The organism is Streptomyces sp. NPDC001450, from assembly GCF_053597295.1.
This window is the reverse complement of sequence record NZ_JBSFHY010000014.1, coordinates 1-112410: the sequence shown is the minus strand read 5'-3', so window position 1 is coordinate 112410 and position 112410 is coordinate 1. Positions and strand designations below refer to the sequence as shown.

The window sequence follows — 112410 nt, the reverse complement described above, 5'->3', positions numbered from 1 at the left end:
CTGGCCGAGGTGGTACGGGCCGTACGGCGGCCCGCACCCAAGGTGATCGCCGTCGACGGCGACGAGACCCTGTGGGGCGGAGTGGCGGGCGAGGCAGGTCCCGAGGCGGTCGACCTCACCGGCCCCCGCGCCCGGCTCGCCCGCAGGCTGCTGCGGTGGCGGGAAGCGGGCGCGCTGCTGGCGCTGGTCAGCAACAACGACGAGGCCACGGTCCGGGCCGTCCTCGACCGGCCCGACAGCCTGCTGAAAGCCGAGCACTTCAGTGTGGTCTCCGCCGCCTGGAACCCCAAGCCGGACCGCCTCGCCGAGGCGGCCCGCACCCTCAACCTCGGCCTGGACAGCTTCCTGTTCCTCGACGACAACCCGGCCGAGATCGCCAGGATGCGCGCGGCGCACCCGCAGACGCTGTCCGTGACCTGCCCGCCGGCCGCCGAACTCGACGCGTTCGTGGACCGGTTGTGGCCCCTCGTCCCGGTCGCGGCGACCGCCGAGGACGCCCTGCGGGCCCGGTTCTACGCACAGGAGCGCGAGCGGGACGCCGTCCGCGAGGGCGCCGGGTTCGAGGAGTTCCTCGCCCAGCTGAACCTCGAGGTCGGCATCCGCGAGCTGGCGGACGTGGACGTCGAGCGGGGCGAACAACTCGTCCGCCGCACGAACCAGTTCACCCTGCGCGCCCGGTCCGCCGACGGCGGCGACCTCGCCCGGTGGCGCGAACAGGGCGAGGTGTGGACGGCGGCGGCCCGGGACCGGTTCGGCGACTACGGTCAGATCGCGCTGCTCGCGGTCCACGCAGACGGGGACCAACTCGACGTGCTCGCCTGGCTGATGAGCTGCCGCGCCCTTGGCCGGGGCGTCGAGGAACGGCTGCTCGGCTGGCTCGCCGACCGGGCCGAACAGCTGGGCTGCACCAAGGTCCGGCTCGCCGCGGAGCGCACCCCGCGCAACGCCCCCGCCCGCCGGCTGCTGGCCGCGCTCGGCGGCGGCGACCCGGACGACGAACGGCTGGACGTCGTGACCACACCCGAACACCTGCGGGCCTTCCGCTCCTGGGAGCAGCGGTGAAGAACAAGACCGAGCACAACGCGAAGGGCTCTCATGCGTGACGTGAACGAGGAGTCGGCCTACGCCGGCCGGCGGGCGACCGCCGAGTCGATCGAACGAGGCGGCAGCGGACTGGGCGTGGCCGACCTGCTGGCCAAGGTACGGGCGGCGAGCACCGAGCCCGAGCCCGCCCCGGCCCCGGCGCCCGACCTGGCGAGCCTGACGGCCACCATCGCCGCCGCGGCCGGCCGCCACGTGCCCTCCGGCCGACTGGCGCCCGACGCCGACTTCTTCGACGCGGGCGGCACGTCCGTCGACGCGGTGGAACTGGCCTCCGAACTGGAGACCGAGCTGGGCATCGAGATCGACCTCGACGAGGTCTTCGCTGACGCCCGCCCGGCGAGCCTGGCCCGAAGGTGGCTACTGCTGCTCGGAGCGCCGACGCCACCGCCGCCCTCGGCGGCTCCTCCCACCACGGCAACGGGTATCTCCGCACCCGTGGCGCCCTCGGCCGCGCCGGTGGCTTACGGTGCATCGGGGGTCTTCGGGGACGCGGGCTCCTCGGCCGCGCCGCCACCCCTGGCTGCCGCACCCTCGGCCGCGCCGATGCCTTTCTCCACACCGGGGGTAACCCGGACCCCGGCCTTCTCGGCTTCGCCGCCGCCCGTCGCCGCCGCACCAGGGCTCTCTCAGAACACGGCCTCCTCGGCCGCGCCGGCTCCTCTCACCCCCTTCGCATCCCCGGCGCCCGCCCCCGGCACCCTTCCCGTCCCCTCCCCCCGCACCCCACCCGCCGTACCCGCCACCCCCTACCGACCCGACGCCCCCCACTCCCGCGCCCGCCAGGAAGACCTCGACCAGATCCTGGCCGACCTCGCCCTCGCCGACCGGCTGCCCTTCGCCGACGTACCCGAGCCCCTGGCGCCGCGCCGGATTCTGCTGACCGGCGCGACCGGGTTCCTCGGCAGCCATATGCTGCTCGACCTGCTGCGGCACAGTGACGCCCACGTGTACTGCCTGGTCCGTGCGGCCGACGAGGCGGCCGCGACCGTGCGGCTCGGCGCGCAGCTGCGCAGCTACAAGCTGCCGTGGTCCTCGGAGATACGCCGGCGCATCACCGTGCTGCCCGGCGACATCCGCAGCCCGCGTCTCGGCCTCACCGACGAGCAGTGGCACACCCTCGCGTACGAACTCGACAGCATCGTCGGTGTGGCGGCCGCCGTGGACTTCCTGCGCGGCTACCAGTCGTTGAGAAGCAGCAACGTCCTCGGTGCGCTCACCCTCGCCGAACTCGCCGCGACCGGCCGGCCCAAGCCGCTGCACCACATCTCGTCCATCGCCGTGTTCAACGAGGTCGGCATCACGTCCATGGGGGAGGACGACCCTCTCGCCCACGCCGACCGGCTCATCTCCGGCTACGACCAGTCCAAGTGGGCCGCCGAGGTCGCACTGCGCCGTGCACGCGACCACGGACTCGTCGTCACCGCGCTCCGCCCGGGCGGCATCGGCGGCCACACGAAGACCGGCGCGTACAACCCGCTGGACCTCAGCAGCGGTCTGATCTCCGCTTTCGGCCGCTTCCGCACCGTACCGGCGTTCCGCTACCTCAACGCGGCCCCCGTCGACTGGGTCAGCCGGGTCGCGGTCGCCGCGATCTGCGAGCCCGACGCGTGGGGCTTCGACTACAACCTCACCGGCGTGCCCAACACCCTGGACGACGTCGTACGGGACATGGCCCTGGGCGGCATGCACGTCCGCGTCCAGGACTGGGACGAGTGGCGCACCGACACGCTCGCCCGCCTGCAGGCCGAGCCCGTGCCTGAACTCTCCTTCCTCGCTCGGGTGTTGCAGAGCCCCACCGCGCTGAAGCTGTGCGAGGCCACGCTGCAGGGACCCGCCGCCGACGCCGACCGTACCGACGCCCTGGTCGCCGCCCTCGGCCTCACACCCGCCGCCCGGTACGACGCCCAGGCCCAGCTGAAGACCTTCGAGAAGCTCGCCGACGACGGCCTCGCCCGCCTCCCGCACAAGGACGACCAGCCCTACCTCTGGTTCGCCGAGACGACCGAGGGCACCGTCGGCCCGGTCGGAGCCGCCGCCGAGACCCCCTGCTCGATGGCGCTCACCCTGTCCATCGCCAGCATGTACCAGCTGGTCAAGGAGCGCCGGGTGGACGTCACGGGCGAGGTGACCTGCCCGGCGGTCCACCCCGAGCCGCTCACCGTGGAGCGCGGCGACGTCTGGGTCCGCCCCGAGGAGGGCATCCCGCTCCAGCACGGACTCCGCCACCAACTCCTGCGCTACCGGCTGAGGTTGCGCGACGCGGACGGCGGACTGTGGTGGCTGGAGGGCCGCAAGTACGCGCGGGCCCGCCGGGACCTGTGGCGGCAGACCCGCGCGCTCACCGTGGAGATCGGCCGCGAGGGCGAGGCCGCGAGTCTGCTGGGTGAGGTCGTCGTACCCGCGGACTCCTACGTCCGTGACCAGATCGACGGCATCAAGGTGGACCCGCGCCTGACCGGTCAGGAGAAGCGGGCCGCCAAGCTGACCTGGCTCGCCTGGTTCGGCCTGGAGATGGGCCGCGGCCTGCTCGCCCCGTTCGCCCGGGCCGCCGCGGACCTTCTCGACCTGCGCCGCACTCCCACCCTCACGGAGCACCACCGATGATCTTCAGGACCACCCCCTCCCGGACCCGGCCGGCGCTCCGCAGGGTCCGCACCACCGCGGCCCTGCGTCCCCTGCGCCACCGCCTCGACCCGGCCCGCGTCGAGGAGATCCCGTTCCGCACGAGCGACGGCGTCCGCCTCGGCCTGACCCGCGTCGACACCGGGGACACCGGCCGGCCCGCCGTGCTGCTCCTGCACGGGCACACCGCCTCCGCCGACATGTTCCTGCTGCCGGAGACCCGCAACCTCGTGGACGTCCTCCTCGACGACGGCTACGAACCCTGGCTGCTGGACTGGCGGGGCAGCTGCCGGCTGCCGTACAACGAGACCGGCCGGCGTTACACCTACGACGACGTGGCGCTGTACGACATCCCCGAGGCCGTCGCCCACATCCGCGGGCGCATCGGCGAGCGCCCGCTGTTCGTGGTCGCGCACTGCATCGGCTCGCTCACCCTGTCGCTGAGCATGACGGCCGGGCTGGTGCCGGGGCTGGCGGGGGTGGTCTCGCAAGGAGTCTTCCTGACGCCCAGGCTGGCGGGGCGGACGTCACTGCGGATGTCCGTGGCGGGGGAGTTGCTGAAGACCCGGATCGACCACATCCCGGTCGACTTCCGCAAGGTGGGCCTGTGGTCGAAGTACACCCCGCTGTTCGCCCTGGCCGCCCGCAAGGCGAGCTGCCCCGATCCGACCTGTCAGATCCTGCACCATTCGGCCTGGGGTACGGGCGCCTCGCTCTTCGTCCACGAGAACCTGGCCGAGGCCACCCACGACCGGCTCGCCGAGCTGCTCGGCCCCGCCCCGCTGTGGATCCTGCCCCACCTGCGCCGGATCGAGTTGGCCCGCAGCGTGGTCCGCTGGCACGACACCGACCACCGCTACCGGGCGCTGCCGCAGAACGCCCTCGACATGGCCGCCCGCATCGACGCCCCCGTCCTGCTGCTCTCGGGCAGCGAGAACGGGCTTTGGCTGGACTCGCAGCGGCTCTGCCACGAGGTGCTGGCCCGCCGGCAGCCGCAGCTGGACGTCTCCTACACCGAGATCCCGGGCTACGGTCACCTGGACACTTTCCTCGGCCGGGGCGCCGCCCTCGACGTCTTCGGGCACATCCTCGAATTCCTCGGGGAACGCCGGTGACGGCGGGCCGCACGGCCGGTTACCGTACCGGGCAGTAACCGCAGCGCACCCAGGAGGCCCCCATGCCGCAGCTCGACGTCGACGGAGCCGTACTGACGTACGACGACGAGGGCCCCCGTGACGGCGCGGACGTGCCCGTGGTGTTCGTGCACGGCTGGACCGCGAACCGGCACCGCTGGGACCACCAGCTGGCGCACTTCTCCGCCGGCCGCCGGGTGATCCGGCTGGACCTGCGCGGGCACGGCGAGAGCACGGGGGCCGGGGTGCGCACGATCGCGGAGCTGGCGAAGGATGTCCTCGCCCTCCTCGACCACCTGGAGGTGGAGCGGTTCGTGCTGGTCGGCCACTCGATGGGCGGGATGATCTCCCAGACGATCGCGCTCTCCCACGCCGACCGGGTGGAGCGGATGGTGCTGGTCAACTCCATCGGCCGGATGACCTACAGCCGCGGCCGGGGCCTGCTCATGGCCGCGTCCACGATGGTGCCGTACAAGCTGTTCGTCGCGACCAACATCCAGCGGGCCTTCGCCCCGGGGTACCCGCGCGAGGAGATCCGGGAGTACATCCGGTCCTCCGCCGACACCCCGCGCGAGGTCGTCATGACCCTGTACGGCGCCATGCGGGCCTTCGACCTCCTCGACCGGGCCGGCGAGATCGCCACGCCCACCCTGATGGTGCACGGCTACCACGACGTCCAGCTGCCCGTGCGGCAGATGCTCCGGATGGCGAAGGCCTACCCGAACGCGGTCGTGCGCATCATCGACGCGGGCCATGAGCTGCCCGTCGAGAAGCCGGCCGAACTCACCGCGGCGCTTGACTGGTTTCTGACTGCGAAGGCCTAGCGGGAAAGCCGCTTGGCGAAGTTTTTGCCCGTGGCCGGTTCCTGTCGCGCCGGCCCGGTGCCACGGCGGTTCTTCGATTTCGCGCGGGCAAAACGCGGCCGAAACCCTGAGGGGGTGTGTGCCGTCCGTGTTGCGCCCGCGTTGACCGCCGCGAGCGCCTGACGGAGGCTCATCGTATAGGTGCTCGATACAACTGGTTCGGCGGTCGTCTTCTGCTCCACCCCGGAAATCGCAGGTGGGCGAGGGGACGGCCGTGGGCCGGAGGCAGGAGATAGCGCATGTGCGGCATCACCGGATGGGTCTCCTTCGACCGTGACCTGACCACCGAGTCCACCGCGTTGCATGCGATGACCGAGACGATGGCCTGCCGTGGCCCGGACGACCGGGGCGCCTGGGCCGAGGGCCCCGCCGCCCTCGGCCACCGCCGCCTCGCGATCATCGACCTGCCCGGCGGCCGCCAGCCGATGTCCGTCCGCACACCCGAGGGAGCCGTCGCCCTCGTCTACTCCGGAGAGACGTACAACTTCATTGAGCTCCGCCGCGAGCTGACGGACCGCGGCCACCGGTTCACGACCGACTCCGACACCGAGGTCGTCCTCCACGGCTACCTCGAATGGGGCGACGCCGTCGCCGAGCGACTGAACGGCATGTACGCCTTCGCCGTGTGGGACGCCCGCCACGACCGGCTGGTCATGATCCGCGACCGCATGGGCATCAAGCCCTTCTACTACCACCCGACCCCGGACGGCGTCCTGTTCGGCTCCGAGCCCAAGGCGATCCTCGCCAACCCGCTCGCCCGGCCCCGCGTCGCCCTGGACGGCCTGCGTGAGCTGTTCACCATGGTCAAGACCCCGGGACACGCGGTCTGGGACGGCATGCGCGAGGTCGAACCCGGCACCGTCGTCACCGTCGAGCGCACGGGGCTGCGCACCCGCGTCTACTGGCGGCTGGAGACCCGCCCGCACACCGACGACCGGGACACCACCATCGACACGGTGCGCTCGCTCCTCGACGACATCGTGCGCCGCCAGCTGGTCGCCGACGTCCCGCGCTGCACCCTGCTCTCCGGGGGACTCGACTCCTCCGCAATGACCGCGCTCGCCGCCCGGCAGCTCGCCGAGCACGGCGAGAAGGTCCGCAGCTTCTCCGTCGACTTCGTCGGCCAGACCGACAACTTCGTCGCCGACGAGCTGCGCGGCACCCCGGACACCCCCTTCGTGCACGACGTGGCCCGGCTCGCCCGCACCGACCATCAGGACATCGTCCTGGACGCCCAGTCCCTCGCCGACCCGGGCGTGCGGGAGAAGGTGATCCGCGCCCGCGACCTGCCGGCCGGCTTCGGCGACATGGACACCTCGCTGCTGCTGCTCTTCCGCGCCATTCGCGACCAGTCCACGGTCGCCCTGTCCGGCGAGTCCGCGGACGAGGTCTTCGGCGGCTACCTGCAGTTCTTCGACGAGGAGGCCCGCCGCGCCGAGACCTTCCCCTGGCTGGTGCACTTCGGCCGCCACTTCGGCGACGACACCGACATCCTGCGCGCCGACCTGGCCAAGACCCTGGATCTGGAGGGATACATCGCCGACGGCTACCGCACCGCCGTCGCCGACATCCACCGCCTGGACGGCGAGAGCGACTTCGAGTACCGGATGCGGCAGATCTGCCACCTGCACCTGACCCGCTTCGTCCGCGCCCTGCTCGACCGCAAGGACCGCATGAGCATGGCCGTCGGTCTGGAGGTCCGGGTGCCGTTCTGCGACCACCGGCTCGTCGAGTACGTCTACAACACGCCCTGGTCGCTGAAGTCCTTCGACGGCCGCGAGAAGAGCCTGCTCAGGGAGGCCGCCGCGGACCTCCTGCCGCGGTCGGTGTACGAGCGGGTCAAGAGCCCGTACCCGTCCACCCAGGACCCGCGGTACGCCCGCGCCCTGCAGGACCAGGTCAAGGACCTCCTCGCCCGGCCCTCCCACCCCGTCTTCGACCTGGTCGACCGGGAGCGGGTCCGGCAGGCCGCAGAACGAGACACCCCGGTCAGCACCCAGGTGGCCCGCCGCGGCCTTGAGCTCGCCCTGGACCTCGCCCAGTGGCTGGACCTCTACAACCCGGAACTGACACTCGGCTGAGGCCCCGACGCCGGGTCCGAGGCTCCCCGCACGAGGCTGAGGGCCCGGTCCGCGGCTCCTCGGAGCCGACCCTCAGCCGAGGCCGAGCGCCCGGTCCGCGGCCGTCGCCGTCGGCTGCCACCAGGTCGTCACCGGCTCCCACACCCGGACCTCGCTCCCGGTGCCGAGCTGCGTGGCGGTGAAGGCGCGGCCCCACTGGGAGGCCGACGCGGCCACCGTGATCGCGTTCACCCGGCGGGCCTCGGGGTCCGCCGGGTCGGCGATAGTGCGTACGGCCGCGTAGGCGGTCTTTCCGGCCGCGAGCCGGTACGTGCCCCCACCGCCCTCCGGCACGGGCAGCGCGGCCCCGTCCAGGTCACCGAAAGTGACCGTGGGCACGCGGTCGACGACACAGGCCCGGGCGCTGCGGTTGGTCACGCTGACCCGCACCACGGCGGGATCGCCGGACGCGGCCTTCGCCCGCAGGCGCAGCGCCGTCTCCGCGCAGCGGGCGGGTCGGGCGTGTCCTGCGGCCGCCTGGCTCGGCGGCGCGGTGAGCAGGAGGGCCGCCGCGGCGGCGGAGACGGCGGGTACGGCGATGGCGGCGCGGATACGCATGGCGGGTTCCCCCTGTCGTGGTCACGTACGGGTACGGCGGGCCGAGGCGCGCCGCCCGGTGTGACGTCCGGGCCGGCCGGGGGGTTGTGCCGGAATCGCGCCTGTCACCCGGTTGCGCTGCTCCTGTCGTCAATGGGCGGTTTTCGCGGTGGAGCTCCAGGCGGTCCCGTCCGCGGGGCAGGAGCTGCCGCTCGGTGGCAGGGTGCCGTACAGCAGGAAGTCGTTGACCTTGCGGTGCACGCACGTGGACGACGAGTAGCCGGTGTGTCCGTCGCCCTTGTTGTCGAGCACCACGGCGGCGGAGCCGAGCCGCCGGGCCGTCTCCTCGGTCCAGCGGTACGGGGTCGCCGGGTCGCCGCGTGTGCCGACCAGCAGCATCTTGGCCGAGTGGAGCTTCTTGACCTGGTCGCGGATGAAGTTCGTGCCCTTGGGGCGGCCGTAGCACATCAGCAGCTGGGTGAGGCGGAAGCGGCCGAAGACCGGTGAGGCCTTGTCGTAGGCGGCCCGGAGATCCTTCAGGTCCCTGGTGATCTGCGCTTCGCTGGGCCGGTCGGGGTCGTCCGCGCAGTTGATGGCCATCAGCGCGGCCGCCAGGTTGTCCGCCGGGACGTCCTGGGTGTCCACGAGCCCGCCGTCCCGCCTCGCGCCGTCCTGGCCCTTCCCCTGGCCGCCCTGCCGGACGGGCACGGCGAATCCGCCGCCGGAGGTGAGGCTGAGCAGCCGCCGCGTGTCACCGTCCTCGACCAGCGAGACGAGCGCACGCTCCAGGGAGGGCCACAGCTCCTTGCTGTACAGGGCCTGCCCGATGGCGCCCACCAGGTCCTGGCCGGAGAACGTGCCGCCGAAGTCCGTGGGCACCGGGTTCTCGTCGAGCGAGCGCACCAGCTGGACGACCTGGTCCCCGGCCATGCGCCGGTCCTGTCCGAACGGGCACGCGATGTCCGTCGTGCACCAGTCCAGGAAGTCGTCGAGTGCGGTCTGCTGTCCCTCGGCGCCCGCCAGGCCCTGCTCGGACAGCGGCTCGGTCAGGGTGTCCACACCGTCCAGGGCGATCCGGCCGACCTTGTGCGGGAACTGCGCCGCGTACACCGCGCCGAGCCGGGTGCCGTAGGAGAAGCCCAGGTAGTTGAGCTTCTTGTCGCCGAGGGCCTGGCGGATGACGTCCAGGTCCCGGGCGGCGTTCACGGTGCCTATGTGCCGCAGCACCGGGCCGGAATGCCTGGCGCACTGGTCGGCGGCCCGCCGCAGCTTCTGCAGCAGGGCCTGGGGATGGCTGATGTCGGCGTTCTGGCCCATCGCCGCCGAGGCCTCCTCGGTGCCCTGGCCGCAGCTGATGGGGGAGGACCGGCCGACGCCACGCGGGTCGAAGGTGACCACGTCGTAGCCGTTGGTCAGCTCCATGAACTCCTTGCCGCCCCCGGTGAGTTCGGGGACTCCCGCGCCGCCTGGCCCGCCGAAGTTCAGCAGCACCGAGCCCCGCGACCTACCGGTGGCCCGGTAGCGGGCCAGCGCCAGGTCGAGGGTGCCCCCGTCCGGGTGTGCGTAGTCGAGCGGGACGGTCACCTTCGCGCACTGGAGGTCCTTCGGCACGTCCGGGCCCTCGCAGGCCGCCCAGGACGGCTTCTGCCGGTAGAAGCGGGACAGGTCCGGCTGTGGCCGGTCGGCGGCCGCCGCCGCGGGCAGCCCGGACCCGAGCAGCGCCAGGGTGAGGGCTCCGGCGCCCGCGCAGCGCCGCACGGCGGGCCGTGTGGACAGCTTGACCAGCATCGATCGCCTCCCGGGGCGCACCCGCCGCGGACCGGGGCCGCGCCCTCGCTCACCATAAGCGGGCCTTGTGCGGGCCGCCTCCGGGCGAGCCGGACCGGGTCCGATGATCTATCCTTCGTGGCTTCCGCCATGATCAATGATCTTTCGATTACTTTGCATGCGGTTCGACTGAACATGTCACTCGACGGGGTGAAAGGCCGATAAGCCATAACTCGGATGGTTCGCCTGCGTTCTCTGGGGTGCGGGTGAGTGCCCGCGACGAAGTCTGGAAGGCAGGGAAACCTATGAGACGGGCTACCCGAAACGGTGTGATCGCCGTCGTCGCAGCATCCGGCGCGATGGCCGTGGCGATGCCGGTGTCCGCCGCCTTCGCCGTCGACGGGGCCACCGCCGACGGCTCGGCGGCCGGTTCGCCCGGAGTGCTCTCCGGCAACACCGTCCAGCTCCCGGTGCACGTCCCGGTGAACGTGTGCGGCAACACCGTGAACGTGGTGGGACTGCTCAACCCCGCCGCCGGCAACGCCTGCGCGAACGGCGGCGGTAACGGCGAGGGCGCCTCGTCGACGTCCGGCGGCGCCTCGGCGCAGGGCGGCACGAAGGACTCGCCCGGTGTGCTCTCCGGCAACGACGTCCAGCTCCCCGTCCACCTGCCGGTGAACGTCAGCGGCAACTCCGTCGACGTCGTCGGAGTGGGCAACCCGGCCACGGGCAACCACTCCGCCAACACGCACCACCCGGCGCCGACCCCGACGCCGCCGGTCCCCACCAAGTCCCACCCGCGCACCCCGCGCCCCGCCCCGCAGCCGCCCGGGGCCACCCTGGCCCACACCGGAAGCGACCTGACGGCCCCCGCGGTCGCCGGCAGCGCCGCCCTGCTGCTCACCGGTGCGACCCTGTACCGCCGCTTCCGCCCCGGCCGAGACCGCTGACCCCTCACGGAGTGGCCCCGCCGGACGCCGGCCCGGTGGGGCCGTCGGCCTGGGCCGGTCCGGGTCACGCCCGGCGCGCCTTTCCAACTCGGCCCGCAGTCGTGCGCTTTGACCTCCGCAACGGCCGAACCGTGCGTGGCGCGGCCCGCGTTGATCCGCAAGGATGCTGCGGGCGCGGTCGCCGTGCCGCGCCGTCCAGCACGTTCGACCCCACGGAATGGAGCGCACCGATGACCTCTCCGGCCCCCCAGGACCTCGTCGTCACGCAGGCCACCCTCGCCGACTGGCCGGTGATCAGCGGATGGGCGGCGGCGGAGGGGTGGAACCCCGGGCTGTCGGACGGTCCGGCCTTCTTCGCCCAGGATCCGGACGGGTTCTTCCTCGGCCGGATCGGCGGGGAGCCGGTGTCGGCCATCTCCGTCGTGAACCACGGCTCCGAGTACGCATTCCTCGGCTGCTACCTCGTCCGTCCGGACCTGCGCGGCCACGGCCACGGCCTCACCACCTGGAAGACCGCCCTGGCCCACGCCGGAAACCGCACCGTCGGCCTGGACGGAGTCGTCGCCCAGCAGGACAACTACCGTCAGTCCGGCTTCGAACTCGCCTACCGCACCGTCCGCTTCACCGGCACCGCCCCGCAGAGCCGGATGCCCGAGGGAGTCCGTCCCGCCGGGCCCGCCGACCTGGCCGCCGTCACCGCCTACGACAGCGCCTGCTCCCCGGCCGACCGCCCGCGCTTCCTCGCCGAGTGGCTCACCGGCCCCGGTCACCGCGCGTTCGTCCGCCACGACGCCGACCGCCTCACCGGCTACGGCGTGATCCGGCCCGGCCACGACAGCCTGCGCATCGGCCCGCTCTTCGCCGACACCGCCGACGACGCCCGCGCCCTGTTCGCCGCGCTCACCGCCGAGGCCGCGGGCCGCGAGGTCGCGATCGACGTCCCCGAACCGAACACGGCCGGCGTCGCGCTGGCCCAGGAGGCCGGCTTCAGTGCCTCGTTCGAGACCGCCCGGATGTACACCGGGCCGGTCCGCGAGCACGCCCGGGAGCGGATCTTCGGCGTCACCACGCTCGAACTCGGCTGAGGCGGCCGGCGCCGGTCAACAGCGGTGGGCGTGAAGCGCCGGTCAGCGGCTGTCCGCATGGCAGCGGCGGTGGAGGTCCCGTACCTCCTCGACCAGCTCGGGCACCGGCCCCTCGACGGCCACGCCGGGGGCCACCTCGCCCGGGCAGCGCCCGCACCGGAGCTGCGGGCACGCGCAACTCGACGAGCCAGGGCCCAAGTTGATGGAACGAGGTGACGTACACGATGCGGCCGAGCCCGACCCAGGCGTGCGCGACCGCGCACATCGGGCAGTGCCCGCCCGGGGTGTAGACGGTGGCGGCGGCCCGCTCGGCGGGCGCGAGGTGGGCGGCCGACCAGCGGGCCGGCTCGAACTCCGGATGCCGGGTGCGGTCCCCGGAGGCCACCGGGTGCGGTCCTCGGCTGACCGCCTACCCGTCCGTGGTACGGCCGGAGGTCAATTCCGTTGCCCTGCCGGGGCGCTGATGCTGGAGTGAAGCCATGGATCACAGCACGGTGCTCGCCCTGTACGACCGGGACATGCGCGAGGGCGCACGCCCCGACGGGCCCGGCGCCCGGATCGAGCGGACCGGCCCGGTCGTCCGCCAGATCGCCGACGCGCAGGGCTGGAACGGCGTGCTGTGGTCTGCCTTGGACGAGGGGAGCGCGGACCGGGCGATCGGCGAACAGATCGCGTACTTCACCGGTCTCGGCCGCGACTTCGAGTGGAAGCTCTACGGCCACGACCGGCCGGTTGACCTCGGCCCCCGGCTCACCGCCGCCGGATTTCGCGCGGAGCCCGAGGAGACGCTCCTGATCGGCGAGGCCGCCCGGCTCGCCCTGGACGCCTCGCCGCCCGAAGGGATCCGCTTCGTCCAGGCCACCGATCCGGCCGGCATCGACCTCGTCGTGGACGTGCACGAGAAGGCTTTCGGCACCGACGGCACCCGGCTGCGTCACCGGCTGCTCGCCCGGCTGTCCGCCGACCCCGGCACGGTCGTCGCCGTGGTCGCGCTCGCCGGGGACGAGCCGGTCAGCGCCGCCCGCATGGAGCTGGTCCCCGGCACCCGCTTCGCCGGACTGTGGGGCGGCGGCACCGTCGAGGCCTGGCGGGGCCGGGGTATCTACCGTGCCCTGGTCGCCCACCGCGCCCGCGTCGCCGCCGCCCACGGCTACCACTACCTCCAGGTCGACGCCTCGGACATGAGCCGCCCGATCCTGGAACGCCTCGGCTTCCACGCGGTGAGCACCACGACTCCCTATCTGTACGGGAGTTGACGCTCCCTCAGCGCCGGGCCTGCGCCCGGTCCAGCGCGGCGACGCCCACGGCCGCGAGGGTGATCTGGATGAACCACTCGATCCAGTCGGGCCCCTTGGTGTCCGCGACCCCGAACCCGGCGGCGATCGCCGAGCCCAGCAGCGCCGCCACGATGCCGACCACGATGGTCCACAGGATGCCGATGTGCTGCCGTCCGGGCACGACCAGCCGGCCCAGCACGCCGATGACGAGCCCGATGACGAGGGCGCTGATGAGTCCTGAAATCTCCATGTCCACCCCTCTTCGTAGCGTTCCCCGCTGAAGTTCCATGTGCCCGCTGCGGCCGGAGGCACTCCGCTCCGCTCATTTGCCGGGACTTTCTGTTCACCGAGCCGTCATGCCATGTACCTTTCAACCAATCGACGCGTGTAGAACCCTCAAGCGGGTTCTACGCGCGCAGACTTGGCGCCCCACCGCCTCTCCCCACCCCTCATGGAGGTTCGCCGGATGCTCGGATCGACAAGATCCCGCCGCAGATTCACCACCGCCCTGGCCGGACTCGGGCTGCTCGTCACGTCCGCAGCCCTGCAGGTCGGCACCAGCGCCACCCCCGCCCACGCGGCCACCACGCACCGGATCCTGTTCGACAACGCCCATGCCGAGACGGCCGGCAACGCGGACTGGATCATCTCCACCAGCCAGCCCGACCCGCTCGGTCAGGACTCCTCCCCGTCGGCCGAGACGGACTGGACCGGCGCCCTGTCCTCCTGGGGCGTCGACCTGCAGAAGACCGGCAGCTACAGCCTGAAGACGCTGGCCTCGGGCTCCAGCCTCAGCTACGGCGGCTCGTCGAGCACCGACCTGTCGAACTTCGACACGCTGGTCCTGCCCGAGCCCAACACGATGTTCACGACCGCCGAGAAGACGGCGATCATGAACTTCGTGAAGAACGGCGGCGGCCTGTTCATGATCTCCGACCACACCGGAGCCGACCGCAACAACGACGGCTACGACGCGGTCGAGATCCTCAACGACCTGATGACGAACAACAGCGTCGACTCCACCGACCCGTTCGGCTTCTCCATCGACTCGCTGAGCATCAGCTCCGACTACCCGCCGGCGATCAGCGACAGCACCGACCCGGTCCTGCACGGCTCCTTCGGCACCGTCACCAAGAGCCTGATCGCCAGCGGCACCACCGCCACGCTCAAGCCCGCCGACAACTCCAGCGTCAAGGGCCTGCTCTACCGCACCGGTTACTCCGGCAACACCGGCGCCTTCTTCCTGACGTCCACCTTCGGCAGCGGCCGCGTCGCCTTCTGGGGCGACAGCTCGCCGATCGACGACGGCACCGGCCAGTCCGGCAACACCCTGTACGACGGCTGGAACGACTCCGGCGCCACCAACGCGGCCCTCGCCCTCAACGCCACCGCCTGGCTGGCCGGCGCGGGCACCAGCGGTGGAGGTGGCGGCACCGGCACCTGCACCGCCGCCCAGCTCCTCGGCAACAACGGCTTCGAGTCCGGCAACTCCACCTGGAGCGCCACCAGCGGCGTCATCACCAACTCCAGCGGCGAGTCCGCCCGTTCCGGCTCGTACTACGCCTGGCTCGACGGCACCGCGACCGCGACCACCGACACGCTCTCCCAGTCGGTGACCATCCCGTCCGCCTGCACGACGGCCACGCTCGGCTTCTATCTCCACATCGACACCGCGGAGACCACGACCACCACGGCCTACGACACCCTGAAGGTCCAGGTCCTCAACAGCTCCGGCACCGTGCTCGGCACCCTGGCGACGTACTCGAACCTCAACGCCGCCTCCGGCTACACCCAGCGCAGCTTCAACCTGAGCAGCTACGCCGGGCAGACCGTCACCCTCAAGTTCACCGGCACCGAGGGCTCCAAGCTCCAGACGTCGTTCGTCGTGGACGACACCGCGCTCAACGTCAGCTGAGCCGTGCGGGGGTGGGACGTCCGGCCCACCCCCGCACGTCAGGCGGCCGGGACCGTCTGCTCGGGCGTGTTCCAGCCGGAGACCCGCACGCCCGGCGCCGAACCGTGCAGGTCGGCGGTCCGGTAGGTCGCGGTCAGCGTCACCGACTCGCCCGGCCACAGACCGACCTCGTTGTCCGACCACCGCACCGGCAGCACCGCCTTCCCCTGGGCGTCGACCAGGTGGACGTCCGTGAACAGCGACGGGGTCCGGCCGCTGCCCACGTTGCGCAGGGTCACCGTCGTGGTCGACGTACCGCCGGACGACTCGGTCGAGGCCGTGGCCGACACCGGCGCCTGCGCCATCGAGGCGAGCCCCTTCAGGTCGGCGTAGCCGGTCGTCGGCGTGTAGTACCAGGTGGTCTTCGCCCAGTCGAGCCGGTCGGCCTTGGTGGAGAGCCAGTAGACGTTCCGGCTCACCTCCCTGCCGTCCGCGCCGGTCAGCGTCAGCCGCAGCAGGTACGTGGACGACAGGCCGCTCACCGACGCGGGCAGGGTGAGCGCGGTGCCGTGCGCACCGTCGCCGTTCACCGTCATCCCGGTCACGGTCTTGTCGTACTTCTGTGTGCCGTCGGGGTTGAACAGCGTGGCTCGCGCGGTGAGTCCACCGGCCGAGGTGTGCCGGTTGTTCACGACGACGACCGAGCGGTCGTCGTAGGAGTACTGGACGTGCAGCGGCTCGTTCGCCTTCTTGGCGCCGAAGTAGGCACCGCCCTGGTCCAGATAACGGTCCATCAGCTGCCAGTGCAGCGAGGTCCAGCCACTGTTGAACATCCAGTAGATCATCCCGGTGGCGGGCTTGCTCGAGTCCGTCGCGTTGCGCGCGTAGGCCTCGTACTGGGCGCGCACGTTCTCGTACTGGGCGAGCTGCGCCTTGCGCACGTAGTCGGCGAGGCCGGTCGGGGCGCCGTAGCGGCCGGTGAGGGCGGCGTCGTAGATCTTGAGGGTGCCGAACACAGGCGAGGGCGAACGGTGGTACTGCCTGGTGTCCGGGTTCTTCCAGAGGGTGTCGAGTTCGGCGGGCGTCATCATCCGGCGCAGGGTCTCGAGCGTGGGGATGTCGGGGCCAGCGCTGGTCTCGGAGTTGAAGCCGGTGGCCCCGCCCTCGCGCTTGGCGTACCAGTAGTTCGGGGGGATCCAGTCGTAGGGCCCGGACATCTTCATGCCCGAACTGCCCAGCTGGGGCGAGGACCTGTCGGAGGCCGAGGAGACCACCGGGTTCGGCCAGTCGGCTGCCTTCAAGGCGTCCAGGTAGTTCTTCTCGATGGTCGCGTCGGGCGCGTAGTCGCTGCCGATCAGGAAGGAGATCACGCTCGGGTGGTCGCGCAGCCGGGCGGCCTCGGCGGCCATCGATGCCTTGGCGATCGGGTAGTCGGCGGCGGTCCACTCGTCGCCGGTCTCGCCACTGCCGTTGACCTGGCCCTCCCACTTGTCGCAGCACTCCCAGCCCGGCAGCGTGAGCACGCCGTAGCGGTCGGCGAGGCCGAAGAACTCGTCCGGCTCGATGTGGCCTTCCAGGCGGATGGTGTTCAGCCCGAGGTCGAGGGCGTACTTCAGCCGGTCCTCGACGTAGGCGGTGTCCCAGCGCAGGAACTCGTCCGGCGACCAGCCGCCGCCCCTGATCAGCAGCTTGCGGCCGTTGATCCGGTACTGGCGGGCGCCGTCGGAGTTCAGGGGCGCCTGCACGTCGCGGATGCCGAAACTCTCGTGGGCGGTGTCCGAGGCCGTGCCGGACACGGACGCGGTGAGGTCCAGGTCGTACAGCGGCTGGCCGCCCATACCGGCAGGCCACCACACCCTCGGGGAACTGAGGTGGAGTCCCGGGACATCGGCGGGGGAGAAGGCGACGGTCTTCGTCTCGTGCGCGGCGAGCGGCACGGACCTGGTGAAGGCCGTCCCGGCGACGGTGCCGGAGATCTCGGCCGTGACCGCCGTCCCGGAGTCGTTGCGGGCCTGCGCCTTGACGGTCAGATCGGCGGTGGCCAGCGACGGCACGGCGAGCTTGGTCACCACGTGTGCGTCGCGCAGCGCGACCGGGCCGCCCCGGCGGACCAGGACGTCACGGACGATGCCCATGTTCCGGTCGGGCGGCGGCTGGAGCCAGTCGATCCAGCCCATGGTGAGGTTCTTGTTGGGCTCGTTGGGCTGGACACGGAAGGCGACCGTGTTCGTGCCGGACTTCACCAGCGAGGAGATGTCCAGCTCGTGGTGGGTGTAGGCGCCGGTGACGTCGGCGGCCCGGGCCACCTGACGGCCGTTCACATAGACGTCGGCCGCCGAGATCACGCCGCTGAAGTCGAGATGGGTGCGCTCGGTGGTGTCGGCGACCGTGAAGTCGGCCCGGTACCACCACGGGACCTTGAAGTCGGCCCTGGGGATCTTGTCCTGGTTGGTGGAGTGGAACGGGTCCGCGTAGCGGCCGTTCGCGAGCAGCGCCGCGAGGACCGTCGAGCGCGGGCCCGCCGGATACCAGCCGGTCGCCGGGTAGCCGGGGGAGGAGACGGCCTCCGCGGAGTCGCCGACCTTCGCCGTCGACTGGATCGCGTAGCCGGACAGCGGGGTGCTGCTTCCGGCGGCGGAGGGGACGTGCGTGACCCGGGCGTGCCGGTGCGCCGGGGCTGGATCCCGGGACCCGGCCCAGGCACTTGTGGACAGCGAGCAGAGCAGACCCAGGGCCACTGCGGCCGTGGCGAGGCGGTGTCTGCGGGCGGGGCGAGGGAACACGGCGGTCTCCAGGCATCGTAAAGTTAGGAAACTTTACTAACCTGCCTCAAGCTAGGGCGCCGGGTGTGCGGTGTCAATCATCGTGGCCGCCGCGGCAGATGCTCAGAGCCCGGACGTCCTGTGCTCGAACACCATCTCCCGCGCCGTGCCCAGAGCCGTCGCCACCGCGCCCAACAGGACCGCGTCCTCACCCAGTCGGCTGGGTGCGAGCTTGGGCCGCAGCGGAGTGAGCGTGCGCAGATGCTCCCGCACCGGCCGCAGCAGCAGGTCCACGCTGTGGCCCACTCCGCCGCCGAGCACGACGAGGTCCGGGTCGAGCACCGCGGCCGCGGCCGCCACGGTGTGCGCGATCCGCTCGCCCTCCAGCTCCACCGCCTGCATCGCGGCCGTGTTGCCCTGCCGGGCCGCGTCGAACACGGCCTTCGCCGTGAGCTGCCCGCGCATCCCGAAGTGCCGCGCGGCCTCCACGACGGCCACCCCCGACACCGCGTCCTCCAGCCGCTCCGGCTTCTGCCGGCCGGGCCACGGCAGGAAGCCGATCTCCCCGGCCAGCCCGTGCGCTCCCGTGAACAGCCGACCCTCGCTGACGACACCCATACCGAGACCGGTGCCGATCAGGATGTACGCGAACAGCCGGCTGCCCGCGCCGACCCCGTACGTGTACTCGCCGAGGGCGGCCAGGTTGGCGTCGTTGTGCACCTCCAGCGGTATGCCCAGCTCCCCGCGCAGGCGGTCCAGCAGCCCCGCCCGGCCCCACCCCGGCAGATGCATCGCGTACCGCACCCGCCGCTGCTTCTCGTCGTAGACCCCGGGCGTGCCCACCACGCCGTGCACCACCTCCGCCGGGTTCACCCCGGAGTTCGCGACGACCTGGCGGGCGGTGCCCACGACCAGGTCGGCGAGGGCGTCCGCGCCGCGGGCGGGGTTGCGCACATCGGACCGGGCGACCACCGTGCCGTCCAGGTCGGCCAGTGCGACCCGCAGCCAGCTGCGGCCTATGTCGACGCCGAGCGCGTAACCGGCGGCCGGGTCGGGTGCGTACAGGACGGCGACGCGCCCGCGCTCGGGGGCATGGGTGCCGACCTGGTGCACCAGTCCGGCCGTTTCCAGCGAGGCGAGCGCACTGGAGACCGTCGGCTTGGACAGGCCGGTCTCCCGGGCCAGCTGGGCACGCGAGGCGGCGCCGTGGTGGCGCAGCCGGTCGAGGAGCAGCCGCTCGTTGGCGCTGCGCAGCCGCCGACGGCTCCAGGGCTGTTCGTGCTGTGCTGCGGCGTCGCTGGCGGGCATCGCACCATTCTCACGCATTACTGACGCATGCTTGACGTATCTAGTAAGGCTCCTTAACTTTATCGGCCATCCCGCCTCCTCCGGCAGACCCCCTCTCCGTGCCTCGCGTCAGGAGCCCCCATGTCCGGTAGCCCGCCACCCTCGGGTGGCTTCGTCCGCCGTGTCGGCCTGTTCCAGGCCACGGCCATCAACATGAGCCAGATGTGCGGCATCGGCCCGTTCGTGACGATCCCGCTGATGGTCGCGGCGTTCGGCGGCCCCCAGGCGGTCATCGGATTCGTCGCGGGCGCCCTGCTGGCGCTCTGCGACGGCCTGGTGTGGGCCGAGCTGGGCGCCGCCATGCCCGGCTCCGGCGGCAGTTACGTCTACCTCCGCCAGGCCTTCCAGTACCGCACCGGACGGCTGATGCCGTTCCTGTTCGTGTGGACGGCGATGCTCTTCATCCCGCTGATCATGTCCACCGGCGTGGTCGGCTTCGTCCAGTACCTGGGCTATCTCGCCCCCGACCTCGGCCGGACCTCGGGCGACCTGATCGGCCTCGGCGTCATCGCCCTCGTCGTCCTCCTGCTGTGGCGCGGTATCGAGCACATCGCCCGCATCACCGCCGTGATGTGGACCGTGATGATCGCCTCGGTCCTCCTGGTGATCGTCGCCGCGGCCACTGACTTCAGCCCGCACCGGGCGTTCACCTACCCGGCGCACGCCTTCGACCTCACCTCGAACCATTTCTGGCTCGGGTTCGCCGCGGGCCTGACCATCGGCATCTACGACTACCTCGGCTACAACACCACCGCCTACATGGGCGCCGAGATCAAGGACCCCGGCCGCATCCTGCCGCGCTCCATCCTCTTCTCGATCCTCGGCATCATGGCGATCTACCTGCTCCTGCAGATCGGCACGCTCGGCGTCCTCGACTGGCACCGCATGACCGACCCGAAGGACATCGCCTCCACCTCGGTCGCCTCGGCGGTGCTGGAGGAGACCTGGGGCAAGGGTGCCGCCGACACGGTGACCGTCCTCATCCTGATCACGGCCTTCGCCTCGGTCTTCACCGGCCTGCTCGGCGGCTCCCGCGTCCCCTACGACGCGGCCCGCGACCGGGTCTTCTTCCGCCCGTACGAGAAGCTGCATCCGAAGCACCGCTTCCCGATGCTGGGCCTGGCGACCATGGGCGTGATCACCGCGGTCGGCTTCCTGATCGGCCGCCACACCGACCTCGCCACGCTGATCCAGTTGCTCACCACGGTGATGGTTCTCGTCCAGGCGCTGGCCCAGATCGTCGCGCTCTCCGTCCTGCGCGAGCGGCAGCCGGCCCTGCGCCGCCCGTACCGGATGTGGCTCTACCCGCTGCCCGGCATCATCGCCTTCGCCGGCTGGTGCGTGATCTACGGGTACGCCGACAGGAACTCCCCGGGTCGTCACCCCATCGAGTGGTCCCTGGGCTGGCTCGCCCTCGGCTGCGTGGCCTTCCTGATCTGGGCGCGGCTGGAGAAGGTGTGGCCGTTCGGGGCGCGGGAGATCAGCGAGGAGTACCTGTCCCCCGCACCGGTGCCGGACGGTCAGCCGGCGGGGGCCTGACTCCAACAGCCGCGCGCTGCACCGAAGTCACCACCATCCGTGACGCCTCCCCGGCCGGACATGTCTCCGCCGGGGAGGCGGCGCGTGCTCGGGCGTCTGCCCGGGAGAGACGACCTCGGTGAACTCGCTGCCGACCGAGCCCTGGTGCACGCCCTGAACTGGCTTGCCGCCAAGGGCACACGGAGGCCGGTCCGCCCGGGCGGACCGGCCCCGTCTTCCTTTCGTGGCCTTCACTTCCTTCGACGTGGTCCTCCCTTCCTCGTGTCCTGTCCTTATGGCTTGGGGACGCTCTTCGCAGCCGTACCGGCGCACATCAGGCCGAGAACGATGGCCAGAGCGCCGATGATGATGTTGTTGAGGATCACGCCGGTGTCCGGGCTGCTGCCCACGATCCACGGCGCGATGATCATCCAGACACCCATGGCGCAGATGGCCCAGCTGAGGCCGTACATCCGCTCGGGGGCCGAGGTGAACCCCAGGGCCAGCAGGCCTATGGCGATGCCCACGATCAGGTTGTGTGTGGCGAGCGCCGGCTGGCTTGTCGTGTAGTGCAGGATCCACGGAGATGCCGCGCAGTACAGGCCGAGCAGGAACACCGGCCCGTCCACCAGCGCCACATCACGACCACCGAGCATGCGGGCGTAGCGCGCCCGCATCTCGGAGATATCAGGGTGAGTCGTCATATCGCCCCTGTGCGAGACGTTGGCCATGACTCGTCTCCTTCGTGACTTGCGGGCCTGACCGCCTCTGGTGCGGTGTGTGGTAAGCGCCGCGTACCTAGTTTCCTCTTATTCGCCCTTTATGTGTAGAGGTCGGTGCGCCCCTTTGACCGTGCGGTCCGGCAGGGAGGAGAGCCCCCGAAGAGCGCCGACTCTCTCCGGGGGCCGACGGAGGGGAGGGAGCGGCGTCTCAGCGGCGATCTCCGGGAAACCGCACTGTTTCCGCATCGAAGGCTCCCGCCTGGACCGGACCGAGCAGGCGCCGGAGACGGTCCAGGCCGCGCCGGGCGTGGCTCTTCACGGTGCCGAGGGGCCACCCCGTGCGTGCGGTGATCCGGGCCTGGGGGAGGTCCTCACAGGAGGCCGGGCGCAGGACCTCCCGCTGCGGCGCGGGCAGTTGGCCAGTATGTGCCGGACGAGGAGGCGGTCCGGCGTCGCCTCGGGGCCCGGCTCGGTGGTGCCGGTGCGTACGAGGGCCGAGCCTGCGGCCGTGACCAGGGACGCCCGCCGGGTCCGCGCGGTCAGGGCGTCGGCGATTGGGCGCCGGGTGATGCAGGCGATCCGGCCGGCCGGCCGGCCGGCGGACCGCGCTCGGGCCGGTATCCGTGCAGGGCTCGCCACACCCCGAGGAACACCTGCTGGGCGACGTCCTGCGCCTTCCCGGCATCGCCGAGCGAACGCTGTGCCGGGCCGTACACGAGCGCGGACCGGCGCCGGTGGATCGGCCGGGCAGGCGTCGTCACCCGTCGGCAGGCTCCGTTCGGGCTCCTCGTCGCTGCGGGGCTCCTCGACGTGGTGCTGCATGATCGCTCCTCGCATGAGACGGTGCCGTCATCCTCGGAGCGCGGGATCCGTGGCCTCAAACCGCGTCGATTCTGCATCGTATAGTCGCGGTGTGGACGGAAAGCACGTCGGTGCCGACCCGGCCGCCCCGGACGGAGGGGCGGCCGAGGCGGGCCTGACCACGGGTGCCCTCGCGCGCCGGCTCGGAGTCTCACCCACCACCCTGCGCTCCTGGGAACGCCGCTACGGCATCGGCCCCGCCGAGCGCGTGGCGGGTCGGCACCGGCGCTGGTCGCCCCGGGACGTGGCCGTGCTGGAGACGATGTGCCGGTTGACCTCGGCCGGTCTGGCCCCCGCCGAGGCAGCCCGGGCCGCACGGCACGACGCCCTCGCGGGCGCGCCCCGGTCACTGGCCGCCCAGGACGAGGAGACCGTCGGCGGACCCGCGCCCGCGCACTCCACCACGGCCGCCGCGCCGCCCTTGGGCGGCGTGCGCCAGGAGTGCCGTGGCCTGGCCCGCGCCGCGGTCCGCCTGGACGCGCCGACCGTGGAGGAGCGGCTGGCCGCCGCCGTGGCCGGGTTCGGCCTCACCCGCGCCTGGCAGGAGGTCATGGTGCCCACCCTGCATGCCGTGGGCCGCAAGTGGGCGACGTCCGCAGACCGCTATGTGGAGGTGGAGCACCTGCTGTCCTGGCATGTCTCCACCACCCTGCGCCGGCACACCCGGCCGCTCGTCGCGTCCGCCGGTCCCACGGCGGCGGGCCCGGTCCTGCTGGCCTGCGTGCCCGGCGAACAGCACACCCTGCCCCTGGAGGCGCTCAATGCCGGACTGAGTCAACTCGGCATCGCCACACGGATGTTCGGCGCCGCCGTGCCCGCGGAGGCGCTCGCGGCGGCGGTACGGCGCCTGGGCCCGGCCGCTGTGGTGCTGTGGGCGCAGGCCCGCTCCACGGCGAGCCTGCCGCTGGCGCAGCACATCGCGGCCACGGAGTGGGGGGTGAGGGGAGCCAGGTCGCGGCCTCTGGTCGTGCTCGGCGGCCCCGGCTGGGCGGGCCGGCCCAGCCGCGCCATGCTCCGCCCGACCAGCCTGCCCCAAGCCCTCGACGCGCTGGCGTTGGCCTGTCGGCAACCGGGCCGGGAACTGTAGAACGCCCCGCAGAGCGGACCGACCGTCCTCAGTCGCGTCCGCGAGCCCGCTTGAAGCGGGCCGACCCGTCGGACAGATCGGTGATCGGGTCCGGAAACATGTCGGCGGCCGCCCGCTCCGGGCCCGGTGCGGGCCTTGAGCGGCTCACCGGCCCTGCTCGAACAAGGTGATCAGGCGGTGGGGTGCGTCGTCGCCGAAGAGGAGGTCATTGAGCTGAGCGCCTTCGGCGGCGGCCGCGGCGCTGCGGGGGAACATGGACTCCTCGTATCGGCTCAGCGCGGTCTCGACGTCATCGGGGTGCGCGGCGATGGCCTCGCCGAGTTCGGCACCGTCGTACATGGCCAGGTTGGCGCCTTCGCCGTTCGGGGCCGCGAGGTGGGCGGCGTCGCCGAGCAGGGTCGCCCCCGGCACCCGGTCCCACCGGTGCTCGATCGGCAGGGCGTGCAGGGGGCGCAGGACCGGAGCGGTCTCGCTGTCGGTGATCAGCGCGGTGAGCTCCGGTGCCCAGCCGTCGAACTCCGCGGTGATCCGCGCGGTCGCCGCGGCGGTATCGGTGAAGTCGATGTCGGCGAACCACTCCAGCGGCCTGGAAAGCGCCACGTAGGTGTGGAGGGTTCCGCCTCGCTCCCGGTGAGCCTGGATCCCCTTGCCCGGCGCGAGCGCGAACAGCGACCCGTCGCCGACCGCTTTCGCGGGTGCCGGGTGCCGGGTGTCGCCGTCGAACAGGTAGGTCTCGACGAACGACCTGCCGGTGTACTCGGGTGTGGCGTCGGAGAGCAGCGGCCGGACCCGGGACCATGCGCCGTCCGCGCCGACCAGCAGACTCGTGACGACGGTGGCGCCGTCGACGAAGGTCACCTCGTGACGGCCCTCGCCCAGAGCACGGGCACCGCTGACCTTGTGACCCCACCGGACGGTGCCGGCCGGGAGCGAGTCGAGCAGGATCCGCCGCAGTTCGCCGCGCTGCACCTCGGGGCGCTCGCCCGTGCCGTCGTCGGGCACGTCGGCCAGAACGGTCCCGTCCGGTGCGAGGAACCGCCTCGCCTCGCGGCCCTCCAGGATCAGGCCGCGGAACTCGTCCATCAGGCCCGCCGCCCGGAGAGCCGGCTGGCCGTTGTAGTCGTGGATGTCGAGCATCCCGCCCTGCGCGCGCGCCCTCGGGGAGGACTCCGCCTCGTAGACCGTGGCCGGGATTCCGTGGACGTGCAGGACGCGGGCGAGAGTGAGGCCGCCGAGCCCGGCACCGATGATCGTGACATCGTTGCTCATGGTGATTCCTTGCCTGTCGCACGCCTGCCGGACGGGCACCCGGCAGGATCTCTGGAAAGGTGCCGGACCCCGCCGACAAGCCGCCGACACCGGACCGACAGATCCCCGATACGTGCGGGCCAGGTCATCACCTCGACCCAGTAGGCGCTGGACTTCGGCGGCTCGACCTCCTGGAGCCGATACAGACCGTCGTCCCGGTGCGCGGTCAGCCCGCCGCCCTCCGAATCCGCGGCGATCCACTCCTTCACCTCGGCGTCCGATCGTGCGCATGCTCGCGTTCCGGCGTCGCTCCCCGGGCGGCGAGGTCCGGCCCGCACGGGGCGAGACGAGCGGCAGGCCCTGGGCGGGTCCGCCGACCTCGTGTCCGTGAGAGGAGAGAGGCGGGCGACGCCCTCGCCCTCGCCCTTGCGGTAGGCCTGGCGGAGCTGGCCCCGGCCACCAGGGCGGATCGCGCGCGCCAGGCGGTGGCGCGACGCCTGCACGGTCAACTGCCGGTTCATCAGCCGGCGGTGGGTGTCGTCGACCGGGTCGAGCAAGGCGAGCAGGTGCACGGACTTGTCGATCCGGCCGTACTCGGCGAACTCGGCGCTGCTCGGCCGCCGTCCTGGCCTCCGACACCTGCCGGGCCGGCCCGCTCACCCCGGGCCACAGCACCCTGTTCGTGCGCAGTCACGGCACCGCGTGGTTGAACAGTGCCACCCGTGCATACCCCGGCCGCTGCCCCGGTCGGTGCTCGGTGCCCGCCCGGAAGCGGCGTCCGGTTCACGCCCTGCTGTCGGCTTCACGACCTGCCGTCGGCCGAACCCCCGGCCAGCGCCCGCAGGTGCGCCTGCCGAGTCTCCGCCGTCTGCCCCTGCACCAGCAGGAACAGCCCCTCGCGGGCCAGTCGTTGGGCGCGGCTGGTCAGGGACAGCGCGCGGCCGCCGCCTGCCACCACCGCCGCCGTGGTGGCCGTACCCAGCACGTCGTACGCCTCGGCCCGCACGGCCAGCCGTTCCGCGACTCGCTCGAGCGGGGCCGGGTGGTCGGCCAGGGCGTAGGCGCGACGGCGGACGTCGGCGAGGCGGGCGCGCAGCGGGCCGGCGGACTCCTCGTCCAGCAAGGACAGTGCCGCCTCCGCGATGCCGAAGACCGCCGGGTTGGCGTTGAGCGTCCTGGCCCGGTCGCCGGGCGCCCACGACTCGTACGGCGTCCGCAGGACCACCGCCTCCTCGGGGACCCGCAGGCCGTCCAGCTCCAGCGACACCGTGCGGGCGGCGGTGAGCGCCGCGAGGCGCAGTGGTGCCGAGGCCCGCAGGCCCGGCTGGTCACGTGCCTCGACGAAGGCGAACAGGGCCTCGTCAGCCTCGGTCACCCCAGCGAGCAGCATGACGTCGTTCAGGCCCCATCCGGTGTACCAGGGGACGGCCCCGTCGAATCGCCGGCCGCCGCCATCCCGCCGGACCCGCACCGGGACGCGCGGATACGCCCGCAGATGCGCGTACGCCACCCCGGACAGCAGCTCGCCGCGTGCCAGAGGGCCCAACAGGCGCTCTTGTACCGGCAGTTCACTCTTCGCCAGCGTCTGCACCGGCGTGTGGTGCTGCGTCTGCACGAACCACGTCGAGCAGCACGCCCCGGCCAGAATCTCCGCGGTTTCCCGCAGCACGGCCGGCGGTGCCCCCGAGCCGCCGTACGCGACGGGTGCGACGACGCCGAGCAGCCCGGACCGCTTCACCGCCTCGATGTGGCTCGCGGGGACGCCCTCCTGGTCCACCCGCTCGGCCTCGGGGGCGAGCAGGTCGGCGGCGAGCCGCCGGGCGCGGAGGACGAGCGGATGCGCGGTGTCGGTCATGCGGAGGATTCTTCCGAAGACCGCCGCCGGATTTTTCCTCCGGATCCGTGGCGCGCGGTGTCGATCAGGGCTCCGCCCGTTCGTGTAGGAGGTGACAGTCGGATCTTCAACGAGGGCTGCACCGGCGATCCCGCCCTGTGCGCGGAAGCCGTACGGCTCGGCCGGCTGCCGGCTGAGCTGATGCCGGACGAACCCGAGGTCACCGGCTGCTCGCCCTGATGCTGATCGAGGCGCGCCGGCCGGCAGGCAGGGCGCCCTGGTGGCGCTGCCCGAGCAGGACCGCGGCCGGTGGGACCGGGGCCTGATCGCCGAGGGCCAGGACCTGGTCCGCCGCTGCCTGCGCCGCGACCGCCGGGGCCGTACCGGATCCAGGCGGCGATCAACGCCGTGCACGGCGACGCACCGATCGCCGCCGCCAGCGACTGGGGTCGGATCCTCAGCCTGTGTGACCAGCTGACAGCGTCGCCCGTCGGCCCGTCGGCCCGTCGCCGGTCGTCGCGCTGGACCGGGCGGTCGCGGTGGCGGAGGCCGAGGGCCCGGCCGAGGCGCTGGGGCTGGCCGACTCCCTCGACCTCACCGGCCACCACGTCCTGCATGCCGTCCGCGCCGGCCTGCTGCGCCGCCTGGACCGGCCCGCCGAGGCCGCGACGGGGTACGCGAAAGCCGCAGAGCCGGCGGCGAGCGAGGCCGAACGGGCCTGCCTGGAGCGGTGCCGACGGGGCCTGGACCACCGGACGACGTGATCCTCGTCACCGACCACAGTCGGCGGAATTTACTTGGGTACCTGAAAGGTTGGTATTTACATCTGACCGTGCGAGACCCTACGCTCGGGCCGACCAGCCCGTGCACGACCAGCGAGGCATCCGTGAACCACTCCACCCCCGAGCAGCCCGCCGACGTCGTGGCCCGGCTGCGCGCCACCTTCCGCACCGGCCGCACCAAGCCCGTCGAGTGGCGCACCGACCAGCTCCGGCGCCTGCGCGCGATGCTCACGGAGAACGGCGCGGACCTCGCCGCCGCCCTCCATGCCGACCTGGGCAAGAGCGGCACCGAGGCCTACCGCACCGAGATCGACTTCACCATCCGGGAGATCGATCACACCCTCGAGCACCTGGACGAGTGGCTGCGCCCGGAGTCCGCGCCCGTCCCGGCGCACCTCGGCGGCGACGCGACGGCGTGGACGCAGTACGACCCGCTCGGCGTCGTCCTCGTGATCGCCCCCTGGAACTACCCGGCCCAGCTCCTGCTCGCCCCCCTGGTCGGCGCGCTGGCCTCCGGCAACGCGGTCGTGGCCAAGCCGAGCGAACTGGCCCCGGCCACCTCGGCCGCGCTGGCCGAGCTGATCCCCGCCCATCTCGACACCGACGCCGTCGCCCTGGTCGAGGGCGGCATCCCGGAGACCACGGCCCTGCTCGCCGAGCGCTTCGACCACATCTTCTACACCGGCAACGGCACCGTCGGCCGCATCGTGATGCGCGCCGCCGCCGAGCACCTCACCCCGGTCACCCTCGAACTGGGCGGCAAGTCCCCGGTGTTCGTCGACCGCGGCACCGACCTCGACGTGGTCGCCGACCGGCTGGCGCGCGGCAAGTTCCTGAACGCGGGCCAGACCTGCGTCGCCCCCGACTACGTCCTCGCCGACCCGGAGACCGCCGCCGCCCTGGAGGCCGCGCTGGTCCGCGCCGTCGAGACCCTCTTCGGCGCCGACCCGCAGGCCTCGCCCGAGTACGGCCGGATCGTCAACGAGCGCCACTTCGACCGGCTCTCCGCCCTGCTCGGCTCCGGCCGGGTGGCGGTCGGCGGCGGCAGCGACCGTGCGGACAAGTACATCGCGCCGACCGTGCTCGCGGACGTCGACCCGAAGTCCCCCGTGATGAGGGAGGAGATCTTCGGCCCGATCCTGCCGATCGTCACCGTGCCCGGCCTGGACGCGGCGATCGACTTCATCAACGAACGCGACAAGCCGCTCGCGTTGTACGTCTTCAGCGCGTCCGAGGAGACCCGCGGGCGCATCGCCGCCGAGACCTCCTCCGGCGGCCTCGGCCACGGCCTGCCGCTCGCCCACCTGACCGTCTCCGACCTGCCGTTCGGCGGTGTGGGGGAGAGCGGTATGGGCAGCTACCACGGGCGCTACTCGATCGAGACGTTCAGCCACCGCAAGGCCGTGCTGGCCAAGCCGCTCGACTGAAGGGACGGTTCCGGGGCGCGTGTGCGAAACTCCGCCGATGACCGCTGAAACGATCACCGCGGACGCCTCCGGTACCTTCAAGCTCGGCGACCTGCCCGTCCACCGCATCGGCTTCGGTGCCATGCGGCTGACGGGCAGCGCCGCCTTCCATCTCGGCACCGTCAGCGACCGGGCACGCTCGATCGCCGTTCTGCGCAGGGCCGTGGAACTCGGCGTGAACCACATCGACACGGCCGCGTTCTACTTCTCCTCCCTGCGCTCCGCCAACGAACTCATCAACACTGCCCTCGCCCCGTACACCGACGACCTGGTCATCGCCACCAAGGTCGGCCCCTTCCGCGACTACTGCGGCGAGTGGGGCGACTTGACCCGGCCCGACCAACTGCGCGGCCATGTCGAGGAGAACCTGCGCCAGCTCGGCCGGGACCACCTCGACCTCGTCTATCTGCGCCGGACTGACCAGGACTCCATCGCCGAACACTTCGGTGCCCTCGCCGAACTGCGCGAGGCCGGCCTCATCCGGCACCTCGGCATCTCCGCGATCCGACCCCGGCACCTGGTCGAGGCGTTGGAGATCGCCCCTGTCGTCTCCGTGCAGAACCGGTACGCGCTGGACGCCCCGGACCCGCGGACCGACGAACTCCTGCGGATGTGCGGCGAACGCGGCATCGCCTTCGTCCCCTACTACGCCGTCGCGGGCGAGGGCGGCGAGCGCGGCGCGGCCGGCACGCGCAACGACGACGAGATCCTCGCCGTCGCCCGCGCGCACGGCGTGAGCCCCGCGCAGATCCGCACCGCCTGGACCCTGCACCAGGGCCCGCACGTCCTCGCCATCCCCGGCACCGGCAACCCGGACCACCTGGCGGAGAACGTCGCCGCGGGCGCGCTGCGGCTCAGCCAGGAGGAGCTGGACCGGCTGAACGCCCTCCACACGCCGGCCGTCTGACGCCCGCCACCGGGCCATTGGTCCGGGAGCGGTCGGCGCACCACCCGCCCCCCGCCGCCACCTTCTGCGGCAAGCCGTGGGCGAGCACCGGCAGCAGGATCTGAGGGTGGTCGGGCACGCAGCCGTACGGAGATCATCGGCGCCCCTCCCATAATGGGCGTGCGGGCGCTCGGCCCAGGACGGCACCCGGCTGACTACAATGACGTAGACGGTCTTCCGGACTGCGGGACGAACGGGGTGAGGAAGGTTTCCATGACCGACGCCAAGGACGAACGCCGGCCGGCCGGCGAGCTCGAAGCGAGTGTCATGGCCTCCCTCTGGGCCGCCGGCGCCCCCCAGACGCCCGGCCAGGTCCAGCGGAGCCTCGGCGCGGACCTCGCGCGTACGACGGTGACGACCATCCTGACCCGCCTGCACGACAAGGGCATGGTGGAGCGGCATCGCCAGGGCCGCGGCTACGCCTACTTCCCGCTCCAGGACGCCCAGGGCCTCACCGCCCGCCGGATGCACACCGAACTCGACCGGGACAGCGACCGCGAGACCGTCCTCGCCCGCTTCGTCGCCCAGCTCAGCCCGGACGACGAACGCATCCTGCGGGACCTGCTCGAATCCGACGCCTGATGACCGCACTGCTCCTGCTGCCGCTGCTGCTGCCGTTCGCCCTGCCGGCACTGGCCCGGCGGGCCCTGGACCGGCTCGTCCCGGCCGTCGCGCTGTGGGCGATCACCGCCTGTGCGGTCGTCCTCGCGGGCAGCTCGCTCGCCGCACTCGGCGGGTTCGTCCTGACCGGCCTGCTCAAGGTGCCGCTGTTCGCCGCGCTCGGCGAACTGGTGCACCCGCTGCGCACCGCCTCGGACCTCATCGTCCTGCCCGCCGCCGCGACCTCCGTCGGTGCCCTCGCCGTGTGCGGCTGGACCCTCGTCCGCTCGGTGCTGCGCCAGACCCGCGCCTTCCGGGCCGCCCGCACGGAGGCCGGCCGCGGGCCCGCCGCGGGCGACCTGTGCGTGGTCGACTCGCCCCGCCCGGACGCGTACGCCCTGCCCGGGCGCCCGCACCGCATCGTCGTCACCACCGCCATGCTGCGCAGTCTCGACGGCCCCGAGCGCGAGGCGCTGTTCGCGCACGAGCGGGCGCACAACGAGGGCGGCCACCACTACTTCCTCGCCGCAGCCGAACTCGCGGCGCACTGCCATCCCGCCCTGCGCCCGGTCCGCGAGACCATCCGGCTCGCCGCCGAGCGCGCCGCCGACGAAGCCGCCGCGGCCTGCGTGGGTGACCGGCGTCTGACCGCCCGAGCCATCGCGCGCGCCGCCCTCGCCGGCCAGGCCGCCCGCTCCGAGCGCCCCGACTTCGCCGCGGCGGCCACGACGGGCCCCGTGCCCCAGCGCGTCCAGGCCCTGCTGGCGGCCCCCCGAGCGGCGCACCGCACCGGCCGGCGCGTCGCCGCGCTCCTGCTCGCCTGCGCCGCCGTGTCCAGCGTGGCCGCGGTGACCGGAATGGCCGACTTCCACCACCGGGTCGAGGTCGCCCAGGGCGACGAAAAGCCCTGATCCGCCGCTCCTCGCGCCCGGACGGACCCACCCGGGCGGGAGGTGACTGGCGTCCGTGAAGTTTTACGTATAACCTCACCCGCTAACCACCTCCACCGGAAGGCCCCGATGCGACGCGTTGCCCTGGTCACCCTCGTCGTGGACGACTACGACGAGGCCCTCCGCTTCTACACCGAGGCCCTCGGATTCCGACTGGTGGAGGACATGGCGCGGCCGGACGGCTCCCGCTGGGTCGTGGTCGAGCCCGGTTCGGACAACCACGGCACCGGCCTGCTGCTCGCCCGCGCCAAGGGTGAGGACCAGCGCGCCCGGATCGGGGACCAGACCGGTGGGCGGGTCGGGTTCTTCCTGTACACCGACGACTTCGCCCGCGACCACGCCCGCATGACCGCCGCCGGTGTGACCTTCCTGGAGGAGCCGCGCCACGAGCCGTACGGTTCGGTCGCCGTCTTCCAGGACCTCTACGGCAACCGCTGGGACCTGCTCCAGCCCGCCGGCTGAGCCTCCTCCCGCCGCACGCTCCTCCCACTGCTTCGAACCACCTGCTCAAGGAAAGACCCGCCATGACTGCTACGCGCGTAGACGCCGACGTGATCCGCCGCCTGCCCAAGGCCGTCCTGCACGACCACCTCGACGGCGGCCTGCGCCCCGCCACCGTCGTCGAGCTCGCGGCCGCGGTCGGCCACACCCTCCCGACCACCGACCCCGACGAGCTGGCCGCCTGGTACTACGAGGCCGCCAACTCCGGCGACCTGGTCCGCTACATAGCCACCTTCGAGCACACCCTCGCCGTCATGCAGAACCGCGAGGGTCTGCTGCGCGTCGCCGAGGAGTACGTCCTCGACCTCGCCGCCGACGGCGTCGTCTACGCCGAGGTGCGCTACGCCCCCGAGCTGAACACCAACGGCGGGCTGTCGCTCAGCGAGGTCGTGGAGACCGTCCAGGAGGGCCTCGCCACCGGTATGGCCAAGGCGGCCGCCGCCGGTACGCCCGTCCGTGTCGGCACCCTGCTGTGCGGCATGCGCATGTTCGACCGCGTCGGCGAGGCCGCCGAGCTGGCCGTCGCCTACCGCGACGCCGGTGTCGTCGGCTTCGACATCGCCGGCGCAGAGGACGGCTTCCCGCCCGCCGACCACCTGGCCGCCTTCGAGCACCTGCGCCGCGAGAGCGTGCCGTTCACCATCCACGCCGGCGAGGCGCACGGCCTGCCCAGCATCCACCAGGCCCTGCAGGTGTGCGGTGCCCAGCGCATCGGCCACGGCGTGCGCATCACCGAGGACATCGTCGACGGCAAGCTCGGCCGCCTGGCCGGCTGGGTGCGCGATCGCCGCATCGCCCTGGAGATGTGCCCGACCTCCAACCTGCAGACGGGCTGCGCCACCTCGATCGCCGAGCACCCCATCACCGCGCTGAAGGACCTGGGCTTCCGGGTCACCCTCAACACCGACAACCGGCTGGTCTCCGGTACGACGATGACCCGGGAGATGTCCCTGCTGGTCGAGGAGGCCGGCTGGACCGTCGAGGACCTGCGCACGGTCACCGTGAACGCCGTCAAGAGCGCGTTCATCCCGTTCGACGAGCGCAACGCCCTCATCCAGGACGTGGTCCTGCCGGGTTACGCGGCCGCACTCTGAAGCAGCCCCCGCAGGTAGGCGGCCTGTCCGATGTGCTGCAGGTCGTCGGACAGGACGCTCACCAGGCGGACCCCCAGCGTGACCGGGGGATCCCAGCGCTCGTCCACGATGCGTGCGAGATCCTTGGCGGCCAGCTCACGCAGGGCGCCGAGGGTCTGCTCGTGCACGGCGTCGTAGTACCCGGAGAGCAGGTCGGCCGACTCGACCCGCACCTTCGCGACCTTCGCCGGGGTATGGCCGTAGCCGGTGTCGTGGCGGGGCAGGCCGAGGCCGAAGCGCTTCTGCCAGTCCCGGGCGAGCCACACCTGGTCGAGGTCGAAGGCGTCGGCGATGTGGTCGTCCTGCACCCGGGTGAGGTGCCAGACGAGCCAGGCGATGGAGTTGGTGTCGGGGGCCGGACGGGAGTGCAGCTCGTCCGGCCCGAGGCCGTCGAGGGCGGCATGGACTTCTTCCTGGATGCGGCCGTAGCCGTCGATGAGGATGTCCTTCGCATGCATGCGTCCACCATCGCTCATCGCGCGCGGTCATGCGTGCGCAGTCCGGCTCCCTCCTGCTCGGACCCGGCGGGGGCGGTGACGCGAACACTCGGCCGTCCGATCAGGAAGCCTGGGGCCCGTCCTGGGACGGTGTCAGGCCCCCCGTCTCCAGGAGTGTGACAAGGGCGCGGGCCGCGGGGCTCGTCGCCCGCTCAGGCGGCAGCAGGGCCACGGTCTCGTACTCCGCCTCGCCCGTGCCCTTCACCGGGAGCGCCGTCAGCGAGGGTCGCTTGTGCCGGAAGTGCCGCGGTACGACGGCGATTCCGAGGTTCTCGTCGACCAGGTCCAGCAGGCTGTGCACGTCGTTGACCTCCAGCGCGACCGTGCGCCGGACACCGGCCGCGGCGAAGGCGGAGTCGGTGGTGCGGCGCGGCCCCCAGTCCGGGTGGAAGTCCACGAAGACCTCACCGGCCAGGTCGTCCGGTGTCAGCACCGCGCCGGCCGCGGCGAGCCGGTGATCGGGATGGCACAGGACCGTCATCGGCTCGCTGGTCAGCGACACCGAGCGCAGCTGGTCGTCGTCCGCCTGGGTCCGGTAGGCGAAGGCCAGGTCCAGCCGTCCGGCCGCGACCTCCTCGGCCAGCGCGCCCGAGCCCGCCTGCCGCAGCCGGATCTCCACGTCCGGATGCCGCCGCCGGAAGCCCGCCAGCAGCTGCGCCACGTGCACCCCGGCGATGCACTGCTCGGTGCCCAGCGCCAGCGTGCCGCGCAGCACGCCCTGCACCGCCGCCACCGCCTCGTGCGCCGAACGCACCTGCGCCAGGATCCGCTCGGCCTCCACCAGCAGCGCGCGCCCCGCCTCGGTGAGCGTCACCCGCCGGGTGGTGCGGACGAACAGCGGCGCCCGCAGCTCCCGTTCCAGCGCCCGGATGGACGCCGACAGGCCGGACTGCGACACCATGAGGCGTTCGGCGGCCCGGGTGAAGTGCTGGTCCTCGGCGACCGCGACGAAGTGCTGGAGATGACGCAGTTCCATGACTCAGAAGCGTAACCGCTGAATTCCATCGGATTCTCCTGTTGGACCACTGCCCGCGGGTCACGACAGAGTAGGCACCGGTTCCCCGAAACCGGACTCACCTGTGCCAACCCCTCTGGAGTCGCGTTGTACACCGCACACCCCGACCGTTACGCCGACATGCCCTACCGGCGCACCGGACGCAGCGGCCTGAAGCTCCCGGCGCTGTCCCTCGGCCTGTGGCACAACTTCGGTCCCGACCGGCCCGTCGAGACCCAGCGCGCCATCCTGCGCCGCGCCTTCGACCTCGGCGTCACCCACTTCGACCTCGCCAACAACTACGGCCCGCCGCCCGGCGCCGCCGAGTCCGCGCTCGGCGAGGCCCTGAAGGCCGACTTCACGCCGTACCGTGACGAGCTGGTGATCTCCACCAAGGCCGGCTACCTCATGTGGCCCGGCCCGTACGGCGAATGGGGCTCGCGCAAGTACCTGCTGTCCTCGCTGGACCAGAGCCTGACGCGGATGGGTCTCGACTACGTCGACATCTTCTACTCGCACCGCTTCGACCCGGACACTCCGCTGGAGGAGACGATGGGCGCCCTGCACTCCGCGGTGCAGCAGGGCAAGGCGCTCCACGTCGGCGTCTCCAACTACTCGGCGGAGCAGACCCGCGAGGCCGCCCGCATCCTCGGCGAACTCGGCACCCCGCTTCTCATCCACCAGCCGCGCTACTCGATGCTCGACCGGCGCCCCGAGGACGAGGGCCTCCTGGACGCGCTGGACGAGCTGCAGGTCGGCTCCATCGTGTACTCCCCGCTGGAGCAGGGCCTGCTCACCGGCCGCTATCTCGACGGCATCCCCGAGGGCTCCCGGGCCGCGAGCGACAGCCCCTTCCTGAACTCGGACGCGGTCACCGAGGACCTGGTCGGCCGGCTGCGTGCCCTGGACGAGATAGCCAAGTCCCGCGGCCAGACCCTGGCCCAGCTGGCCCTCGCCTGGGTGCTCCGGGGCGGCCGGGTGACCTCCGCCCTGGTCGGCGCGAGCAGTCCGCAGCAGATCGAGGACAGCGTCGGCACGATCCGCGACCTGGACTTCGCGGACGAGGAACTGGCGCGGATCGACGCGATCGTGAAGGGCTGAGAACGCCGGGCGGTGAGTGCCCGTCAGGCCGTGAGCTGCTCGCTGACCTCCCAGAGGCGGGCCGCGGCCTGGGGGTCGACCGCGTACGGCAGCACGCCGGGCAGCTCCCCGCCGGCGTACCAGGCGGCCTCGTCTCCGGCGGTCACCAGCGGGCTGATGTCGCAGTTCTCGCAGTAGACGCCGCCCAGCCCGGCGAGCTGCGGGCTGGTGGCGCACCAGACACCGGTGGCCGCACCCTGCTCGGCCGTCTTCATCTGGCGGGCGGGGTCGCGCACCGGGCGGCCCTCGTCGTCGAGGGCACCGGCTGCCCGGAGGGTCTCCTCGGAGAGATGCTTGGCCAGGCCGGTGTCGACGATCATGCCGGGGTGCACGGAGAAGGCCCGCACGCCCTCCGCCCGGCCCCGCCGGTCCAGTTCCACGGCGAGGAGCGCGTTGGCCGACTTCGACTGGCCGTAGGCGAGGAACGGTTCGTAGGGCCGGTGTTCGAAGTGCAGGTCCTCGAAGACGACGGGAGAGAAGCGGATGCCCCGCGAGGACACCGAGACCACGCGCGCCCCGCGGGCCGCCACCAGCGCGGGCCACAGCCGGGCCACGAGCCGGAAGTGCCCGAGATGGTTCGTGGCGAACTGCGCCTCGTACCCGCGCGCGTCCCGGGTCAGCGGGGTCGCCATGATCCCGGCGCCGTTCACCAGGATGTGCACCGGACGCCCGGAGGCGAGGAACGTCTTCGCGAAGACGTCGACGGACGCGGGGTCCATCAGGTCCATCGGCTCGACCTCGACGCCGTCGACCTCCTTCAGCGCGGCACGGGCCCGCTTCGGATCCCTGGCCGGTACGACGACCTCGGCGCCCGCCGCCCGCAGGACGCGGCTCGTCTCCAGCCCGATGCCCGAGTAGCCGCCGGTGACGATCGCGACCTTGCCGGTCAGATCGATGCCCCGGATCACCTCCTCGGCGGTGGACGCGGCACCGAAACCGGAGTGCAGGGGCTGCTGTGGAGTGGTCATGGCGGGTGTCTCCTCGACGTGATCGATGTCGGCCATGAGACCACCGTAGAGACGCATATCCGAACGATGAATGCTTGAGAGTGCTCTCTACTTGCGCGACAGTTCGAGCATGTCCACCGATGCTCTCTCCGACCCCCTGTCCGATCCCCTGTCCGATCCCCTGTCCGCCCCTCTCTCGGACCCTCTCTCCGACGCCCTCGCCGTCGCCGACGCGCGCGGCGTGTTCTCCGGCGGCTTCACGGCCGGCGGGCGGTGGGCGATCCGGCTGCGGGGGCGCGACAAGCTGAAGGTGAACGTCCTGGCGCGGGGCGCCTGTCTGCTGATCGCCGAGGGCGGCGCCGAACCCGTCGCCCTGTCCGAGGGCGACATCGTCGTCTCCGACGGGCGGCGGTCGTACGTCCTGTGCAGCGAGCCCGGACTCGAGCCGCTCGACCCGGCGGAGGTCGCCGTGGATCCGCGCACCCGCATGGGCGCGCTCGGCGGGGGAGAAGAGGTGGTGTGCGTCTCCGGGCACATCGACCTGAGCCGGGACAGCGGCGACCTGCTGCGCCGGGCCCTGCCCGAGCTGGTCCACGTGCGCTCCGCCGCGGCCGAGGCGCCGGTGCTGCGCTGGCTCACCGCACAGCTGATGCGGGAGATGGCCGGCGGCCGGGCCGGTTCCGCCTTCTCCTCGGACCACCTGGCCCAGTTGACGTTCGTCCAGGTGCTGCGCGCCTGCCTCGGCCAGGCCGCGGGGCTGCCGGCCGGCTGGCTGCGGGCGCTGGCGGACGAGCGGCTGGCCCCCGCCCTGCGCCTGATGCACGCCGACCCGGCCCACCCCTGGCAGCTGGAGGAGCTGGCCCGGGCGGCCGCGATGTCCAGGACCACCTTCGCCGTCCGCTTCCGGGAGGCCGTCGGCGTGCCGCCCCTCACCTACCTCCAGAACTGGCGCATGAGCCTGGCGGCCCGCGCTCTGCGGCAGGACTCCACCCCCGTCGCGGCGCTCGCCCGCTCGGTCGGCTACACCTCCGAGAGCGCCTTCAGCAACGCCTTCAAACGCACCGTCGGCGTGGCGCCCCGCCGCTACCGGGAGGCGGCCAGGAGCTGAGCCGCCCCGGGAGGCGGACGGTCACCGTGTCGCCCTCGCCCTTGCCGATCGCCTTGCGCACGTCGGCCTTCACCGGGAGCTGTGCCCGTCTTCCTGCCATTGGTGTTCATGATGGTCTCCGCTCGCGGTGATCCTTTCCTGCCTCACCAGACCGCCGCGAGCGGGAGAACTCATCGCCGTCTCGGCCTCAGGCCCCCGGCAGCCGGTCCAGGAAGCCCAGCACCTGCCGGATCCGGCCCTCGCCGTCCAGCGTGATCACGTCGAAGCCGGCCACCGGCGCCGAGCCGTCCGCCTCGTTCACCAGTTCCCAGCCGAACCGCGCGGTGTCGTGGTGTCCGTCCACCGCGCCGAGGGGGCGGAAGGCGAACCCGGGGAACTGCTCGTGGGCCGCGGCGATCACGGCGGCGATCTGGTCGTGCCCGCGGACGTCGGCGAGCGGGTCGGTGTAGCTGCCGTCCGTGGTCCAGGCCGCCGCGACCGCCTTCTTCAGGGCCTCCGGCTCGGTGGCGTTCCAGGCCTCGAAGTAACGGGCGACGGCGCTGTCGTAACTGTTGGTGTTCACGGTCATGGCGAATCAGCCTCCATCGAGGTCGTATCTGCTGGTCAGGAGCCGGATCCGGGGTTCCGTCGATCCGGTGTGACCACCATGCCCGAGCGGCCGGGGACGGGTCGATTACCTCCCGGGTAATGCCGGAGGCGCCTGATGGCCGGTGCACAGCCGGAGCATTTTCGGCCAGGGCGGGCGGTGAATATGCCAAGAGACTGGCCGGAAAGTCATGGTGACAGTGTTTCGGGAGTGGCGATACTCGAACGTCAGGGGCACTTTCACCGCACGGGAGCCGCACGGAAAGCGAGGGTTCGGCCGGCACCACAGCTATGCGTTCGGGGGAGTGATCGTGCACGACGAATTCCTGTGCCATGTCACCGCGTACGGCGTGTGCGGCGGACGGCGCATCGGCGTACCGCTCGGCACCTATCGCGCGCCGACCCTGGCACTGGCCCTGTGGTGGCTGCGGGACCGGGCGTCCTGGATCGCCGAGCGGCTCGACCCGAGCCCGGAGGACCCCGCCTTCCCCGAGGGAGCGCTCGTGCCGGTCGCGGACACGGTGGTCGACGTCCCCGCGCTGCTGCGCGCCTGGTGTGCCGACGACGTGCAGCAGGTGCTGGTCGCGGACGAGTTGGCCGGCGGCCGGCTGGTGCGGATCGCCGCCAGCGACGACACCACCGAGTACGAGCTGCTCGCCGAGTCCGTCGACGCGCTGCGCATGCAACGCACCCTCCCGGCCCTCGTCGTACCCGTCGCCTGACACGTGCCACGGCGGTTCCGCGCGCACTCGGGGCCTCGGGCCACAGGGGCGTATATGTGAACGAATCGGTAGAATTCTGGCCATGGCGGAGCAGCCGGTCGCCCCGACGTCACTCGAACTCGTTCTGCAGACCGACACGGGCTCCACGGTGATGAGTCCGGCCCACGACTACCACGTCGGACGTGATCCGTTGAGCGACATCGTGTTCGACGATGCCCGGGTCTCGTGGCACCACGCCGTGCTGAGCTGCGGCCACGACGGCTGGACCCTCAGGGACGAGGAGAGCACCAACGGCACCTTCGCCGACGGCCTCCGCATCCGGGAGTGGGACGTCCGCCCCGGCAGCGTGATCCGCTTCGGCAACCCCGACGACGGCCCCCGAGCCGTCCCGCTCGGCCCGCGCGCACCCGCCGCCGACCGCCCCTCGGCCATCTCGCGTCCCGAGCTGACCGGAACCTTCCGCACCCCGAGCAGCGTACGGCCGCTGCCCGCACACACGATCCGCATCGGCCGCTCCGACGGCAACGACCTCGTCGTCGACGACCTGACCGTCTCCCGCCGCCACGCCGAACTGCGCGCCCTCCCCGGCGGCGGCCACGAGATCGTCGACCTCGGCAGCCACAACGGCACCTATCTCAACGGCCGGCCCGTCACCCACGCCCCGGTCGGCCCCGGCGACATCATCGGCGTCGGGCATGTCGCGTACTGCCTGGTCGGCGACGAACTCCAGGAGTACGTCGACCGCGGCGAGATCTCCCTCGACGTGCAGGACCTCACGGTCGCCGTCGACCACGGCGGCAAGGTCCTGCTCGACCACGTCTCCTTCCCGGTGGGGGAGAAATGCCTGCTCGCGGTGGTCGGACCGAGCGGCGCCGGAAAGTCCACGCTGCTGCACGCCCTCACCGGCCAGCGGCCCGCCGACCACGGCACCGTCCTGTACGACGGCCGCGACCTGTACCACGACTACGCCGAGCTGCGCGGGCGCGTCGGCATGGTCCCGCAGGACGACATCCTGCATCCCCAGCTCACCGTGCGCGCGGCCCTGACCTACGCCGCCGAGCTGCGCTTCCCCGAGGACACGGCGCGGGCGGAACGGCGGGCCCGGGTGGACGAGGTGATCCGGGAACTCGGCCTCGAGCAGCGCGCCGAGCAGCCCGTGCACAGCCTCTCCGGCGGGCAGCGCAAGCGGGTCAGCGTGGGCCTGGAACTGCTGACCAAGCCGTCGCTGCTGTTCCTGGACGAGCCGACCTCCGGCCTCGACCCCGGCATGGACCGGTCGGTGATGCACATGCTGCGCGGTCTCGCCGACGACGGCCGCACCGTCGTCGTGGTCACGCACAGCGTCCTCAGCCTCGACGTCTGCGACCGCCTCCTGGTCCTGGCCCCCGGCGGCCGGGTCGCGTACTACGGCATGCCCGACGACGCCCTCGCCTTCTTCGGCTTCGAGCAGTGGCCGGAGGCTTTCGAGGCCTTCGACCGCGACCAGGACCGGGACTGGGCCGGGGAGTACCGCGACTCGCCGTTCCACCGGCACTACGTCGCCGAGGCCACCACCCAGCCCCGCCGCCCGGACTCCGCGCCGGTCGCCGTCGCACCACCGCCCCGCCCCCGCAGCTGGGGTGCCCAGCTCGGCACCCTCGTCCGCCGCTACACCGCCGTCCTCGCCGCCGACCGCACCTTCCTCGCCGTCATGATCGCCCTGCCGTTCGTGATGGGCGCCATGGACCGTGCCCTCGCGGGCGGGAAGCTGACCCAGGACACCGCCATGAACGCGCTGCTCATCCTGTGTGTCGGCGGGGTGCTCATCGGCGCCGCCAACGCGGTGCGCGAACTCGTCAAGGAACGCGTGGTCTACCGGCGCGAACGTGCCGTCGGGCTGCCCAGATCGGCGTACCTGATGTCCAAGGTCGTGGTGCTCGGCACCATCACGGTCGTCCAGGCCGTCGTCCTCACCCTGGTCGCCCTGCTCGGCGTCGACCTGGGCGCCCCCGGTGGCCACGGCGTCCTGCTGCCTCCCCTGGTCGAGATCACCCTCGCCGTCGCCCTGCTCGCGTTCACCGCGATGATGCTCGGCCTGCTGGTCTCCGCGCTGGTGCGCAAGGAGGAGGTGACGATGCCGCTGCTGGTGCTGCTGGCCATCGTCCAGGTCGTCTTCTGCGGCGCCCTGCTCCCGCTGCACGGCGTACCCGTCCTCGAACAGCTGTCCTGGCTGGTGCCCTCCCGCTGGGCGCTGGGCGCCATGGCCGGCACGGTCGACCTCGCCCGGATCGTGCCCGGCGACCTCACCGCCGATCCCCTGTTCCGGCACTCGGCCGGCGTCTGGCTGCTGGACCTCGCCATGCTGCTGGTGCTGTCCGCCGGCTTCGGTCTCCTGGTCGCCCGGCTGCTGCGCCGGCACGAACCCGCCGTGATGCGGAAGTAGGCGGTCCGATGACGAAACAGCCGAAACAGCAGCCCCCCGGATTCCGGCCCACCCACGTCGTCCCGCCGAACGGCATGCCCGCCTGGGAGGCCCCGGACCCCTCCCGGCCCACGGTGGCCCTCGACCCGTTGCTGCCCGTGGTGCTGGTGGAGCGGCTCGGCGACTGGGGACACATCCGCTGCGCCAACGGCTGGGCCGCCTGGGTCGACGGCCGCCACCTGATCGCGGTACCCCAGGACCCGCCCGCCGGCGACGGCCCGCCAGCAGGCACCTCCGACCCGCTCCCGCTGCTGGCCCGCGCCGAACAGGCCCTGGCCGACTACCGGTCCGCGGTGGAGGAACTCGCGGCCGGAGACCTGGACGGGCAGTCCTTCGGGGACCGCACCAGCGAACTGCGGATCGGGGTCGTGCTGGACGGCGAGTCCATGTGGGTGTACGACCCCGACGAGGGACGGTGGCTGTACGGCGACGGACGGCGGCTGCACACCTACGCCACCGACCGGACGCCGTCGGACGAGGACTCCGGGCACGCCCCCACCCGGTTCGTGGCCCCCAAGGGTGAGCCCTGATGGCGCGCCAGACGAGCCTGTCCTCGCGCCGGCCCTCCCAGCTGATCGGGTGCCAGGTGGCCAACTACCTGGTGCAGAGCGAGATCGGCCGCGGCGGCATGGCCGTCGTCTACCGCGCCCGCGACCTGCGCCTGGACCGCACGGTCGCGCTCAAGCTCCTCGCCCCGGAACTCGCTCGCAACGACACCTTCCGGCAGCGCTTCATCCACGAGTCCCGGGTGGCCGCCGCGATCGACCATCCGCACATCGTGCCCGTCTTCGAGGCCGGCGAGACGGACGGCGTGCTGTACATCGCCATGCGGTACGTGCCCGGCAGTGATCTGCGCCATCTTCTCGACGAACGCGGACCGTTGCCGTTCGAGGTCGCCGTACGCATCGCCGCCCAGGTGGCCTCCGCGCTCGACGCCGCCCACGAACACGGCCTGGTCCACCGGGACGTGAAGCCCGGCAACATCCTGGTCGCTCGAGGCACCGACAGCGAGCACCCCGAGCACGTCTACCTCACCGACTTCGGGCTGACCAAGAAGTCGCTGTCCCTCACCGGGTTCACCAGCGTCGGCCAGTTCGTCGGCACCCTCGACTACGTGGCCCCCGAGCAGATCTCCGGCCGGCCCGTCGACGGGCGCTGCGACGTGTACGGTCTCGCCTGCGTCGTCTACGAGACCCTGGCCGGACACCCGCCCTTCGTACGCGAGGACGACATGGCGCTGCTGTGGGCCCACCAGTACGACGAACCGCCCCCGCCGAGCGAGTCCCGCCCCGATCTCGTCCCGGCCGTCGACGCCGTCTTCGCCAGGGCCCTCGCCAAGAGCCCGGACGCCCGCTACGACACCTGCCTCGACTTCGTCGCCGCCCTGCGCGCAGCCCCGAGCGGCGGCCTCGCCCATGACGACGGCGACGGTGAGGGTGACGGTGAGGGCGATCCGGACACCGAGACGGACCTGCGGAAACCGGCCCAGCCCCCGCAGCCACCGGAGTGGGCTCAGCCCTTCTTCCGCTAGGAGGTCTCGACAGGCGTCTCGACCCTGCCGCGACGGTGCACCGGCCGGGCCAGCAGCGCGCCCAGGAAGCCGGCGGCCAGCCCCCACAGCGCACCGAGACCCGCCGCCTGCCACAGTTGGGGTTTGAGGAACAGCTCCCCGGACAGACCGCCGCCCAGCTCGCCGATGCCGAGCAGGGACAGGCCGTAGTGCGCCGAGACCTGGCACAGCAGACAGACCATGAGCACCGTCAGGGCCAGGGCGACGGCCAGCCGCAGGGCGTGCTGCCAGGCCCGGACCCGGGCCGGGGACCGCGCCGCCATCAGGAAGGCGACCGCCGACAGCACCACCACCTCCGTGACCAGCAGCCACCACATCGCGCTCTCGTACTCGGTGAGCGTGCGCAGATTCAGCGTGGCGACATCAGGAGCGCGCAGGATCTGGTCCAGCACATGCGGCATCGGCAGGCCGAACGGACCCTCGACCCTGCCGTGCCAGGTGGCGCCCTGCCCGAGGGTGAGGGCGAGCCAGGCCAGGTTCGGCAGGCCGAGCAGGATCACCGCGAACGTCTCGGCGGCGTGCCCGCGCGTCACCACCGACACCAGCGCGACGACGAGACCCAGGACGACATAGACCAGCAGCAGGACGACCATGGCGTGCGCGGCGGGGCGTACCGACTCCTGGCAGCGCAGCAGCCGCCCCGGCAGCGGCGCGCCGGGTGCGACCAGCAGGGTCAGCACCAGCACCCCGGCCAGCCACAGCAGCCCGAACAGCACGGTCAGCGGCACGTCCGTGGTGAACCCGACCTTCGGCGCCGCGTCGAACAGGTCGGTGAGATCGCTGAGCGCGCCGCTGCCCATGTCCACGGCGAAGGTCTGCCGGGCGGCGAAGGCGAGGCCGAGCAGCGCGAGCAGCCACAGCACCGCGATCCGGGCGGCCCAGCCGGCCAGTTCCCGGGCCGAGGCGACCGCCCGGTGCCGCAGCGGCCGCAGAAAGCCCGCGCCGATCACCAGCGCGCCGGCGAGGGTCACCGACAGCGGGATCACCGTGAGGTCGGCCCGGGTCTGCGCCAGTACGCCCGCGTTTCCGGAGAGCTCGAGCGTGCCGCCCACGGCCGCCACCACGGTCGCCATCACCACCCGGGCGAACGCGCCGTCCGGCAGATCCGCGGCTCCGGCCGCCCACAGGCCCAGCGCGGCGAGTACGACCATGACGGCCAGCCCGGTCAGCACCGCGGCCGCGGCCTGCACCCAGCCATGGCGGGCGACGGGCCGAGTGGGGACGGTCTCAGGGCTCACCCTTGCCACGCTAGGCAGCGCCCGGGCACCTCGCCCGCCGGGTGGCCCGTCCGCGTCGGCTTGCGAGCCACGTGGGGCGGGAGCACACAATGGGAGCAATTGTGCAGCAAATGCAGTAAACGGGTCTTTCTCGGATATGAGTCGCGCATCGCGAGGGGAAGCGCGACGGGAAGAAGTGCTCGTGAGCGTCGAACCTCCGTCATCCGGCCGCCCGACCGGCCCGCCCTCCGGCCCGCTGTCGGGACCCTCCCAGCCCCCTTCCGGACCGCCCGAACCACCACCCGGCGGCGGCTCCGGGGCAGGGGACGGTGGGCCGCACCGGCCGTGGTGGAGGTCAGCCCCGCGCGTGGCCGCCCTCACCGGCGTCGTGGTCGCCGCGGTCGTGGTGGCGCTGGTCCTCACCCGTCCCGGCGGTGGTGGCACCGCGCAGGGCGGCGAGGTCTTCCTGCAGGCCGCGAGCAAGGCCGGCCCGGACCCGTTCACGGAGTCGACCGCGACGGAGAGTTCCGTCCCGCCGAAGACCTCCTCCCCGGCGGCGACCTCTTCCCCGGGGAAGACCTCCGCCCCGGGCGAAACCTCCCGGGCGACCACGTCCGCGCCCGTCAACCAGGTGCGCACGGTCGACGGCGGCGCGCCGGGCCTGTACAGCGGTGTCCAGAACCGCCCCAGCTGTGACGTCGAGAAGCAGATCAGGGCCCTCCAGGCCGACCCGGCGAAGAACCGCGCGTACGCGTCGGAAGTCGGCGTCCAGCCCTCCGCCGTCCCCGCCTATCTGCGCGCGCTCACGCCCGTGACGCTGCGTGCCGACACCCGCGTCACCAACCACGGCTACCGCAACGGTTCCGCCACCTCCTACCAGGCCGTCCTCCAGTCCGGCACCGCCGTCCTGGTCGACGGGCACGGCGTGCCCCGGGCCCGCTGTGCCTGCGGCAACCCGCTGGCCCCGCCGGTCGCCCAGCGCACCGCGCCACGGCAGACGGGCGACCACTGGACGTCGTACCAGCCCGCGAACGTCGTCGTGGTGCGGCCCACCACGGTGATCGTCAACGTCTTCGTGATCTACGACCCCCACCACGACGACTGGTTCCGCCGCCACCGTGGCGACGACTCCGGCCGTCACGACCAGCACACCAAGCCGCCGCGGGACACGCACCCCTGGACCCGGCCCGCCCCCTGCGCGTCCACCCCGGGCACGACCGGGGCACCGGGCACCGGGCCGAAGCCCTGCCCGTCGACACCGACGCCGACATCTACCTCGACCAGCCCCTCCAAGTCGTCCTCGTCCTCGTCCTCGTCCTCGTCGTCGTCCTCGACATCGACTTCACCGAGCTCTGAGTCGTCGTCCTCGGTGTCGCCGTCGTCCGAGTCGCCATCGTCGGAGTCGCCGTCGTCGAAGTCCCCGTCGTCGGAGTCGCCATCGTCGAAGTCCCCGTCGTCCGAATCGCCGTCTTCGGAATCCCCGTCCTCGGAATCCCCGTCGACGCAGGGCTCCACCGGCTCCACCTCGGTGTCGCCGTCCTCGGAGTCCTCCGTGTCGGAGCCCCCGTCCAGCCAGGGCGGCGAATCCTCGCAGACCGGACAGCCGACGGAGAAGTCCAGCGCCGCGGAGCCCTCCAGCGCTCCGCAGCAGCCGCCGGCCGAGAACTCTCCCGCCGACAACTCCCCGGCGACGTGAGCGGTGATGTGAGCGGCCCCACAGCCCCGCCCCGGCCGCTGTGACGAAGCTCGCTGTGCGCGGTCGGCGAACGCACTCGGGGGACTGCCGGGCCAGGCTCGGGGTACGAGGACTGGTGCAACACTGAACGGCCGGATCGGGCTTCCGAGAGAGACACGCATGACCGAATACCTGGGCGGGGCAGTGATACCGACTGGTTTCGACGTACCCGTGGAGCCGCTGCGACGCGCGGCGCACTACACCGGCGAACCCGGTTGCATCGGCGACGCGCGGGCTTTCGCGGCCCAGTTCCTGCAACAGCTGAGGACCGAGTGGTGCGCCGCCATCGACAGCCGGACCGACGGTGAGCTGCTCCTCGTCGTGAGCGAGCTGGTCACCAACGCGGACCGGCACAGCAGCGGCCCGTACATCCTGGAGCTGGAGGGCACGGACACCGCCGTGACGGTGGTGGTGTACGACAGCAGCTCGGCCCTGCCCCGCCGGTTCCCGAGGAACCCCGAACGGGTCGGCCGGCACGGTATGGAGATCGTGCACGCCCTGGCCGCGGAGGTGACCGTGGAGCGCGTACCGGTCGGCAAGCGTGTGTGCGCACGAGTGGAACTCGGGTCCTAGGGTGACGGGGTGAGCAACCAGGTGAGCAACGAAGCCCGTGTGATCCCGCTCCGCCCGGAGCCGAACCGGACCGAGCCGAACCGGACCGAGCCGATCCGGACGGAGCCCGCCCGTCCCCAGCCGGTCCGGACGGACGCTCCGGAGCCCGCACCCAGGGAGCCCCTGTGGCGCGACCTGGTCGGTGAGGCGCTGCGCCGTGAGCGGCTGGCGCAGGAGCGCACGCTCCGGGACGTGGCCGACGAGGCCAGGATCTCCCTGCCCTATCTCTCCGAGATCGAACGCGGTCGCAAGGAGGCCTCCTCCGAGGTCCTCGCGGCCGCCGCCCGCGCGCTCGGCCTGGGCCTCGGTGACCTGCTGTCGCTCACGCAGCGCGAGCTGACCCGACACACTGCCGCGGGCCGCCGTACGGCCGCGGTGCCGCAGCACCCGTACAGGCCGTACAACGGGTTGTGCCTGGTGGCCTGAGGCACCGGCCCCGGTCCGTTCAGCCCAGGCCCTTCTCGCGCAGCGGCCGGAAGAAGGCCCGGAGGTCGGCGGTGAGCAGGTCCGGTTCCTCCAGGGCCGCGAAGTGCCCGCCCCGGTCGAACTCCGTCCAGCGCACGATGTTCTCGGTCCGTTCCGCCTTGTGGCGCAGCGGGATCTGGGGCTCGGCCGGGAACAGGGCGAGGGCCGTCGGCACCGTGGACGGCTCGGCGGGCCGGGTGGTCCGGCCGCTTGCGTGGGCCCGTTCGTAGTAGATGCGCGCGGACGAACCGGCCGTGCCGGTCAGCCAGTACAGTATGACGTTCGTCAGCAGCCGGTCCCGGTCGACGGCCTCCTCCGGCACCTCCTCGGAGTCGGTCCACTCCCGGAACTTCTCGACGATCCAGGCGAGTTGACCGACCGGCGAGTCCGTCAGCGCGTACGCGAGGGTGTGCGGCCGGGTGGACTGCAGGACGGCGTATCCCGTGCCCTCGCGCGACCAGTCCGCCCACCGTCGCCACGAGGCGAGGGTTTGCTCCCGTTCCCGCGCCCCGAGCCCGCTCAGCTCCTCCTCGCCGGGCTCGGTGGCGGCCTGGGCGCCCGGCAGCAGGGTGAGGTGGACGCCGATCACCCGGTCGGGACGGGCGCGGCCCAGCTCGCGGGAGACGACCGCGCCCCAGTCGCCGCCGTGCGCGCCGAAGCGCTGGTAGCCGAGCCGCCGCATCAGCTCCGCCCAGGCGTCGGCGACCCGGGCCGCCTCCCAGCCGGGCTGCGCGGTCGGCCCGGAGAGACCGAAGCCCGGGAGGCCCGGCACGACGACATGGAACGCGTCGGCGGCCTCGCCGCCGTGCGCCACCGGGTCGGTGAGCGGCCCGACGACGTCCAGGAACTCGACGATCGACCCGGGCCAGCCGTGGGTCAGGATCAGCGGGGTCGCGTCCGGCTCCGGGGAGCGCACATGGGCGAAGTGGACATGCGCCCCGTCCACGGTGGTGGTGAACTGCGGCCATTCGTTCAGCCGTGCCTCGGCGGCCCGCCAGTCGTACTCGTGCCGCCAGTACCGGGCCAGATCCCGCAGGTAGCCGCCGGGAACGCCGTACTCCCAGCCCGCCCCCGGCAACTCGGCCGGCCAGCGGGTGCGGTCGAGGCGGTTGTACAGGTCGTCCAGATCGCTCTGCGGGACCGACAGTCGAAACGGCCGGATGGTCTCGGCGGACGCAGACGTCATGGCCCGGATGCTAGTGCCCCGGCAGGCAACGTTCGCCCCGTCGCCACGCCCGGCACGCACTCTCGCCGCACCGGCCGAAAGCCCAAGTACGCCCAGTACGAGGACTTCCGGCCGGCACGCCGAGAGCACGCACCGGACACCGCTCCTTGACGGGCGAACGTCGCCTGCCGGGGCACCAGTGCCCCGGCGGGTCCTGCCCCAGGGAAGCCGGTCGGTGGCCGGCCGATGAGTTTCGGGGTGTGGACCGGTCGATACACATGACTGTGTTCCACGCTCCAGGAGGTGCGCATGACCACCGACGGATTCACCACGTGTCTCTGGTTCGACGGCCAGGCCGAGGAGGCCGCCGACTACTACGTGTCGATCTTCAAGAACTCCAGCGTCGGCCGCGTCGGCCGCTTCACCGAGGCTGGTCCCGGACCGGCCGGTTCCGTGGTGGCCGTGGAGTTCACGGCCAACGGCCACAAGTTCGTCGCGCTCAACGGCGGCCCCCAGTTCAAGTTCAACGAGGCGATCTCGTTCCAGATCTTCTGCTCCGACCAGCAGGAGATCGACTACTACTGGAGCCGGCTCACCGAGAACGGTGGCGAGGGCGGGCCCTGCGGCTGGCTCAAGGACCGCTACGGCGTCTCCTGGCAGGTCGTCCCGGACCGGCTGATCGACATGATCGGCGACCCGGACCCGGAGAAGGCGACCCGCACCAGCCGCGCCATGCTGAGCATGGGCAAGCTCGACATCGCGGAGCTGGACAAGGCGTACGCGGGCGAATAGGCCGTCCCACGGCGGGCTGGGCCGCTATCCGGCCTCGGCGAGGATCTCGGCGATCACATGCCGGGAGTTCTCCGCGAGCGCCGGGTTGGTGTGCCAGTAGTACGGCAGCTGGATCAGCGAGATCGACAGCGCCCAGCCCCGCCCGCGCGCCCACTCGGCGTCGTCGGCACCCACGGTCTTGCGAAAGGTGTCGCGGGCGGTCGCGGGCAGCAGGTTCCAGGCCACGATCAGGTCCACGGCGGGATCGCCGACACCGGCACAGCCGAAGTCGATCACCGCGCTCAGCCGTCCGCCCGCCACCAGGACGTTCCCGGGGGACAGATCGCCGTGCATCCAGGCCGGCGGCCCGTCGTGTGCCGGGGCGGCCAGCGCACGCTCCCACAGGGAAGTCACCCTGTCCGTGTCGATCCTGCCGGTGAGCTGCTCAAGGGCCGCACGGGTCGGCTCGTCGCGGGTCGCCAGCGGGACGCCCCGGTGGGCGGGCGGCCCTTCCTCCAGGTCGGTCCGGCGCAGCGCGGCCACGAACGCCCCGAGATCCTCGGCCAGCCGCTCGGGCGCCTCGACGGCCCCCGCGACCGGGTTGCGCCCGTCCAGCCAGCGGTACACCGACCAGGGCCACGGAAAGCCCTCGTCAGGCTCGCCGAGCCCCACCGGCTCGGGCGTGGCCACCGGAACGCGCGACCCGAGGACGGGAAGCCAGCGCTGCTCGTGCGCCACGTCGGCCACGGCGCCGGGATACCGGGGCAGCCGCACCACCAGCTCCGTCCCGAGGCGGAGCATCGCGTTGTCGGTACCGGAGGACTCCAGACGCCGTACGGGCAGCGACGCCCAGGCAGGGAACTGCCGGACGATCAACTGCCGGACCAGCGCAGCGTCGATCTCGACCTCGTCCTCGCGCATCTTCATCGCACACATGGGCCCCCATCCAACGACCCGGAACGCCCCCTGTCGACCGAAATACCAAGGGGGGCGGCGTCGTCGGACACCGCCCCCCTTGCCCGTGGGCCTGCTGCGATCAGACCCGGTCGGCCACGATCAGCAGGTACTGGAAGCTGCCGTTGCGGTATGCGGACAGGAAGCTGTCCTCGATGCCCGTGACCAGGTGGTCCGCCTCCTTGCGCAGTTCCCAGTAAGGGATGGTGGCCTGCGTCAGATCCTCCACGTGCACCGGCACCAGCCGGTTGCGGGCCATCGCGCGGAAGTACTCCGACCTCGGGTGGATGTCGCAGATGTAGTGCGCGTTGATCAGGGACACCTCGCGCGAGGCCTGCCCGTAGGTGTCGTTGTAGCAGCCGGTGATCACCACGTACCGTCCGCCGCGGCGCAGCAGCCGGGCGTGCTCGGCGAACAGCAGGTCCAGCTCGACGTACATGGTGGACTCGTTGTTCCACGACGCGGCGTACGTGCCCGACTCGAAGCCGGTGTCGAGCATGTTGCGGTGGTGGTAGCGCACCTTGCCGTCGATGCCCCGCTTGCGGGCCATCTCGTTGGCGAAGTCGGCCTGCTTGGCGGAGATCGTGACACCGTCGGAGTGGCAGCCGTGGCGCAGGTTGGCCACGACGCTGCCGCCGCCCCGGCCGCAGCCGGCGTCGAAGACGCGGTCGGCGGGGGTGAGCGGGCCGAGGTGGCCGGCCAGCAGCTCGGCCTGGGCGTGCTCCAGACGGTGCAGTTCGCCGGTGACCCGCTTCTTGCGCAGGTCCGGGTCGGGCTCGTCGAGTACCGACCAGTCGGCGTCCCCGATGCCGTAGTGGTGGTGGTACAGGTCGTCGATCTTTCCGAGTTCGAGGTTGACCGGGTTCTCCTCGGCGTTCCAGTAGTCCGCGACGCGGGTCTGGTACGTGGACTGGGTCGGCACCGGAGCTGACGTGGGGGTCTTCCGGGCGACAGGGGCGGTGGTCAACAGTTACTCCTCGAAGTGCGTCTGACGGTGTTTCAGAGAGCTTTGTGGGGGTTACCAGTAGTCGGGCAGGTGGTAGCGGCTGGTGTTGGTGGAGTGCCACTCGTGGTTGCCGGCGACCCAGGCGGACAGCCCCTGGGCGTAGCGCTCGACGAGGGGCGAGGCGGCGGACAGGAGGGCGGACTCCGCCTCGAAGGCCTCCATGATCCGGTTGTGGATCTCGACGGACTTCAGGTAGGCCGCCTTCAGGCCGCGCCGGTCGTTGGCGGCGACCACCTGGGGCAGATTGAGGTGGTCCGGATCGCTCGCCAGCTCCTTGGTGAAGGAGTACAGGTCGTTGACGATCGTGGTGGCGTTGCACGCGAGGGCGGTGATCCGCTGGATCTCGGGCCGGGCGTAGACCTGCTCGGGCAGTTCGTAGCCGTCCACCGCGTCGACGAGCGACAGACAGGGGCGGAAGTTGTTGAACTGCCGCATCACCAGGTACTCCCAGACCCGCGGCACGTACTTGGCCTCCATCCAGGCGGCCTCGCCCAGGTAGCCCAAGTGCAGCCGGGCCATGTCGTGCACGAACCGGTCGGTCTGGCTGGGCGTGGCGATGGCCGCGTAGTCCGCGAGGGCGAAGTGGTACGAGCGCAGCGGACCGTCGGCCCGGATGCCCTCGCGCCACTCCTCCTCCAACTCCGGGATGCCGTGGAAGGGGTCGAGCGCCGACTGGGCGATGATCAGCGGGCCGCCCAGACCGCGCCGCGATCCGCCCCGGCCCTCGTCCTCCTCGCAGTAGCAGGAGTCGACGATGTTCTCGGCGAGCAGCAGCTTGCCCGCGGCGGTGAGGCGGTCCAGGTCGAGGGCGCCCGGATGCTGGAGTACGACGGCCCGGCCGAACTGGAAGTCCGAGAAGTCCCCGGTCCAGGCCTCGGGAAACAGATCCAGCTCACGGGCCCAGGCCTCGAGCCGGCGGTCGATCTCGGCGGCCTTCTCCGGATCGGCGGGAACGGCGGGCTGGTGGTGCAGTCCGGGGATCACCCCGGTGCGCCGCGGCCGGCGCATGCTCTGGGCGATGTTCGGCGGCCCGGGGAGTGCGTAGGAGTGGGCGGGTGTGCTCATGGCGTGCTCCAGGCCGTCAGTCGGCGGTCCGGCCGAGCTGGACGTTCTCCAGGATCCCCGCGGCGTCGGGGACCAGGATGGCCAGCGAGTAGTAGGCGGTGACGAGGTAGTTGATGATCGCGGCGGTGTCGATACCCATGAAGCGGACGTTCAGGCCCGGCTGGAACTCCTCCGGGATTCCGGTCTGGTAGAGGCCGATGACGCCCTGGTCGGCCTCGCCGGTGCGCAGCGCGATGATGCTGCTGGTGTGGTCGTCGCTGATCGGGATCTTGCTGCACGGATAGATCGGGACACCGCGCCAGGCCGGGATCTCGTGCCCGTCGATGTTCGTGGAACCGGGCATCAGACCGCGCCGGTTGCACTGTCGGAAGAAGGCCGCGATCGCCTTCGGATGGGCCAGGAACACCTTGGTCTTGCGGCGCATGGAGAGCAGCTCGTCCATGTCGTCGGGCGTCGGCGGCCCGGTGAACGCGCTGATCCGCTGGCCGTAGTCGATGTTGTGCAGCAGCCCGAACTCCCGGTTGTTGACCAGTTCCCACTCCTGGCGCTCACGGATCTCCTCGACCGTGAGGCGCAGCTGCTGCTGGGTCTGGTCCATCGGGCTGTTGTAGAGGTCGGCGACCCTGGTGTGCACCCGCAGCACGGTCTGGGTGAGCGACAACTCGTATTCGCGGGGGGCGAGTTCGTAGTCCACGAAGCCGCCGGGGAGGGTCTGCTCGCCGACGTGGCCGGCCTGCACCGGGACCTCCGCCTCGCCCTTGCGGTTCATCGGCTTGCTCTGCCGCTCCACGTACGCGTGGAGATGGGCGGCCAGGGACGGCACCCGCTCGGTGAACTCCCGGACGACACCCCAGGGCAGCGCCAGCACGACGCCCGCCGTCTCCGCCCGCACCGAGGTGAGCCAGAGCGGGTCGCACTGGCCGACCGCCTCGTCGCCCAGCTGGTCGCCGTCGGTGACGACCCCGACGATCTCCTCCTCGCCGTACTTGCCGGCTGCGAACCGGGTGAACCGGCCGTGCACCACCAGATACGCCTCCGTGACCGGCTGCCCGGCCTCGAACAGCAGCTGGCCCGGGCGCACCTCCCGGGACTGGAAGCGGGTGGCCATGTCCCGCAGCACGTCCAGGTCGGGGTAGCCGCGCAGGATCGGCAGTTCGGTCAGCGTCTCGGGGATCACCCGGATGTCGTCGGCGCCGTTCTGCTCGAAGTGCACGCGCCCGCGCCCGGTACGCAGCTGCAGACGGCGGTTGACCCGGTACGTGCCCCCCTTGACGTCCACCCACGGCAGGGTCTTCAGCAGCCATCGCGAGGTGATGGCCTGCATCTGCGGTTCGGACTTGGTCGTGGTGGCGAGGTTGCGGGCCGCCCGCGTGCTCAGGCTGGTGAGCTGCCCGTCGGTCAGGGGCCCGGGATCGGGTTCGTCGACTGCGGAACCGGTGGCGATGTCCGGAGTGGACACATTCCCTCCTGCGGAGAGGCGAACGGGGGTGATGGGGATGGGTCGGTGGTGCGCGGGGTGCCGGTGCGCTCCGACCAGCCAAACAGGACGCGTGATCTTCGGGTACAGCGTGAAAGGGGCGCTTTTGATCAACAAGGGGTGCAAACCCGCCGTCGAGAACGTGGGCGGGCGGCGTTCGTGATCATGCGCCGGAACCCTGCACCCGCACGCGGTGAATCCTTGCGTTTACGCTCAGGAGAGGTCGTTCACCAGCACCGCCGCCCCGTCGAAGCGGCCGGCCTTGAGGTCCTTCAGGGCCTGTGGCGCCCGCGACAGCGGGTACGTGTGTGTCGTCGCGCGGACCCCGTGCAGCGCGGCCTTCTCCAGGAACTCGCGGCCGTCCGCGCGTGTGTTGGAGGTGACGCTGCGCAGTTCCTTCTCGTAGAAGAGGTCGGTCTCGTAGTGCAGCGGCGGTACGTCGCTGAGGTGGATGCCCGCCACGGACAGGATCCCGCCCCGGTCGAGCGCCCGCAGCGCGACCGGGACCAGGTCGCCGACCGGGGCGAACAGGATCGCGCTGTCCAGGGGTTCGGGCGGCACGTCGTAGGCGTCGCGTGCCGAGGCGGCGCCCAGCTCGAGGGCCAGCTGCCGGGCGGCCGCACCGCGCGTCAGGACGTGCACGGTGGCGCCCTCGGCGACCGCCACCTGCGCGCACAGGTGGGCACTGCCCCCGAACCCGTACAGCCCGAGCCGGCCGCGCGGCGGCAGCGAGGCGCGTCGCAGCGCGCGGTAGCCGATGATCCCGGCGCACAGCAGCGGCGCCAGTGCCACGTCGTCCAGCGCGTCCGGCAGCCGGTAGGCGAAGTCGGCCGGCACGGTCGTGTACTCGGCGTAACCGCCGTCGGCGTCCCACCCCGTGTACCGGGACCGCGGGCACAGGTTCTCGGCGCCCCGCAGGCAGTACGCGCACGCGCCGTCGGTGTGCCGCAGCCAGGCCACGCCCACCCGGTCGCCCACGGCGAAACCCTCGACGCCCGCACCGAACCCGGCGACCACGCCCACCACCTCGTGCCCGGGGGTCACCCCGGGTCGGCGCACCGGCAGGTCCCCCTCGGTGACGTGCAGATCGGTGCGGCACACTCCGCAGACGCGCACATGGACCAGGAGCTCGTCGTCCCCGGGCACGGGCACCGGCCGCTCGACGAGCCGGAGGGGATCCTCCTCCACCGGCCCGGGCCGCGTCACCGACCACGCCCGTGTCGTCCCTGCCGTCGCCATCAACTCCGACATGCCGCGCCCCGTCCCGTCGAAGCCCGCCGTCTCCTTCGTCCCCCTCGTCCAGTGTCGGGCAGTTTCACCTGTTCGGCGCGCGGGCCGACCGAGGGATGGCTAGCGTGAGAATCCGGACAATCCGTCTCACCGGAGAGGGTCCCGACCATGGCCGTGCAACCTGAAGGAACGCCCTGTTGGGCCGACGCGATGTTCAGCGACGTCGAGGGCGCCAAGAGCTTCTACGGCGAGGTCCTCGGCTGGACTTTCGGCGAGGCGTCGTCGGAGTACGGCAACTACACACAGGCCTATGCGAACGGCAAGGCGGTGGCCGCCGTCGTACCGCCGATGCCCGGTCAGGAGGGGCAGTCGCAGTGGTGTCTGTACTTCGCGTCGCCGGACGCCGCCGCCACCGCGGCCAAGATCCGCGAGAACGGTGGCGAGGTGCTGATGGAGCCGATGCAGGTCGGCGAGTTCGGCACGATGTGCCTGGCCCTTGAGCCCAGCGGTGCCGTGTTCGGCGTGTGGCAGGCGGGCGTCCACGAGGGCTTCGAGGCGACGGCGGTGCCCGGCGCCTACAGCTGGGCCGAGGTCTTCACCCGCGAGCCCGACAGGACGGACACGTTCCTCACGGCCGTCTTCCCTTACGCGGCGAAGCAGTTGGAGGACGACGGGGTCGACTTCCGTGTCTTCAACCTCGGCGACGACACGGTCCTGGGCCGGATGCGGATGACCGACGAGTTCCCGCCCGAGATCCCGTCGTACATCAACGTGTACTTCGGCGTCGACGACTGCGACGCGGCCGTGGCCCGGGCCACCAAGCTCGGCGGTGTTCTGCGCTTCGGGCCCATGAGCAGCCCCTTCGGCCGGTTCGCGGCGCTCAGCGATCCGCAGGGCGCGAACTTCTCCGTGATCGACGCCACGACCACCGAGGGCGACAGGCCCAGCTTCCAGGACGTCTGACCAGGCCCGGAGCGGTGGCCGGCGCGGCCATGGCATGATCGACCGTATGCGTGAACGTGTGGTGGCCGCGTGCGACGGGGCTTCGAAGGGAAACCCCGGACCGGCCGGATGGGCATGGGTGGTCTCGGACGACGAGCGGACCCCCGCCCGCTGGGAGGCGGGCCCGCTCGGCCGGGCCACGAACAACGTCGCCGAACTGACCGCGCTGGAGCGCCTGCTGGCGGCCGTCGACCCGGACGTGGCGCTGGAGATCCGCATGGACTCCCAGTACGCGATGAAGGCGGTCACCACCTGGCTGCCCGGCTGGAAGCGCAACGGCTGGAAGACGGCCGCTGGCAAGCCGGTCGCCAACCAGGAGCTGGTGGTCCGCATCGACGAGCTGCTCGACGGCCGCTCCGTCGAGTTCCGCTACGTCCCCGCCCACCAGGTCGACGGCGACCCGCTGAACGACTTCGCCGACCGCGCTGCCAGCCAGGCCGCCTCCGTCCAGGAAGAGGCCGGCAGCGCCCTCGGCTCCCCGGAGCCGCCGCCGTCGCCCGACACGCCCAAGGCGGCCGTCCCGCGCCGCAAGGCGCCCCGCCGGACCGGCGCGGCAGCGTCCTCGCGCACGATCAAGGCGAAGTTCCCCGGCCGCTGCCTGTGCGGCCGCGGCTACGCGGCCGGCGAGTCCATCGCCAAGAACGCGCAGGGCTGGGGCCACCCGGAGTGCCGGACCGCCGAGGCCTGATCAGCTGTCGAAGGTGTAGAACTTCGTGTGGTCCAGCAGGTCCGACGGCCGCACGTTGTTCCACGGCTTCATCGTGTCGTTCAGGTCGACGACGTCGGGCGTCCCACCGGTCGGCACGTAACCGGCGTCCGGGTGCCGGCGCTGCCACTCGGCCCACAGCTTGTCGACGTAGGCGTGGTGCAGCCAGAACACCGGGTCGTTGGGGGAGACCCCGGTGGCCATCTGCCCGCCGACCCACACATGGACCCGGTTGTGCAGATTGACCCCGCGCCAGCCCTCGAGGTTGTTGCGGAAGCCGTCGGAGGAACTGTTGTACGGTGCCATGTCGTACGTCGACATGGCCAGCACGGACTCCACCTCCGCGCGCGTCGGCAGCTCGCGCACGCCCGTACCGAGCGAGCGGCGCAGGAACGTACGGCCGTCCACGCGGACGCTTAGCGGCCAGTTGCCGGTGGACCCGGCGAACGGGCCGTCCATCACCCGGCCGTCGCTGCTGCGCCCGGTACCGCCGAGGAAGTCCGGCGCCCACAGCGAGGCGCGCACCGTGCGGTCGGTGCTCCAGTCCCAGTACGGCAGGGCCACGGAGGAGTCGACCGCCTGCAGCGCCTGCTCGAAGTCGAGCAGGAATCTGCGGTGCCAGGGCAGGAAGGACGGGGAGCGGTGGCCGGTCCGCTCGCCGCCGTCGGTGTCGGACATGATGAAGCCGTTGTGCGTGCGGACGAACTCGTCGTAGCGCCCGTTGCGCTTGAGTTCGAGGACGGCGCCTACGAACCGGCGCTTCTCGTCGGCGGTCAGAGTGGCCTGGTTCTTGCGAACGGTCATGTGCGTGGTGCTCCGGATGTCCTTGCGGGGGCGGTCAGTTGGCGGGGAACGGCAGCAGCGGGGCGCCCTGCAGCTCGTCCACCGCGGCACGGGCGGCGGCGCGCGGCGTGGGCACCGGGTCGTAGTGGCTGACGACGCTGATCCAGCTGCCGTCCGCGTTCCGCATCATGTGCAGCTCCACCCCGTCGACGAACACGGAGTAACCACCGCCGTGTTCGTGGTGGTGACCGCCCATGCTGGACGGACGGCCCTGTATCCGGCGGCCCTTGTAGACCTCGTCGAAGGAATCCGGTGCGCCGTGCGTGTGTTCGGCGGCCGACGCGCCGGGTGCGACGAGCGTGACCGCCGAGGCCGTGGCGGCCAGGGCGGCCGCCGCGGTGAGCGCGCGGCGCCGGGTGATTTCGGGCATGCGTGTCCTCCTGTGGGGGAGTTCGAGTGGTGACTCCGCATGCCTACCGGGCCGTCCCGGAGGGGAAGAAATCGCCCGGAACCGGTTGGCTGTGATCCGGACAATTAACCACATGTCGTAGAAGATTGAATCAAGATGATCTTGCTGCGCCGATGGGCTCTTCTGTCGCGGAACGGGGAATTCCTTGCCGAGGCACCCAGGAATCCGGTGATCCTTCTCGTCCGCCATGCGCCCGAGTGGTGCGGGTCACCGCGCCAGACTGGCGCGATCCGGAAGCCGGGCCGCACCTCTGCGGCTCTGCTGCCCTGCGGTGCCCTTCGGTCACGATGGGTCATCGTCAGGGGCGTATGCGTGAAGGTCGTCCGCCCGGTGGGGCGCCTGACGGGCGGGCGGAGTGCGGGGTCAAAATCTTGGGTGAATGGCCATTCACTCGCTAAGGTGAATTGCTATTCACCGAGCAGTCCGAGACGTTCACCAGGAGCGCCCATGGGCCACCCTGCCCCGATACCTCAGCCGCCCGGCACGTCCACCGCGGTGCCCCGGCTGCGGGACCGCCTCACCATCCCGGTGCTCGCGTCGGGCGGCATCCTCATGGCCGTCATGCAGACCGTGGTCGTACCGCTTCTGCCCGACCTGCCACGGCTGACCCACGCCTCGGCGGCCACCGTCTCCTGGATGGTCACCGCGACCCTGCTGTCCGGGGCGGTGCTCACCCCCGTGCTCGGCCGGGCCGGCGACATGTACGGCAAGCGCCGGGTGCTCACCGCCGCGCTCGGCCTGATGACCGCCGGCTCGGTGATGTGCGCCTTGTCCTCCGACATCGGCGTGCTCATCACGGCCCGCGCCCTCCAGGGCGCCGCCGCCTCCGTCGTCCCGCTCTCGATCAGCATCCTGCGCGACGAACTCCCGCCGGAGCGCCGGGGCTCGGCGGTGGCGCTGATGAGCTCCACGGTCGGCATCGGCGCCGCCCTAGGCCTGCCGCTCGCCGCGCTGGTCGTCCAGTACGCCGACTGGCACACCATGTTCTGGCTGACCAGCGCCCTGGGCGCACTCGGTGTGGCGGCCACCTGGTGGGCGGTCAGGGAGTCGCCGGTGCGCGAACCCGGCCGCTTCGACGTCCTCGGCGCGCTGGGCCTGGCCGCCGGACTGGTGTGCCTGCTGCTGGGCGTCTCCCAGGGCGGCCAGTGGGGCTGGGACAGCCCCCGGATCCTCGGGCTGTTCGTCGCGGCCGCCGCCGTCCTCACCCTGTGGTGGTGGCAACAGCTGCGCGCCGAGCGGCCCCTGGTCGACCTGCGCCTGGTCACCCGGCCGCGGGTGGGCCTGTCCCATGTGGCGGCCCTGCTGACCGGCTTCGCCTTCTACGCCAACTCGCTCGTGACCGCCCAGCTGGTGCAGGCCCCGAAGGCCACCGGCTACGGCCTCGGGCTGTCCATCGTCGCCACCGGCCTGTGCCTGCTGCCCGGCGGCGTCACCATGCTGCTCTTCTCGCCCCTGTCCGCCCGCATCTCCGCCGCGCGCGGCCCGCGCGTCACCCTCGCCCTCGGCGCCGCCGTCATCGCCTGCGGCTACGCGGTCCGCATCGCCGACAGCCGCGACCTGTGGATGATCATCCTCGGTGCCACGGTGGTGGCGACCGGCACCACCCTCGCCTACTCCGCACTCCCGACCCTGATCCTGCGGGCCGTCCCGGCCACCCAGACCGCCTCCGCCAACGGCGTCAACGTCCTCATGCGCACCATCGGCCAAGCCGTCTCCAGTGCCGCCGTCGCCGCCGTCCTCGTCCACCACAGCAGCCCCGTCGGCGGCGTTCCGGTGCCCACACTGCACGGCTATCTGCTGGCGTTCGCGATGGCCGGCGCCATCGCCCTCGCCGCCTGCGCCGCGGCCCTGTCCATCCCGGGCGACGGGCCCTGCGGCGACACCCGGCGCGCCGGAGGAGCAGCCCGGGGCACGCGAGACGAGGCGATGGAGGGAGCATGAGTGCCGTGAGCACTCCATCCGGCCCCCGAGCGCCCGCCCCCGAAGCCCCCGCACGTCGCGACGCCGAGGCCACCAAGGCGGTCATCCTCAAGGCCGCCCGTTACCTGCTGGCCCGGCGCGCGCACGCCGACATCACCCTGAAGGCCGTCGCCGAACGGGCCGGTGTCAGCCCGCCGTTGATCCTGAAGTACTTCGGCAACAAGGACGCCCTCTTCGCCCGGGTCATGTCCTTCGACACCGACGCGGACGACCTGCTCGACGCGCCTCTGGCGGAGCTGGGCCGCCACATGGTCCGCCATGTGCTGGCCAGCCAGCGCGAGCGCGGTGCCGACCCGCTGGTGCGCATCGCCTTCGCGCCCCTGCAGGGCGACCACGGCGAGATCCTGCGCGCGAACTTCCGCTCCCAGGTGACCGAACGCCTCGCCGCCCGGCTCACCGGCCCCGACGCCGGTCTGCGCGCCGAACTCGCCGTCGCCGGCCTCCTCGGGCTCGGCGCGATGTACGGCATCGCACGCGGTCCGCACCTGCGCGAGACCGACATCGACGTCATCGCCGACCGCTACGGCCCCCTCGTACAGGAACAGCTGACGCCCGGCACCTGAGTCACTCGACGGCCTGGGGGCCGGTCAGCAGCGCCTCAGCGCACCTGCGGAACGCCGCGAGCAGGCGGCCGTTGTCGCCCGCGCGGGTCGCCAGCGCGACATGGCTCGGTTCGACGCCGTGCAGCGGGATCGAGGTGAGGCCGGGGCGGATGCGGATGCCGGGGACGCCCGCCGCGATCGCCACCGCCTGCCCGGAGGCGACGAGTTCGAACTTGTCCTCGATGTCGTCGATGTAAGGGCCGTCCGGGGCCGGGCTGCCGTCGGGCCGGGGGTCGATGCGCCAGAACGCGTCCCAGAGCCGGTCCGGCACCCGGGGGAGCGGCTCGTCCGCGATGTCGTCCACGGTGACCGACTCCTTGCCCGCCAGCCGGTGGTCGAGTGGGACGACCAGGACGCGCGGTTCGTCGTAGAGGACCGTCACCCGCAGGCCCTCGGTGACGAACGGCAGCCGGGCCACGAGCGCGTCCACGCGGTGGCCGAGCAGCGCGTCCCGCGCCTCGTTCCAGCGCAGATGCGCGGTCCGCACATCGGCCTCGGGGAACCTGCGCCGCAGGTCGCGCACCGCCGGGGTGACGAAGACGCCGGTGGTGAAGCCGACGGTGATCCGGCTGGGCTCGGCGGCGGCCCGGGCGACGGCGGCGGCCTGGGCCGCGGCGCGCAACAGCGCCCTGGCACGCGGCAGGAAGGCCTCTCCGGCCTCGGTGAGCCGGGTGCCCTGCGGGCTGCGGTCGAACAGCCGGGCACCCAACTGCTGCTCCAGCCGCTGCACTTGACGGCTCAGGGACGGCTGGGCGATGTGCAGGGCGGTCGCGGCGCGGCCGAAGTGCCGGTGCTCGGCGACGACCGTGAAGTACCGCACCAGCCGAAGGTCGAGGTCCACGTGGGCGGCCGAGTCGGTCATGCCTCAAGCGTACTGCCGACCCCGCGCTTCCTGGGGGCTGAAGCGGCTTCGACCTGTGGTGATGCCTGTTTCGCATTGCGTCATGCGAAACAGGTTTTGGACCTGGAGGTGGCCCCGGAGCAACGATGAAGGCATTTCCCCCAGCATTCGAGGAGCGGTCGACATGCGTGTTTTTGTCACCGGTGCCACGGGGTTCGTCGGATCCGCCGTGGTTCCCGAACTCATCGCTGCCGGGCACGAGGTCGTCGGCCTGGCCCGCTCGGACGAGGCGGAGGCCTCGCTGAAGTCGGCCGGTGCCGAGGCGTGCCGCGGCAGCCTGGACGACCCCGAGGGGCTGGCCCGCGCCGCGGCCGCGGCCGACGGCGTGATCCACCTGGCCTTCATCCACGACTTCACCGACATCTACGCAGCGGGCGCCACCGACCTGCGCGCCATCGAGGCGATCGGCGCCGCCCTGGCCGGCTCCGGCAAACCCTTCCTGGTCACCTCCGGCACCGGGATCGCCAGGGCGGACGGTGTGATCACCGAGGAGCACGGGCCCGCCCCGGGCAGCCACCGGGCCGCGTCCGAGGAGGCCACGCTCGCGCTGGCCGAGCGCGGGGTGCGGGCCTGCCTGGTCCGGCTCGCCCCCTCCGTGCACGACCGGGGCGACCAGGGCTTCGTCCCGCGCCTGATCGAGATCGCCCGGGCGAAGGGCGTGTCGGCCTACATCGGCGACGGCGCCAACCGCTGGACGGGCGTGCACCGTTCGGACGCGGCCCGGCTGTACCGGCTGGCCCTGGAGTCCGCGCCGGCCGGCGCCCGGCTGCACGCGACCGACGAGGAAGGGGTGCCCTTCCGGGACATCGCCGCGGTCATCGGACGGCATCTGGAGGTGCCCGCCGTCAGCGTGCCCGCCGAAGGGGCCCAGGACCACTTCGGCTGGCTCGGCCGGTTCGCCGGCGTCGACTGCCCGTCGTCCAGCGCGCGGACCCGTGGGCTCCTCGGCTGGGAGCCGCAGGGGCCCGGCCTCCTGGCCGACCTCGACGAAGGCCACTACTTCGAGGCGTAGTCAGCTGCTTCGAGGCGTAGTCGGCTGCTTCCAGGCGTTTTCAGCGCAGCAGACGGTCGAGGAAGCCGTTTCCGAACGGGAAATCCCGGGAGTTCGGCCGCGGCGAGGGCCGGATCGGCCGCCGCCAGCACGGGTACGGCGGCCGGTGCGGCGGCCGTGCGCAAAAGGCCGCGGCGGCGCACGGGCGCCGAACCACCGCTCCGGGAAGGAAGGTTGCTCACTGAGCGACCGATCACGGACTCACGCTGAGGGCCGCTTTACGGCAACCGGGTCTCCGTCGAGTCCTCAACCACTGATGTGGGTGCAACACGCACAGGCTCGCGCCGGAGCGACGTGTTCCGCCGGACGCGAGACCTGATGACACACTGACGCCATGGACGAACGCGTAATCGGCAGGTCGGGTCAGCGGGCATCGGTCGTCGGGCTCGGCACATGGCAGCTGGGCGCCGACTGGGGCGACGTGGACGACACGGAGGCCCTGTCCGTCCTGGAGGCGGCGGCCGAGTCGGGGGTCACCTTCTTCGACACGGCCGACGTGTACGGCGACGGACGCAGCGAGTCGACCATCGCCGCCTTCCTGGGCGGCCGGCCCGATCTGCACGTGCTGGTGGCCACCAAGATGGGCCGCCGGGTCGAGCAGATCCCCGAGAACTACGTCCTCGACAACTTCCGCGCCTGGAACGACCGGTCCCGCCGCAACCTCGGCGTCGACCGCCTCGACCTGGTGCAGCTGCACTGCCCGCCCACCCCCGTCTACTCCTCCGACGAGGTGTTCGACGCCCTCGACACCCTGGTGGACGAGGAGCGGGTCGCCGCGTACGGCGTGAGCGTGGAGACCTGCGCCGAGGCGCTGACCGCGATCGCCCGGCCGAACGTGGCGAGCGTGCAGATCATTCTCAACCCGTTCCGCATGAAGCCCCTGTACGAGGTGCTCCCGGCGGCGCGCGAGGCGGGCGTCGGTGTCATCGCGCGCGTGCCGCTCGCCTCCGGTCTGCTGTCCGGCAAGTACACCAAGGACACGGTCTTCGCGGCCGACGACCACCGCACCTACAACCGGTACGGCGAGGCCTTCGACCAGGGCGAGACCTTCTCCGGCGTCGACTACGCGACCGGCGTCGAGGCGGCCGCCGAGTTCGCCGCGCTCGCTCCCGAGGGATACACCCCGGCCCAGCTGGCCCTGCGCTGGATCGCCGAGCAGCCCGGCGTCACCACGGTCATCCCCGGCGCCCGCAACCCGGAGCAGGCCCGGGCCAACGCGGCCGCCGCCAAGCTGCCGCCGCTGCCCGAGGAGACGTTCACCGCGATCCGTGACCTGTACGAGCGCCGGATCAAGGACCAGGTCGAGCAGCGCTGGTAGGTGCCGTCCGGGCGGTCAGCCGGCCGTACGGGCTTCCAGTGCGGCCAGCTGACGGTCGTGCACCCTGCTGAGCAGCAGCAGCGAGAGCACGGCCCCGATCAGGGCGCAGAACATGTCCCACTGCGTGTCCCACACATCGCCCTGGGTGGCGAGGAAGGCGTCCGCGTTGTGCCCGCCGATCACGGCGGCCGCCCACTCCAGCAGTTCGAAGCAGGCGCTGAAGGCGAGACAGGCGCACACGGTGAGCGGGGCCAGCCAGCGGCTGCCGCGCAGCGGTGAAGTACGGCTGAGCAGTTCGCGGACGAGGACGGCCGGGACGAAGCCCTGCATCAGGTGCCCGAACCGGTCGTACGGGTTGCGGGACAGACCGAAGGCGTCCCGCACCCAGTCGCCCACCGGCACCTGCGCGTAGGTGTAGTGGCCGCCGACCGCGAGGACCAGCGCGTGCACGGCCAGCAGCCCGCACAGCAGCCCGGTCAGCGGGAAGCGCCGCCAGACCAGCACCACCAGGGGCAGCCCGACCAGCGCCCAGACCGTCTCCAGGAACCAGGTCGTGCGGTCGTGCACGTCCCACGCCGACACGGCGAGGCCCACGGCCACCACACCCGCGAACAGGGCGGGCGGCACGCGGCGCGGTGCGGCCAACGAGGCGGGGTGCACTGCGGTCATGGCGGGGCTCCTTGCGGGAGGAGAGGAAGAAGCCTCCATCGTGGCGGCGGCCGACGGGCCCGGGCATGAGTACCGCTACTCAGCCCGGGCTGAGGATGTCCGCCAGGCACTACGACCGGCTTCCGTGAGCCCCGCGCAGCGCGGCCAGGCAGGTGCCGATGGCCTGCTGGAGGTCCTCCAGGCGCTGGACCATGTCGTCCTCGTAGAAGTCCTGGGCGTCGTCGAAGGTCAGCTCCTCGAACGCCCGGGTCGCCTTCTGCAGGCTGCTGTAGAACTTCGTCCGCCGCTCCTGGACCCGCAGTTCGGGGTCGGCCTCGACCGTCTCGGCGACGAGGGACTTCATGGTGTCGTAGGCCTCGGTGGCCCACTCGCCGGTGTCCTCGCCGTCCTCCAGCTCGTCGATCAGCGACAGATGCCGCTCGGCCTCCTCGCGCAGCCCGACGGGCGCGTCCACGGTCTGCCCGGCCGGCGTCTTGATCTGGCCGGACTCGGCGATCTGCCGGACGTAGCCGATCCGGTCGGCGGCACGGCTCTCGCTCGCCACGGCCTTCTTCAGGTCGTCGGAGCGTACGACGTCCCGGGCCAGCTCGGCCTGCAGGTCGGGGTCCTCCTTGAGCCGGTCCAGCAGGGCGGAGCGGGCGGCCCGGGCGGTGGAGGGGTCGGCGAGGATCGCGGCGCGCAGCGCGGTGGGGTTCTCGGCGACCTCGAGGGCCTTGGTGGGGCGGATGCCCTCGGCATCGGCGGCCTCGGCGATGGCGGTGCCGCGCTCGGAGGTGGCGCTGTTGCGGGAGACGTAGTAGCTGAGCCACACGTCGGCGTCCGGCAGCTCGACGTCCTGGCCCGGCTGGAGCGCCTCGAACTGCGGGACGAGCCCGTCGTCGGCCGCGCGGTCCCAGGCCTTGTAGTAGCGCATGACCCGCTCGGGCGAGCAGCCGGCCAGCTCCGCGAACTCCCTCGCCGACACCTTCGGCGTCTCACCGGCGGCCTGTCCGCCCGGCCGCACACTGCGCGCCACCATCAGCGCGAAGGCCCAGCCGCCGGTGCGCGCGTAGCCGCCGAACTCGCGTGCGTCCCGCGCCACGAGGTCGGACAGGGGCGCCGCGGTCGGCGCGGACGTCTCGGACGGGTCGGTCGCAACGGTCACGGATGACTCTCCTGGAGGCATGTCTCAACGGGACCGCACTCGGTGTGTGAGTGCGACTGAGCAGCCTATATCCACCCATTGGCGATGCTTTGACGGCCCTGCCGTCCAGTGCGGGGCGCCGGTCAGACCTTCGCCTCGCGGAAGGTCTGCAGGAACGTCCTGAGAGCGAGCCGGTTGCCGGCATCGTCCCAGGCATTGGCCGGCGTCGTGAAACGAAGGGAGAAGCTGTGCCCGCCGCCGAGCAGGAATCCGCGCCCGAAGGTGTGCACCCGCGCGTCGCCGGACCCGGACAGCCACTCCAGGTCGGCTGCCTGGTAACCCTGGTAAGTGGTGGCCCGGATGCTGCCGACCCGGTGATAGCCGGGGAGCCGCTCCAGCACGGGTTCGACCTCGTCCCGCCATACGGCGACCGGATCCGGGCCGGCCTGCTCGCTGTAGGTGACGGCGAGGGCCGGGGAGTCGGCGTCCGTGCCGAAGGTGATGCGGTAGGCGTGGTCGGCCCCGCGTGAGGTGGACAGCCGCTTCCAGCCGTCCGGCAGGGCCACGGAGAAGCCCTCCGGGGCCGTGTAGCGGTGGAAGCCGGCAGGCAGGGCCGGGGACGGTGAGCTGCTGGGGCTCGGTCTGGTGCTCGTGCTCGTGCTCGTGCTCGTGCTTGTGGCTGTGCTGGGACTGGCGCTCGGGCTGGGGGTGTTGTTCTCGGGGCGGTCGGCCGGTGGGGTGGCCGTGGCGGTGGGCAGCGGCGGCTCGGCGGCGGTGGAGGTGCCGGGCAGCTGTTGGGTCGAGGCCAGGACGGCCGCAGCGACGGTGACGACGGCCAGCGCGGTCCCGGCCACCATCATCCGTCTGCCGCGTTCCGGGCCCATGTGCCGTACGGCCACGTAGGCGCTGCGCAGCCGGGGCGTGGGCGCGGGGTCGCGGTCCGCGTCGGCGTCCTCGTCGAGAGCCCGGATCAGCGCCTTGCGGACCACCGGCCGGGTCAGCCGCTCCCGGGAGTTCTTGCGCAGCAGCCCCTGGACGGACTGGGTGAGCGGGCCGGTGCGCAGCGGGGTGCGCAGGGGCAGCCGGTCCACGGCCTTCAGGGTGGCGTCCGGGCGGCCCCGGTCGCGAAACGGCGGGCGCCCCTCGACCGTCGTGTAGAGGATCGCGCCCAGCGCCCACAGGTCGGCCGCCGGTCCGATGCGCTCGTCGCGGGCCTGTTCCGGCGAGGCGTACGACGGTGCCGTGAGCCTCGGGGCCAGCGTCGCGCCCGCCAGCCCGAACCCGGCGACCACGACCGGGCCCCCGTCCCGGACGAAGACCTGGCCGGGGCTCAGCTCGCCGTGGGTGATGCCCTCGTCGTGCGCGGCCTGGAGCACGTCGAGGAGTTCGAGGCCGATCCGCGCCGCCCGCACCGGGTTGAACGGGCCTTCGCGGTCGAGGAGTTCGTTGAGGGGGGTGCCGTCGATCCAGTCCGTGACCGTCCACAGGGCGCCCGCCTCCACGACGGCGTCGACGACGGTGGCGACCTGGCCGGGGCACAGGAGCCGCATGACCTCGGAGGTCCGGACGACCCGGGCCGTGGCGCGGCGCAGGGTGTCCGCGTCGCAGCTCTCCGGGAGGCCGATCTGTGCCACCAGGCGGGGCTGGTTCGCCGTCACGTCCTCCGCGTACCACCACAGCCGGTTCGTCTCCCGGGCGAAGACCTCGAGGAGCCGGTACCGGCCGGCGACCAACTCGTGTGCGGAGGCGTGCGCCTTGACCATGGTCATCCCTCGCTGAAACCCCTGACTCGTCCTTTCTCACAGGTACGCGGGGTGCGCGGGGGAGTGTTCAAAGATTCCGGAACTCCGGCCCTTTCCTGCCTTTTATTCAACTCGTCGAAAGCGCTTGCGGGTTTGGGGTGGCGGCACATGACCGGGCATCGACCTGCGGGTAACCGACGGTAAATGCCCGGGTGCGCCGCCGCGTTCGGAGCGTGCGCGGTCAACGCGGTTTCAGAGGTCGCGGGCCACCAGGAAGTCCAGCAGGCGAAGCAGTTCGTCGGCGGCGGGCAGCGGGACCTCGGTGAGCAGGGAGCGCGCGGTGGCGGTGTGCGTGCGGGCTTCGGCCAGCGTCGCCGTGCGGCCGCCCGCCTGCTCGATCAGCGCGGCCGCCTCCTCGGTCCGACCGGGGTGGTCCAGCACAGCGGGCAGGTGGCGGGCCGCGGAGGAGTCCAGCGCGGCCAGGACCGGGAAGGTCTTCTTGCGCTCCCGCAGATCGCCGCCGACCGGCTTGCCGGTGACGGCCGGGTCGCCCCAGATACCCAGCACGTCGTCCACCAGCTGGAAGGCGACGCCCAGATGCCGCCCGGCGCGGTCCAGCGCGGTGACGACCGGCTCGGGCGCCCCGCCGAGCGTGGCCCCGAGCGCCGCGGCGCAGCCCAGCAGCGCGCCCGTCTTGTGCTCCGCCATCGCCCGGTACTCCTCGGGCGTGACCCGCTCCGGCCCGCCGAAGGGCCGCGCGGCGAACAGCAGGTCGTCGGCCTGCCCGCGCACCAGATCGGCCAGGGCCGCGGACAGGAGCCGAACGGCACCGGGACCGCCCGGCACGGCGGCGAGGGTCTCCACGGCGAGTGCGAACAGGGCGTCCCCGGCGAGGACCGCCGGACCCGTGCCGTACGCCTTCCACACGGCGGGGCGCCGGCGCCGGGTGGCGTCGCCGTCCATGATGTCGTCGTGGAGCAGGGAGAAGGCGTGCACCAGCTCCACCGCGACCGCCGCCGGGACCCCGGCCCGCCCGTCGGCGCCCGCCGCCCGGGCGCCGAGCACCGCCAGCGCCTGCCGTACGCCCTTGCCGCCCGGCGCGGCGGCGGGAGCGCCGCCGACCTCGCACCAGCCGAAGGAGTACGCGGCCATCTCGGCCACCCAAGGGTGCAGCCGTGCCACCGCCTCCGTCAGCGCGGGGCGCACCAACTCCCCGCAACGGTCGAGGATTTCGGGAGCCGAGGGCGGCGCCTGCACCGCCGAGGGGAGCGCGGTCACCGTACGACCTCCGCGTCCAGGCCGAACTCCGCCTGCGCCCGGGCCACCATCTCCCGCGCGTGCCTGAGTCCGCTGCGCTCCAGCACCCGGGCCAGATCGGTGAGTTCGGCCGCTGTCTCGGCGCGGTCGCGGCCCAGTTGGGCCAGCGACTTGGCCAGGCCCAGCCGGGCCAGCGCCTCGCCGCGTGGCTCGCTCATCGCCCGGAACTCCTCCAGGGCCAGCTCGTACAGGTCCCGGGCCTCGGCGTACCGCCCCGCGCGGTAGAAGACGTTCCCGCGCATCTTGTGGTTGTAGGCGAGCGCGCTGGACAGGTTCATCGCCCGGCAGGTGACCTCCGCCCGCGCCAGCAGCTCCAGCGCCCGCTCGGTGTCCTTGTCGCGGACCGAGAGGACGTCGGCGAGCCCGCGCAGCGCCCAGGCGTGGCCGCGCCGGTCCTCGGCCCGCTCGGATATCTCCGCCGCCTCCTCGAAGAGCGCGTACGCCTTGTCGTACTCCCCGGTGTTGCGGTGCATCTGCGCGATGCCCTCCAGCGCCCACACCGTGTGCCGGGCCTCCCCGCGCCTGCGGGCCTCGGCCAGCAACTGCTCGTGCAGCCGGCCGACCGCCTCGTAGTCGCCCTGGATGCGGCCGGTCTCCGCGAGGCCCGCCAGCGAGTAGCCGCGGACAACGATGTCGCCGCCCTGCTCGCCGAGTTCGGCCGCGAGCCCGAGCAGCCGCCAGGCCAGCGGGAACGCGCCGCGCTGCCGGGCGAGGGTGCCGCCGCTCCACAGTGCCCACGCCATCGCGGCCGTGTCCCCGGCCTCCCGGGCGAACCGGTAACTCGCCTTCCAGGCCCGGTCGGCGTCCCGCACCTGGCCGAGCCGCCGGTGGGCCTCGGCGACGGCGAGCCCGCAGCGGGCCGCCTCGTCGGGGCGGCCCGACCGCTCGGCCTCGCGCAGCCGCTCGGTGCCCTCGCTCAGCACGTCGACGAGCGAGGAGTTCACGGACAGGGTGGTCAGGGCGCCCTGGTACTCCGGGGCGAAAGCCTTGCCGTACATGCATGCCTTTCTATACACGGTGTGTATACATAATGTGTATAGCGTGCCGAAAACACGCCCTGACCCCGGGGGCCAGGGCTTGGTCTGTTGTCGGTCAAGACGCCGGTACGGCAAAGGGGGTTGCCTGTGAGGCGTAGATCACGTCACGGGGCGTCAGTGCTGCTGCGCCTTCTGCGGGGTCTCCTCGCTCGGCCGTACCACGACGTAGCCCTCACCCTGGAGCATCAGCTGGACGGCCTCCCCGGAGCCGCCGCGCAGCATCGAGCCGAACGACTGGGAGCGGTGCAGGGACGTCTGCAGATGCGCGGTCCAGCCGACCACCGCGTCCGTGTCGACGTACACCGGGTACTGGGCCGAGACCGGTATGACCAGCGGGTTGCCCTCACAGACCAGGCCGAGCCGGCCCTGCCCGCTGAACACGCTGTTGAACAGGCCGCCGCCGGCGATGCCCGAGCCCTTCACGGTCTTGATCTCGTACGACAACGAGGGGTCGAAACACAGGACGTTGCGGCCGTTGACGGTGAACTGGTCGCCCGGCTCCACCTCGACGATGAAACAGTTCTGCGCCTCGTGCGCGAACCACACCTCGCCCTGGCCGCGCACCGCCATCAGCGGCAGCCCCTCGCCGGTGACCGCGCGCTTGAGCATGCCGCCCACGCCCTGGCCCTTGCGCTCGAACTGGAGGCCGCCACGGTAGGCGATCATCGCGCCCTGGCGGGCGTACATCTCGCCGTTCACCGCGTACTTGATGCACTTGGCGTTCTCGACTGTCATGCCCGGCTCGACGGCCGGGCGCACCATGTGCTGACTGGAAAAGAGATCACCCTTCATGTGGGGCATGGTGTCCCGGAAGGTGCCGCTCCGCCAAGATCACGGTATGTGCCCGGTCAGCCACCGAACAGCTGGGCCCAGTAGGTGCCCGCCCGGCCGCCGCCGGTGAAGCCGACGCCGATGTGCGTGAAGTCCGGTTCGAGGATGTTCGCGCGGTGACCCGGGCTGTTCATCCAGCCGTCCACCACCTCGGCGGGGGAGCGCTGTCCGCAGGCGATGTTCTCGCCGATGGTGCGCCGGCGGGAGCCCGCGGCGGCGGCCCGGTCCCAGGGCCGGCTGCCGTCGGGGCAGGTGTGCGCGTAGAAGTCGCGGGCCACCATGTCCGCACAGTGCGCCTGCGCGGCCCGCGCGAGCGGCGGATCCGCCGTCAGCGGTGCCAGTCCGGCCCTCGCCCGCTCGGCGTTGGTGAGTGCGACGACCTCGGCGACCGTCCGGGACAACTCGTCCGGCGCCAGGGGCCTGGCCCACAGTGCGGTCCAGTACCGGTCGCCCGCGTCGGCGTGGGCCAGGCCGAGATGGGTGAAGCCCGGGTCGAGCAGGGTGCGCCGGGCCTGGCCGGTGTCCAGGCAGTAGGCGACGAACTCGGCCGGGGTGCGCGGCCCGGACACGAGGTGCTCGCCGATGGTGACGTACGTGTATCCGGTGGCCGTGATCCGCTGGTGAACCGAGACGCCGTCCAGGTCCTCGGCGGTGAGCCGACCGGCGGCGGCCATCGCGTCGGCGTGCGCCCGGGCGGCGGAGCCGAGGCGCGCGTCTATCGCCACCGGAGGGGAACCGGCCCGGGCCCGGGCGGAGTTGACCAGCCCGAGGAAGCCGTCGGCGTCCGGACCGGGCGCCGCCCGCGCACCGTCGTCCACAACGTCCACCCCGAAGTCCCGGGCCAGCCCCGCCAGCCCGTCGGCGTACCCCTGCCCGATCGCCCGCAGCTTCCAGCCGGGCCCCCGCTGATACAGCTCGGCGAGCAGCAGCACGGTCTCCGGCCCGAGCCGCGGCGGGACGAAACGGGACCAAACATGCCCGGAGCTGTCGGCGACTTCGAGCCGGGGCGCGGGCAACCGCCCCAGAGGCGTGCCCGGCTCGGCCGCACTGACGGCAACGGTGACCCGGGCGGCCCCGTGCCGCAGCCGCGCCGGATCGACGTGGAGCGTGTCACCACGCAGCCGCACACCGGGCGCGCCCGGCTGGTTGTAGAACACGAAGTCCCCGTCCCCACCGACCTTCCCGCCCCCGTCCGTGACGAGGGCGGACACATCGAAGGGCCCGGCGACCCGCAACAGCAGCGCACCACCCGGCAGGGCCAGATTCCCTCCGGGAACCAACTCGCTCGTCACATCACAGGCAACGCGTGGCAAGCCCCGGTGAGTTCCGGCCCCATGACCCGGGTGATCGCCGCTCTGCCCGACTCCGGCGACATCGACCAGGTCCTCCAGGGGCCGGCAAACGACGAGTACAGGCAGGTGGGTTAGATTCGTGGTCGTCTTCGCAAGTCCCCACCGCCTGAGGAACTGCCCGTGTCCCAAATTCCACCCCTGGGCGGCCTGAACGCCTCGTACACCTCGGCGCAGACACGACGCAACCGGCTGATCTTCCTCGGTCTGGTCCTTGTCCTCGCGGGCATGGTGGCGTTCTGGGCCTTGGGCCCGTACGACACGAAGGACCAGTCCGCGACGCTCAAGGCCGGTGACTGCTTCCAGAACATCGGGACGGACAAGGAAGCGAAGACCAAGAAGCTCGACTGCGCTGACCCGCACGCCGACTACAAGGTCCTGAAGATGGACAAGGACGGAGTCGTCGATACCTTCTCGTGCTCCGACGTCCCGGGCACGACCGGCTCGCTCACCCAGTCAGGCCCCGGAAAATGGTTCGTCGTCTGCTTCAAGAAAAACGACGAGAAGGGCAAGAAATAGCTGGGCGCAGCCCACCCCCACCAACTGACCGTTCCAGGACGAGGCTGCGTCTTCGCCTCACTCGACCGTGGCCGCCCGGGTTCCAGGCGTCGCGTGATCCTCGATCGCCGACACTCCGCTCGCAGCATCATCTGCCTTCGACGACTGCGCCGGTCATTCGGAAACCGTCGGTCAAGGGGCGCGCGGGGCTGTATCGGCATGCGGCTCCGCCGCACGGGCGCGACCAGCCCCCACCCACCCGCACGCGACGACGCAATCCCTACTCCTTCAAGTCCCTCTCCATCACCGCTGAGTCACCCAGCTCCTTCGCCGGCTTGCCACAGAACGCCGACTCCAGCACCCCCGCCAACGTGTTCAGCACCGTCGAGTTGTTGGACGTGTTGGCCAGAGCGGTGACACTCCGCTTCCCGTCCTTCGAGGCGAACGCATACGTGTAGTACCCCTGCACCGCCCCCGTGTGCCCGTACACCGAAACCCCGCACGACAGATCCCGCCGCCGCAGCCCGAGCCCGTACGACGTCGTGCTGTTGACCCGCGTGAACCGCTCCATCTCCGCGAGCCGCGCAGCGGACATCAGCTTCCCCCGCAGCAGCGCCGAGTAGAACGTGTTCAGGTCCCGCGCGCTGGAGATCATCGCGCCCGCGCTCTGCGCCCACGACACCGTCTGCGCGGTCGCGTCGACCAGCTGGGTGCCGGCCGTGTCCGGGGTGAGGTACCCGCGCGTGTACCGGCCCGGGATCTTCGTGTCGGGGTGGACGTAGAAGGTGTCGGTCAGCTTCAGCGGCTTGAGGATGCGGTTGTCGTACTCGGTCTTCACGGAGTGCCCGGTGAGCTTCTCGATGAGCATGCCCGCCACGACGAAGTTCGTGTTGGAGTAGGAGTACGCGGCGCCGGGCGCGTTGGTGCGGGGCTTCTTCAGCGAGAGCGTGACCAACTGCTGGTAGGTGTAGACCTTGTTCCGTACCGCCTCGAAGCCGGACACGCTCTTGGCGAACATGTCGTTGCTGTAGTCGTACAGGCCGCTGCGGTGGCTCAGGATGTGCCGGACCGTGATGCGGTCGTCCGGCAGCAGCTTGGGCAGGTAGCGGTTGACCGGGGCGTCCAGGTCCAGCTTGTGCTCGTCGGCCAGCTGCAGCAGGACCACGGCCGAGAAGGACTTGGTGACGCTGCCGATGCGGAAGCGGTCGCCGGTGCTGATGCCCTGCCGTGTGCTGCGGTCGGCGACGCCCCGGCTCAGCCGGTACGTGCTGCCGTCGTCGTCGATCCGGGCCAGGGCACCGGGCGCGCCCTGCGCCACCGCCGAGCGCAGCACCGCGTCCAGGCCCGTGGTGTCGGGCGCCGGAAGCGCCGCCGGCGTGGGTGCGTCCGCGGTCGCGGCCCGCGCCGGGAACGCGACGAGCGACAGCACGACCGCTCCGAGTACCGCACCCCTGCTCACCCTTGCTGAGACCATCCGGCTCTCACTCCCGTCCTTGCGGTTTCTGATGCGACATCGGTCACATCCCGGCCTGGGAACCTAGAGGATCCGGGCAACGTCTCCACAGCCGACACACAGTTGGCCGTATCGTGATCACCCCCGCGGCAGGCATTCGCAAAGGATTGTCATAGAAAACCGCGAAATGGATCATTCCGGCTTTACGTGCGCATGACTCATCCGTAAGGGTTACTCCTCGGAGCCCGACCAGCTCCCATGGCGCCCAACAGTGCCATGTCTCAAGGCAGTTGGTGATCCCGACTGTCTTCGAACGAAGGAACCCTGATCAGATTGCGTAGACCGCACATACGCAGCGTGGCGGTCGCCGTCGCGGTGACGACGGCTGCTACGGGCCTGGCCGGTACGGCCTTCGCGGGTCCCTCCACGGGGGTGGAGCGGTCCGCCGCGTCCGCCGCCTCGACGGCCACGCTGGTGGTGGAGGCGGCGCGTACCGCGGCCTTCGCCCACACGGCGGCGACGGGCGTCTCGCAGGGCGACGAACTTCACGTCCAGGACGTGATGATCGACCCCGAGGGTGCGCGCCACGTCCGCTTCGTCCGCACTCACAATGGAATGCCCGTTCTCGGTGGTGACCTGATCGTCCACCTGAACCGGCAGCTGGCCTACACGGGTGTCACCCGCGCGGCCGGCGAGTCCGTCAAGCCCGCCACCACCAAGGCCAAGCTGACCGCCGGTCAGGCCGCGGCGAAGGCCGCCCAGGCCGCCAAGGGCGACGCGGGTGACGCCGAGCTGGTCGTGGACGCCCGTGGCGGCGCTTCCGCCCTCGCCTACCAGGTGACCGTGACCGACAAGGGTGCCTCCAGCACCGTCGTCATCGACGCCGTCACCGGCAAGGTGCGCAGCAACACGCCCGACGCGGACCAGTTCCTGTCGCCGAAGCTGGTCGACACGCTGCGCAAGCGCGGCGAGACCATCGACCCGGCCACCGGTATCGGCTCCGACGCCGCCGCCGACCTGCTCGGCTCGGGTGTCTCCGGCGCGACGAGCTACCCCTCGGCCGCGCACGGCACCGGCAAGACCCTCTTCGTGGGCAACGTCGGTCTGACCACCACGGCGACCTCGCGCGGCCACTACCAGCTCAAGGACCCGACCCGGTACGGCACCGAGACCCGGGACGCCAAGGGCAAGTACACGGAGAGCTTCGGCGCGGGCACGAAGTTCACCAACACCACCAACGTGTGGGGCAACAACAAGACCAGCAGCCGTGCCAGCGCGGCCGCGGACGCCCAGTACGGCGTGACCAAGACCCTGGACTTCTACAAGAAGACCTTCAACCGCAAGGGCATCGCCAACAACAGCAAGGCCGCCCGCGCGATGGTCCACTGGGGCAACAAGGTCGCCAACGCGTTCTGGGACCCGACCTGCAACTGCATGCTGTACGGCGACGGCGACGGCCGGGTATTCAAGAAGCCGCTCGTCGTCCTCGACGTCACCGGCCACGAGCTGACCCACGGCGTGGTGGAGGCGACCGCGAAGCTGGAGCCGACCTTCGTCGACAGTCGCGGCAACCAGTACGGCGAGCCCGGCTCGCTCAACGAGTCGCTCGCCGACATCTTCGGCTCCAACGTGGAGTTCTACGCGAACAACACGAAGGACACGCCGGACTACCTGATCGGCGAGAAGCTGGGCCTGGACCAGAAGTTCCTGCGCCGCCTCGACCACCCGTCGCTCGACAAGCTCGAGGGCACGATCGACTACTGGTCGCCGGACACGTACTACACTGAGGTGCACGCCGGCTCCGGTGTCTCCTCGCACGCCTACTACCTCCTCGCGGAGGGCAGCGGCAGCAAGACGATCAACAACGTCAAGTACAACTCGCCGACCTACGACGGCTCCACGGTCAAGGGCATCGGCCGCACCAAGGCCACGGCCATCTTCTACCGTGCGCTGACCCGCTACATGGTCTCCACCACCGACTTCCACCAGGCGCGCATCGCGACGCTGAAGGCGGCCAAGGACCTGTACGGCTCGACCAGCACCGAGTACAAGACGGTGAACAAGGCGTGGGCCGCGGTGAACGTCACCACCGCCAACACGCCGGCCGCCCGCCACTGACGGACGGCAGCGCACACCAGCACCACCGGATGCCCCGCCTCGCGCGGGGCATCCGCATGTCCCAAGCCGTGCGCCGGTGTCGCCAACTGCCTCCACAACAACCGCTGTTTCACCGTCACCCCGCACGGCAGCGCCCTGCACACCACCGGCTATGAGGCGGCGATGCCCGCTCGGTGAACCGGCGCCAACGCCCTCACCTTCGACAGCGGTTCGGACTACGCACCGGACATCGACCGCATCGACGCCCGCCTCCCCCCGCCAGTAATCGTCCTTCACCGCGACCGCCGCCCCGCAGCGGCCCGCCGCGACTCCCGCGCCCGACCCCCGTCACCAGCTGTGGTGGCGGGCTCTGGGCAACTTCCGCGCCGCGGCGGCCGAGCTGGGCCGGGACGCCGAGTACGCCCGTATCATCGGCGCACTCCGTGACCGCCTCCACCTCCCGGTCGTCAGCCCGAAGACGGGCCGGCTGGAGGAGTGGATGTCCCCCGACAACCTCGGCGAGACGGCTCCACCCTCTCTGACATCGTTGCCGGCGCCACCGCCCTGCTCACCGTCCGCGGCATGGACAGCTTCGGCTGGGCCAACGCCAAGGGCCGGGGCATCTTCCGGATCGACGTCAACTTCGGCACCCCGGCCGCCGCCGTGGATGCTGCTCTACTCCCGCCCCGGCCACCGGACGCTGGGGCCCGCGGCGGCTTCGTCGTGGACCTGCGCCGGCGGGACGGGAAACCCACCGAGGTGCGGATGCGCAGCATCGGCGGCACCATGACCTCCGTGGGATACGCAGGCACGTCCCGGACGGTCCGCCTCAACCCCGGCGGGTCCGTCACGCTGAAGGACGTCGCGTGGTGACCGGCCGGTCGGGGCGCGTCTGCCGGATCGCCGCCGTGCTGCTGGTGGCCGTCGCCTGCCAGTCCGTACCCGCCAGGGCATCCGGCCCGCCGTCCGAGGCCACCGCCCGGGGCTCCGGGGTCGTCACGTGGGCGGCCGGCGCCGACCGGCTGGGCGAGGGCACGGCCGACCGCGGATACCGGCTGGTCGTGCACACCAGCGTCGGCGGCGGTGACCTGCGCATCCGTGTGTCCAACGCCTTCGGTGACCGCCCGCTGACCCTGGACAGCGTCTACGCCGGCCTGCAGCGCCAGGGCGCCGCACTCCGGCCGGGCAGCAACCGGCGGCTGACCTTCGGCGGCGCCCGCACGGTCACCGTCCCGGCCGGTGCCGTCGCGTGGAGCGACCCGCTGCCGGGGAAGGTCCCGGCCGCCGTCAACCTGGTCGTCAGCCTCCACAGCAGCAACGCGGCGGGCCCGGCCACCGGCCACGGCATGGCGATGCAGACGTCGTACCTCGCCCAGGGCGACCACACCGCCGAGGCCGGCGCGGCCAACTGGACCGAGGCGACCGGATCCTGGTGGTACCTCGACGCCGTCTCCGTACGCCCGTCGAACGCCGCCACCGGTGCCGTGGCGGTGCTCGGCGACTCCATCACCGACGGCTGGCAGTCCACCACCGACCTCAACCGGCGCTGGCCCGACTACCTGGCCCGGCGCCTGAGCGGCACCGGTACGACCGTCCAGGGCGTGGCCGACGAGGGCATCTCCGGCAACAAGGTCCTCGCGGACGGCGTCGGGCAGAGTGCCCTGCACCGGCTGGACCGGGACGTCCTCGCCCTGCCCGGCGTGCGCACCGTCTTCCTCTTCGAGGGGGTGAACGACCTCAAGGCCCACTCCGGCGTCACCGCGGCCGACCTGATCGCCGGATACCGGGAGATCGTCCGGCGGGCGCACGCGGCCGGGAAGTGCGTGGTGGGCGCGACCGTCGGGCCGTTCGAGGGCTGGTCCGAATGGGACCCGGCGGCCGAAGCCGTACGCGAGGACGTCAACCGGTTCATCCGCACCAGCGGGGAGTTCGACGCGGTCACCGACTTCGACCGCACCCTGCGCAGCCCCTACGTCCGCGAACGGATCCTGCCCTTCTTCGACAACGGCGACCATCTGCACCCCAACGACAAGGGCATGCAGGCCCTGGCCGACTCCGTCGACCTGGGCAGCCTCGGCTGCTCCCGCTGACAGCCTGGGCCGGCCGGGCCACCCGGACCCGGCCGCCCGGTGCACTGTCTGCGTGCCGATCCGCCGCCGGCTCAGCGCAGCGTCTCGGCCCAGTTCGCCGGCACCCGCCCCGCCGGACCCGGCGCCGGCTGGTCGGCCGGATGACTGACCGGGGGCGCGAGTTCGGGACCGGACTCGTACAGCTCGTTCTTGTCGTAGTTCCAGAACCAGGCCTCGCCCGGCTCGAAGCTGCGGATCACCGGATGCCCGGTCTCCCGGTAGTGGCCGGTGGCGTGCTTGGCGGGGGAGTCGTCGCAGCAGCCGATGTGCCCGCAGGTCGCGCACCGGCGCAGGTGGAACCACCAGCCGCCGGCCTCGTCGCACTCCACGCACCCGGTGCCGCTCGGCGGAACGCTCGGGTCGATGGCGGCCTCGTCGCTCATACTGCCTCCTCGGGGGCGGTCTTCAGGGCGGACGCCTCGTCCTGTGGCGTCTCGGCGGTCAGCGGCAGCAGTACCTGGAAACGGGTGTCGCCGGGCACCGACTCGACCTGCAGCGTGCCGTGGTGCTTGTTCACGACGATCCGCCACGAGATGTCCAGGCCGAGACCGGTGCCCTCGCCGACCGGCTTGGTGGTGAAGAACGGGTCGAAGATACGGCTCTTGATCTCCGGCCGGATCCCGGGACCGGTGTCCCGGAACTCCACCAGCACCCGCTCGTGGTCCAGCGCGGTCCGTACGGTCAACGTGCCTTCCCCGCCCGTGCCGTTGATGGCGCACACCGCGTTGTCGATGAGGTTCGTCCACACCTGGTTCAACTCCGCCGGATAGCCGGGGACCGGCGGGAGCGTACGGTCGTACTCCTTGACCACCTGGATGCGCGAGCCGATCTTGCCCGACAGCATCAGCAGCGTGCTGTCGAGGAGTTCGTGCACGTCCACCACCCGGTAGGGCGCCCGGTCCAGCTGCGAGTACTGCTTGGCCGCGTCGACCAGGTGCGAGATACGCGTGGTGGATTCCTCGATCTCGGTCATCAACAGCTCGGTCTCGATGGTGTAGTTGAGCCAGCCGATCGCCCCGGGCAGGATCTCCTCGTCCACGGCCGCCGCGACCTGTTCCAGCCAGTCGATGTCGAGCCCGGCCTGCACGAAGGTCGGCGCCAGCTGCCAGCCGTAGTCGAGGCCGTGGTCCTCCAGCCATTCCGTGAGCATGTCCTCCCGGTCGGAGGCCTCCAGCGGGCTGAGCGCCGGAGCCTTCGCGACCCGCTCGGCGGTGCGCTCCTGGATCTCGATCAGGCTCGCCAACGCGTCCCGGGAGAACGGGCCTTCGGCGATGACCGCGAGCTTGTGCCGCATCTTCGCGACCCGCTCCCGCAGGGTCGACGTGGCCCGGACGGCCGCCGCGGCCGGGTTGTTCAGCTCGTGCGTGAGACCGGCCGACAGCGAACCCAGCGCCAGCAGCCGCTCCCGCTGCCCGACGGTGGCCTGGAGGTTCTTCGAACCGAAGAAGAGGCCCTCCAACAGGTGCACGGCCATCGGGAACCACTCGCTCATGATGGCCGCGAAGGTGTCCGCCGGCAGCACGAAGAACCGCGTCGGCTCCGTCACCCGCATCGAGTTGTTGTACGCCTGCCGCACCCGGTCACCCAGGTACGCCTGCATGGCGCCCGCGTACACACCGCGCTGCGAGGTGCGGGTGACCTCCACGTCGTCGCCGCCGACACGCCGCGAGAGTACGACCGTGCCCTCGATCATCACGAAGAAGCAGGTGGCGGGGTCACCCTCGGTGTACACCGGGCCGGGCTGGAACAGCTCCACCCGGCCCTCGCTGCACAGCCGGCCCAACTGCTCCGGCGCGAGCTTCTCGAAGAGGAACAGAGAGCCGATCTCCCTCGGGCTGCACGGCATCAACTGCCCGCTCATGACTGCTCCAGATACCGGTGGACGAGCATGACGGCCATGGCTCCCTCTCCGACGGCGGACGCGACACGCTTGGCGGACTCGGCGCGTGCGTCGCCCGCCACGAACACGCCGGGAATGCTGGTCTCCAGGTGGTACGGCGGCCGGTCCAGCTCCCAGCCCGCAGGCGGCCGACCGTCCGCGGTCAGATCGGGCCCGGCGAGGATGAAACCGCGCTCGTCGCGCAGCACCGTGTCGCCCAGCCAGTCGGTCAGCGGAGCCGCGCCGATGAACACGAACATCCACTGGGCGTCGACCTGTTCGCTCTCACCGCTCGCCACATGGCGCAGCGTCAGCCGCTCCAGACGGTCCGAGCCGTGCGCGGCGTCGACCACCGTGTGACTGCGCACCGAGATGTTCGGGGCCTCGTTGATCTGCTGGATCAGGTAGTACGACATCGACGCCGACAGGTCGGGTCCGCGCACCAGCAGCGTCACCGACTTGGCGAACCTGGACAGGTACATCGCCGCCTGACCCGCCGAGTTGGCGCCGCCGACTATGTACACGTCGTGCCCCTGGCAGGCGGTCGCCTCGGTCAGCGCCGAGCCGTAGAACACCCCGCAGCCGGTCAGGTCGACGCAGCCCTGGGCCTCCAGCTGCCGGTACTGCACGCCCGTCGCCAGGATGATGCTGTGCGCCGCGATCGCCGAGCCGTCCGCGAACCGTACGATCCGGGCCGCGCCGTTGACCTCCAGTCCCGTCACCTCGCGCGCGCTCAGGATCTCGGCGCCGAACTTGGCCGCCTGCCGCCGCGCCCGGTCGGTGAGCTGGGCACCGGAGACGCCGTCGGGGAAGCCGAGGTAGTTCTCGATCCGGGAGCTCTGCCCGGCCTGCCCGCCGGTCGCCGACCGCTCCACCAGCACGGTCCTGAGCCCCTCCGAGGCACCGTACACGGCAGCGCCGAGCCCGGCCGGGCCGCCGCCGATGACCACGAGGTCGTAGAAGTCGGCCGTGGGCGTCGTCGCCAGGCCCACCCGTGCGGCCAGCTCCGGCGCTTCGGGTTCGACCAGCACCGAGCCGTCCGGGGTGATCACCAGCGGCAGCCGCTGCCCGTCCTGCCCCGCCGCCGCCAGCAGTCGCTGCCCCTCCGGCTCCTCCACCGAGTACCAGCGGTACGGCACCTGGTTGCGGGCCAGGAACTCACGCACGTCCGACGAGCGCGCCGACCACCGGTGCCCCACGACCTTGGTGCTGGCCACGGACCGGTAGTCGCTGTGGCGCCACGCCTCCAGCAGGTCGTCCAGCACCGGATAGAGCTTCTCCTCCGGCGGGTCCCACGGCTTGAGCAGATAGTGATCGAGATCGACGACGTTGATCGCGTCGATCGCCGCGTTGGTGTCCGCGTACGCCGTGAGCAGCACGCGCCGCGCGCCCGGATACACGTCCAGCGCCTGTTCGAGGAACTCGATGCCGTTCATCTGCGGCATCCGGTAGTCGGCGAGGATCACGGCCACCAGGTCGCCGCGCAGCTTCAGCTCGCGCAGTGCCTCCAGAGCGGACTCTCCCGACTCGGCGCGCACGATCCGGTACGACTCGCCGTAGCGCCGCCTGAGGTCACGGGCGACGGCGCGGGAGACTCCCGGGTCGTCGTCCACGGTCAGGATGACGGCCCGCGCTGCGTCGGCGGCCTGTGCCATGCGTCTCCCACCCCGAGCGATCGGTTCCACGGGACGGTGGACCATCTGGAGTGCAGTCCACCGCACCGGTTCGCGCCCATCGTATGTTCGATCGCCCGCGTTCGCTCCGGGATACGGCCCCGAGGGACAGCCACCAGCGGCAGGAACGCGGCGTGGTGAAGACTGGCCCCACGGACACGGAAGGCTGGGAGGCCCGCGCATGACACGCCCGATCACGGCAGGGGTGGACGGCACGCAGGAGAGCTTGGCCGCGCTGGACTGGGCGGGCCGGGAGGCCGTACGGCGGGGGCTGCCCCTGCGCGTGGTGCACGCCTGGCGCTTCCACGACGCCCTGCACGAGGCCGACCGGGACACCCAGCACGGCTGGGTGTCGGACGGCGTCTCGGACGCCGTGCGCGCCGTCTCCGCGCGGCATCCGGAGCTTCCGACGAGCGTCGACGTGGTCGAGGGCGGGGCTGTCGAGGCGCTGGTCGACGCCGCGGCGGAGGCCGAGATGCTGGTGCTCGGCTCGCGCGGGCACGGCTCGGTGGTCGGATTCCTGCTGGGCTCCGTCGGACAACAGGTGATCGCCCAGACGAACCGGCCCGTGGTCCTGGTGCGCGCCGGGGACGAGCCGGCGGCGGAGGCGGCCGGACGGGACGTCGTCGTCGGCCAGCAGGGCGGTCCGGAGGACAGCGCGGCCGCGCTGCGGTTCGCGTTCGAGACGGCGGCCGCCCGCCACGCCACCGTCCGGGCCGTCCGGGCCTGGACGATGCCGCCGGTCTTCGCCTACAGCCCCGGTTCGCTCAAACTCCTGGACGACGCCGGCGGGCTCGAACCGTACGAGCGCAAGGCCCTGAGCGAGGCGCTCCGGCCGTGGCGCGAGCGCTTCCCGCAGGTGCCCGTGGCCGAGCACATCGAGATGGGCAGCGCGGGGCAGGTGCTGCTCTCGGTGGCCGGGAGGGCCCAGCTGATGGTCGTCGGCCGGCGGGCGCACCGCACGGCGGTGGGCGCCCGCATCGGCTCGGTCGCCCACGGCGTGCTGCACCACGCCGAGTGCCCGGTCGCCGTGGTCCCGCACGACTGACCTGGTCACGCGGGCCCGGTACGCGTGGTCTGGTCGGGGGTCGTCGGCTCCAGGGTCGCGCGGGCCTTGGGCAGGACGTTCGCGATGTAGTCCTCGACCGCGGTGTCGAGGCCTATGTCGTGCTGCGCCTGCTCGGACAGGTACCACCGGTGTTCGAGCAGTTCGTGGTAGATCTCGGCCGGGTCCATGGTGCCGCGCAGCTCCAGCGGGACCGCGCGGACGGTGGGCCGGAACACGTCCCGTACCCAGCGGTGGGCCAGCACCTCCGGGCGGGCGGCGAGGGGATCGCCGGGCGCGTAGTCGTCCTGGGTTGCCATCCAGCTCTCCAGGTCGTTGAGCAGCCGCCGGGCCTGGTTCTCCTCGGCGTCGAGGCCGGTCAGCCGCAGCAGCTGGCGCTGGTGGTGGCCGGCGTCGACGACCTTGGGCACGAACGTGACCGTGTCGCCGTTCGAGGAGTGCTCGATCTGCATCTCGGCCACGTCGAAGCCGAGGTCGTTCAGGCGGCGTATCCGGCGCTCTATGTAGTGGTACTTGCCCGCCGGGTACACCGAGGTGCGGGTCAGCTCCTGCCACAGGCCGCCGTAGCGGGTGCAGATCTCGTGGCCGAACTCGACGGGGTCGACGGACGGGTGCAGCGCGCCCGACGCCTCCAGGTCCAGCAGCTCGCCGCTGATGTTCACCCGGGCCAGGTCGAGGTCGTACTCCCGCTGCCCGGGGCTGAGCCGGGGGTGCAGGTCGCCCGTCTCGGCGTCCACCAGGTACGCGGCGTAGGCGCCCGCGTCCCGGCGGAACAGCGTGTTGGACAGCGAGCAGTCGCCCCAGGCGAACCCGGCCAGGTGCAGCCGCACCAGCAGCACCGCGAGGGCGTCCATCAGCCGGTGCATGGTCGCCGGGCGCATGGTCGTCTCGAACATCGATCGGTACGGCAGCGAGCCGCGCAGATGCCGGGTCACCAGCACCGGCTCCAGCGGAGCGCCGGCGCGGTCGGTGCGGCCGGTGATCACCGCGAGGGGGTCGACAGCGGGGATGCCCAGCCGGTCCAGGTCGCGCAGCAGCTCGTACTCGCGCAGGGCGGGCCGCTCGGCCAGCTCCTTGACCGCGATCACCTCGTCGCCGGCGTGCGCGTAGCGCACGACGTGCCGGGAGATGCCCCGGGGGAGCGGCACGAGGTACTCCTCGGGCCACTCCTCCAGGGGCACGTCCCAGGGGAGTTCGAGCAGGAGCGCGGGGTGCTCCGGGTTCGTGGCGCTGATCTGCAAGGCCATGGGACGAACCCTAAGCCCCCACCGGGCATCCTCAGGAGGCGCGTTCCCTGGCCTGTTCGGCGGCGGCCCGCACGGAGCCCCGGTGGACCGGGCCGTGCCCGGGCAGCAGTGTGTCGCCGTCGAGCGCTCCGATCAGCTCCAGCGAGGCCACGGCCCGGGGCCGCTCGTGGTGGAAGAAGTCGTGCAGCATCTGCGGGCCCTTGAGCCGCGAGGTCGCGTGGCCGGTGGCCAGGGCGTCGCCGGAGATGACGATGCCGGCGTCGGGCAGGTGGTATACGCAGTGGCCGTCCGTGTGGCCGGGGGTGTGCACGGGGACGGGCCGGCCCGGCAGATCGAGCGCGCCCTCGGCAGGGAACGGCTCGGGAGCGGTGACCGGGTTGTGCTCGATCCCGCCCACGCGGATCACGTGCACCGCCCACGGCACCACACCGGGCCGCCAGGCGTTGCGCACGACGTCGCCGATCGTGGCCTGCTGGAGGAACTCCCGGCGCGCGTGCGGGACTTCCGCCGGGTGGAGGTAGACCGGGGTGCCGTAGGTGCTGCGCAGATACTCGGCCGAGCCGATGTGGTCGTTGTGCGCGTGGGTGATCAGTACGGCGGCGACCGCCTCGGGGGCACTGCCCACCGTGGCGAGGGATTCGAGGACGCCCTGCCGGTCCCCGGGGTACCCGGTGTCCACCAGTGTGACGGCGTCGCCGTCCTTGAGGATCACCCAGTTGGTGTTGTGGCCGTGCACCAGGTAGGTGCCGTCGGCGACTTGGCGTACGTCTGCCTGCATGATCTCCCCGAGGCCCAGAGCGACTGGTCGTCGGGGACAGCCAACCAGATGGCGCACCGCCCTCCGCAAGAGGGCGGCCGGAACGGGCCGGTCACCGCACGCCGTGCGGCCGGAACTGGATGCTGATCCGCGGTCCGGTGGCGCGGGCGGTCTTGGGGATGCAGTGCTCCCAGGTGCGCTGGCACGAGCCGCCCATCACGACGAGGTCGCCGTGCCCGAGCGGCCGCCGGACCGTGGTGCCGCCGCCTTCGGCCGGCCGCAGCAGCAGGTCCCGCGGCGCGCCGACGGAGAGGATCGCGACCATCGTGTCCTGACGGGCGCCCCGCCCGATCCGGTCGCCGTGCCAGGCCACGCTGTCCCGGCCGTCGCGGTAGAAGCACAGCCCGGCGGTGGTGAACGGCTCGCCCAGCTCCTCGGCGTAGTGCGCGGACAGGGCCGTGCGGGCCTCGTCCAGGACGGGGTGCGGCAGCGGGTCCTGTGCCCCGTAGAAGGCGAGCAGACGCGGTACGGCCACCACGTTGTCGTACATCTTGCGGCGCTCCGCCCGCCACGGGACCTCGGCCGCCAGCTGTTCGAACAGGGCGTCGGCGCCGCTCAGCCAGCCCGGCAGCACGTCGATCCAGGCGCCCCGGCCCAGCTCGGTCCGGTGCAGCCCGTCGAGGGAGCCGAGCCGCAGCTCGTCGGTCTGATCGAACAGGGAGCCCTGGAGGTGCGTGGACATGGATCCAGCTTACTCCTCAATCGAAAATACGTTCCCATCATGGAAGGTCTTTCGATGCGTCGGTGTATCGGATACATTCCTGTATCGAACGCAGGGGGTGGGGGGCGACGGAGGTCTCGGCGATGGCGGCGCAGGACACGGCACGGCGGGTCACCAAGCGGCGGGCGCGGACACGGGCCAACCTGCTCGACGCCGCCTTCGCGGTGTTCGCCGCCAAGGGCTTCGGCCGCGTCTCCATCGAGGAGGTCTGCGAGGCCGCCGGCTACAGCCGGGGCGCCTTCTACTCCAACTTCGCCACCCTGGACGAGCTGTTCTTCGCCCTCTACCAGGAGCGCGCCGACCTCATCGCCGCCCAGGTGGCCGACGCCCTCGCCCAGGACGGACCCGACCTCGACGTGCCCGCCTCCGTGGACCGGGTCACCGAGGTCCTGCTCCTCGACGTGGACTGGCTGCTGGTGAAGACCGACTTCCTGGTGCACGCGGCCCGCGACCCGGCCGTCGCACACGCCCTCCTCGATCACCGCACCCGGCTCCGGGAGGCCATCGCCGACCGGCTCTTCCGGGCCCGCGGCCACACCGAACTGCCCGCCGTGCTCGGCGATTCCGACGGCGCCGCCCGCGCGGTGGTCGCGGCCTACGACGGCGTCACCACCCAGCTGCTGCTGGACAAGGACGTCGACGCGGCCCGCACCTGGCTCAAGCAACTGCTCACCGCCCTGCTGACCGACGGCAGCGGCACCCCCGTATGAGCCGTAGGCGGACCTGGACGGAAGCAGACGCAAGCAGAAGCAAGCGGAAGGAAGGAACGGACGCCATGGACGCGGACGTCATCGTCGTCGGAGCGGGCCTCGCCGGCCTGGTCGCGGCACACGAACTCACCAGCCGGGGCCGGCGCGTCGCCCTGGTCGACCAGGAGAACGCCGCCAACCTCGGCGGCCAGGCGTTCTGGTCCTTCGGCGGGCTCTTCCTCGTCGACTCGCCCGAGCAGCGGCGCCTCGGCATCAAGGACTCCTTCGACCTCGCCTGGAACGACTGGCGGGGCAGCGCCCGGTTCGACCGCCTGGAGGACGAGGACTCCTGGGCGGTGCGCTGGGCCCGCGCCTATGTCGAGTTCGCGGCCGGCGAGAAGCGGTCCTGGCTGGCGGGGCACGGCATCACGCTGCTGCCGACCGTCGGCTGGGCCGAGCGCGGCGACCTGCGCGCCGACGGGCACGGCAACTCAGTACCCCGCTTCCACATCGCCTGGGGCACCGGCACCGGCGTGGTCGAACCCTTCGTCCGGTACGCCCGGCAGGCCGCCCGCGACGGGCTGCTCACCTTCTACCACCGCCACCAGGTCGACGAACTCGTCCTTGAGGACGGCGCGGCCCGCGGGGTGCGCGGCACCGTCCTGGCCGACGACGACGCGCCGCGCGGCGTGGCCTCCAGCCGCGACCGCGTCGGCGACTTCGAACTCACCGCCCAGGCCGTGATCGTCACCACCGGCGGCATCGGCGCCAACCACGACATCGTCCGCCGCTACTGGCCCGAGCGGCTCGGCACGCCCCCCGCCGAGATGGTCACCGGCGTCCCCGCCTACGTCGACGGCCGCATGCTCGACATCAGCGCCGAGGCGGGCGTGCGCCTGGTCAACCGGGACCGCATGTGGCACTACACCGAGGGCCTGCAGAACTGGAACCCCATCTGGCCCGGCCACGGCATCCGCATCCTGCCCGGACCGTCCTCCATCTGGCTCGACGCCCTCGGCCGCCGCCTGCCCGACCCCTGCCTGCCCGGCTACGACACCCTCAACACCCTCAAGCACCTGCGCACCACCGAGGACATCGCCGGGTACGACCACTCCTGGTTCGTCCTCACCCGGAAGATCATCGAGAAGGAGTTCGCGCTCTCCGGCTCGGAACAGAACCCCGACATCACCGCCAAGGACCGGGGGGCCGTGCTGCGCGACCGGCTGCTCGGCAAGGGCGCCCCCGCACCCGTCCAGGCCTTCCTCCACAAGGGAGCGGACTTCGTCACCGCGGACACCCTGGAGCGCCTGGTCGAGAGGATGAACGGCCTCACGGACAAGCCCCTGCTGGACGCGGCCGAGGTACGCCGCCAGATCGAGGCCCGCGACCTGCAGATCGCCAACCCGTACAGCAAGGACTCCCAGGTCCAGGGCATCCGCAACGCCCGGCGCTACATCGGCGACCGCCTCGGCCGGGTCGCCACCCCGCACCGCATCCTCGACCCGGCCGCGGGCCCCCTGATCGGTGTCCGGCTGCACGTCCTGACCCGCAAGACCCTCGGCGGCATCCAGACGGACCTCGACTCCCGCGCCCTCGGTTCCGACGGCACGCCCATCGGCGGCCTGTACGCGGCGGGCGAGGTGGCCGGCTTCGGCGGCGGAGGCGTCCACGGGTACAACGCCCTGGAGGGCACCTTCCTCGGCGGCTGCCTGTTCTCGGGCCGCGCTGCGGGCCGGGCGGCGGCGAAGCAGACGGACTGACCTCAGCGCTGCAGCAGGTCCGCCAGCACCGTGGCATGGCTCTGCTCCGGCGTCTTGGACGCCGTCAGCAGCGTCACCGGCCCCTTGCGGGCCGACTCCCTGAGGCCGTCGAGGAGTTCGGCGGCCTCAGGAGTGGTCAGTTCCGCCTCGTAGCGGTCGCGGAACTCCTCGTACGAGCCCTCGCCCGCGTGGTACCAGCGGCGCAGCTCCGTCGACGGCGTGAGCCCCTTGGGCCACTCGTCGATCTGCGCCGCCTCCTTGGCGAGGCCGCGCGGCCACAGCCGGTCCACCAGCACCCGCAGGCCGTCGTCGGTCTCCGGCGGCTCGTAGATCCGGCGCACGCGCACGCTCACGGTCTGGCTCCCCTCGGTCGCGGACGGCTCCGCGAGCGTACTTCGGCCGCCCCGCGACACCCGGCGGCAACGCGGCGTGACTTGACCTGAATGAGGGGGAAACGCAGACAGTCGCGGCCCTAGTCTGTGGGCGAATGATCATCGCCACCCCAAGGGAGCGCCCATGACGGCAGCGCACAGACAGACCTCACCACGACGCACCGCAGTCCTCCGCCGTGAGGCGGTCCTCGCCACCGTCCCCGTCGCCGTGGCGGCACTGCTGGGCGCCGCCGGGCCCGCGTCGGCCGGAACCATAGGCGCGTCCGGCGCCGGCGACCCCTACTTCCCGCTCAGCGGCAACGGCGGCTACCACGTCAAGCACTACGACCTGACGCTCCGCTACGACACCACCTCCCGGCACCTCGACGGCAAGGCGGTCCTCACCGCCCGCGCCACACAGAAGCTGACCCGCTTCGACCTGGACCTCAAGGGGCTGAAGGTCACCGGCGTCACCGTGGACCGCGCCGCCGCCGGTTTCCGCCGCAACGGCCAGGAACTCGTCGTCACCCCGCGTCACGCGCTGCGCAAGGACCAGGAGTTCCGCGTCACCGTCACCTACCACGGCACCCCCAAGGCGGTCACCGACCCGGACGGCTCGGCGGACGGCTGGATCCGCACCGACGACGGGGCGTTCGTCGCGGGCGAGCCGCAGGGCGCGATGACCTGGTTCCCGGGGAACAACCACCCCAAGGACAAGTCGTCGTACGACTTCACGATCACGGTCCCGAAGGGGCGCACCGCCGTCGCCAACGGCGTCCTGCGCGGGCAGCACACCGCGAACGGCCGCACCACCTTCCGCTGGCGCCAGGCCGAGCCCATGGCCGCCTACCTGGCCACCGCCACCGTCGGCAAGTTCAAGGTCGAGCAGTACACCACCCACGACGGCATCCAGGTGTACAACGCCGTCGACGCCCGGGAGGCGCGCGCGGCCGCGCCCGTGCTGAAGAAGCTGCCCTCGGTACTGAAGTGGGAGAGCAAGCTGTTCGGGCCGTACCCGTTCCGCGCGGCCGGCTCAATCGTCGACCACGCACCCGACGTCGGCTACGCCCTGGAGACCCAGAGCCGGCCCGTCTACGACTCGGCGCCCGACCTGAGCACCCTGGTCCACGAGAGCGCCCACCAGTGGTTCGGTGACTCCGTCTCGCTGACCGCCTGGAAGGACATCTGGCTCAACGAGGGCTTCGCGACGTACGCCGAGTGGCTCTACAGCGAGCAGCACGGCGGCGACAGTGCCCAGAAGACCTTCGACGCTCTCTACGCCCGCCCGGCGAACGACGGCCTGTGGGCCTTCCCGCCCGGTGACCCGGGCAGCGGCAAGAACCTCTTCGACACGCCCGTCTACGCCCGCGGCGCGATGGCCCTGCACGAGCTGCGCAAGGCCGTCGGCGACCAGGACTTCTTCCGCATCCTGCACGCCTGGGCGACCGAGCACCGGGCCGGGCACGGTACGACGGCCCAGTTCGTCAAGCTCTCCGAGCGGGTGTCCGGGAAGGACCTGGACGGCCTCTTCCGCACCTGGCTCTACACGAAGGGCAAGCCGAACAAGGCCTAGAGGTGGCCCAGAGGGTCTGCTGCCGGAACCTGACAGGTTGTGGAACCTGACCGGTTCCAAACATGTGTCGGCCAGGGTCGACCCATGATCGATCGCAGAGCCGCCGTCGCTCTCCTCGTCTCCCCGCTGCTGCTCACCGGCTGCGGCGGCGGAGCCGAGGCGACCGAGCGCCGCACCCCCGCCACCCGCACGACGCCGGCGGCCACGCCCACCCCCACGTCCGAGCCCGTGGCGGAGTCGGCGCCCCGGCGCATAGCCGGCCTCGGCCCCAAGATCCACGCCGCGATACCGGACCGCTCCCGGCAGGCCGTCGTCGTCACCGGACGCGGCAGGAACTCCCCGCTCTCCACGGTCGTGCTGCACGAGCGCACCGCCACCGGCTGGCAGGCGGGCACCGAGTGGCCCGCCTGCAACGCGCTGCGCGGCTGGAGCGCCCACCACTCGGCCGGAGACCTGCGTTCCCCCCTCGGCGTCCACACCCACAACCGCAGGCCGGGCACCTCGCCCCTGGACTGGACCCGCCCCCTGGGCCTGCGCCGGGGCGGCGGAGTCTGGTTCCACGTCGACCACGGCGGCCCCGCTCACGGCTGCGTCAGCGTCGCCAAGGCCCACATGAAGGACCTCCTGCGCACCCCCGACCCGGACCGGCATCCGGTGGTCGTCATGGGGTACGCCGGCCGGCTCGCCCTCTGAGCCACCTAGGATCCGAACTCGTGTGCGCGCATGTGCTGGTCGCCGAGGACGACGAGAAGCAGGCCGAACTGATCCGCCGCTCCCTGCTGGCCGAGGGGCACACCGCCACGGTGGTGCACGACGGCGCCGCCGCGCTCGACGCGGCCCGGCGTCTGAGACCCGACCTGGTCGTGCTCGACCTGATGCTCCCGGTGATCGACGGCTTCGGGGTGTGCCGGGTGCTGCGCGGCGGCGACGACCCGGACATCCCCGTGGTGATGCTCACCGCCCGAGCCGCCGAGGACGACGTGCTGCTCGGGCTGGAACTCGGCGCCGACGACTACATGACCAAGCCGTACAGCCCGCGCGAGCTGATGGCCCGGATCCGTACCGTCCTGCGGCGAAGCGGGCGCGGCGTGAGTGTTCGGGACGACGATCCGGTCGTACGGGCAGCGGGGATCAGCGTCGACCCCGTACGGCACGAGGTGCGCTGCGATGGCAAGCCGGTGGAGTGCACGCCGGCCGAGTTCCAGATCCTGCTGGCCATGGCGGGGGAGCCGGACCGGGTGTTCTCCCGGCGGCAGTTGCTGCAGTGCACGCGCGGCTTCGACCGGGCCTCCACCGAGCGGGCCGTCGACGTGCACATCATGAACCTGCGCCGGAAGATCGAGGCCGACCCGCGGCGGCCGGTGCGCCTGGTGACCGTGTTCGGCGTCGGCTACAAGCTGACCGGGGGCCGGCCGTGAAGCGCCGGACACCCCTGCGCAAACGGCTGCTCGTCCGGTTGCTGTCCGTCTCGGCCCTCATCGCCGTCTGCTCGGTGGCGGCCACCGCCTGGCTCGCGGTGACGACCACCACCAGCGCCCTGAAGGAGGAGCAGGGCCAGGACCTCGCCGCCGACAACAGCATCCTCGCCCTGCTCAGCGGGTACGCAGCCGCCCATCCGGACTGGTCGGGCGTCCAGCGCACGGTCCGTGACCTGGCCCGCAGGACCGGCCGGCGCATCGCCCTGACGAACGCCGACCGCACCCTGGTCGCCGACTCCGCGCCGCGCGGCACCCCGCTGCCGCCCCGGCCCGCCGCCACCGTCGACCCCCTGCGCACCGACACCTACACCGACACCGGGAGCCAGCTCAGCGGCATCGACCCCCGGGTGGTGGGCCCGTACCGGGTCACGGCCAAGGAGCGGGATCGGCTGGACGCGCTGGCCGCCAAGCGCAGGCAGTGCTACGAGCACTTCGGCGTCGACGCCACGGTCGTCCGGACCCCGAGCGGCCGCCCCGTGCTCAGCACCCCGGAGGGCACCGACATCACCTATGCCTCGCAGCAGTGCGCGGACGGGCAGCTGAACACCCCCACGCCGACGGAGGAGCAGGCCCTGACCGACCTCACGGCGCTGGCCCGGCCGTGCCTGAAACGGGCGGGACTGGACATCGGCGGCCCGCTGTTCCTCACCTTCGACCCCAGCGCGAGGAATCCGTTCGGCGGCGGCTTCCTGGTGTCCAAGTCCCCCCGGGTGGCCGACAGCAAGGCCGCCGTCCAGGCGTCGCAGAGCTGTGTGCTGAGCGCCCGCCGCATCCAGCTGGAGCCCTATGTCGCCCCGGTCGCCGAGCTGTTCCTCGGCATCGGGGACCAGAACCCCTCCCGCTTCGACATGTCCACGGGCAACAAGGCCAAGGTGGTCGGCGCGGCCGGGCTGGTCCTCGCCGTCACCGTCGCCGTGACCGCCGTCGTCGCCGTACGGCTCGTACGACCTCTGCGCGCGCTGACCGCGGCCGCCCAGCAGCCGCCCGAGCTGCATGTGCGGGTGCCGGTGACCACCCGGGACGAGACCGGCATCCTCGCCGAGGCGTTCAACGACCTGACCGAGCGACGCGAGCGCCTGGAGGCCCAGCGCAAGGCGATGGTGAGCGACATCGCCCACGAACTGCGCAGCCCGCTCACCAACATCCGCGGCTGGCTGGAGGTCGTCCGCGACGGTGTCGTCGACCCGGACCCGGCCCTGCTGGCCTCCCTGCACGAGGAGTCGCTGGTGCTCCAGCGGATCATCGACGACCTGCAGGATCTCGCGGCCGCCGACGCCGGCACCCTGCGCCTGCACCGCGAGCCGCTGCACGCCGGCGATCTGCTCGACCAGGTCGCCGCCGCCCACCGGGTGGCCGCCGACGCCGCCGGGGTCGCCCTGCGCGCCGAGGCCGACGGCACCGCCTGGCTGGACGCGGATCCCGTGCGCATGCGGCAGGCGCTCGGGAACCTGGTCTCCAACGCGCTGCGGCACACCCCCGCCGACGGCACGGTCACCCTGGCCGCACGCCGCGACGGCGAGTCGGTCGTCCTGACCGTCACCGACACCGGCTCGGGCATCGCCCCCGAGGACCTGCCGCATGTGTTCGACCGGTTCTGGCGCGCCGAGAAGTCCCGCAGCCGCCGCACCGGCGGCAGCGGCCTCGGCCTGCCGATCGTCCGCCACCTGGTCGCCGCTCACGGAGGTACCGCGCAGGTGGCGAGCGAGCCGGCAGCCGGAGCGGTGTTCACACTCCGGCTGCCGGCCGCTCCGGCACCGGTGGACGCCCCGTGATCCGGCCACCGGGCGCCTCCTCGGCCGATGCCTTCAGCCGTGTCGAACGGCGGAACGGCGAGGGTGCCGCGGCAGGAGGTGTCGTAGCCCCCGGAGAGGTGATCGAAGTAGCTCACCAGCATCGGTCGGGCGCAGTCGCGCGACCGGTGCGGACCGGGGGCGACCGGTGCGGGGCCAGGGCGAAATGCCGCCGGATCCGCGGCACCCTAGCGCGGGCGCCGCGCCCCCATGCGCCGAGCCCGGGCGCGGCGTTCCGTCTCCGTCGTGCCTCCCCAGACACCCGCGGCCTGTCCGGTGTCCAGTGCCCAGCGCAGGCACTCCTCGCGGACGCCGCAGCGTCCGCACACCGCCTTCGCCCGCTGCGTCTGCACCAGCGCCGGTCCCGTCGTGCCGACCGGGAAGAAGAGGTCGGGTTCCTCGCGGCGGCATGCGGCGCGGTCTCGCCAGTCGTCCATCAACGTCACCTGCGATCGAGGTCGTACCTGCCCCTGGAAGATGCGTACTCGCCTTCGGGTCACCTGTCGATGCGTGGTGAAACAGCTGATACCGGCCGTCACTGTTCCCGGATGCCCCACGGGGAGCCGTACTCGGTCAGCAGGTCGAGGAACGGACGGGCGGGGAAGGCCTCCGGGCCGAGGACACCGGTGCCCGACCAGGCGCCGGTGGCGAGGAGTTCGAGGGCGACGACCGGATTGACCGCCGTCTGCCACACCACCGCCTGACAGCCGTACTCTGTCATGGACCACTGGTTGTCGACCACGTGGTACAGGTACACCTCGCGCGGCGACCCGTCCTTCGTGCCGCGCACCCAGGTGCCCGCGCACGTCTTGCCGTGCATCCGCTCGCCCAGCGTCGCCGGATCGGGCAGGCACGCGGCCACCACGTCACGCGGTGAGACGGCGACCGGTCCGTCCGGGCCGGGCACGGTCACCGGCTCGGTGCGGTCGAGTCCCAGCCGGTGCAGGGTCTTCAGCGTCTCGATGAACTCCCCGCCCAGGCCGTACTTGAAGGTGACGCGCTGCGCACCGACCCAGCGCGGCACCAGCAGCACCTCCTCGTGCTCGACGTTCACGCACTCCACCGCTCCGATGCCGTCCGGGAAGTCGAACACCTCCGGCTCGCTGAACGGGGGCGTGGTGAACCAGCCGCGCCCGGCCTCGTACACGACCGGCGGGTTCAGGCACTCCTCGATGGTGGTCCAGATGCTGAAGGAGGGAGCGAAGTCGTAGCCGTCGACGGTGAGGTTCGCGCCGTCGCGGATGCCGATCTCCTCGATGGTGTCGAAGAGTTCGTCGGCCGCGTACCGGGCGAAGACGTCCGACAGGCCGGGCTCCACGCCCATGCCGACCAGGGCGAGCGCGCCCGCCTTCTCCCACTCCTCGGCGAGCGCGAACTGCTCGTCGCCCAGCTTGACGCCGCACTCCTCGTACGGCCGCGCCGGGTGCGGCCGGGACAGGGACATCGCCATGTCGACATAACCGGCGCCGGCGGCGCGCGCCGCGCGGAACAGGGGCATGACGAAGCGCGGGTCGGTGGCGTTGAGCAGGACGTCGCAGCCGTGGCGGGCGAGCAGCCGGGCCACCCCGGCCTCGTCGGAGGCGTCCACGCGCTCGGCGCGGAACCGGCTTCCGGCGTCGCCGAGGGCCGCGACCGCCGCCTCGGCCCGGGCGGGGTCGTAGTCGGCGACCACCATCAGGTCGAGGAACGGGCGCCGGGCCGCGATCCGGGTGATGGCGGTGCCCACACCGCCGGCTCCCACGAGCAGTACACGCATGACGAAACTCCCTGCCTGACACGAACGTAACGGGGACGGGGCAGGCGCGCCTTGTCCGGAATCAAACGCCCCGGCATGACGTAAGGTCAATGGCGTTGGCATAAGGAGAGCAGAGAGGATCCGCCGTGCCCAAGCCCGTGGTGCCCGAGGAGAAGCGCCGCCGGCGCCGTCCGACCCGCAGCGGCACCGTGCTGTCCGAGCCGCTGATCGTCGAGACCGCGCTGCGTCTGCTGCGCGAGCACGGCAGCACCGGGCTCACCGCGCGCCGCCTGGGCCTCGCCCTGGACTGCGATCCCAGCACGCTGTACCGGTACTTCCGCGGCATGGACGATCTGACCCTGGCCATCGGGGACGCGCTCATCGGTCAGGCCCTGGCGGGCTGGGAGCCGACGGGACAGTGGCGGGCGGACCTGCGGACGATCGGGCTGCGCATCCACGCCGCGTACGTCGCGCACCCGCAGGCGGCGCTGCTGACCGCGAACCGGGTGACCGGGCGCGCCCATGAACTGGCCGCCGACGAGACGGTCCTGGACGTCCTGCGCACGGCCGGGTTCCCGCTGCCGGAGACGGTCCGCGTCTATCACGCCTTCATCGACCAGACGCTGGCCTTCGCCGCCCTCGACTCCGCGTCCCTGGCCCTGCCGAGCGCCTCCCAGCGGGCCGACGAGGACAAGTGGCACTCGACCTACGCCCGGCTGCCCCGCGCCACCCACCCCCGCATCGCCGAGGCGGCCCCGCTGCTGGCCCGGCGCATGGTCACCAGCGCCTACCCGACCGCCCTGGAGATGCTGCTGGACAGTGCGGCCGGGCGGCTCGGCCCACAGGCGCCCTGACCGTCGCCGTCACCGGCGCAGCGCCTCGGCCGCCGTCGCCGTCACCGCCTCGGCCACTGCCGCCAGCGCGGGGGAGTCCAGCTTCCACTGCTGCCAGTACAACGGGACGTCCACCCACTCCCGTGGAGCGAGCACGACGAGGCGGCCCTCGTCCAGCAGCGGCCGGGCCTCGGGCTCCGGGATCATGCCCCAGCCGAGGCCCGCGGCGACCGCGTCGACGAAGCCCTCCGACGACGGCACGTAGTGCCGCAGCAGGCCGGCGCCCGTGCCGCCGAGCCGTCGTACGAAGTCGTCCTGGAAGTTGTCCTTGCGGTCGAAGAGTACGACGGGGGCCTCGGGCAGGAGATCCTGCAGCGGCCCGTCCAGGTACCGCTCGGTGAACCCCGGTGCGGCCGCGGCCAGATACCGCATCCGGCCGAGCGGGCGGACCGAGCAGCCCGGCACCGGGTCGGGCGAGGAGGTCACGGCCGCCATCACCAGGCCCTCGCGCAGCAACGCCGCCGTGTGGGCCTCGTCCTCGCGGTGCAGCTCGTAGCAGAGACCCTCCACCCGGGTGAGCGCTCCCAGGAACCAGGTCGCCAGCGAGTCCGCGTTCACCGCGACCGACACCCGCGTCGGCTCGCCGGCACCGCTCAGGCCCAGCTCGCCGCGCGCGTCCCGCTCCAGCCTGGCCAGCTGCCGGGCGAACCGGACCAGCACCGCCCCGGACTCCGTCGGGCGCACCGGCTTGGTGCGCTGGAGCAGCACCCGGCCGGTGCGCTGCTCCAGCGCCTTGACCCGCTGGCTGACCGCCGACGGCGTCACGTGCAGGGCCGCGGCCGCCGCGTCGAACGTGCCCTCGTCCACCACGGCGAGCAGCGTCCGCACCTGCTCCAGGGGAAGCTCTTCCATCACGATTGCTAAGGATACGTAAGAATCTTTAGCTGTACCTGCAGTGATCATTTGCCTAGCGTCGACGGTATGAACCACGCACTGACCGCCGCGGCCGCCGGATTCGGCACCGGCCTCTCCCTGATCGTCGCCATCGGCGCCCAGAACGCCTTCGTCCTGCGCCAGGGGGTGCGCCGCGACGCCGTCCTCGCCGTGGTCGGCATCTGCGCCCTGTCCGACGCGCTGCTCATAGCACTCGGCGTCGGCGGGGTCGGGGCGGTGGTGGTGGCCTGGCCGGGCGCGGTACGGGCCGTCGGGCTCATCGGCGGCGCGTTCCTGCTGTGCTACGGCGCCCTCGCCGCCCGCCGGGTCCTCAGGCCCGGTACCGGCCTGCGCGCGGAGGGCGAGGCGGTGGGCTCGCGGCGGCGCGCGATCCTGACCTGCCTGGCGATGACCTGGCTCAACCCGCACGTCTACCTGGACACCGTGTTCCTGCTCGGCTCCCTCGCCGCCGACCGCGGCCCGCTGCGCTGGACCTTCGGGCTCGGCGCCGCCGTCGCGAGCCTGTGCTGGTTCGCCGCGCTCGGCTTCGGCGCGCGGCTGCTCGGCCGCTTCCTCGCCCGGCCCACCGCCTGGCGGGTCCTGGACGGCCTGGTCGCCGTCACCATGCTCGCGCTCGGCGCCACGCTCCTCGCCGACTCCTGAGACGCCCGATCCAGAGACGCCCGATCCAGAGACACCGGATCCTGGGACACCGGATCCTGGGACACCGGATCCTGGGACAACGGGTTCGGCAGGCACAGAAGTTGCTGCCATAGTGAGGCTCGAAATCGAAAGATGTATCGAGCAACCAGGAAGCCCGTGGATACGAGCGAGAGCAGCACCGAACCCGACACCGACACCGGCAGTGACACCGGCACCGACAGCCCGGCCGCCCAGGCCCCGCCCCGGCGCGGCTGGCGCCGCTGGGCGATGGACACCCGGCCGCTGCGGATCCCCGCCTACCGGCGGCTGTGGTCGTCGACCATCGTCACCGCCGTCGGCAGCCAGCTGACCGCGGTCGCCGTACCCAAGCAGATCTACGACATCACCCACTCCTCGGCCTGGGTCGGCTACGCCGGCCTCGCCGGTCTGGTGCCCATGGTGGTGTTCGCGCTGTGGGGCGGTGCGGTCGCCGACACGGTGGACCGGCGCAAGCTCCTGCTGGTCACCAACAGCGGGATCGCCGTGACCTCGGTGCTGTTCTGGACACAGGCCGTCACCGGCCTGGACTCCGTCGTGGTCCTCATGCTGCTGCTCGCCGTGCAGCAGGCGTTCTTCGGCCTGAACTCCCCGGCCCGCACCGCCTCCGTCGCCCGCCTCGTCCCGGCCGAGCAGCTGGCGGCGGCGGGCGCGCTCGGTTCGACCGTGATGCAGACCGGCCTCGTCGCGGGTCCGCTGCTGGCCGGTGCGCTGATACCGGTCATCGGGCTGCCGGAGCTGTACCTGATCGACGCGCTGGCCCTCTGCGTCACCGTGTGGGCGGTGTTCCGGCTGCCCGCGCTGCCGCCGCTGGGTGACGGGCCGGCCCGCCGGGCCGGGGTGCGCGAGATCGCGGCCGGGTTCCGCTACATCTCCGGGCACAAGGTGCTGCTGCTCTCGTTCCTGGCCGACATCGTGGCCATGGTCTTCGGCATGCCCCGCGCTCTGTTCCCGCAGCTGGCCGCGCAGACGTACGCCTCCTACGGCGAAGGGCTCGCCCTCGGTGTGCTGTTCGCCGGGATCCCGGTCGGCGCGGTGCTCGGCGGCCTGTTCTCCGGTGTCTTCTCGCGGGCGCGGCGGCACGGCTGGATGGTCATCGGCGCGGTCGTGGGCTGGGGCGTGGCCGTCGCCGGGTTCGGGCTGAGCGGCAACCTCTGGCTGGCCGTGGCCTTCCTCGCCGCCGCCGGGATCGCCGACATGGTCTCCATGGTGTTCCGCGGCGCGATCCTGCTCTCCGCCGCGACCGACGAGATGCGCGGCCGGATGCAAGGGGTGTTCACCGTGGTCGTCGCGGGCGGTCCGCGCCTGGCCGACGTGCTGCACGGCACCACGGGCTCGGCGTTCGGCCCCCGGGCGGCCGTGGTGGGTGGCGGCGCGCTGGTGGTGGCGGTCATGCTGGGGCTCGCCGCGGCGGTCCCGGCGCTGCGCCGCTACCGCATCTGAGGGCTCGGACAGGCTCTAGAGCGGGCCGCTGCGCCGCCGGATCGTGTACTGCTCCATCAGCTTGCCACGGGTCGTCTCCAGGCGGTGGGCGAGGACCTCGGCGACCGTGCGCACCAGCGACAGCCCGAGCAGTGGGTCCTCCACGCACAGCGCCAGCACCGACGGCCCGTCGAACTCGTAGGCCCGGACGTTGCTGAAGGCCACCGCGCCGAAGTCCCACTCGTACGGCGGGAACAGCCAGGACCAGCCGAGCATGTCGCCCGCGCCGAGCGTGGCCACGGTGATCCGTTGCCGGGAGGTGACCTGCTGGTCCAGGTGGACCGCGCCGGAGCGGATCACCCAGAAGCGGTCGGCGGTGCCGCCCGCCTCGAAGATGCGGGTGTCCTCCGGGAAGGAGACCTCCTTGGCCAGCTCCATCAGCCGCTCGCGCTGGGCCTGCGGGAGGGCGGTCAGCAGTTTTATCGCTTTGGTCATGGCGCGGCACTCCTCGCCGGCAGCGGTTCGGGTGGTTTCCCCAAGCCCATTTCAGCCGCTGCCGCCGTCCGGGGCACCTCGAAGGAAGCGGGTTTCTGTCGGGGATGTGCCGTGGAGGCATGAAAAAGCCCTGGCTGGACGGGGGAAGCCAGCCAGGGCCGTGTGCGGTGGTAAGGGAGGACGGTTACGGTCGACTCCGTCACCACTTATGGATGAACGGTAAACCATCTCCTGGGAATTCACCCAATCGGGAGCGGGTCACGTGACCTGTTTCACTCCGGCCGGCGCCAGGGGTGGTCCGCCCGGGTCGACCACCTCATCGAGTACCAGCCGCACCGCCTCGTACGCCAGCGCCCGCGCGGACGCCTCCCTCGCCCCGTCCGGATCGGTCACCGTCAGCCCCCGCGCCCGCTCCCGGCAGGCTCGTTCCCGCTCGGCCGCGCGGTCCCGGCCCAGCCGGATGCGCCGCAACAACTCGTCCGCGTCCACACAGTCGGTCATGTGGTCCGGGTACCCGGCCCGCGCCCGCTGATCCCAGTACCGCCGTGCCGAAGCCGGCTGCCGAAGTTCCGGCAAGCGGCGTTTGCCACCCGGGCGGACGGGCAGGCGCACCCCCAGTCCGCCCGCGCTGAAGCCACCTCTCAGGAGCGATTGCGCATGCTGACCGACACGTTGACAAGCCGTACGGGTACGCCCGACACCGACTCCGTCGCCTCGGTGCGGCGGACCCATGACGACGCCCCCGACACCGCGGCCGTCTTCGCGCGGCTCGTGGAACTGGACGACGGCCCCGAACGGGACGCCGTGCGCGACGAACTGGCGGCCGAGTGGCTGCCCATGGCGCACCGGATCGCCGGCCGGTTCCGCGACCGCGGGGAGTCCACCGAGGATCTGCGCCAGGTGGCCGCACTAGGCCTGGTCAAGGCCATCGACCGGTACGACCCCTCCCGGGGGGCCTTCGAGAGCTATGCCGTGCCGACCATCACCGGCGAGGTGAAACGGCATTTCCGGGACCGGATGTGGGCCGTGCGGGTGCCCCGCCGGGTGCAGGAGCTGCGCAACCGGGTGCGCCTGGCCCGCCGCGAACTCACCCAGCACCCCGGTGCGCCCGAACCCACCGCCGCCGACATCGCCGCGCACACCGGCCTCACCGAGGGCCAGGTCACCGAGGGCCTCGAGGCGCTGGAGAGCTTCAGCACCCTCTCGCTGGACGCCGAGCTGTCCACCGGCGACGACGGCCACAGCCTGGCCGACACGCTGGGTGCCACGGACTCCTCGTACGAAGTCGTCGTCGACCGCGAGGCCGCCAAGGAGGGGCTGCGTCAGCTGCCCGAGCGGGAGCGGGCCATCCTCTACATGCGCTTCTTCGAAGACATGACGCAGAGCCGCATCGCCGACCGGCTCGGCATCTCCCAGATGCACGTCTCCCGGCTCATCAGCCGCAGCTGCGCCCGCGTACGTGCCGTGGCACTCGGACAGCGGCAGGGCGGCCGGACCACCCCGTGACCGGCCGTCACTTCTTCGACCGCTCCCGCGCGATGCCCAGCGGCCGGGCCAGACCCGACACCGCCTCGTCCAGGCGCTGCAGATGCCGCAGCACCCGGTCGGTCACCCGGCCGTAGCGCGGGGTGCGCAGGGTGCCCGGCTCCAGCATCGACGCGATGCTGGGTCCGGTCTCGATCCCCGCCGCCGAGCGGGGGTCCGCGACGTGCGCGGCGATCGCCTCGATGTTGTGCACGATCCGCCGCCCGACCCCGCGCAACCGGGGATCCGCCGCGATCGACGGGTGCGTCGGCAGCAGCTCGGCCGTGGCCGCGAGCGAACGCGCGTGGTAGGCGCAGGTCTCCAGCAGGGCCACCACGTACCGGGCGGTGTCCCGGCGGCCGCGCTGCGGGGCGATCGGGTGGGTGAGCGGCTGGGTGGCGGCGCGCAGGTCGGCCAGCGCCTGGTCCAGGTCGCGCGCCTGGTCCACCAGGTCGGCCGGCGGCGCGCCGCTCAGCTGGTCCATGGCGGCCCGGGTGACGTCCGCCAGCTTCTCGAGGACGTCGACGAGCAGGTCGTTGGTGCGCCGGTCGGTGTGGACCGGCAGCACCACAGCCGCCGCGATCATCCCGCAGGCCGCGCCCAGCGCCGTCTCCTCCACGCGCAGCACCAGCACCGACACGCTGTAGGTGCTCAGCAGCGTGTACAGCAGCCCCAGCATCGCCGTCACGAAGAACGACATCAGCGTGTAGGACAGGGGCGCGGTGAAGAACATCGCGAAGATGCACAGCAGCACCAGCGCGAACGCCGTCCAGGTGTGATGTCCGACGAGTCCCGCGAGACCGATGCCGGCCACCACGCCGAGGACCGTGCCGACCAGCCGCCGGTAGCCCTTCACCAGGATCTCGCCGGTGGACGCGGTGTTCAGGAAAACGATCCAGCAGGTCAGCACCGCCCAGTACCAGCGCTGGCTGGACAGCAGCTCACCGCCCACGATGGCGAGGGCCGAACCGACGGCCACCTGCACGGCGGCCCGGGTGGTGGGCCGGCCGAGCCCGGTCGGCTCCGGCTTCTCGGCCTCGGCCTCCTCGCCGCTCTCGATGGCGGCGTCCTCGGCGTCCAGCTCCTCGCGGGACCGGGCCGTCGCCGGCGTGTCGTCGGACTCGTCCTGCGGCCCGTCCAGGGCGATCCGCAACCCGAGGACGGCCCGCGCGGCCTCGCCGAGACCCCGGAAGACGTCCTGTACGGCCGGGGACGCCTCGGGCAGGTTCTCCTCCTCGCGGTAGCCGAGCAGTCGGTTGCGCGCCTGCGCCTGCGCCGTCCCCGAGGCCTCGCCGACCGGCCGCAGCACCAGCAGGCGCAGCGCCTCCAGGTCCCGGCGCAGCACCGCCGTCGCCTCGTCCCGCACCGGCAGCTCGCCGCCGGACGGGAGCGGCGCGCCGGGCAGGTGCAGGGTGAGCGTGTCCGTCCGTTCGGCGCTGCGCGCGGTGAGCAGTAGCAGGCCGAGCCGCTCGGCGGCGATCTCGGCGTCGGCGATGCGCCGCTGCAGCAGCCGTGCCGTCGCCTCGTCGGCGGTGCCGTCCTCCAGCCGGCCCTGGATCATCAGCGCCGTCTCGTGCAGCCGGGCGGTGCCGGTGCGCAGGTGCTCCAGCACCTTCTCGGCCTCGTCGGGTCCGGCGTCCAGCAGCTCTGTCTGGGCCGCGATCAGCTGCCCGAGCCGGGCCCGGAAGGCCCGGCGCAGCCGGTCGAGGGTGCCCGCCGGGGTCACGGGCAGCAGGACGAAGCGGGCGGTGGCGCTGCACACGAACGCCACGGTGATCACGCCGTACAGGGCCGGCAGCGTGGACGAAGTCGCGTGTACGAACAAGGAGAGGAAGTAGATCTGGAAGCCGATGAGGCCCAGCGCCGTGCCGCGGTCGCCGAACCGGCGGCCGTAGACGGCACAGAAGATGAGGACGACGAAGAACACGTCGCCCACGACGACCCGCTGGTTCAGCAGCGCGCCCAACGACACCGAGGCGAGCGCCACCGGCAGGCCCAGCGCGAGGGTGACGGCCTGCCGGGAACGCTGCTTCTCCCGGAGGGCGAAGGTCGCGACCATCGACGCCATGGCGCCCGCGACGAGCTGGGGGACCGGGACCCGCAGCAGGGCCAGCACGGCGAGGGTGAGGACGATGGCGGCCACCGTACGCAGGCCCGCGGTGAGCCGCAGCAGCCCGGGATCGGACGCCGCGAGCCGGTCCCACATCCGTGCCCACCCCGACCGCACCGCTGCCCTCACGCCGCCGCGCTCTCTCCCGTGCCAGAACTTGATCTCCGCCCCAGCATGGCACGGCGGTCCGGACCACCGGCCCTCGGCCGACCTGCTACGCGCCTTCGGCCAGCGTGTACGCGACGAGCGCGTTGGCGTGCCCGTGCCCGAGGCCGTGCTCGGACTTCAGCCAGGCCACCAGCTCCATGTGCTTGGCCGGCGAGGAACGGATCAGCTCCTGCCATTCGGCGACCGGACGGCCGTACTTCTTCTCGATCGAGGGGAAGTAGCTCGCCGGGCCCGTCACGGTCTTCTCGGTCATGGTGGTGTGTCCCATCCGTGTGACGCGTACTGATCACCAGAGAAGACCGCCGACCGACCGGGAAGTGATCGGCGATCTTCGGTGATCTGGGTCACATCAGGAAGTCTCGGCAGCCCCGCCCTCCACCTGGGCGCGGACCTGTTCCGGTGTCAGATAGGAGTCCGTGTACTCGAAGTCCTTCAGCCGGGCCGGCTTGCGGGACTGGAAGCCGGTGCGCACGAAGTCGTCGCCGGCGACCGCGTTCAGCAGCCAGTTGGTCATGACACGGGTCTTGGCGACGTTGGTGCGCAGCGCCGACCAGTGATAGCCGCGGGCCACCGCCTGCGCGGGCACGCCCCGCAGCTCGATGCCCAGCGGCTTGGACACGGCGTCCTTGCCGCCGAGGTCCACGACGAGGCCCAGGTCCTTGTGCGCGTACGGCACCAGCGGCTCGTTGCGCAGGGTCGCGATGACGTTGTCGGCGACCTTCCGGCCCTGGCGCATGGCGTGCTGGGCGGTGGGCGGACAGACCGCGTTCTCCTCGTCCTTGGCCTTGTCGGGCACGGCTGCCGCGTCGCCGAGCGCGAACACCCCGTCCTGACCGGGCAGGGCCATCTCGGCGGTGACCGCGAGCCTGCCGCGTACCGTCTCCGCGCCGAGCGTGGCGATCAGCGGGCTCGCGACCACACCGGCCGTCCAGATCAGGGTGTGGGTCGGCACCACCCGGCCGTCGGTGAAGGTGACCTCCTCGGCTCCCGCCTTGTCGATCGACACGCCCAGCGAGACGTCGATGCCGCGCCGCCGCAGGATCTCCTGGGCGCTGCGGCCCAGCTTGTCGCCCAGCTCCGGCATGAGCTTGGGCGCGATGTCGATGAGGTGCCACTTGATCAGGTTCGGGTCGAGGCGCGGATAGCGCTGCACGGCCGCGTGCGTGAGCCGTTGCAGACAGGCCGCGGTCTCGGTGCCCGCGTATCCACCGCCGACCACCACGAACTGCAGCCGCGCGGCCCGCTCGGCCGGATCGTCGCTGGCGTCCGCGAGGTCCAGCTGCGTGATGACGTGGTCGCGGATGTAGGCGGCCTCGGCGAGGGTCTTCATCCCGAAGGCGTGCTCGGTGAGCCCCGGGATGTCGAAGGTGCGGGTCACGCTGCCCGGCGCCAGCACGAGGTAGTCGTACCGCTCGTTGACGATGTCGCCGGTGATGGTGCGGACGACGCAGACCTTGGACTTCAGGTCCACGCCGATCGCACCGCCCGGGATGATCCGGGTGCGGTACTTCTTGCTGCGGCGCAGCGAGACGGCGATCGACTGCGGTGTCAGCACACCGGAGGCGACCTGGGGCAGCAGGGGGAGATAGAGCTGGTAGGCGTACGGCGTCACCAGCGTGACGTCGGCCTCGTCCGGGGCGAGTTTCCGCTCCAGGCGGCGGACGCACTCGACTCCGGCGAAGCCTGCGCCAACCACCAGGATCCTGGGTCGTGTCACGGTGCTCATCCCTTTCTGCGGCTCCAGGCGGTCCGACTCGACACCGTTCGCGTGCCCGGGATCGCTGCGGCCACACCGATCCCACCGTGCCCCGAGCCGTTCCGCCAGCTGGGTGCGGCAGGCAGACGAACGCGTGGGCACCAGCATGCCCCTGCTGGGGGCAGGAGTAACCCGATCTCGCACAGATACACGTCGTACTCCTGGACGCCACACCGCGGCGTCCCCGCTCACCAGGGCAGGAACACGTGGATGTCCTTGCCCTGGTCCTCGACGACGACGCTCACCTGACTGCACAGCGTGTGCACCAGGTGCCAGCCGATCCCGCCGCCGCCCGCACTCGGCCGGAAGGGCCGCGGCTCGGGCCGGGTGGTGCTGGTGTCGTGCATCGTCACGTGCACCCCGTCGAAGGTGCGGCGCATCCGCAGACCGAAGGGCCCGGGGGCGTACTGGACGGCGTTGGCGGCCAGTTCCGTGACGACCAGCAGGATGTCGTCCCAGTACTCGGGCGTGCCGGGTGGCACGTCCCGGGCGAGGGCGCACAGGAACTCCTCCGCGGCGAGCCGCGCCCCCGTCACATTGCGCAGCTCACCCTGGAAGGAGAACGCCCGCTCGGCCCACTCCTCCGAGGGCGGTGTGTCGTCCCCAAGCGGCTCCGTCGCCATCTCGCATTCCCAGGCCCCGTCCGGTCGGGGCGGGCGGCCCCTCGCGACCAGGGCGGTCGTCGTTGCTGATCACTCCACTGCTGCCGGGTTCCCCGAGCAGGGCCGGGTTATCCGTCCGCCGGCCGACTGGGCTCCGTACCGGCACCTCCTAGCGGAAGACGTTGTCCGACTCGTCCCAGTCGGCCGTCTCCTCAGGACCCGGCCGCCACGCCGCGCGGGACCGGGCCTCGTACATCGCGTCGATCTCGGCGGCGTAGTGCCGCGCTATGGCGTCCCGGCGCAGCTTCATGGACGGCGTCAGCAGCCCGTTGTCCGGGGCGAACGGCTCCGGGAGGACGCGGTAGACCCTGATGGACTCCGAGCGGGACACCGAGCTGTTGGCCGACGCGACGGCCCGCGCGATCTCCTCCCTGAGCGCGTTCTCCTCCCGGGCCTCCCGGCTCGGGGACTCGCCCTGCAGGGCCAGGCCGGCCCGCCAGTGCGCGAGGAACTCCGGGTCCAGCGTGATCAGGGCCCCCACGCAGGGCCGGTCGTCGCCGACGACCACCGCCTGGTGCACCAGCGGATGCATGCGCAGCCGCTCCTCCAGCGGGGCCGGTGCCACGCTCTTGCCGCTGCTGGTGACGATCACGTCCTTCTTGCGGCCGGTGATCGTCAGATAGCCCTCGGAGTCCAGCCGTCCGATGTCGCCGGTGGCCAGCCAGCCGCCGTACAGCGCGGCCCGCGTCCGCGCCTCCTCGCCGACGTAGCCCTGGAACACCGACGGGCCGCGCACCAGGATCTCCCCGTCGTCGGCCACCTGGACCTCGGTGCCGGGCAGCGGCCGGCCCACGGTCCCGGACTTCTCCCGGCCCAGCGGCTGCATGGTGATCCCGCCGGAGGTCTCCGTCAGCCCGTAACCGTCGTGGAGGTACAGCCCGATGCCCTCGTAGAACAGGGACAGTTCCCGGCTGAGCGACGAGCCGCCCGAGGTGCCCCGCACGGCACGCCCGCCGAGCGCGGCCCGCAGCTTGCGGTACACCGTCCGCTCGTACAGGGCGTGTTGCAGCCGCAGATCGAACCCGGGACCCGGCCCGAGGCCCAGCCGCCTGCGCTCCTCCGCCTCGGCGAAGTCCCGGGCGGTCTGTGCCGCCCGCTCGAACAGCGCACCCCGGCCCGCCTGCTGAGCGGTCCTCAGGAAGGTCTTGTACAGCTTCTCGAACACCGACGGCACGCCGTACAGGTACGTCGGCCGGAACGTGCCCAGCGCCGATGCGAGGGCCTCCGCCGTCATCTCCGGCTCGTGCGCCATCAGGACCCCGCCGCGCACGCACAGCACCTGGATCATGAGCCCGTACACATGGGAGAAGGGCAGGAAGGCGAGCACCGACGGCTGTTCGCCCGGGGGTGCCGCGGTGTGCCCCCAGCCGGCGAGCAGGATGTCGCACGGGTGGGCCAGGCCGCGGTGGCTCAGTGCGCAGCCCAGCGGACGGCTGGTGGTGCCCGAGGTGTAGGCGATGGCCGCCGTCGCGTCCGGCAGCACGATCCGGCGCAGCGAGTCCACCGTGGTCAGCGGGATGACCGCGCCCTGCTCGGCCAGCCGGGCCAGAGCGTCCGCGTCCAGTTGCCAGACGTGCTTCAGCCGCGGCAGCCCCGCGCACACGGTGCCGACCGTCATGATGCCCTGCTCGTCCTCGACCACGACGGCCACGCAGCCGGCGTCCCGCAGGATCCACTCCACCTGGTCCCGCGAGGACGCCGGGTGGATCGGGACCACCTCCGCGCCGACGGTCCACAGCGCGTGGGCGAACACCGTCCACTCGTAACGGGTCCGCGCCATCAGGGCCACCCGGTGGCCCGGGGAGATCCCCGAGGCGATCAGGCCCTTGGCCAGGTCGACCACTTCGTCCCGCACCTCGACCGCCGTCACCTCCTCCCACACGCCGGGCGCCGCGTCCGTGCGCCGCGCGAGCAGCGGCAGCGTCGGATTCCGGTCCGCGGTCTCGAAGATGCTGTCGGCGAGCCCGCCGGTCAGCGGCGGTACGGCTGCTGGAGCGAGGGCGTCGTCGCGCATGCGCTGCTCCCGAGGTGTACGGAGGGTGACTCCGCCGGTCGGCTCAGTTGCCGGCGGTGCTCGAATGTAGCCCAGGCAAGCGGTTTCGGGGCCAGGAACAGGCAAGTCGTGATCGGCTGATGATCTGCGCGTGTCCAGAGGCCGTTGAGCACACGAGTCACCCGAACCCCGACCCCGGCGGACAGGCCCTAGTCCTGGGTGTGCCGCACACACGCGGTCACGACGTCCCGCAGGCTGCCCGTGCGCTCCATGAGCAGCCGCTGCTCGCGGGCGCCGTTGCCCCGGCGCAGCACCCTGGCGACGGCCTCCTCGACGCCGGCCGCGTCACCGCTGTCGGTGAGCGCGTCCCCGGTGTGCTCCAGCAGCGCGTACAGCACCTCCGCCGCGGGCCGGGGCAGCATGGTCTCGGGGTCCAACAGCTCCTCGTCCAGGCCGGACCGGGCGGCCTGCCAGGCCGCGAGCCGCAGCAGGCTCACACTGTGGTCGAGCGGCGGCCGGCCCGCCCGCCACTCGCGTGCCGCCGTCTCCACCAGGGCACGGGCCAGCGTGGCGATCAGGACGGTGGTGTCCGCGCGCAGGCACACGTCCGCCACCCGGATCTCCACCGTCGGGTAGCTCGCGGACAGGCGCGCGTCGAAGTACAGCATCCCCCGGTCGAGGATGACCCTGCTGGCCACCATGTCCCGCACCAGCCGGTGGTACCGCTCGGCCGAGCCGAACAGCTCGTTCGGCCCAGCCTGCGGCCAGCGCCGCACCACCCGGCTGCGGTAGCTGACGTAGCCGGTTTCCCGGCCCTGCCAGAACGGCGAGTTGGCGCTCAGCGCCAGCAGCACCGGATGCCACGGCCGGATCCGGTCGAGGACGGCGACGCCCTCCTCGTCGGACTCCACCGAAACATGCGCGTGACACCCGCACACGAGCTGGTCCTGGGTGGTCATCCCGTACCGGCCGGCCATCCACTGGTAGCGCTCGTGCAGGGTGAGCGCGGGGGTGACCGGCATCGGGTACGTGGCGAGCGCGGCGACCGCGCAGCCGATCTCGCCGGCCAGCCGGGACGCCTCCTTGCGGCAGCGCACGATCTCGGCACCGAGGTCCGCCATGTCCGCCTGCGGATGCGTGGCGAACTCCAGCATCTGCCCGAACAGCTCCTTCTGGAACACGTCCTGTCCGGGATCGTCCTCGGTGGCACGGGCGAGGACTGCGGCCGACAGCGGCTTCGGCTCCCCGCTGTCCGGGTCGACCAGAAGGAGTTCCTCCTCCACTCCGACAGTGCGCACGTGGGCCGCCCTTCTGTTCGCGTGACGAGGAGCAGTCGTAGGTCTGTACGACCCTGACTGCCCCTCGGAGTGGGCAGCCGACACCTGCGGGTTCAGCGCACGGGCGTCAACCAGACAGTGGCGAGCGGCGGCAGCGTGAGCCGGAGGAACCCGTCCTCGGGCTTGAGCGCTCCCGGAGCGCCGACGCCGACACCGCTGCCGCCGTAGCGCGCGTCGTCCGTGTTCAGAGCCTCCTGCCAGGCGGGGACCTCGTCAGGCACCCGGAGACGGTAGTCGCCACGGACGACGGGGGAGAGGTTCGACACCGCCAGCAGAGGGGATCCCTCGGTGTCGAACCGCAGGAACGCGAAGACATTGTCGTCCGCCGCGTCACACAGCACCCACCGGAAACCGCCCGGATCCGTGTCCCGCTGCCACAGCGCCGGGGTGGCCCGGTACAGCGTGTTCAGCTCCCGGACGAGGTGCTGTACGCCCCGGTGGTCCCCCGCGGAGTGGTAGTCCTCGTCCAGCAGCCACCACTCAGGGCCGTGCGCCTCGGACCACTCGGCGCCCTGGGCGAACTCCTGGCCCATGAACAGCAGTTGCTTGCCGGGGTGGGCCCACATGAAGGCGAGGTAGGCGCGGTGGTTGGCCCGCCGCTGCCACCAGTCGCCCGGCATCTTCGACACCAGGGCCTGCTTGCCGTGCACGACCTCGTCGTGGGAGATCGGCAGCACGTAGTTCTCGGTGTAGGCGTACACCATCGAGAAGGTCATCTCGTTGTGGTGGTACTTGCGGTGCACCGGCTCGTGCTGGATGTACTCCAGCGAGTCGTGCATCCAGCCCATGTTCCACTTCAGCCCGAAGCCGAGCCCGCCGCTGTCCGTCGGCCGGGTCACCCCGTCCCAGGCGGTGGACTCCTCGGCGATGGTCACCACCCCGGGGCAGCGGCGGTAGACGGTGGCGTTCATCTCCTGCAGGAAGGCCACCGCGTCCAGGTCCTCCCGCCCGCCGAAGACGTTCGGCGCCCACTGCCCGGAGTCCCGCGAGTAGTCGAGGTAGAGCATGGAGGCCACGGCGTCCACCCGCAGCCCGTCGATGTGGAACTCCTCGCACCAGTACACGGCGTTGGCGACGAGGAAGTTGCGCACCTCGGTCCGCCCGTAGTCGAACTCGTACGTGCCCCAGTCCGGATGCTCGGCCCGCCGCCAGTCCCCGGGTTCGTACAGCGGGTCACCGTCGAACCTGCCCAGCGCCCAGTCGTCCTTGGGGAAGTGGGCCGGCACCCAGTCCATGATCACGCCGATACCGGCCCGGTGCAGCGCGTCCACCAAGTACTTGAAGTCGTCGGGGGAGCCGAGGCGGGGCGTGGGCGCGTAGTAGGAGGTGACCTGGTAGCCCCAGGAGCCACTGAAGGGATACCCCGCCACCGGCATCAGCTCGACATGGGTGAAGCCCATCTCCTTCACGTAGGCGGGGAGTTCGTCCGCCAGCTGGCGGTACGTCAGCCCCGGGTGCCAGGAGGGCAGATGGACCTCGTACACGGAGAACGGCGCCCCGTGGACGGGCGTGTCACCCCGGTGGGCCATCCAGTCCGCGTCGTCCCACTCGTACCGCGACACCGCCACGACCGAGGCGGTCGCGGGCGGGACCTCCGTACGGCGGGCCATCGGGTCCGCCTTCAGGAACCGGTCGCCGTGGCGGGAGGTGATCTCGAACTTGTACCGGGCGCCCTCGCCGATGCCCGGCAGGAACAGCTCCCACACGCCCGACGCGCCGAGCGACCGCATCGGGTACTGCGTGCCGTCCCAGTACGTGAAGTCGCCCGCGACCCGCACCCCTTGGGCGTTCGGCGCCCACACGGTGAAGCGGGTGCCCGCGACTCCCTGATGGGTCATGGGCTCGGCGCCGAGCGCCCGCCACAGCTGCTCGTGCCGGCCCTCGCGGATGAGGTGCAGGTCCAGCTCGCCGAGGGCGGGCAGGAAGCGGTACGGATCCTCCACCTCCTGCTCACCGTCGTCGTAGGCGACATGCAGCGTGTACGACGGGATCTCGTCGTACGGCAGCACGGCGGCGAACAGACCGCCGCCCTCCGACGGCAGCGCGCTGTGCATCCCGTCGACGACGACGCTGACCTTGCGGGCGTTCGGGCGCAGCGCCCGGAACAGCGTGCCGCCCGGCACCGGGTGGGCGCCCAGCAGGGCGTGCGGGTCGTGGTGCGCGCCGCCGAGCAGACGGTCGCGGTCGCCCTGGCCGAGCGGGACGGCCGCGGACGGTGCGGGTCCCGCGGGCCGGGGAAGTGCGGTGTCGTTCCGTGTCATGACGTCAGCCTCCCCACACCGCGAGCCGCTGGATCGCGGCCATCGGAACCGGCAGCCAGTCCGGACGGTGTCTCGCCTCGTACAGCACCTCGTACACCGCCCTGTCCGTCTCGTGCGCGCGCAGCAGCGCGTGCTTCTTGCGTGGATCCCACCCGGCGCGGGCCGCGTAGCCCGCGCAGAACGCCTCGCGGCAGCGGCTCGCCCACTCCGGCCGCCAGGGGCGGCGCTGCCGGGCCGCGTAGTCGAAGGAGCGCAGCATCCCGGCCACGTCCCGTACCGGCGACTGCGCGGCCCGCCGCTCGGCCAGCGGCCGGGACGGCTCGCCCTCGAAGTCGATGACGAACCAGTCGCGCCCTGCCTGCAGCACCTGCCCGAGGTGCAGGTCGCCGTGGATGCGCTGGGCCGGAGGCCCGGTGTCGCACGTGGCCAGCGCGCCGAACGCGGCCCGCAGGCCCGGTACGAAGGGCCGCAGCGCAGGCACCGCGTGCGTGGCCGCGTCCAGTCGCGCGCACATCGCCTCCGCGGTACGGCCGTTCTCGCCCGGTCCGGCCGGCGGGAAGGCGTCGGCCAGCGCGAGGTGCACCTCGGCCATGGCCCGGCCCAGCTCCCGGGCCTCGGCGGTGAAGTCGTCTCCCGTGGCGAGCGCGCCCAGCGCCAGCGTCCAGCCGTCGGTGGCGTCCGGCAGGAACGGCTGCAGGACGCCCAGCGTGGCCGGGCTCGGAGCGCTCGTGCTGAACCAGGCGACCGGCGCCGGCACCCGCGCACACCCCTGCGCGGCCAGCGCGCCCGGCACCTCGAGGTCGGGGTTGACGCCCGGCTGGATGCGGCGGAAGAGCTTCAGGATGTACGCGTCGCCGTAGACGATCGACGAGTTGGACTGCTCGGCGTCCAGCAGCCGCGGCGGGAGGCCGCCGGGCAGACGGACGCCCGGGGCCTTCTCGAAGCGCAGCGGACCCGACGTGCCGGGCTGCCGCAGCCGCTCCAGCAGCAGATGGGCCGAGCGCGGGTCCTGCAGGGCGTCGTACACGGCGAGGCCGGCGAACGGACCCTCGCCGACACGGCCGACGTACGCCCGCTCCAGCCGCGGTGCGAGGTGCTCGCGCACGCCCAGGAGCAGCTGGTAGCAGTCGCCGGGCGGCGGCGTGCCGCCGGGGGTGGGCACCGGCGCGTGCGAGGCGTGGACCAGCAGGTGCAGACATCCCGGGAACAGCTCGCTCATGGACAGCAGCGACAGATCGGTGACGGGCCGGTCCTTGCCCGCGAACCAGCGCTGCAGGGGCAGCCATTCGCGCAGCAGCCCGCTCAGCGAGGCCAGGGGCCGGTCGGTGCCGGTCGCGGCTCTCGGCCGGGGGGTGATGGTCTTCGGCATGGTCACGCGTCCTTTCCTCGGCGCCGGTGCTCAGCGGCGGCGGCCGATGCGGGATGCGACTCGGGTGAGCCGGAACCAGTAGAAGCCGTGGCCCGCGAGGGTCAGCAGGTAGGGCAGTTCACCGATGGCGGGGAAGCGCACGCCGCCGATCAGCTCGACGGG

The 112410-nt window shown here is 72.1% G+C and carries 100 protein-coding genes and 5 pseudogenes (1 of these 105 only partly in view); 49 read left to right on the top strand and 56 right to left on the bottom strand.

Going from position 1 to position 112410, the window contains the following annotated elements; translation table 11 throughout:
• From ACWC5O_RS17795 to asnB, 5 genes are all read left to right on the top strand, one after another.
• On the top strand, nucleotides 1-1062 hold the 3' end of the coding sequence (locus ACWC5O_RS17795) for an SDR family NAD(P)-dependent oxidoreductase (protein WP_450587624.1). Its footprint begins 12579 nt before the window's first position; only the last 1062 of its 13641 coding nucleotides appear in the window; the start codon falls outside the window, past its left edge; the stop codon is at nucleotides 1060-1062.
• Between the two features lie 33 nt (nucleotides 1063-1095).
• The gene (locus tag ACWC5O_RS17790; RefSeq protein ID WP_450587622.1) at nucleotides 1096-3708 is read left to right on the top strand and encodes a thioester reductase domain-containing protein; all 2613 of its coding nucleotides are present in this window, start codon (nucleotides 1096-1098) and stop codon (nucleotides 3706-3708) included.
• Nucleotides 3705-4841, top strand: coding sequence for an alpha/beta hydrolase (locus tag ACWC5O_RS17785; protein WP_450587620.1), 1137 nt, complete (start codon nucleotides 3705-3707; stop codon nucleotides 4839-4841). The genes ACWC5O_RS17790 and ACWC5O_RS17785 overlap by 4 nt, the downstream gene beginning before the upstream one ends.
• Nucleotides 4842-4903: 62 nt before the next feature.
• The gene (locus ACWC5O_RS17780; protein WP_450587619.1) at nucleotides 4904-5683 is read left to right on the top strand and encodes an alpha/beta fold hydrolase; all 780 of its coding nucleotides are present in this window, start codon (nucleotides 4904-4906) and stop codon (nucleotides 5681-5683) included.
• Between the two features lie 278 nt (nucleotides 5684-5961).
• Nucleotides 5962-7803, top strand: a complete 1842-nt coding sequence (asnB, locus tag ACWC5O_RS17775) for an asparagine synthase (glutamine-hydrolyzing) (RefSeq protein WP_450587617.1) — start codon at nucleotides 5962-5964, stop codon at nucleotides 7801-7803.
• Nucleotides 7804-7875: 72 nt separating this feature from the next.
• Here asnB and ACWC5O_RS17770 read toward each other — a convergent pair whose 3' ends face one another.
• The gene (locus ACWC5O_RS17770; protein ID WP_450587616.1) at nucleotides 7876-8400 is read right to left on the bottom strand and encodes a DUF4232 domain-containing protein; all 525 of its coding nucleotides are present in this window, start codon (nucleotides 8398-8400) and stop codon (nucleotides 7876-7878) included.
• A gap of 129 nt (nucleotides 8401-8529) precedes the next feature.
• On the bottom strand, nucleotides 8530-10167 hold the full coding sequence (locus ACWC5O_RS17765; protein WP_450587614.1) for an alpha/beta hydrolase: 1638 nt from the start codon (nucleotides 10165-10167) through the stop codon (nucleotides 8530-8532).
• Nucleotides 10168-10475: 308 nt separating this feature from the next.
• Here ACWC5O_RS17765 and ACWC5O_RS17760 point away from each other — a divergent pair, with 308 nt between their 5' ends.
• Both ACWC5O_RS17760 and ACWC5O_RS17755 read left to right on the top strand, forming a co-directional pair.
• On the top strand, nucleotides 10476-11096 hold the full coding sequence (locus ACWC5O_RS17760; protein WP_450587613.1) for a chaplin: 621 nt from the start codon (nucleotides 10476-10478) through the stop codon (nucleotides 11094-11096).
• Between the two features lie 230 nt (nucleotides 11097-11326).
• Complete coding sequence (locus ACWC5O_RS17755) at nucleotides 11327-12181, top strand: GNAT family N-acetyltransferase (protein WP_450587612.1); 855 nt, start codon at nucleotides 11327-11329, stop codon at nucleotides 12179-12181.
• 42 nt (nucleotides 12182-12223) lie between these two features.
• Here the strand turns inward: ACWC5O_RS17755 and ACWC5O_RS17750 are convergent.
• A pseudogene (locus ACWC5O_RS17750) lies at nucleotides 12224-12566 on the bottom strand (nucleoside deaminase); the annotation flags it as partial.
• 94 nt (nucleotides 12567-12660) lie between these two features.
• On the opposite strand from ACWC5O_RS17750, the gene ACWC5O_RS17745 reads away from it, so the two are divergent.
• Nucleotides 12661-13437, top strand: a complete 777-nt coding sequence (locus ACWC5O_RS17745) for a GNAT family N-acetyltransferase (RefSeq protein WP_450587610.1) — start codon at nucleotides 12661-12663, stop codon at nucleotides 13435-13437.
• A 7-nt stretch (nucleotides 13438-13444) separates the two neighbouring features.
• On the opposite strand, the gene ACWC5O_RS17740 is transcribed toward ACWC5O_RS17745, so the two are convergent.
• Nucleotides 13445-13708, bottom strand: a complete 264-nt coding sequence (locus tag ACWC5O_RS17740) for a GlsB/YeaQ/YmgE family stress response membrane protein (protein WP_450587608.1) — start codon at nucleotides 13706-13708, stop codon at nucleotides 13445-13447.
• Between the two features lie 216 nt (nucleotides 13709-13924).
• On the opposite strand from ACWC5O_RS17740, the gene ACWC5O_RS17735 reads away from it, so the two are divergent.
• Nucleotides 13925-15373: a hydrolase gene (locus tag ACWC5O_RS17735; RefSeq protein WP_450587606.1), complete on the top strand. Its 1449-nt coding sequence runs from the start codon at nucleotides 13925-13927 to the stop codon at nucleotides 15371-15373.
• A 38-nt stretch (nucleotides 15374-15411) separates the two neighbouring features.
• Here the strand turns inward: ACWC5O_RS17735 and ACWC5O_RS17730 are convergent, their stop codons facing one another.
• The gene (locus tag ACWC5O_RS17730; RefSeq protein WP_450587605.1) at nucleotides 15412-18135 is read right to left on the bottom strand and encodes a glycoside hydrolase family 2 protein; all 2724 of its coding nucleotides are present in this window, start codon (nucleotides 18133-18135) and stop codon (nucleotides 15412-15414) included.
• A gap of 102 nt (nucleotides 18136-18237) precedes the next feature.
• Nucleotides 18238-19422 carry an ROK family protein gene (locus ACWC5O_RS17725; protein ID WP_450587604.1) on the bottom strand — a complete coding sequence of 395 codons (1185 nt, stop codon included), beginning with the start codon at nucleotides 19420-19422 and terminating at the stop codon, nucleotides 18238-18240.
• A 120-nt stretch (nucleotides 19423-19542) separates the two neighbouring features.
• On the opposite strand from ACWC5O_RS17725, the gene ACWC5O_RS17720 reads away from it, so the two are divergent.
• Nucleotides 19543-21000: an APC family permease gene (locus ACWC5O_RS17720; RefSeq protein WP_450587602.1), complete on the top strand. Its 1458-nt coding sequence runs from the start codon at nucleotides 19543-19545 to the stop codon at nucleotides 20998-21000.
• Between the two features lie 272 nt (nucleotides 21001-21272).
• Here ACWC5O_RS17720 and ACWC5O_RS17715 read toward each other — a convergent pair whose 3' ends face one another.
• The 3 genes from ACWC5O_RS17715 to ACWC5O_RS17705 all read right to left on the bottom strand — a co-directional run bounded on the left by ACWC5O_RS17715 (nucleotide 21273) and on the right by ACWC5O_RS17705 (nucleotide 22600).
• Nucleotides 21273-21710, bottom strand: a complete 438-nt coding sequence (locus ACWC5O_RS17715; RefSeq protein ID WP_450587600.1) for an SPW repeat protein — start codon at nucleotides 21708-21710, stop codon at nucleotides 21273-21275.
• A gap of 199 nt (nucleotides 21711-21909) precedes the next feature.
• Nucleotides 21910-22092, bottom strand: coding sequence for a hypothetical protein (locus ACWC5O_RS17710; RefSeq protein WP_450587745.1), 183 nt, complete (start codon nucleotides 22090-22092; stop codon nucleotides 21910-21912).
• Between the two features lie 148 nt (nucleotides 22093-22240).
• The gene (locus ACWC5O_RS17705; RefSeq protein WP_450587598.1) at nucleotides 22241-22600 is read right to left on the bottom strand and encodes a sigma factor; all 360 of its coding nucleotides are present in this window, start codon (nucleotides 22598-22600) and stop codon (nucleotides 22241-22243) included.
• 14 nt (nucleotides 22601-22614) lie between these two features.
• Here ACWC5O_RS17705 and ACWC5O_RS17700 point away from each other — a divergent pair, with 14 nt between their 5' ends.
• Nucleotides 22615-23649: a MerR family transcriptional regulator gene (locus ACWC5O_RS17700; protein ID WP_450587596.1), complete on the top strand. Its 1035-nt coding sequence runs from the start codon at nucleotides 22615-22617 to the stop codon at nucleotides 23647-23649.
• 144 nt (nucleotides 23650-23793) lie between these two features.
• Here the strand turns inward: ACWC5O_RS17700 and ACWC5O_RS17695 are convergent, their stop codons facing one another.
• The 3 genes and pseudogenes from ACWC5O_RS17695 to ACWC5O_RS17685 form a co-directional block, all read right to left on the bottom strand.
• The gene (locus ACWC5O_RS17695) at nucleotides 23794-24918 is read right to left on the bottom strand and encodes an FAD-dependent oxidoreductase (RefSeq protein ID WP_450587595.1); all 1125 of its coding nucleotides are present in this window, start codon (nucleotides 24916-24918) and stop codon (nucleotides 23794-23796) included.
• Between the two features lie 377 nt (nucleotides 24919-25295).
• Nucleotides 25296-25514, bottom strand: a pseudogene (locus ACWC5O_RS17690) (Tn3 family transposase); the annotation flags it as partial.
• Between the two features lie 185 nt (nucleotides 25515-25699).
• On the bottom strand, nucleotides 25700-26752 hold the full coding sequence (locus ACWC5O_RS17685; RefSeq protein WP_450587594.1) for an acyl-CoA dehydrogenase family protein: 1053 nt from the start codon (nucleotides 26750-26752) through the stop codon (nucleotides 25700-25702).
• Between the two features lie 102 nt (nucleotides 26753-26854).
• Here ACWC5O_RS17685 and ACWC5O_RS17680 point away from each other — a divergent pair.
• The 7 genes and pseudogenes from ACWC5O_RS17680 to ACWC5O_RS17650 all read left to right on the top strand — a co-directional run.
• Nucleotides 26855-27495: pseudogene (locus ACWC5O_RS17680) on the top strand (DUF6596 domain-containing protein); the annotation flags it as partial.
• Between the two features lie 122 nt (nucleotides 27496-27617).
• Nucleotides 27618-28940 carry an aldehyde dehydrogenase family protein gene (locus ACWC5O_RS17675; protein WP_450587592.1) on the top strand — a complete coding sequence of 441 codons (1323 nt, stop codon included), beginning with the start codon at nucleotides 27618-27620 and terminating at the stop codon, nucleotides 28938-28940.
• A 37-nt stretch (nucleotides 28941-28977) separates the two neighbouring features.
• On the top strand, nucleotides 28978-29886 hold the full coding sequence (locus ACWC5O_RS17670; RefSeq protein WP_450587590.1) for an aldo/keto reductase: 909 nt from the start codon (nucleotides 28978-28980) through the stop codon (nucleotides 29884-29886).
• Nucleotides 29887-30138: 252 nt separating this feature from the next.
• Nucleotides 30139-30507 carry a BlaI/MecI/CopY family transcriptional regulator gene (locus tag ACWC5O_RS17665; protein ID WP_450587588.1) on the top strand — a complete coding sequence of 123 codons (369 nt, stop codon included), beginning with the start codon at nucleotides 30139-30141 and terminating at the stop codon, nucleotides 30505-30507.
• Entirely contained in the window at nucleotides 30507-31436 is a 930-nt protein-coding gene (locus tag ACWC5O_RS17660) for a M48 family metalloprotease (RefSeq protein WP_450587586.1), read from the top strand. The genes ACWC5O_RS17665 and ACWC5O_RS17660 overlap by 1 nt, the downstream gene beginning before the upstream one ends.
• Before the next feature lie 108 nt (nucleotides 31437-31544).
• Entirely contained in the window at nucleotides 31545-31937 is a 393-nt protein-coding gene (locus tag ACWC5O_RS17655; protein WP_450587584.1) for a VOC family protein, read from the top strand.
• A 62-nt stretch (nucleotides 31938-31999) separates the two neighbouring features.
• Nucleotides 32000-33070, top strand: a complete 1071-nt coding sequence (locus ACWC5O_RS17650; protein WP_450587582.1) for an adenosine deaminase — start codon at nucleotides 32000-32002, stop codon at nucleotides 33068-33070.
• Here the strand turns inward: ACWC5O_RS17650 and ACWC5O_RS17645 are convergent.
• Together ACWC5O_RS17645 and ACWC5O_RS17640 are read right to left on the bottom strand one after the other, a co-directional pair.
• Nucleotides 33052-33567: a mycothiol transferase gene (locus ACWC5O_RS17645; RefSeq protein ID WP_450587580.1), complete on the bottom strand. Its 516-nt coding sequence runs from the start codon at nucleotides 33565-33567 to the stop codon at nucleotides 33052-33054. The two genes, ACWC5O_RS17650 and ACWC5O_RS17645, sit on opposite strands and share 19 nt — an antisense overlap.
• A gap of 100 nt (nucleotides 33568-33667) precedes the next feature.
• A complete protein-coding gene (locus ACWC5O_RS17640) occupies nucleotides 33668-34582 on the bottom strand; it encodes a LysR substrate-binding domain-containing protein (protein WP_450587578.1) in 915 nt (304 codons plus the stop codon).
• A gap of 126 nt (nucleotides 34583-34708) precedes the next feature.
• Between ACWC5O_RS17640 and mgrA the strand changes: the two genes are divergently transcribed.
• Nucleotides 34709-35701: an L-glyceraldehyde 3-phosphate reductase gene (gene mgrA / locus ACWC5O_RS17635; protein ID WP_450587576.1), complete on the top strand. Its 993-nt coding sequence runs from the start codon at nucleotides 34709-34711 to the stop codon at nucleotides 35699-35701.
• A gap of 23 nt (nucleotides 35702-35724) precedes the next feature.
• Here the strand turns inward: mgrA and ACWC5O_RS17630 are convergent, their stop codons facing one another.
• Nucleotides 35725-36708: an oxidoreductase gene (locus tag ACWC5O_RS17630; RefSeq protein WP_450587743.1), complete on the bottom strand. Its 984-nt coding sequence runs from the start codon at nucleotides 36706-36708 to the stop codon at nucleotides 35725-35727.
• 109 nt (nucleotides 36709-36817) lie between these two features.
• Here ACWC5O_RS17630 and ACWC5O_RS17625 point away from each other — a divergent pair, with 109 nt between their 5' ends.
• Nucleotides 36818-37795, top strand: a complete 978-nt coding sequence (locus tag ACWC5O_RS17625; RefSeq protein ID WP_450587574.1) for a cupin domain-containing protein — start codon at nucleotides 36818-36820, stop codon at nucleotides 37793-37795.
• Here the strand turns inward: ACWC5O_RS17625 and ACWC5O_RS17620 are convergent.
• Together ACWC5O_RS17620 and ACWC5O_RS17615 are read right to left on the bottom strand one after the other, a co-directional pair.
• Nucleotides 37740-37895, bottom strand: a complete 156-nt coding sequence (locus ACWC5O_RS17620) for a DUF1905 domain-containing protein (RefSeq protein WP_450587573.1) — start codon at nucleotides 37893-37895, stop codon at nucleotides 37740-37742. The genes ACWC5O_RS17625 and ACWC5O_RS17620 overlap by 56 nt on opposite strands.
• Nucleotides 37896-37982: 87 nt before the next feature.
• Complete coding sequence (locus ACWC5O_RS17615) at nucleotides 37983-38363, bottom strand: nuclear transport factor 2 family protein (RefSeq protein WP_450587571.1); 381 nt, start codon at nucleotides 38361-38363, stop codon at nucleotides 37983-37985.
• A 328-nt stretch (nucleotides 38364-38691) separates the two neighbouring features.
• Here ACWC5O_RS17615 and ACWC5O_RS17610 point away from each other — a divergent pair, with 328 nt between their 5' ends.
• The 4 genes from ACWC5O_RS17610 (at nucleotide 38692) to ACWC5O_RS17595 (ending at nucleotide 43094) form a co-directional block, all read left to right on the top strand.
• Complete coding sequence (locus ACWC5O_RS17610) at nucleotides 38692-39102, top strand: hypothetical protein (protein WP_450587569.1); 411 nt, start codon at nucleotides 38692-38694, stop codon at nucleotides 39100-39102.
• A gap of 82 nt (nucleotides 39103-39184) precedes the next feature.
• Complete coding sequence (locus ACWC5O_RS17605; RefSeq protein ID WP_450587567.1) at nucleotides 39185-41524, top strand: FHA domain-containing protein; 2340 nt, start codon at nucleotides 39185-39187, stop codon at nucleotides 41522-41524.
• Between the two features lie 8 nt (nucleotides 41525-41532).
• Complete coding sequence (locus tag ACWC5O_RS17600) at nucleotides 41533-42093, top strand: hypothetical protein (protein WP_450587565.1); 561 nt, start codon at nucleotides 41533-41535, stop codon at nucleotides 42091-42093.
• Entirely contained in the window at nucleotides 42093-43094 is a 1002-nt protein-coding gene (locus tag ACWC5O_RS17595; protein ID WP_450587563.1) for a serine/threonine-protein kinase, read from the top strand. The genes ACWC5O_RS17600 and ACWC5O_RS17595 overlap by 1 nt, the downstream gene beginning before the upstream one ends.
• Here ACWC5O_RS17595 and ACWC5O_RS17590 read toward each other — a convergent pair.
• Entirely contained in the window at nucleotides 43091-44371 is a 1281-nt protein-coding gene (locus tag ACWC5O_RS17590; RefSeq protein WP_450587561.1) for a streptophobe family protein, read from the bottom strand. The two genes, ACWC5O_RS17595 and ACWC5O_RS17590, sit on opposite strands and share 4 nt — an antisense overlap.
• A gap of 181 nt (nucleotides 44372-44552) precedes the next feature.
• Between ACWC5O_RS17590 and ACWC5O_RS17585 the strand changes: the two are divergent.
• From ACWC5O_RS17585 to ACWC5O_RS17575, 3 genes and pseudogenes are all read left to right on the top strand, one after another.
• A pseudogene (locus ACWC5O_RS17585) lies at nucleotides 44553-45863 on the top strand (DUF6777 domain-containing protein); the annotation flags it as partial.
• Nucleotides 45864-46205: 342 nt separating this feature from the next.
• A complete protein-coding gene (locus tag ACWC5O_RS17580; protein ID WP_450587560.1) occupies nucleotides 46206-46658 on the top strand; it encodes an ATP-binding protein in 453 nt (150 codons plus the stop codon).
• A 9-nt stretch (nucleotides 46659-46667) separates the two neighbouring features.
• Entirely contained in the window at nucleotides 46668-47123 is a 456-nt protein-coding gene (locus tag ACWC5O_RS17575) for a helix-turn-helix domain-containing protein (RefSeq protein ID WP_450587558.1), read from the top strand.
• A gap of 19 nt (nucleotides 47124-47142) precedes the next feature.
• Here ACWC5O_RS17575 and ACWC5O_RS17570 read toward each other — a convergent pair whose 3' ends face one another.
• A complete protein-coding gene (locus ACWC5O_RS17570) occupies nucleotides 47143-48348 on the bottom strand; it encodes an epoxide hydrolase family protein (RefSeq protein ID WP_450587556.1) in 1206 nt (401 codons plus the stop codon).
• A 288-nt stretch (nucleotides 48349-48636) separates the two neighbouring features.
• Between ACWC5O_RS17570 and ACWC5O_RS17565 the strand changes: the two genes are divergently transcribed.
• Complete coding sequence (locus tag ACWC5O_RS17565; RefSeq protein WP_450587554.1) at nucleotides 48637-49119, top strand: VOC family protein; 483 nt, start codon at nucleotides 48637-48639, stop codon at nucleotides 49117-49119.
• Between the two features lie 24 nt (nucleotides 49120-49143).
• On the opposite strand, the gene ACWC5O_RS17560 is transcribed toward ACWC5O_RS17565, so the two are convergent.
• The 5 genes from ACWC5O_RS17560 to ACWC5O_RS17540 all read right to left on the bottom strand — a co-directional run bounded on the left by ACWC5O_RS17560 (nucleotide 49144) and on the right by ACWC5O_RS17540 (nucleotide 54851).
• A complete protein-coding gene (locus ACWC5O_RS17560; RefSeq protein WP_450587552.1) occupies nucleotides 49144-50034 on the bottom strand; it encodes an aminoglycoside phosphotransferase family protein in 891 nt (296 codons plus the stop codon).
• Nucleotides 50035-50134: 100 nt separating this feature from the next.
• Nucleotides 50135-51019 (bottom strand): geranyl diphosphate 2-C-methyltransferase, encoded by an 885-nt coding sequence (locus ACWC5O_RS17555; protein WP_450587550.1) that lies wholly within the window; start codon nucleotides 51017-51019, stop codon nucleotides 50135-50137.
• A 51-nt stretch (nucleotides 51020-51070) separates the two neighbouring features.
• Entirely contained in the window at nucleotides 51071-52123 is a 1053-nt protein-coding gene (locus tag ACWC5O_RS17550; RefSeq protein WP_450587548.1) for a family 2 encapsulin nanocompartment cargo protein terpene cyclase, read from the bottom strand.
• 16 nt (nucleotides 52124-52139) lie between these two features.
• Nucleotides 52140-53582, bottom strand: coding sequence for a family 2B encapsulin nanocompartment shell protein (locus ACWC5O_RS17545; protein ID WP_450587546.1), 1443 nt, complete (start codon nucleotides 53580-53582; stop codon nucleotides 52140-52142).
• Between the two features lie 231 nt (nucleotides 53583-53813).
• Nucleotides 53814-54851, bottom strand: coding sequence for a zinc-binding alcohol dehydrogenase family protein (locus tag ACWC5O_RS17540; protein WP_450587544.1), 1038 nt, complete (start codon nucleotides 54849-54851; stop codon nucleotides 53814-53816).
• A 147-nt stretch (nucleotides 54852-54998) separates the two neighbouring features.
• Here ACWC5O_RS17540 and ACWC5O_RS17535 point away from each other — a divergent pair, with 147 nt between their 5' ends.
• Nucleotides 54999-55793 (top strand): VOC family protein, encoded by a 795-nt coding sequence (locus ACWC5O_RS17535; protein WP_450587542.1) that lies wholly within the window; start codon nucleotides 54999-55001, stop codon nucleotides 55791-55793.
• Between the two features lie 34 nt (nucleotides 55794-55827).
• The gene (locus ACWC5O_RS17530; RefSeq protein ID WP_450587540.1) at nucleotides 55828-56520 is read left to right on the top strand and encodes a ribonuclease H family protein; all 693 of its coding nucleotides are present in this window, start codon (nucleotides 55828-55830) and stop codon (nucleotides 56518-56520) included.
• Here ACWC5O_RS17530 and melC2 read toward each other — a convergent pair whose 3' ends face one another.
• Nucleotides 56521-57342, bottom strand: coding sequence for a tyrosinase MelC2 (gene melC2, locus ACWC5O_RS17525; protein ID WP_450587538.1), 822 nt, complete (start codon nucleotides 57340-57342; stop codon nucleotides 56521-56523). It abuts the gene before it with no gap.
• 34 nt (nucleotides 57343-57376) lie between these two features.
• Nucleotides 57377-57751, bottom strand: coding sequence for an apotyrosinase chaperone MelC1 (melC1, locus tag ACWC5O_RS17520; protein WP_450587537.1), 375 nt, complete (start codon nucleotides 57749-57751; stop codon nucleotides 57377-57379).
• A gap of 486 nt (nucleotides 57752-58237) precedes the next feature.
• Between melC1 and ACWC5O_RS17515 the strand changes: the two genes are divergently transcribed.
• Complete coding sequence (locus ACWC5O_RS17515; protein WP_450587535.1) at nucleotides 58238-59731, top strand: MFS transporter; 1494 nt, start codon at nucleotides 58238-58240, stop codon at nucleotides 59729-59731.
• Nucleotides 59728-60333, top strand: a complete 606-nt coding sequence (locus ACWC5O_RS17510) for a TetR/AcrR family transcriptional regulator (RefSeq protein WP_450587533.1) — start codon at nucleotides 59728-59730, stop codon at nucleotides 60331-60333. Before ACWC5O_RS17515 ends, ACWC5O_RS17510 begins: the two co-directional genes overlap by 4 nt.
• 1 nt (nucleotide 60334) lies before the next feature.
• On the opposite strand, the gene ACWC5O_RS17505 is transcribed toward ACWC5O_RS17510, so the two are convergent.
• A complete protein-coding gene (locus ACWC5O_RS17505; protein WP_450587532.1) occupies nucleotides 60335-61234 on the bottom strand; it encodes a LysR substrate-binding domain-containing protein in 900 nt (299 codons plus the stop codon).
• A 163-nt stretch (nucleotides 61235-61397) separates the two neighbouring features.
• On the opposite strand from ACWC5O_RS17505, the gene ACWC5O_RS17500 reads away from it, so the two are divergent.
• The gene (locus ACWC5O_RS17500) at nucleotides 61398-62285 is read left to right on the top strand and encodes an SDR family oxidoreductase (RefSeq protein WP_450587530.1); all 888 of its coding nucleotides are present in this window, start codon (nucleotides 61398-61400) and stop codon (nucleotides 62283-62285) included.
• A gap of 373 nt (nucleotides 62286-62658) precedes the next feature.
• The gene (locus ACWC5O_RS17495; protein ID WP_450587528.1) at nucleotides 62659-63642 is read left to right on the top strand and encodes an aldo/keto reductase; all 984 of its coding nucleotides are present in this window, start codon (nucleotides 62659-62661) and stop codon (nucleotides 63640-63642) included.
• Between the two features lie 15 nt (nucleotides 63643-63657).
• On the opposite strand, the gene ACWC5O_RS17490 is transcribed toward ACWC5O_RS17495, so the two are convergent.
• The 7 genes from ACWC5O_RS17490 to ACWC5O_RS17460 form a co-directional block, all read right to left on the bottom strand.
• Entirely contained in the window at nucleotides 63658-64311 is a 654-nt protein-coding gene (locus tag ACWC5O_RS17490; protein WP_450587526.1) for a DUF2238 domain-containing protein, read from the bottom strand.
• Between the two features lie 109 nt (nucleotides 64312-64420).
• Nucleotides 64421-65455 (bottom strand): hypothetical protein, encoded by a 1035-nt coding sequence (locus ACWC5O_RS17485; RefSeq protein ID WP_450587524.1) that lies wholly within the window; start codon nucleotides 65453-65455, stop codon nucleotides 64421-64423.
• A gap of 122 nt (nucleotides 65456-65577) precedes the next feature.
• A complete protein-coding gene (locus ACWC5O_RS17480) occupies nucleotides 65578-67203 on the bottom strand; it encodes a serine/threonine protein kinase (protein WP_450587522.1) in 1626 nt (541 codons plus the stop codon).
• A gap of 225 nt (nucleotides 67204-67428) precedes the next feature.
• The gene (locus ACWC5O_RS17475) at nucleotides 67429-68454 is read right to left on the bottom strand and encodes a polyprenyl synthetase family protein (RefSeq protein WP_450587521.1); all 1026 of its coding nucleotides are present in this window, start codon (nucleotides 68452-68454) and stop codon (nucleotides 67429-67431) included.
• Complete coding sequence (locus ACWC5O_RS17470) at nucleotides 68451-69491, bottom strand: tetratricopeptide repeat protein (RefSeq protein WP_450587519.1); 1041 nt, start codon at nucleotides 69489-69491, stop codon at nucleotides 68451-68453. Before ACWC5O_RS17470 ends, ACWC5O_RS17475 begins: the two co-directional genes overlap by 4 nt.
• 153 nt (nucleotides 69492-69644) lie before the next feature.
• Nucleotides 69645-70322, bottom strand: coding sequence for an AIM24 family protein (locus tag ACWC5O_RS17465; protein WP_450587517.1), 678 nt, complete (start codon nucleotides 70320-70322; stop codon nucleotides 69645-69647).
• Between the two features lie 56 nt (nucleotides 70323-70378).
• A complete protein-coding gene (locus ACWC5O_RS17460) occupies nucleotides 70379-71653 on the bottom strand; it encodes a CAP domain-containing protein (RefSeq protein ID WP_450587515.1) in 1275 nt (424 codons plus the stop codon).
• 180 nt (nucleotides 71654-71833) lie between these two features.
• Here ACWC5O_RS17460 and ACWC5O_RS17455 point away from each other — a divergent pair, with 180 nt between their 5' ends.
• Nucleotides 71834-72229 (top strand): LppU/SCO3897 family protein, encoded by a 396-nt coding sequence (locus ACWC5O_RS17455; RefSeq protein WP_450587514.1) that lies wholly within the window; start codon nucleotides 71834-71836, stop codon nucleotides 72227-72229.
• A gap of 259 nt (nucleotides 72230-72488) precedes the next feature.
• Here the strand turns inward: ACWC5O_RS17455 and ACWC5O_RS17450 are convergent, their stop codons facing one another.
• Nucleotides 72489-73682 carry a serine hydrolase domain-containing protein gene (locus ACWC5O_RS17450; protein WP_450587512.1) on the bottom strand — a complete coding sequence of 398 codons (1194 nt, stop codon included), beginning with the start codon at nucleotides 73680-73682 and terminating at the stop codon, nucleotides 72489-72491.
• Nucleotides 73683-73994: 312 nt separating this feature from the next.
• Between ACWC5O_RS17450 and ACWC5O_RS17445 the strand changes: the two genes are divergently transcribed.
• The 3 genes and pseudogenes from ACWC5O_RS17445 to ACWC5O_RS17435 all read left to right on the top strand — a co-directional run bounded on the left by ACWC5O_RS17445 (nucleotide 73995) and on the right by ACWC5O_RS17435 (nucleotide 77848).
• Nucleotides 73995-75779: a M4 family metallopeptidase gene (locus ACWC5O_RS17445; RefSeq protein WP_450587510.1), complete on the top strand. Its 1785-nt coding sequence runs from the start codon at nucleotides 73995-73997 to the stop codon at nucleotides 75777-75779.
• Nucleotides 75780-76110: 331 nt separating this feature from the next.
• Nucleotides 76111-76631: pseudogene (locus tag ACWC5O_RS17440) on the top strand (glycoside hydrolase family 95 protein); the annotation flags it as partial.
• The gene (locus tag ACWC5O_RS17435; RefSeq protein WP_450587742.1) at nucleotides 76628-77848 is read left to right on the top strand and encodes an SGNH/GDSL hydrolase family protein; all 1221 of its coding nucleotides are present in this window, start codon (nucleotides 76628-76630) and stop codon (nucleotides 77846-77848) included. The pseudogene ACWC5O_RS17440 and the gene ACWC5O_RS17435, both read left to right, overlap by 4 nt.
• A gap of 71 nt (nucleotides 77849-77919) precedes the next feature.
• Here the strand turns inward: ACWC5O_RS17435 and ACWC5O_RS17430 are convergent, their stop codons facing one another.
• The 3 genes from ACWC5O_RS17430 to ACWC5O_RS17420 are packed head-to-tail and all read right to left on the bottom strand — an operon-like array spanning nucleotide 77920 to nucleotide 81421.
• Nucleotides 77920-78270, bottom strand: coding sequence for a UBP-type zinc finger domain-containing protein (locus tag ACWC5O_RS17430; RefSeq protein ID WP_450587508.1), 351 nt, complete (start codon nucleotides 78268-78270; stop codon nucleotides 77920-77922).
• Nucleotides 78267-79748 (bottom strand): ATP-binding protein, encoded by a 1482-nt coding sequence (locus ACWC5O_RS17425; RefSeq protein ID WP_450587507.1) that lies wholly within the window; start codon nucleotides 79746-79748, stop codon nucleotides 78267-78269. The genes ACWC5O_RS17430 and ACWC5O_RS17425 overlap by 4 nt, the downstream gene beginning before the upstream one ends.
• Nucleotides 79745-81421: an FAD-dependent oxidoreductase gene (locus ACWC5O_RS17420; RefSeq protein ID WP_450587506.1), complete on the bottom strand. Its 1677-nt coding sequence runs from the start codon at nucleotides 81419-81421 to the stop codon at nucleotides 79745-79747. The genes ACWC5O_RS17425 and ACWC5O_RS17420 overlap by 4 nt, the downstream gene beginning before the upstream one ends.
• 199 nt (nucleotides 81422-81620) lie before the next feature.
• On the opposite strand from ACWC5O_RS17420, the gene ACWC5O_RS17415 reads away from it, so the two are divergent.
• Nucleotides 81621-82487: a universal stress protein gene (locus ACWC5O_RS17415; RefSeq protein WP_450587504.1), complete on the top strand. Its 867-nt coding sequence runs from the start codon at nucleotides 81621-81623 to the stop codon at nucleotides 82485-82487.
• 5 nt (nucleotides 82488-82492) lie between these two features.
• On the opposite strand, the gene ACWC5O_RS17410 is transcribed toward ACWC5O_RS17415, so the two are convergent.
• The 3 genes from ACWC5O_RS17410 to ACWC5O_RS17400 form a co-directional block, all read right to left on the bottom strand.
• A complete protein-coding gene (locus ACWC5O_RS17410; protein ID WP_450587503.1) occupies nucleotides 82493-83752 on the bottom strand; it encodes a DUF4032 domain-containing protein in 1260 nt (419 codons plus the stop codon).
• Nucleotides 83753-83783: 31 nt separating this feature from the next.
• The gene (locus ACWC5O_RS17405) at nucleotides 83784-84530 is read right to left on the bottom strand and encodes an MBL fold metallo-hydrolase (RefSeq protein ID WP_450587501.1); all 747 of its coding nucleotides are present in this window, start codon (nucleotides 84528-84530) and stop codon (nucleotides 83784-83786) included.
• A 91-nt stretch (nucleotides 84531-84621) separates the two neighbouring features.
• Nucleotides 84622-85251, bottom strand: coding sequence for an alpha-ketoglutarate-dependent dioxygenase AlkB family protein (locus ACWC5O_RS17400; RefSeq protein ID WP_450587500.1), 630 nt, complete (start codon nucleotides 85249-85251; stop codon nucleotides 84622-84624).
• A 122-nt stretch (nucleotides 85252-85373) separates the two neighbouring features.
• Here ACWC5O_RS17400 and ACWC5O_RS17395 point away from each other — a divergent pair, with 122 nt between their 5' ends.
• A complete protein-coding gene (locus ACWC5O_RS17395; protein ID WP_450587498.1) occupies nucleotides 85374-86000 on the top strand; it encodes a TetR/AcrR family transcriptional regulator in 627 nt (208 codons plus the stop codon).
• Nucleotides 86001-86065: 65 nt separating this feature from the next.
• Nucleotides 86066-87739 carry an FAD-binding dehydrogenase gene (locus ACWC5O_RS17390; protein ID WP_450587497.1) on the top strand — a complete coding sequence of 558 codons (1674 nt, stop codon included), beginning with the start codon at nucleotides 86066-86068 and terminating at the stop codon, nucleotides 87737-87739.
• A gap of 2 nt (nucleotides 87740-87741) precedes the next feature.
• On the opposite strand, the gene ACWC5O_RS17385 is transcribed toward ACWC5O_RS17390, so the two are convergent.
• Nucleotides 87742-88092 (bottom strand): DUF488 domain-containing protein, encoded by a 351-nt coding sequence (locus ACWC5O_RS17385; RefSeq protein ID WP_450587495.1) that lies wholly within the window; start codon nucleotides 88090-88092, stop codon nucleotides 87742-87744.
• A 163-nt stretch (nucleotides 88093-88255) separates the two neighbouring features.
• Between ACWC5O_RS17385 and ACWC5O_RS17380 the strand changes: the two genes are divergently transcribed.
• The 4 genes from ACWC5O_RS17380 (at nucleotide 88256) to ACWC5O_RS17365 (ending at nucleotide 92933) form a co-directional block, all read left to right on the top strand.
• Nucleotides 88256-89683 carry a M1 family metallopeptidase gene (locus ACWC5O_RS17380; protein ID WP_450587494.1) on the top strand — a complete coding sequence of 476 codons (1428 nt, stop codon included), beginning with the start codon at nucleotides 88256-88258 and terminating at the stop codon, nucleotides 89681-89683.
• 84 nt (nucleotides 89684-89767) lie between these two features.
• Nucleotides 89768-90376 (top strand): hypothetical protein, encoded by a 609-nt coding sequence (locus tag ACWC5O_RS17375; RefSeq protein WP_450587492.1) that lies wholly within the window; start codon nucleotides 89768-89770, stop codon nucleotides 90374-90376.
• 20 nt (nucleotides 90377-90396) lie between these two features.
• Nucleotides 90397-91101, top strand: coding sequence for a response regulator transcription factor (locus ACWC5O_RS17370; protein WP_450587490.1), 705 nt, complete (start codon nucleotides 90397-90399; stop codon nucleotides 91099-91101).
• The gene (locus ACWC5O_RS17365; RefSeq protein ID WP_450587488.1) at nucleotides 91098-92933 is read left to right on the top strand and encodes a sensor histidine kinase; all 1836 of its coding nucleotides are present in this window, start codon (nucleotides 91098-91100) and stop codon (nucleotides 92931-92933) included. The genes ACWC5O_RS17370 and ACWC5O_RS17365 overlap by 4 nt, the downstream gene beginning before the upstream one ends.
• Nucleotides 92934-93139: 206 nt before the next feature.
• Here ACWC5O_RS17365 and ACWC5O_RS17360 read toward each other — a convergent pair whose 3' ends face one another.
• Together ACWC5O_RS17360 and ACWC5O_RS17355 are read right to left on the bottom strand one after the other, a co-directional pair.
• Complete coding sequence (locus tag ACWC5O_RS17360) at nucleotides 93140-93388, bottom strand: WhiB family transcriptional regulator (RefSeq protein ID WP_450587486.1); 249 nt, start codon at nucleotides 93386-93388, stop codon at nucleotides 93140-93142.
• A 98-nt stretch (nucleotides 93389-93486) separates the two neighbouring features.
• Nucleotides 93487-94707 carry a saccharopine dehydrogenase family protein gene (locus tag ACWC5O_RS17355; RefSeq protein ID WP_450587485.1) on the bottom strand — a complete coding sequence of 407 codons (1221 nt, stop codon included), beginning with the start codon at nucleotides 94705-94707 and terminating at the stop codon, nucleotides 93487-93489.
• A 125-nt stretch (nucleotides 94708-94832) separates the two neighbouring features.
• Between ACWC5O_RS17355 and ACWC5O_RS17350 the strand changes: the two genes are divergently transcribed.
• Nucleotides 94833-95540: a TetR/AcrR family transcriptional regulator gene (locus ACWC5O_RS17350; RefSeq protein ID WP_450587483.1), complete on the top strand. Its 708-nt coding sequence runs from the start codon at nucleotides 94833-94835 to the stop codon at nucleotides 95538-95540.
• 9 nt (nucleotides 95541-95549) lie between these two features.
• Here the strand turns inward: ACWC5O_RS17350 and ACWC5O_RS17345 are convergent, their stop codons facing one another.
• Complete coding sequence (locus ACWC5O_RS17345) at nucleotides 95550-96434, bottom strand: LysR family transcriptional regulator ArgP (RefSeq protein WP_450587481.1); 885 nt, start codon at nucleotides 96432-96434, stop codon at nucleotides 95550-95552.
• Nucleotides 96435-96500: 66 nt separating this feature from the next.
• Here ACWC5O_RS17345 and ACWC5O_RS17340 point away from each other — a divergent pair, with 66 nt between their 5' ends.
• Nucleotides 96501-97115, top strand: coding sequence for a LysE/ArgO family amino acid transporter (locus ACWC5O_RS17340; protein WP_450587480.1), 615 nt, complete (start codon nucleotides 96501-96503; stop codon nucleotides 97113-97115).
• Nucleotides 97116-97271: 156 nt separating this feature from the next.
• Entirely contained in the window at nucleotides 97272-98594 is a 1323-nt protein-coding gene (locus ACWC5O_RS17335) for an MFS transporter (RefSeq protein ID WP_450587479.1), read from the top strand.
• A gap of 15 nt (nucleotides 98595-98609) precedes the next feature.
• Here ACWC5O_RS17335 and ACWC5O_RS17330 read toward each other — a convergent pair whose 3' ends face one another.
• A complete protein-coding gene (locus tag ACWC5O_RS17330; protein WP_450587477.1) occupies nucleotides 98610-99068 on the bottom strand; it encodes a cyclic nucleotide-binding domain-containing protein in 459 nt (152 codons plus the stop codon).
• 258 nt (nucleotides 99069-99326) lie between these two features.
• Nucleotides 99327-99569, bottom strand: coding sequence for a hypothetical protein (locus ACWC5O_RS17325; RefSeq protein WP_450587476.1), 243 nt, complete (start codon nucleotides 99567-99569; stop codon nucleotides 99327-99329).
• A gap of 156 nt (nucleotides 99570-99725) precedes the next feature.
• On the opposite strand from ACWC5O_RS17325, the gene ACWC5O_RS17320 reads away from it, so the two are divergent.
• Nucleotides 99726-100574: a SigB/SigF/SigG family RNA polymerase sigma factor gene (locus ACWC5O_RS17320; RefSeq protein ID WP_450587475.1), complete on the top strand. Its 849-nt coding sequence runs from the start codon at nucleotides 99726-99728 to the stop codon at nucleotides 100572-100574.
• Nucleotides 100575-100581: 7 nt separating this feature from the next.
• On the opposite strand, the gene ACWC5O_RS17315 is transcribed toward ACWC5O_RS17320, so the two are convergent.
• The 9 genes from ACWC5O_RS17315 to ACWC5O_RS17275 form a co-directional block, all read right to left on the bottom strand.
• Nucleotides 100582-102798: an FUSC family protein gene (locus ACWC5O_RS17315; RefSeq protein WP_450587473.1), complete on the bottom strand. Its 2217-nt coding sequence runs from the start codon at nucleotides 102796-102798 to the stop codon at nucleotides 100582-100584.
• Between the two features lie 118 nt (nucleotides 102799-102916).
• Nucleotides 102917-103123: a DUF4287 domain-containing protein gene (locus ACWC5O_RS17310; protein ID WP_450587471.1), complete on the bottom strand. Its 207-nt coding sequence runs from the start codon at nucleotides 103121-103123 to the stop codon at nucleotides 102917-102919.
• A 96-nt stretch (nucleotides 103124-103219) separates the two neighbouring features.
• Nucleotides 103220-104596: an NAD(P)/FAD-dependent oxidoreductase gene (locus ACWC5O_RS17305; RefSeq protein WP_450587469.1), complete on the bottom strand. Its 1377-nt coding sequence runs from the start codon at nucleotides 104594-104596 to the stop codon at nucleotides 103220-103222.
• 218 nt (nucleotides 104597-104814) lie between these two features.
• On the bottom strand, nucleotides 104815-105249 hold the full coding sequence (locus tag ACWC5O_RS17300; protein ID WP_450587468.1) for an ATP-binding protein: 435 nt from the start codon (nucleotides 105247-105249) through the stop codon (nucleotides 104815-104817).
• Between the two features lie 148 nt (nucleotides 105250-105397).
• Nucleotides 105398-107302, bottom strand: a complete 1905-nt coding sequence (locus ACWC5O_RS17295; protein WP_450587466.1) for an AMP-dependent synthetase/ligase — start codon at nucleotides 107300-107302, stop codon at nucleotides 105398-105400.
• A gap of 188 nt (nucleotides 107303-107490) precedes the next feature.
• Nucleotides 107491-108579, bottom strand: a complete 1089-nt coding sequence (locus ACWC5O_RS17290) for a glutamate--cysteine ligase 2 (RefSeq protein WP_450587464.1) — start codon at nucleotides 108577-108579, stop codon at nucleotides 107491-107493.
• Between the two features lie 92 nt (nucleotides 108580-108671).
• Nucleotides 108672-110879 (bottom strand): 1,4-alpha-glucan branching protein GlgB, encoded by a 2208-nt coding sequence (gene glgB / locus ACWC5O_RS17285; protein ID WP_450587463.1) that lies wholly within the window; start codon nucleotides 110877-110879, stop codon nucleotides 108672-108674.
• A 4-nt stretch (nucleotides 110880-110883) separates the two neighbouring features.
• Nucleotides 110884-112248 (bottom strand): maltokinase N-terminal cap-like domain-containing protein, encoded by a 1365-nt coding sequence (locus ACWC5O_RS17280; protein ID WP_450587461.1) that lies wholly within the window; start codon nucleotides 112246-112248, stop codon nucleotides 110884-110886.
• Nucleotides 112249-112278: 30 nt separating this feature from the next.
• On the bottom strand, nucleotides 112279-112410 hold a 132-nt coding region (locus tag ACWC5O_RS17275; RefSeq protein WP_356407469.1), incomplete at its 5' end, for an alpha-glucosidase C-terminal domain-containing protein.

What these genes read in the sequence shown, in the direction of transcription:
- ACWC5O_RS17745 (WP_450587610.1), top strand. Translation starts at nt 12,661, where the DNA reads ATGGATCACAGCACGGTGCTCGCCCTGTACGACCGGGACATGCGCGAG.
- ACWC5O_RS17355 (WP_450587485.1), bottom strand. Translation starts at nt 94,707, where the DNA reads ATGCGTGTACTGCTCGTGGGAGCCGGCGGTGTGGGCACCGCCATCACC.
- ACWC5O_RS17615 (WP_450587571.1), bottom strand. Translation starts at nt 38,363, where the DNA reads ATGACCGTGAACACCAACAGTTACGACAGCGCCGTCGCCCGTTACTTC.
- ACWC5O_RS17770 (WP_450587616.1), bottom strand. Translation starts at nt 8,400, where the DNA reads ATGCGTATCCGCGCCGCCATCGCCGTACCCGCCGTCTCCGCCGCCGCG.
- ACWC5O_RS17390 (WP_450587497.1), top strand. Translation starts at nt 86,066, where the DNA reads ATGGACGCGGACGTCATCGTCGTCGGAGCGGGCCTCGCCGGCCTGGTC.
- ACWC5O_RS17740 (WP_450587608.1), bottom strand. Translation starts at nt 13,708, where the DNA reads ATGGAGATTTCAGGACTCATCAGCGCCCTCGTCATCGGGCTCGTCATC.
- ACWC5O_RS17470 (WP_450587519.1), bottom strand. Translation starts at nt 69,491, where the DNA reads ATGTACGGCAAGGCTTTCGCCCCGGAGTACCAGGGCGCCCTGACCACC.
- ACWC5O_RS17640 (WP_450587578.1), bottom strand. Translation starts at nt 34,582, where the DNA reads ATGGAACTGCGTCATCTCCAGCACTTCGTCGCGGTCGCCGAGGACCAG.
- ACWC5O_RS17650 (WP_450587582.1), top strand. Translation starts at nt 32,000, where the DNA reads ATGACTGCTACGCGCGTAGACGCCGACGTGATCCGCCGCCTGCCCAAG.
- ACWC5O_RS17530 (WP_450587540.1), top strand. Translation starts at nt 55,828, where the DNA reads ATGATCGACCGTATGCGTGAACGTGTGGTGGCCGCGTGCGACGGGGCT.
- ACWC5O_RS17360 (WP_450587486.1), bottom strand. Translation starts at nt 93,388, where the DNA reads ATGGACGACTGGCGAGACCGCGCCGCATGCCGCCGCGAGGAACCCGAC.
- ACWC5O_RS17580 (WP_450587560.1), top strand. Translation starts at nt 46,206, where the DNA reads ATGACCGAATACCTGGGCGGGGCAGTGATACCGACTGGTTTCGACGTA.
- ACWC5O_RS17315 (WP_450587473.1), bottom strand. Translation starts at nt 102,798, where the DNA reads ATGTGGGACCGGCTCGCGGCGTCCGATCCCGGGCTGCTGCGGCTCACC.
- ACWC5O_RS17295 (WP_450587466.1), bottom strand. Translation starts at nt 107,302, where the DNA reads ATGCGCGACGACGCCCTCGCTCCAGCAGCCGTACCGCCGCTGACCGGC.
- ACWC5O_RS17340 (WP_450587480.1), top strand. Translation starts at nt 96,501, where the DNA reads ATGAACCACGCACTGACCGCCGCGGCCGCCGGATTCGGCACCGGCCTC.
- ACWC5O_RS17645 (WP_450587580.1), bottom strand. Translation starts at nt 33,567, where the DNA reads ATGCATGCGAAGGACATCCTCATCGACGGCTACGGCCGCATCCAGGAA.
- ACWC5O_RS17515 (WP_450587535.1), top strand. Translation starts at nt 58,238, where the DNA reads ATGGGCCACCCTGCCCCGATACCTCAGCCGCCCGGCACGTCCACCGCG.
- ACWC5O_RS17405 (WP_450587501.1), bottom strand. Translation starts at nt 84,530, where the DNA reads ATGCAGGCAGACGTACGCCAAGTCGCCGACGGCACCTACCTGGTGCAC.
- ACWC5O_RS17305 (WP_450587469.1), bottom strand. Translation starts at nt 104,596, where the DNA reads ATGAGCACCGTGACACGACCCAGGATCCTGGTGGTTGGCGCAGGCTTC.
- ACWC5O_RS17505 (WP_450587532.1), bottom strand. Translation starts at nt 61,234, where the DNA reads ATGACCGACTCGGCCGCCCACGTGGACCTCGACCTTCGGCTGGTGCGG.
- ACWC5O_RS17655 (WP_450587584.1), top strand. Translation starts at nt 31,545, where the DNA reads ATGCGACGCGTTGCCCTGGTCACCCTCGTCGTGGACGACTACGACGAG.
- melC1 (WP_450587537.1), bottom strand. Translation starts at nt 57,751, where the DNA reads ATGCCCGAAATCACCCGGCGCCGCGCGCTCACCGCGGCGGCCGCCCTG.
- ACWC5O_RS17400 (WP_450587500.1), bottom strand. Translation starts at nt 85,251, where the DNA reads ATGTCCACGCACCTCCAGGGCTCCCTGTTCGATCAGACCGACGAGCTG.
- ACWC5O_RS17320 (WP_450587475.1), top strand. Translation starts at nt 99,726, where the DNA reads ATGCTGACCGACACGTTGACAAGCCGTACGGGTACGCCCGACACCGAC.
- ACWC5O_RS17540 (WP_450587544.1), bottom strand. Translation starts at nt 54,851, where the DNA reads ATGTCGGAGTTGATGGCGACGGCAGGGACGACACGGGCGTGGTCGGTG.
- ACWC5O_RS17330 (WP_450587477.1), bottom strand. Translation starts at nt 99,068, where the DNA reads ATGACCAAAGCGATAAAACTGCTGACCGCCCTCCCGCAGGCCCAGCGC.
- ACWC5O_RS17550 (WP_450587548.1), bottom strand. Translation starts at nt 52,123, where the DNA reads ATGAGCACACCCGCCCACTCCTACGCACTCCCCGGGCCGCCGAACATC.
- ACWC5O_RS17665 (WP_450587588.1), top strand. Translation starts at nt 30,139, where the DNA reads ATGACCGACGCCAAGGACGAACGCCGGCCGGCCGGCGAGCTCGAAGCG.
- ACWC5O_RS17790 (WP_450587622.1), top strand. Translation starts at nt 1,096, where the DNA reads ATGCGTGACGTGAACGAGGAGTCGGCCTACGCCGGCCGGCGGGCGACC.
- ACWC5O_RS17310 (WP_450587471.1), bottom strand. Translation starts at nt 103,123, where the DNA reads ATGACCGAGAAGACCGTGACGGGCCCGGCGAGCTACTTCCCCTCGATC.
- ACWC5O_RS17780 (WP_450587619.1), top strand. Translation starts at nt 4,904, where the DNA reads ATGCCGCAGCTCGACGTCGACGGAGCCGTACTGACGTACGACGACGAG.
- ACWC5O_RS17300 (WP_450587468.1), bottom strand. Translation starts at nt 105,249, where the DNA reads ATGGCGACGGAGCCGCTTGGGGACGACACACCGCCCTCGGAGGAGTGG.
- ACWC5O_RS17490 (WP_450587526.1), bottom strand. Translation starts at nt 64,311, where the DNA reads ATGACCGCAGTGCACCCCGCCTCGTTGGCCGCACCGCGCCGCGTGCCG.
- ACWC5O_RS17720 (WP_450587602.1), top strand. Translation starts at nt 19,543, where the DNA reads ATGTCCGGTAGCCCGCCACCCTCGGGTGGCTTCGTCCGCCGTGTCGGC.
- ACWC5O_RS17280 (WP_450587461.1), bottom strand. Translation starts at nt 112,248, where the DNA reads ATGCCGAAGACCATCACCCCCCGGCCGAGAGCCGCGACCGGCACCGAC.
- melC2 (WP_450587538.1), bottom strand. Translation starts at nt 57,342, where the DNA reads ATGACCGTTCGCAAGAACCAGGCCACTCTGACCGCCGACGAGAAGCGC.
- ACWC5O_RS17495 (WP_450587528.1), top strand. Translation starts at nt 62,659, where the DNA reads ATGGACGAACGCGTAATCGGCAGGTCGGGTCAGCGGGCATCGGTCGTC.
- ACWC5O_RS17685 (WP_450587594.1), bottom strand. Translation starts at nt 26,752, where the DNA reads ATGACCGACACCGCGCATCCGCTCGTCCTCCGCGCCCGGCGGCTCGCC.
- ACWC5O_RS17430 (WP_450587508.1), bottom strand. Translation starts at nt 78,270, where the DNA reads ATGAGCGACGAGGCCGCCATCGACCCGAGCGTTCCGCCGAGCGGCACC.
- ACWC5O_RS17480 (WP_450587522.1), bottom strand. Translation starts at nt 67,203, where the DNA reads ATGACCATGGTCAAGGCGCACGCCTCCGCACACGAGTTGGTCGCCGGC.
- ACWC5O_RS17415 (WP_450587504.1), top strand. Translation starts at nt 81,621, where the DNA reads ATGACACGCCCGATCACGGCAGGGGTGGACGGCACGCAGGAGAGCTTG.
- asnB (WP_450587617.1), top strand. Translation starts at nt 5,962, where the DNA reads ATGTGCGGCATCACCGGATGGGTCTCCTTCGACCGTGACCTGACCACC.
- ACWC5O_RS17605 (WP_450587567.1), top strand. Translation starts at nt 39,185, where the DNA reads ATGGCGGAGCAGCCGGTCGCCCCGACGTCACTCGAACTCGTTCTGCAG.
- ACWC5O_RS17600 (WP_450587565.1), top strand. Translation starts at nt 41,533, where the DNA reads ATGACGAAACAGCCGAAACAGCAGCCCCCCGGATTCCGGCCCACCCAC.
- ACWC5O_RS17380 (WP_450587494.1), top strand. Translation starts at nt 88,256, where the DNA reads ATGACGGCAGCGCACAGACAGACCTCACCACGACGCACCGCAGTCCTC.
- ACWC5O_RS17725 (WP_450587604.1), bottom strand. Translation starts at nt 19,422, where the DNA reads ATGCCCGCCAGCGACGCCGCAGCACAGCACGAACAGCCCTGGAGCCGT.
- ACWC5O_RS17450 (WP_450587512.1), bottom strand. Translation starts at nt 73,682, where the DNA reads ATGGTCTCAGCAAGGGTGAGCAGGGGTGCGGTACTCGGAGCGGTCGTG.
- ACWC5O_RS17670 (WP_450587590.1), top strand. Translation starts at nt 28,978, where the DNA reads ATGACCGCTGAAACGATCACCGCGGACGCCTCCGGTACCTTCAAGCTC.
- ACWC5O_RS17660 (WP_450587586.1), top strand. Translation starts at nt 30,507, where the DNA reads ATGACCGCACTGCTCCTGCTGCCGCTGCTGCTGCCGTTCGCCCTGCCG.
- ACWC5O_RS17630 (WP_450587743.1), bottom strand. Translation starts at nt 36,708, where the DNA reads ATGACCACTCCACAGCAGCCCCTGCACTCCGGTTTCGGTGCCGCGTCC.
- ACWC5O_RS17465 (WP_450587517.1), bottom strand. Translation starts at nt 70,322, where the DNA reads ATGAAGGGTGATCTCTTTTCCAGTCAGCACATGGTGCGCCCGGCCGTC.
- glgB (WP_450587463.1), bottom strand. Translation starts at nt 110,879, where the DNA reads ATGACACGGAACGACACCGCACTTCCCCGGCCCGCGGGACCCGCACCG.
- ACWC5O_RS17510 (WP_450587533.1), top strand. Translation starts at nt 59,728, where the DNA reads ATGAGTGCCGTGAGCACTCCATCCGGCCCCCGAGCGCCCGCCCCCGAA.
- ACWC5O_RS17570 (WP_450587556.1), bottom strand. Translation starts at nt 48,348, where the DNA reads ATGACGTCTGCGTCCGCCGAGACCATCCGGCCGTTTCGACTGTCGGTC.
- ACWC5O_RS17375 (WP_450587492.1), top strand. Translation starts at nt 89,768, where the DNA reads ATGATCGATCGCAGAGCCGCCGTCGCTCTCCTCGTCTCCCCGCTGCTG.
- ACWC5O_RS17625 (WP_450587574.1), top strand. Translation starts at nt 36,818, where the DNA reads ATGTCCACCGATGCTCTCTCCGACCCCCTGTCCGATCCCCTGTCCGAT.
- ACWC5O_RS17565 (WP_450587554.1), top strand. Translation starts at nt 48,637, where the DNA reads ATGACCACCGACGGATTCACCACGTGTCTCTGGTTCGACGGCCAGGCC.
- ACWC5O_RS17535 (WP_450587542.1), top strand. Translation starts at nt 54,999, where the DNA reads ATGGCCGTGCAACCTGAAGGAACGCCCTGTTGGGCCGACGCGATGTTC.
- ACWC5O_RS17395 (WP_450587498.1), top strand. Translation starts at nt 85,374, where the DNA reads ATGGCGGCGCAGGACACGGCACGGCGGGTCACCAAGCGGCGGGCGCGG.
- ACWC5O_RS17425 (WP_450587507.1), bottom strand. Translation starts at nt 79,748, where the DNA reads ATGAGCGGGCAGTTGATGCCGTGCAGCCCGAGGGAGATCGGCTCTCTG.
- ACWC5O_RS17755 (WP_450587612.1), top strand. Translation starts at nt 11,327, where the DNA reads ATGACCTCTCCGGCCCCCCAGGACCTCGTCGTCACGCAGGCCACCCTC.
- ACWC5O_RS17785 (WP_450587620.1), top strand. Translation starts at nt 3,705, where the DNA reads ATGATCTTCAGGACCACCCCCTCCCGGACCCGGCCGGCGCTCCGCAGG.
- ACWC5O_RS17695 (WP_450587595.1), bottom strand. Translation starts at nt 24,918, where the DNA reads ATGAGCAACGATGTCACGATCATCGGTGCCGGGCTCGGCGGCCTCACT.
- ACWC5O_RS17595 (WP_450587563.1), top strand. Translation starts at nt 42,093, where the DNA reads ATGGCGCGCCAGACGAGCCTGTCCTCGCGCCGGCCCTCCCAGCTGATC.
- ACWC5O_RS17325 (WP_450587476.1), bottom strand. Translation starts at nt 99,569, where the DNA reads ATGACCGACTGTGTGGACGCGGACGAGTTGTTGCGGCGCATCCGGCTG.
- ACWC5O_RS17560 (WP_450587552.1), bottom strand. Translation starts at nt 50,034, where the DNA reads ATGTGTGCGATGAAGATGCGCGAGGACGAGGTCGAGATCGACGCTGCG.
- ACWC5O_RS17765 (WP_450587614.1), bottom strand. Translation starts at nt 10,167, where the DNA reads ATGCTGGTCAAGCTGTCCACACGGCCCGCCGTGCGGCGCTGCGCGGGC.
- ACWC5O_RS17735 (WP_450587606.1), top strand. Translation starts at nt 13,925, where the DNA reads ATGCTCGGATCGACAAGATCCCGCCGCAGATTCACCACCGCCCTGGCC.
- ACWC5O_RS17620 (WP_450587573.1), bottom strand. Translation starts at nt 37,895, where the DNA reads ATGGCAGGAAGACGGGCACAGCTCCCGGTGAAGGCCGACGTGCGCAAG.
- ACWC5O_RS17410 (WP_450587503.1), bottom strand. Translation starts at nt 83,752, where the DNA reads ATGGCCTTGCAGATCAGCGCCACGAACCCGGAGCACCCCGCGCTCCTG.
- ACWC5O_RS17420 (WP_450587506.1), bottom strand. Translation starts at nt 81,421, where the DNA reads ATGGCACAGGCCGCCGACGCAGCGCGGGCCGTCATCCTGACCGTGGAC.
- ACWC5O_RS17500 (WP_450587530.1), top strand. Translation starts at nt 61,398, where the DNA reads ATGCGTGTTTTTGTCACCGGTGCCACGGGGTTCGTCGGATCCGCCGTG.
- ACWC5O_RS17715 (WP_450587600.1), bottom strand. Translation starts at nt 21,710, where the DNA reads ATGGCCAACGTCTCGCACAGGGGCGATATGACGACTCACCCTGATATC.
- ACWC5O_RS17705 (WP_450587598.1), bottom strand. Translation starts at nt 22,600, where the DNA reads ATGCAGAATCGACGCGGTTTGAGGCCACGGATCCCGCGCTCCGAGGAT.